General features: G+C 45.4%; 80 protein-coding genes, 2 tRNA genes and 1 pseudogene (1 of these 83 only partly in view). 42 read left to right on the top strand and 41 right to left on the bottom strand.

The window, feature by feature from the left end; translation table 11 throughout:
• Positions 1-287: 287 nt before the first annotated feature.
• Entirely contained in the window at positions 288-674 is a 387-nt protein-coding gene (locus LN893_RS06675; protein WP_229969022.1) for a hypothetical protein, read from the top strand.
• 101 nt (positions 675-775) lie between these two features.
• Positions 776-1399, top strand: coding sequence for a DUF4136 domain-containing protein (locus LN893_RS06670; RefSeq protein WP_229969021.1), 624 nt, complete (start codon positions 776-778; stop codon positions 1397-1399).
• A 4-nt stretch (positions 1400-1403) separates the two neighbouring features.
• Here LN893_RS06670 and LN893_RS06665 read toward each other — a convergent pair whose 3' ends face one another.
• Entirely contained in the window at positions 1404-3698 is a 2295-nt protein-coding gene (locus tag LN893_RS06665; protein ID WP_229969020.1) for a TonB-dependent receptor, read from the bottom strand.
• Positions 3699-3869: 171 nt separating this feature from the next.
• Here LN893_RS06665 and LN893_RS06660 point away from each other — a divergent pair, with 171 nt between their 5' ends.
• A complete protein-coding gene (locus tag LN893_RS06660; RefSeq protein WP_229969019.1) occupies positions 3870-5060 on the top strand; it encodes a PQQ-dependent sugar dehydrogenase in 1191 nt (396 codons plus the stop codon).
• Positions 5061-5234: 174 nt separating this feature from the next.
• Here the strand turns inward: LN893_RS06660 and LN893_RS06655 are convergent, their stop codons facing one another.
• The 5 genes from LN893_RS06655 to LN893_RS06635 form a co-directional block, all read right to left on the bottom strand.
• Positions 5235-7220: an OmpA family protein gene (locus LN893_RS06655; protein WP_229969018.1), complete on the bottom strand. Its 1986-nt coding sequence runs from the start codon at positions 7218-7220 to the stop codon at positions 5235-5237.
• 17 nt (positions 7221-7237) lie between these two features.
• Entirely contained in the window at positions 7238-8173 is a 936-nt protein-coding gene (locus LN893_RS06650; protein WP_229969017.1) for a PorP/SprF family type IX secretion system membrane protein, read from the bottom strand.
• 31 nt (positions 8174-8204) lie between these two features.
• Positions 8205-12251: a PKD-like domain-containing protein gene (locus LN893_RS06645; protein ID WP_229969016.1), complete on the bottom strand. Its 4047-nt coding sequence runs from the start codon at positions 12249-12251 to the stop codon at positions 8205-8207.
• A gap of 420 nt (positions 12252-12671) precedes the next feature.
• Positions 12672-13583 carry a lipoyl synthase gene (gene lipA / locus LN893_RS06640; protein WP_229969015.1) on the bottom strand — a complete coding sequence of 304 codons (912 nt, stop codon included), beginning with the start codon at positions 13581-13583 and terminating at the stop codon, positions 12672-12674.
• Between the two features lie 195 nt (positions 13584-13778).
• Positions 13779-14519 carry a hypothetical protein gene (locus LN893_RS06635; RefSeq protein WP_229969014.1) on the bottom strand — a complete coding sequence of 247 codons (741 nt, stop codon included), beginning with the start codon at positions 14517-14519 and terminating at the stop codon, positions 13779-13781.
• Between the two features lie 63 nt (positions 14520-14582).
• Here LN893_RS06635 and LN893_RS06630 point away from each other — a divergent pair, with 63 nt between their 5' ends.
• Positions 14583-14993, top strand: a complete 411-nt coding sequence (locus LN893_RS06630; protein ID WP_229969013.1) for an OsmC family protein — start codon at positions 14583-14585, stop codon at positions 14991-14993.
• On the opposite strand, the gene ytxJ is transcribed toward LN893_RS06630, so the two are convergent.
• The 3 genes from ytxJ to LN893_RS06615 form a co-directional block, all read right to left on the bottom strand.
• Positions 14990-15331 (bottom strand): bacillithiol system redox-active protein YtxJ, encoded by a 342-nt coding sequence (ytxJ, locus tag LN893_RS06625; RefSeq protein ID WP_229969012.1) that lies wholly within the window; start codon positions 15329-15331, stop codon positions 14990-14992. The genes LN893_RS06630 and ytxJ overlap by 4 nt on opposite strands.
• Positions 15332-15357: 26 nt before the next feature.
• Positions 15358-15666: a hypothetical protein gene (locus tag LN893_RS06620; protein ID WP_229969011.1), complete on the bottom strand. Its 309-nt coding sequence runs from the start codon at positions 15664-15666 to the stop codon at positions 15358-15360.
• 458 nt (positions 15667-16124) lie between these two features.
• The gene (locus tag LN893_RS06615) at positions 16125-18101 is read right to left on the bottom strand and encodes an alpha-ketoacid dehydrogenase subunit alpha/beta (protein WP_229969010.1); all 1977 of its coding nucleotides are present in this window, start codon (positions 18099-18101) and stop codon (positions 16125-16127) included.
• Between the two features lie 234 nt (positions 18102-18335).
• Between LN893_RS06615 and LN893_RS06610 the strand changes: the two genes are divergently transcribed.
• From LN893_RS06610 to LN893_RS06575, 8 genes are all read left to right on the top strand, one after another.
• Entirely contained in the window at positions 18336-19595 is a 1260-nt protein-coding gene (locus LN893_RS06610) for a M16 family metallopeptidase (protein ID WP_229969009.1), read from the top strand.
• A gap of 499 nt (positions 19596-20094) precedes the next feature.
• Complete coding sequence (locus tag LN893_RS06605) at positions 20095-20544, top strand: MarR family winged helix-turn-helix transcriptional regulator (RefSeq protein WP_229969008.1); 450 nt, start codon at positions 20095-20097, stop codon at positions 20542-20544.
• A 59-nt stretch (positions 20545-20603) separates the two neighbouring features.
• Entirely contained in the window at positions 20604-21422 is an 819-nt protein-coding gene (locus LN893_RS06600) for an aldo/keto reductase (protein WP_229969007.1), read from the top strand.
• A gap of 97 nt (positions 21423-21519) precedes the next feature.
• A complete protein-coding gene (locus LN893_RS06595) occupies positions 21520-22620 on the top strand; it encodes an alkene reductase (RefSeq protein WP_229969006.1) in 1101 nt (366 codons plus the stop codon).
• A 385-nt stretch (positions 22621-23005) separates the two neighbouring features.
• A complete protein-coding gene (ispF, locus tag LN893_RS06590) occupies positions 23006-23491 on the top strand; it encodes a 2-C-methyl-D-erythritol 2,4-cyclodiphosphate synthase (protein ID WP_229969005.1) in 486 nt (161 codons plus the stop codon).
• A gap of 27 nt (positions 23492-23518) precedes the next feature.
• Positions 23519-25177, top strand: coding sequence for a M28 family peptidase (locus tag LN893_RS06585; protein ID WP_229969004.1), 1659 nt, complete (start codon positions 23519-23521; stop codon positions 25175-25177).
• 176 nt (positions 25178-25353) lie between these two features.
• On the top strand, positions 25354-26724 hold the full coding sequence (locus tag LN893_RS06580) for a LutB/LldF family L-lactate oxidation iron-sulfur protein (RefSeq protein ID WP_229969003.1): 1371 nt from the start codon (positions 25354-25356) through the stop codon (positions 26722-26724).
• Between the two features lie 378 nt (positions 26725-27102).
• Positions 27103-27561: an Lrp/AsnC ligand binding domain-containing protein gene (locus tag LN893_RS06575; protein WP_229969002.1), complete on the top strand. Its 459-nt coding sequence runs from the start codon at positions 27103-27105 to the stop codon at positions 27559-27561.
• Between the two features lie 101 nt (positions 27562-27662).
• Here the strand turns inward: LN893_RS06575 and LN893_RS06570 are convergent, their stop codons facing one another.
• From LN893_RS06570 to sdaAA, 4 genes are all read right to left on the bottom strand, one after another.
• Complete coding sequence (locus tag LN893_RS06570) at positions 27663-28919, bottom strand: pyridoxal phosphate-dependent aminotransferase (RefSeq protein ID WP_229969001.1); 1257 nt, start codon at positions 28917-28919, stop codon at positions 27663-27665.
• Between the two features lie 447 nt (positions 28920-29366).
• Positions 29367-30542, bottom strand: a complete 1176-nt coding sequence (locus LN893_RS06565; RefSeq protein ID WP_229969000.1) for a DUF4407 domain-containing protein — start codon at positions 30540-30542, stop codon at positions 29367-29369.
• 150 nt (positions 30543-30692) lie between these two features.
• Positions 30693-31421, bottom strand: a complete 729-nt coding sequence (locus tag LN893_RS06560; protein WP_229968999.1) for a hypothetical protein — start codon at positions 31419-31421, stop codon at positions 30693-30695.
• Between the two features lie 313 nt (positions 31422-31734).
• Positions 31735-32646 (bottom strand): L-serine ammonia-lyase, iron-sulfur-dependent, subunit alpha, encoded by a 912-nt coding sequence (sdaAA, locus tag LN893_RS06555; RefSeq protein ID WP_229968998.1) that lies wholly within the window; start codon positions 32644-32646, stop codon positions 31735-31737.
• 304 nt (positions 32647-32950) lie between these two features.
• Here sdaAA and LN893_RS06550 point away from each other — a divergent pair, with 304 nt between their 5' ends.
• The 4 genes from LN893_RS06550 (at position 32951) to LN893_RS06535 (ending at position 36237) form a co-directional block, all read left to right on the top strand.
• Entirely contained in the window at positions 32951-33874 is a 924-nt protein-coding gene (locus LN893_RS06550) for a DUF2279 domain-containing protein (protein ID WP_229968997.1), read from the top strand.
• 99 nt (positions 33875-33973) lie between these two features.
• The gene (locus LN893_RS06545) at positions 33974-34258 is read left to right on the top strand and encodes an acylphosphatase (protein ID WP_229968996.1); all 285 of its coding nucleotides are present in this window, start codon (positions 33974-33976) and stop codon (positions 34256-34258) included.
• Positions 34259-34329: 71 nt separating this feature from the next.
• Positions 34330-35313: a type II restriction enzyme NmeDI-related protein gene (locus LN893_RS06540; RefSeq protein WP_229968995.1), complete on the top strand. Its 984-nt coding sequence runs from the start codon at positions 34330-34332 to the stop codon at positions 35311-35313.
• Between the two features lie 291 nt (positions 35314-35604).
• Positions 35605-36237: a YczE/YyaS/YitT family protein gene (locus LN893_RS06535; RefSeq protein WP_229968994.1), complete on the top strand. Its 633-nt coding sequence runs from the start codon at positions 35605-35607 to the stop codon at positions 36235-36237.
• 158 nt (positions 36238-36395) lie between these two features.
• Here LN893_RS06535 and LN893_RS06530 read toward each other — a convergent pair whose 3' ends face one another.
• Positions 36396-37829 carry a thioredoxin-like domain-containing protein gene (locus LN893_RS06530; RefSeq protein ID WP_229968993.1) on the bottom strand — a complete coding sequence of 478 codons (1434 nt, stop codon included), beginning with the start codon at positions 37827-37829 and terminating at the stop codon, positions 36396-36398.
• 245 nt (positions 37830-38074) lie between these two features.
• Here LN893_RS06530 and LN893_RS06525 point away from each other — a divergent pair, with 245 nt between their 5' ends.
• Positions 38075-38599, top strand: a complete 525-nt coding sequence (locus LN893_RS06525; RefSeq protein WP_229968992.1) for an NADH-quinone oxidoreductase subunit A — start codon at positions 38075-38077, stop codon at positions 38597-38599.
• 51 nt (positions 38600-38650) lie between these two features.
• Positions 38651-39199, top strand: coding sequence for an NADH-quinone oxidoreductase subunit NuoB (gene nuoB / locus LN893_RS06520; protein ID WP_229968991.1), 549 nt, complete (start codon positions 38651-38653; stop codon positions 39197-39199).
• Between the two features lie 172 nt (positions 39200-39371).
• Here nuoB and LN893_RS06515 read toward each other — a convergent pair whose 3' ends face one another.
• From LN893_RS06515 to LN893_RS06505, 3 genes are all read right to left on the bottom strand, one after another.
• Complete coding sequence (locus LN893_RS06515; protein WP_229968990.1) at positions 39372-40376, bottom strand: hypothetical protein; 1005 nt, start codon at positions 40374-40376, stop codon at positions 39372-39374.
• 223 nt (positions 40377-40599) lie between these two features.
• Complete coding sequence (locus LN893_RS06510; protein ID WP_229968989.1) at positions 40600-41766, bottom strand: pyridoxal phosphate-dependent aminotransferase; 1167 nt, start codon at positions 41764-41766, stop codon at positions 40600-40602.
• 371 nt (positions 41767-42137) lie between these two features.
• Positions 42138-43652, bottom strand: a complete 1515-nt coding sequence (locus tag LN893_RS06505) for a flavin monoamine oxidase family protein (protein WP_229968988.1) — start codon at positions 43650-43652, stop codon at positions 42138-42140.
• A 259-nt stretch (positions 43653-43911) separates the two neighbouring features.
• Here LN893_RS06505 and LN893_RS06500 point away from each other — a divergent pair, with 259 nt between their 5' ends.
• Positions 43912-44505: an NADH-quinone oxidoreductase subunit C gene (locus LN893_RS06500; protein ID WP_229968987.1), complete on the top strand. Its 594-nt coding sequence runs from the start codon at positions 43912-43914 to the stop codon at positions 44503-44505.
• Between the two features lie 71 nt (positions 44506-44576).
• Here LN893_RS06500 and LN893_RS06495 read toward each other — a convergent pair whose 3' ends face one another.
• The 4 genes from LN893_RS06495 to LN893_RS06480 form a co-directional block, all read right to left on the bottom strand.
• Positions 44577-45473 (bottom strand): SRPBCC family protein, encoded by an 897-nt coding sequence (locus LN893_RS06495; protein WP_229968986.1) that lies wholly within the window; start codon positions 45471-45473, stop codon positions 44577-44579.
• A 61-nt stretch (positions 45474-45534) separates the two neighbouring features.
• The gene (locus LN893_RS06490; protein ID WP_229968985.1) at positions 45535-46269 is read right to left on the bottom strand and encodes a hypothetical protein; all 735 of its coding nucleotides are present in this window, start codon (positions 46267-46269) and stop codon (positions 45535-45537) included.
• A 152-nt stretch (positions 46270-46421) separates the two neighbouring features.
• Complete coding sequence (gene rfbC / locus LN893_RS06485) at positions 46422-46964, bottom strand: dTDP-4-dehydrorhamnose 3,5-epimerase (RefSeq protein ID WP_229968984.1); 543 nt, start codon at positions 46962-46964, stop codon at positions 46422-46424.
• 21 nt (positions 46965-46985) lie between these two features.
• Complete coding sequence (locus LN893_RS06480; RefSeq protein ID WP_229968983.1) at positions 46986-48143, bottom strand: glycosyltransferase family 4 protein; 1158 nt, start codon at positions 48141-48143, stop codon at positions 46986-46988.
• Positions 48144-48360: 217 nt separating this feature from the next.
• On the opposite strand from LN893_RS06480, the gene hflX reads away from it, so the two are divergent.
• From hflX to ppk1, 3 genes are all read left to right on the top strand, one after another.
• On the top strand, positions 48361-49548 hold the full coding sequence (gene hflX, locus LN893_RS06475) for a GTPase HflX (RefSeq protein ID WP_229968982.1): 1188 nt from the start codon (positions 48361-48363) through the stop codon (positions 49546-49548).
• Between the two features lie 207 nt (positions 49549-49755).
• Complete coding sequence (locus LN893_RS06470) at positions 49756-50250, top strand: SixA phosphatase family protein (protein WP_229968981.1); 495 nt, start codon at positions 49756-49758, stop codon at positions 50248-50250.
• Between the two features lie 42 nt (positions 50251-50292).
• Positions 50293-52392 carry a polyphosphate kinase 1 gene (gene ppk1 / locus LN893_RS06465; protein ID WP_229968980.1) on the top strand — a complete coding sequence of 700 codons (2100 nt, stop codon included), beginning with the start codon at positions 50293-50295 and terminating at the stop codon, positions 52390-52392.
• Positions 52393-52634: 242 nt separating this feature from the next.
• Here the strand turns inward: ppk1 and LN893_RS06460 are convergent, their stop codons facing one another.
• Entirely contained in the window at positions 52635-56450 is a 3816-nt protein-coding gene (locus tag LN893_RS06460; RefSeq protein ID WP_229968979.1) for a metallophosphoesterase, read from the bottom strand.
• Between the two features lie 403 nt (positions 56451-56853).
• Between LN893_RS06460 and LN893_RS06455 the strand changes: the two genes are divergently transcribed.
• Positions 56854-58047 (top strand): Pycsar system effector family protein, encoded by a 1194-nt coding sequence (locus LN893_RS06455; protein WP_229968978.1) that lies wholly within the window; start codon positions 56854-56856, stop codon positions 58045-58047.
• A gap of 83 nt (positions 58048-58130) precedes the next feature.
• Positions 58131-58202, top strand: a tRNA-Arg gene (locus LN893_RS06450).
• Between the two features lie 95 nt (positions 58203-58297).
• Here LN893_RS06450 and LN893_RS06445 read toward each other — a convergent pair.
• The 7 genes from LN893_RS06445 to LN893_RS06415 form a co-directional block, all read right to left on the bottom strand.
• Positions 58298-58405: a hypothetical protein gene (locus tag LN893_RS06445; protein ID WP_229968977.1), complete on the bottom strand. Its 108-nt coding sequence runs from the start codon at positions 58403-58405 to the stop codon at positions 58298-58300.
• Positions 58406-58694: 289 nt separating this feature from the next.
• Complete coding sequence (locus LN893_RS06440) at positions 58695-61325, bottom strand: glycoside hydrolase family 3 C-terminal domain-containing protein (RefSeq protein WP_229968976.1); 2631 nt, start codon at positions 61323-61325, stop codon at positions 58695-58697.
• A gap of 66 nt (positions 61326-61391) precedes the next feature.
• Positions 61392-61913: a VOC family protein gene (locus LN893_RS06435; RefSeq protein ID WP_229968975.1), complete on the bottom strand. Its 522-nt coding sequence runs from the start codon at positions 61911-61913 to the stop codon at positions 61392-61394.
• Between the two features lie 43 nt (positions 61914-61956).
• A complete protein-coding gene (locus LN893_RS06430; RefSeq protein WP_229968974.1) occupies positions 61957-63276 on the bottom strand; it encodes a family 8 glycosyl hydrolase in 1320 nt (439 codons plus the stop codon).
• A 194-nt stretch (positions 63277-63470) separates the two neighbouring features.
• Positions 63471-64157: a glycoside hydrolase family 97 C-terminal domain-containing protein gene (locus LN893_RS20525; protein ID WP_255709908.1), complete on the bottom strand. Its 687-nt coding sequence runs from the start codon at positions 64155-64157 to the stop codon at positions 63471-63473.
• The gene (locus LN893_RS06420) at positions 64045-65433 is read right to left on the bottom strand and encodes a glycoside hydrolase family 97 N-terminal domain-containing protein (RefSeq protein WP_255709907.1); all 1389 of its coding nucleotides are present in this window, start codon (positions 65431-65433) and stop codon (positions 64045-64047) included. Before LN893_RS06420 ends, LN893_RS20525 begins: the two co-directional genes overlap by 113 nt.
• 7 nt (positions 65434-65440) lie before the next feature.
• Positions 65441-66622 (bottom strand): endo-1,4-beta-xylanase, encoded by a 1182-nt coding sequence (locus LN893_RS06415; protein ID WP_229968973.1) that lies wholly within the window; start codon positions 66620-66622, stop codon positions 65441-65443.
• A 490-nt stretch (positions 66623-67112) separates the two neighbouring features.
• Between LN893_RS06415 and LN893_RS06410 the strand changes: the two genes are divergently transcribed.
• Positions 67113-67469, top strand: coding sequence for a hypothetical protein (locus LN893_RS06410; RefSeq protein ID WP_229968972.1), 357 nt, complete (start codon positions 67113-67115; stop codon positions 67467-67469).
• A gap of 85 nt (positions 67470-67554) precedes the next feature.
• On the opposite strand, the gene LN893_RS06405 is transcribed toward LN893_RS06410, so the two are convergent.
• Together LN893_RS06405 and LN893_RS06400 are read right to left on the bottom strand one after the other, a co-directional pair.
• On the bottom strand, positions 67555-67944 hold the full coding sequence (locus tag LN893_RS06405) for a DUF4890 domain-containing protein (protein ID WP_229968971.1): 390 nt from the start codon (positions 67942-67944) through the stop codon (positions 67555-67557).
• A 213-nt stretch (positions 67945-68157) separates the two neighbouring features.
• Entirely contained in the window at positions 68158-68538 is a 381-nt protein-coding gene (locus LN893_RS06400) for a T9SS type A sorting domain-containing protein (RefSeq protein WP_229968970.1), read from the bottom strand.
• 165 nt (positions 68539-68703) lie between these two features.
• On the opposite strand from LN893_RS06400, the gene LN893_RS06395 reads away from it, so the two are divergent.
• The 3 genes from LN893_RS06395 to LN893_RS06385 all read left to right on the top strand — a co-directional run bounded on the left by LN893_RS06395 (position 68704) and on the right by LN893_RS06385 (position 71774).
• Positions 68704-69816 (top strand): NAD(P)/FAD-dependent oxidoreductase, encoded by a 1113-nt coding sequence (locus LN893_RS06395; RefSeq protein ID WP_229968969.1) that lies wholly within the window; start codon positions 68704-68706, stop codon positions 69814-69816.
• A gap of 145 nt (positions 69817-69961) precedes the next feature.
• Positions 69962-71083: a type III polyketide synthase gene (locus LN893_RS06390; protein ID WP_229968968.1), complete on the top strand. Its 1122-nt coding sequence runs from the start codon at positions 69962-69964 to the stop codon at positions 71081-71083.
• On the top strand, positions 71064-71774 hold the full coding sequence (locus LN893_RS06385) for a methyltransferase domain-containing protein (RefSeq protein ID WP_229968967.1): 711 nt from the start codon (positions 71064-71066) through the stop codon (positions 71772-71774). The genes LN893_RS06390 and LN893_RS06385 overlap by 20 nt, the downstream gene beginning before the upstream one ends.
• 534 nt (positions 71775-72308) lie before the next feature.
• Here LN893_RS06385 and LN893_RS06380 read toward each other — a convergent pair.
• From LN893_RS06380 to LN893_RS06360, 5 genes are all read right to left on the bottom strand, one after another.
• Complete coding sequence (locus LN893_RS06380) at positions 72309-73211, bottom strand: histone deacetylase family protein (protein ID WP_229968966.1); 903 nt, start codon at positions 73209-73211, stop codon at positions 72309-72311.
• A 448-nt stretch (positions 73212-73659) separates the two neighbouring features.
• Positions 73660-74487, bottom strand: coding sequence for a fimbrial biogenesis chaperone (locus LN893_RS06375; RefSeq protein ID WP_229968965.1), 828 nt, complete (start codon positions 74485-74487; stop codon positions 73660-73662).
• Between the two features lie 34 nt (positions 74488-74521).
• Positions 74522-77461, bottom strand: coding sequence for a hypothetical protein (locus tag LN893_RS06370; protein WP_229968964.1), 2940 nt, complete (start codon positions 77459-77461; stop codon positions 74522-74524).
• A gap of 33 nt (positions 77462-77494) precedes the next feature.
• Entirely contained in the window at positions 77495-78016 is a 522-nt protein-coding gene (locus LN893_RS06365; RefSeq protein ID WP_229968963.1) for a hypothetical protein, read from the bottom strand.
• A gap of 222 nt (positions 78017-78238) precedes the next feature.
• Positions 78239-78961, bottom strand: coding sequence for a hypothetical protein (locus LN893_RS06360; RefSeq protein ID WP_229968962.1), 723 nt, complete (start codon positions 78959-78961; stop codon positions 78239-78241).
• A 472-nt stretch (positions 78962-79433) separates the two neighbouring features.
• On the opposite strand from LN893_RS06360, the gene LN893_RS06355 reads away from it, so the two are divergent.
• The 3 genes from LN893_RS06355 (at position 79434) to LN893_RS06345 (ending at position 81798) form a co-directional block, all read left to right on the top strand.
• Entirely contained in the window at positions 79434-80069 is a 636-nt protein-coding gene (locus LN893_RS06355) for a porin family protein (RefSeq protein WP_229968961.1), read from the top strand.
• Between the two features lie 353 nt (positions 80070-80422).
• Complete coding sequence (locus tag LN893_RS06350) at positions 80423-81154, top strand: YceI family protein (RefSeq protein ID WP_229968960.1); 732 nt, start codon at positions 80423-80425, stop codon at positions 81152-81154.
• Between the two features lie 95 nt (positions 81155-81249).
• Positions 81250-81798: a DUF6992 family protein gene (locus LN893_RS06345; RefSeq protein ID WP_229968959.1), complete on the top strand. Its 549-nt coding sequence runs from the start codon at positions 81250-81252 to the stop codon at positions 81796-81798.
• 52 nt (positions 81799-81850) lie between these two features.
• Here LN893_RS06345 and LN893_RS06340 read toward each other — a convergent pair whose 3' ends face one another.
• Positions 81851-82408, bottom strand: coding sequence for a type 1 glutamine amidotransferase domain-containing protein (locus LN893_RS06340; protein ID WP_229968958.1), 558 nt, complete (start codon positions 82406-82408; stop codon positions 81851-81853).
• 299 nt (positions 82409-82707) lie between these two features.
• Here LN893_RS06340 and LN893_RS06335 point away from each other — a divergent pair, with 299 nt between their 5' ends.
• From LN893_RS06335 to LN893_RS06320, 4 genes are all read left to right on the top strand, one after another.
• Positions 82708-85134, top strand: coding sequence for a TonB-dependent receptor (locus tag LN893_RS06335; protein WP_229968957.1), 2427 nt, complete (start codon positions 82708-82710; stop codon positions 85132-85134).
• Positions 85135-85219: 85 nt separating this feature from the next.
• Positions 85220-86512 (top strand): PepSY-associated TM helix domain-containing protein, encoded by a 1293-nt coding sequence (locus LN893_RS06330; protein ID WP_229968956.1) that lies wholly within the window; start codon positions 85220-85222, stop codon positions 86510-86512.
• Between the two features lie 134 nt (positions 86513-86646).
• The gene (locus LN893_RS06325) at positions 86647-87147 is read left to right on the top strand and encodes a TlpA family protein disulfide reductase (RefSeq protein ID WP_229968955.1); all 501 of its coding nucleotides are present in this window, start codon (positions 86647-86649) and stop codon (positions 87145-87147) included.
• Positions 87148-87160: 13 nt separating this feature from the next.
• A complete protein-coding gene (locus LN893_RS06320) occupies positions 87161-87793 on the top strand; it encodes a thioredoxin family protein (RefSeq protein WP_229968954.1) in 633 nt (210 codons plus the stop codon).
• A gap of 159 nt (positions 87794-87952) precedes the next feature.
• Here LN893_RS06320 and LN893_RS06315 read toward each other — a convergent pair whose 3' ends face one another.
• A complete protein-coding gene (locus LN893_RS06315; RefSeq protein ID WP_229968953.1) occupies positions 87953-88282 on the bottom strand; it encodes a hypothetical protein in 330 nt (109 codons plus the stop codon).
• Between the two features lie 290 nt (positions 88283-88572).
• Here LN893_RS06315 and LN893_RS06310 point away from each other — a divergent pair, with 290 nt between their 5' ends.
• From LN893_RS06310 to LN893_RS06295, 4 genes and pseudogenes are all read left to right on the top strand, one after another.
• Positions 88573-89199, top strand: coding sequence for a C40 family peptidase (locus LN893_RS06310; RefSeq protein ID WP_229968952.1), 627 nt, complete (start codon positions 88573-88575; stop codon positions 89197-89199).
• 180 nt (positions 89200-89379) lie between these two features.
• A pseudogene (locus tag LN893_RS20690) lies at positions 89380-89736 on the top strand (YkvA family protein); the annotation flags it as partial.
• Between the two features lie 207 nt (positions 89737-89943).
• The gene (locus tag LN893_RS06300; RefSeq protein WP_229968951.1) at positions 89944-90252 is read left to right on the top strand and encodes a hypothetical protein; all 309 of its coding nucleotides are present in this window, start codon (positions 89944-89946) and stop codon (positions 90250-90252) included.
• A 267-nt stretch (positions 90253-90519) separates the two neighbouring features.
• Positions 90520-91260, top strand: a complete 741-nt coding sequence (locus tag LN893_RS06295; RefSeq protein ID WP_229968950.1) for a M48 family metallopeptidase — start codon at positions 90520-90522, stop codon at positions 91258-91260.
• Positions 91261-91435: 175 nt separating this feature from the next.
• On the opposite strand, the gene LN893_RS06290 is transcribed toward LN893_RS06295, so the two are convergent.
• Together LN893_RS06290 and LN893_RS06285 are read right to left on the bottom strand one after the other, a co-directional pair.
• The gene (locus tag LN893_RS06290; RefSeq protein WP_229968949.1) at positions 91436-91690 is read right to left on the bottom strand and encodes an acyl carrier protein; all 255 of its coding nucleotides are present in this window, start codon (positions 91688-91690) and stop codon (positions 91436-91438) included.
• Positions 91691-92190: 500 nt separating this feature from the next.
• Positions 92191-92823, bottom strand: a complete 633-nt coding sequence (locus tag LN893_RS06285) for a TetR/AcrR family transcriptional regulator (protein ID WP_229968948.1) — start codon at positions 92821-92823, stop codon at positions 92191-92193.
• A gap of 357 nt (positions 92824-93180) precedes the next feature.
• Between LN893_RS06285 and pheS the strand changes: the two genes are divergently transcribed.
• The 3 genes from pheS to LN893_RS06270 all read left to right on the top strand — a co-directional run bounded on the left by pheS (position 93181) and on the right by LN893_RS06270 (position 95127).
• Positions 93181-94209, top strand: a complete 1029-nt coding sequence (pheS, locus tag LN893_RS06280) for a phenylalanine--tRNA ligase subunit alpha (protein WP_229969024.1) — start codon at positions 93181-93183, stop codon at positions 94207-94209.
• A gap of 222 nt (positions 94210-94431) precedes the next feature.
• Positions 94432-94920, top strand: a complete 489-nt coding sequence (locus LN893_RS06275) for a Rieske (2Fe-2S) protein (protein WP_229968947.1) — start codon at positions 94432-94434, stop codon at positions 94918-94920.
• Between the two features lie 133 nt (positions 94921-95053).
• Positions 95054-95127: transfer RNA gene (locus tag LN893_RS06270), tRNA-Asn, on the top strand.
• A 130-nt stretch (positions 95128-95257) separates the two neighbouring features.
• Here LN893_RS06270 and LN893_RS06265 read toward each other — a convergent pair.
• Positions 95258-95654 carry the 3' portion of a hypothetical protein gene (locus LN893_RS06265; RefSeq protein WP_229968946.1) on the bottom strand. The gene runs 80 nt beyond the window's last position, so the window shows 397 of its 477 coding nt (coding positions 81-477); its start codon lies off the right edge, out of view; the stop codon is at positions 95258-95260.

Raw genomic sequence — 95654 nt, 5'->3', positions numbered from 1 at the left:
GGTCTTTTTTGTTATGCCATCATTACTTCTGTAGGACTACCAAATACTTTAACATTGGAGTGAAATCAAAATAATTGCACACTTTTTTAGCACATCCTGCCTCTAAAAACTAAACACAGCACTATCAGCTATCAATAATATAACAATACAGCTAAACCAGCAGCTTCAACATACTGTATTCAATACAAAACTTGATAATTCAAGTAATAATATATTTGGTTTTATAGATATAAGGCTTACTTTTGCAACCCTTTACAGGAGCAAATATTCACTATCAATCATATAGTATGAAGAAATTGATACTGCTTTTATTTATAGTTGCAGCCTCTACCACACAGTATGCAACAGCACAGGTATCATCGGTTGGTAGTTTAGCTATACATACCGCCAATACCATTACTTCTACAGCAATAGCAGCTACTGCGGGTAATCATGCAAATGACAACGAAACTATAACAAAAAGCACAGTTTCAGTTACTGCTAACCCACCAGCAGGCAAGCCCTCGTTAAATCAGCTACCAGGCATTGAGAACAATTTGAATCCTCATAATGCTTCTCTTATTTCAACTTTGAACACCATAACTTCAGCCAAAAGCATGACAGAAGAGCTGGAAGAATGGGTGGCAAATCAAGTTTTAGTACAGCAAAGTATTAGCCGCCGAAAGCGCCGTTAAGACCAGCCAGCGTTCTGTGTTACATCAAAAGCAGCCATAGAGCCTGCTCCAGCGTATAAAACCTACAACACAGGTTTGTATTGCCAACACAGAACAGAAACATGCCGATTACCTCTCGCTTATTTACAAAGGTTATTCACCTGCTTTTCCTGATATGTAGCATAGCCCTTACAACAGGTTGCGCTATTCTGGATACGCGTAACAGCTTCGACCATACCGCCGTTTTCCAGTCTTATCAGAATTTTGGATGGTGTGGCATTCAAGCCTCACCAGATACTGTAAACACAAACTATAGTCCTCTGCTCGACCAGATGGTGAAAGCAGCTGTTGCAACTGAACTGGTACGAGATGGCTTACGACCAGCCGACGTAGGCGAAACCCCTGATTTGATGATTGCTTATGATATAGCACTGGACCCACCGCAGCAACCGATTAACGAGGCGGCTTATGCTCCAGGCTTTGGATATGGCTACAGCTACTGGTACGGCTACCGCTACGACTATGGCTTTACAAACCTGCCCGACTTTCAGCGCATAAGCGATTATGCTTTAGGCACGCTTGTAATAGATTTGATTGACCCCGATACAAACGAGGTGGTATGGCGCGGATGGGCAGTGAGCGTTATAGACCCTTTAGATATAAAAGAGGGCACTATAAGCCGTGTGGTGGCCAGTATAATGGCCCAGTACCCACCGCCTACTTCAACCCAGCGCCTTTTGCGCTGAGCAGTTAAAGTCTGTACTGCAACGTTAACCCTCCATAGTAATTTCGGTTTGGGGCTGGCTGGAAGAAGCGATTACCAAAAGCATTTACATCGTTGCCCAAGCTATACTTCTGATCCGTCAGGTTATCGGCACCAGCAAAAACTTCAAGGCCCCAATGCCTGCCTAGCGTTCTACGGAATCCTGCTCTTGCTCCTAAAACCAAGTATTCGTCTGCAAAAACAGTATTTTCATCGGTAAGCGGAATTTCATCTACATAATTAACCGTAACGTTTAGGTATAAGCCCAGCTGTGTTGCCAAATCTAGTCCAGCCGTTGCAGTATGTGGAGCTATACCAGTAAGCCTGTTCCCAGAAAAGTCTTCTCCGTCGCGCTGGTATTCTTTAAATCTGAAGTAGTTATAGGTGTAGCTGCCCCACAGCTTTAGTTCTCTTAACTGCCCTACAGGGTTACGCAAGAAATTATAGCTCACAGCCGTTTCAACTCCTTTTTGGGAAGTAGAGCCTACATTTCTGAAAACAGCCACACTGGATATGTCCTGGCGGCTCACGATGGTTTCGCTCAGACGGAAGTAAAAGCCAACAACATCAAAGCTTAGCCTGTTGTTTAATGCATAGCCTCTAACCCCAACTTCATAGTTTGTGCCCTTTTCGGCTTCCAACACCTCGTTTAAAACGCCATTGGATGTTAAAATTTCTTCTTCAGTAGGTGGCGAGAAACCAGAGCTAACGCTGGCATATGCAGAAACCTTATCGGTTAGTTTTTTCAGCAAAGCCACCCTGGGCGAAAATACAGCCTCAAAGTTTCGGTTATACTCGTACGCCCCCTGCCCTGTTACCTGCTTTAGGCGTGTAAATTCGTACCTGGTATCGTTCAAGCTCATGGCCAGCGTAAGTATAAATTCCTGCGGCAATTCCAATTCTGCCTGCCCGAATACAAAACCTGTCTTGGCTGTTACCTCATCGTCGGTTCGCAAGCTGTCTGGTCTGCCCTGGTTGTTGTCGTAGGTGCGGGAAGCCTGAAAACCTCGCTGGTATTCTCCCCCAAAAGTATACGTGGTGGGCAAGCTGCCAATGTGGCTACGGTGCATAAAGCTGGTACGCCCGCCTACTTCCTGGTTTGTATTACGTTCATAATCTGTGTTAAAAGGATGATCAATGGCTCTGCTTATTGTATAAAGCGACGTAGTATTGCTCCAATCATCACTGAACTTGTACTCATGCTTTAGGCCGATGTTAAGACCATCCTGGTTCATAGAGGCATTTTGACGCACACTTCCAAACATACCGCCTCTTGCCTGCCTTGGGTTCTCTTCGAACTGTTCCTGCGTTAAGCCTCCTGGCAGCTCGTAGTATAAATCTGTGTAGATAATATTGGCAGCAATGGTTTGTTTATCAGATATATAAAATTCAGGAGAAATAAGTAGCACCTGCCTATCTACCGCCGATTGCTCCCGGTAACCGTCGTACTGCTGGCGCGAATACTGCACCAGCACATTGCTTTTCTCTGTACCGCTGCTGGCTGTGGCAGTATAACGCCTGAACCCATACGAACCAGCGGTGGCTCCTACTTGTACCTGCTGTTCGCCCACGTTAGCACGTTTTGGTTCTAGCAAGATAGTCCCTCCTGTACCTGCTCCGTAAATACTGGCGGTTGGCCCTTTCAGAATCTCAATATTTCCGATGTTCGAAGCATCTAATAAATTTAGCGCTGTAGTGCCGTTTGCCTCAGTTAGCGGAATGCCGTTAAAGTACATCTTCACGTTTCTGACGCCATACGGTGAGCGCAAGGTGCTACCCCTGATGGAGATGCGGTAGCTAGCGGGAGCGCGTTCATCCATTCGTACGCCAGGCACAGTGTTCACGGCACGCACCAAAGAACGCTCATCGAAGCGCCTAATTTCTTCATCGCTCAGAATACTGATCGCCCCTGCTGTTTCCAATAGAGGACGGTTACTTTCGTAGCCTGTCACCACTACCTCCTGCAAGCTAGCTGCTGATGGCTGCAATAAAATGCGCAAGTTTGTTCTGTTACCAGCTCTTAGTACAACACTGCTAGACGTATAGCCAAGATGCACCACTGTTATAGCGGAAGCCGCCTCAGCAACCTGCATACTAAACTCGCCTGCCGCATTACTTATGCTCTGTTCGCCTGTGTTAGCTGTTATGGTTACACCATTTAACGGCAGCTGACTTTTGGCATCTATTACCTGCCCTGCTACCAACAGTTGCGCCAACAAAAGCTGCGGCATCAGTAGGCACAAAAGAAAAGAAAGGGTATACTTAAAAGATAGTGATTTCATATAGAAGTTAAAGTTGAAACAACGGGTAGTGTTTCCATTTGGTTAGGAAAAAGTCAAACAATGTAGGATAGTCCCCCAAGATTCCACCCTTAAAAAACATTTCATACAGTTTTAAAGTTAAAAATATGATGTAAGCGCTACAGACTTGCAAATTACAACCAAAACAACGCTATGAAAATTAAAACCACTCTTTTGGCATTAGGTCTGATGGCCGCATTCTCCACAGCAAATGCGCAAAACAGCCAGGAGCCTATTGCCACTTCCATGGAAGGCCATATTTACAAACCTGTTAAGGTGCCCGCCACCGATGCGCGGGTACGCCAGCTAAAAGTACCTGCAGGCTTTACCGTCACAAAATTTGCCGAAAACCTGAACAAGCCCCGCATGCTGGCTGTGCACACCGACGGTACTGTGTATGTTACCGACAGAGACAAAGGCACTGTAACCATGCTGCGCGATACCAACAACGATGGCAAAGCTGATCAGCAAAAGGTGGTAGCCACTAAAGACCAGATGCACGGTATCGCTATCCGCAACAACAAAGTTTACCTGATGACGGTGAACGAAATTTACACAGCGGATATAAGCAAAGACGGTAGCCTTGGCCAGTTGAAAGAAATAGCCAAAGGCTTTCCGGAAGGCGGCCAGCACGCCAACCGCTCTATTGAATTCGGGCCAGATGGTATGCTGTACGTATCGGTTGGCAGCACCTGCAACGCTTGCGAAGAGACACACAAGGAGAACGCTACACTGGTGCAGATGAAGCCCGACGGCAGCGGTCGTCGTATTTACGCCACGGGCTTGCGCAACATGATCGGCTTTGACTGGCACCCGCAGTCGAAGGCCCTTTATGGCTTTGACCATGGTATAGACTGGCTCGGCGACGAAACACAGAAAGAAGAACTGAACAGAATTACAGAAGGCGGCAACTATGGCTGGCCTTATGTATTCGAGAATGGAAAACCGAACCTGGCCGACGAGCCGCCAAAAGGCATGACTTGGGAAGAGTACGCCAAGCAGACAGAATTTCCAGAGCTACTTTATGATGCTCACAGTGCTCCGATGGATTTTGTTTTCTACAATGGCTCTCAGTTTCCGCAGGAGTACAGAGGCGATGCATTGGTAACACTGCACGGCTCCTGGAACCGCAGTGAACCCGTTGGTTATAAGGTGATACGGGTAAGGTTCGAAAACGGAAAGCCTAGCAAAATAGAAGATTTCGTAACTGGCTTCTTGGTTAATAACAACAAAGAGGAGTTTGGCCGTGTAGTAGGTCTGGCCCAGTACAAAGATGGCTCTATACTTGTTTCTGATGATGACAACGGTGTAGTTTACCGCGTAGCCTACACAGGCAACCGCTAAAAAACCTTCTCAGTTGTTAAAACAAAACAGGAGTGCCTTCTAAGGCACTCCTGTTTTGTTTCTACACTGCTGCATAAGCTTGTGCCTTGGCTGCATAAACCTGTTAACAAGTAAAAAAGCTCCTGCAGAAACTGCGGAGCCTTTATAAACTATGAAAGCTAAGGAGGTTTTATATCAATTTTTGATAATCTTAAATTCCGTACGGCGGTTCAGCTGATGATCTTCTTCAGAGCAAACCACACCTTCGCCACAGCCATTTATAAGCCTGGTTTTGCCGTAGCCTCTGGCTCTTAGCCTGCTTCTGTCTACACCTTGCGACACCAGGTAATCCACCGCTGCCTGCGCTCTTTTATCAGAAAGCTCTTGGTTATACTTATAGCTTTCGCGACTGTCGGTGTGGGCTCCCATTTCTATGTTCACACTTGGGTTGCTTTTAAGCATTACTACCAGTTTATCTAATTCTTTAGCCGCATCTGTTCTAATGTCCCACTTGTCAAGGTCATAGTAGATGTTTTCCAGCACAATTACTCTTTCCACTTCGTTCTTGTCGAAGAGCAGCGCCACTGATACAGTATCGTTTGCTGTTTCTGGTATGTTTGTAACTGCCTGCTGATTTAAGTAGCCATCTTTAGAGCCAAAGAAAGTGAAGCTATCGCCTACACGCGCATTCATAAAGTATTCTCCCTTCGCATCCGACAACACCGAAGCTGGTTCGCTTTGGCTTTTCTCTTTCACCACCAAGCGTACCTTAGGCAAAGGCAGTTCTATGTTTCGTTTCTCTGCGTTCTGCTTACGCTCCAAGGTAGTAACTGCCAGCACCACAGGCTTCTTCAGCATATTAAAGGTATAAATGTCGTCGGTGCCGTTTGCGGCGTCTCGGTTTGAAGACAGCAGGCCTTTTGCACCTGCCTCTGTAAACATGATACCGTAGTCGTTTTTGGGGGTGTTGATAGGGTAGCCAAGATTTTTTACACTTTCCCACTTACCTAAGCTGCCTTTTGCTGAAAAGATATCTAAGCCGCCGAAGCCAATATGGCCGTCAGAGGCAAAGAACAGTTGCCCCTCGCTATCTATGTAAGGAAAGCTCTCGCGGCCCTCAGTATTGATCGTTAAGCCAGCATTTATAGGTTCTCCCCAGCTGCCATCTTCCTGGCGCAGGGTGTAGTAAATATCTGTTTCACCCATACCTCCTGGCATATCCGAAGCAAAGTACATTACCTTTCCATCTGGTGATAAGGCAGGATGCCCGACAGAGTATTCTTCTACATCGTTGAAAGCAAAAGGCTGAATATTACTCCAGGAATGACCGTCTTTCTGAGCAGAATAGATTTCCAGACGGTTCATATATTCTTTTATTTCTGGCTCCTTTACCCAACTTGTAGGGTCCATATTACCTTTTTTGCGCTTCTCTACCAGGTGTGTTCTTGTAAAGTAGATCGTTTTGCCGTTATCTGTCGTCGAGGCTGTTGCATTATGATACTGATCATTTATAACTTCCTGCACAGGCACTGGTGCGCTCCAGTTACCTTTTACATCCTGCTCTGCTGTGTAAAGCTGTAAATAAGGACGGCCCGTCCATCCGTATATATCCTTCTTTTTATCGGTACCTACCCCACGGTCTGATGTAAATATAATACCGCGACCGTACTGCATCGGGCTAAAGTCTGAGGAGCTGGCATAATTTAGGTTTTGCAGTGGCTCTACTTCTGCTACAGGAAGCTTCTCCATCCAGGCCATAGACACATCACAGGCTTTAACCAATTGCTGTGCACGCTCTTCCATGGTTGGTACCTCCTCGCCCCACAGCATAAAATAGACTTTGGCCTCCTCGTGCTTGCCGTTGCTGCGCAAAGCTTCTGCATAATGATAAATAGCCATCGGATCTCGGCCTTGCATGCCTATTACTTTGGCATACCATACCTCGGCTCTCTCGCTTTGGCGGGTAAGGCGGTAAGAATCTGCAATGCGCTGCAGCGTCTGAACATCAGGCTGGCGCTTTGCTTTTTTCAGGCCTTTCTGATACTGTTCCAGGGCCAGCGCAAACTCCAGGTTCTCGTAATGCTTATCTGCTTTTCGCAACTCCGACTGCGCCCGTGCCGCTGGGGCCAGGCCTAGTGTGGCTGCAACTACTATGTATAAGGGTATATTTTTAAGTTTCATATGCTAAGGGACTTGTATTAAAAATATTGAGGCGTCATCATCTTCGTATCCTTCTTCTTGAAGAAGTAATAACCAACTGAAACTTCGTGTGTGTTAACACCATTCATATCGTTCAGCATCTGGTCGAATGAGTAACCTACTCGCAGCGCCTTGCTTACCTGCAGTTCAGCAATAAGAGCCGCCGCCGTACGCTTTCGCACATCAGGCTCCTCTGGGTTTTTGTTGAACACATTTACACTGGTACGGTAAGAGCCACCTAACCATAGTTTGTCGCCCAGCAGTACAAAGCCGTTAACATCTAGGTTGGCAGGTGCATGAAAATCTTCCTTCACGAGTATACTTGGCTTGAACTTAACAAAGCTGCTGACATCGAATACATAACCTGCCGTAAAGAAATAGTGGCGTTCGGGTTCTACCTGCTGCATGTCTTTATATTGTATCAGATCTGATGCAGACACGCCTGCATAAAAGCGGTCGTTGTGGAAATACATACCAATTTTTACATCGGTCTTCAGGTTAACCTCCTTGCCTGATGGTATAGAAGGATCGTTTGTGATGCCTAACTTAGCACCATCAAAAGTGTTTTGCACTGCTCCTAAGGCTATTCCAAGGCTTAGCACACCTGCTGCACTTACTGGTAGTTTAACAGCTGCATTGGCATAAGCCGCCGTGTTTGTCTGCGCCCCGATTTGGTCACGAGTCAGTTGCAAGCCTAACCCCAGGCGGTTGCTGGCCACGATGCCATCCAAGGCCAGAGACTGTGTAGTTGGTGCACCTTCCAAACCAACCCACTGGGAGCGGTGGAAAGCGTTTAGGTTAAGTACATTCTTGCTACCAGTATAGGCAGGATTGATGACCATACTGTTAAAGATGTACTGCGAGTACTGTGGGTTTTGCTGGGCACTAGCCGCGAAGGTTAGCAACAGGGCCAGCAGTGTATATAATACTTTCATATTAACTTTATTTTCTATTATCGTTAAGTGCTTAGCGGAACAGCGTTACATAACCTGAGTACTCTTTCATGACACCGTCGCAAAGTTTTACTCTGGCTTTGTAGAAGTAGGTACCCTGCTCCAAACCGTTGCCACTCCAGTCGTTCTTGTAGTTCTTGCGCTTGTATACCTCAGATCCCCAGCGGTTAAAAATCACTATTTCATTTTCTGAGTACTTCTCCAGGTTCGTCACAAACCAGGTGTCGTTAGTGCCATCCCCGTTAGGGCTAAAGGCTTTCGGGAAATTTAGATCACCTTTCTCTAAAGACACATCTATAGTGGCGCTTGCGGCAGGGCCAGCACAGTTTGCATTGTTAGGTATAACCGTTACCTCCCCTTTCGCATCAGGATTATCTGCTTTTATGATAACAGTTGTGGTACCCTGGCCAGCTACTATGCTGAAGCCCGTTGGTACTAGCCAAGTATAAGAAGTAGCTCCTGCTACTGGCTCTACACTATAAGTTAGGCCGTTGCAGACACTGCTGTTATCTATAATAGGATTGACAGTTGCTGGTGGCGTTACAATATTTACAGATATAGCAGCCGTACTGCTGGTGTTACAGGTATTCTCCGAAGCAACTGTAACAGTGCCTCCGTTTGCTCCAGGCTTTACAGTAATACTAATCGTTCCTTCCCCAGAAAGTATCTCCCAGCCTGCAGGCACGGTCCAAACGTAGTTTGAAGCTCCTGCAACCGCCTCTATACTATAGGTAAGCGTTTCTGTTCCTGTACAAGTACTTTCTGGTCCTGCAATAGCGTTTGGTACAGCTGGGGCATCGCATGGCACATCTATCGGCTCTTCCTCTTCGTTATCTGTTGGGTCTGGATCTGGGTTCTCGCCATCGTCCTCAACTACTACAATGTTGTTGATGTTGCCTGAGCGCTTCACCCGAAAGACCACTGTTAGCGTAGCTGTTTCGCCATTAGCCATTTCTCCTACTTGCCACATGTTTGTGGTTGTGTTGAAGGATCCTTTTTGTGTTGAGGCACGAATAAATTCTAATGCATCTGCAGGAAATTGCTCTTGTACTGTTACACCTGTGGCTGCATAAGGACCTTTGTTTTCAACTTCTATGGTATACGCTACCTCGTTGCCTACCTTGTATGGGCCTGCTGCAACCTTTTTGCGTACGCTCAGGTTGGCAGCCTTTTCAGGCACATCTATAGGTTCTTCTTCTTCGTTATCGCCTGGGTTAGGGTCTGGATTCTCACTGCCTACAGCCACGGCGTTTCTAATATTACCTGCTGCCAGTATTCTGAATATAACTATAAGTTCGGCTGTCTCACCGTTGGCCATAGCACCAATTTCCCACTTATGCTCCTGTGCGTTATAAGTGCCTTTTTGTGTGGAGGCGCTAACGAAGCCTAAAGTAGCAGGGAACTGTTCCTGTACCCATGCATCTGTTGTGGCATAAGGGCCGTTGTTTTTAGCTACGATGGTATAAGTTACCAACTCGCCCACCAGGTGCGGACCTGCGCTGGCTGTTTTTGTTACGCTTAGGTCAGACGAAACTTCTGGCACATCTATAGGCTCTTCTTCCTCGTTGTCCGAAGGATCAGGGTCTGTGTCTTCTCCGCCAATTACAACGATGTTTTTGATATTGCCTGCCGCTACTATGTTAAAGGTAACTGCAAGTTCTACTGTCTCACCGTTAGCCATATCTCCTATCTCCCACTCGCTAGTAGCTTCGTTAAAGGCGCCTTTCTCGGTAGAGGCACTAACAAACTCCAAAGCTGAGGGGAACTGCTCCTGTACCTTCACGCCTCTGGCAGCGTCAGGACCCTGGTTGCTGGCTATAATCTTATAGGTTACCTGCTGCCCGATTAAATACGGACCCGCACCTGCTGTTTTGCTTACACTAAGGTTGTATACAGGCTGTGGCACATCTATCGGCTCCTCCCCTTCGTTATCTGTCGGATCTGGGTCAGGGTTGTTACCATCGTCACCTATCACAACTATATTTTTCAGGTTACCAAAGTCTTTAATCTTGAATGTTATAGCTAAAGTAGCCGCCTCGCCGTTGGCCATTGTACCTATTTCCCAAGTGTTAGTGCTTGTGTTGAAAGCTCCTTTCTCGGTCGAAGCACTTACAAACTCAAGCGCATCTGCTGGGAACTGCTCCTGCACCGTTACACCTGTAGCGGCATAAGGCCCGTCGTTTTTAGCAACTATAGTATAAATTACCTCGCTGCCTACTTTAAAAGGTCCAGCACTGGCTGTTTTAGTTACACTCAGGTTAGCAGACTGCTCTGGCACATCAATAGGCTCTTCCTCTTCATTATCTGATGGGTTAGGGTCTGGGTTTTCGCCGCCTATCGCCACAGCATTTTTAATGTTTCCTGCAGCCAACACTTTGAAGACTACTGTTAGAGTAGCCGACTCGCCATTTGCCAGTCCTCCAACCTGCCACTGGTGCTCCTGCTCGTTGTAAGTTCCTTTTTCAGTAGAGGCACTTACAAACCCCAAAGCAGAAGGAAACTGCTCTGTTACCAACACATTAGAAGAAGCATAAGGTCCTGTGTTTGTTGCTACTATAGTATAAGTAACTTCATCACCAACCAAATGCGGACCTTCGCTGGCTGTTTTTGTTACGCTCAGGTCTGAGGATATTTCAGGCACATCAACAGGCGCCTCTTCTTCGTTGTCTGTAGGGTCTGGATCGGGGTTTTCACCATCAATTACAACCGTGTTTCTTATAGCACCTGGTATCATCACTCTAAAAATGATGGTCATGGTTACTTCCTCCTGGTCGGCTAGTTCTCCAACAGTCCAGATATTTGTGGTTGGATCAAAGCTCCCTTTTCCAGTTGTGGCACTTATGTATTCGAGCCCGTTAGGTACGTTTTCTTTAACTGTAACACCAAAAGCATGTCCTGGGCCTTCATTTCTTGCTGTTATCGTGTAGGCTATCTGTGTACCTATGGTAGGTGCTTTGTTATCAGCTACTTTACTAATCTTTAAGTTAGAATACACAACTGGCACCTGCACTGGATCAGCGTCGTTGTTATCACTCGGGTTTGGATCTGGGTTGTCGCTGCCCAAATCTACCGTGTTATTTATGGCACCAGATCTTGTTACTCTGAACACGATGCTCATTTTAACTACCTCCTGGTTTGCCAGCTCTCCAATTGTCCAGGTTTGTGTCTCCAGGTCGAAGGTTCCTTTTTGTGGTGCAGCACTAATAAACTCTAGTCCTGCTGGTATGTTTTCTTTCACTACAACACCAAAGGCTGCACCTGGACCTTTGTTTGTTGTAGTGATTGTATAAACAATGTTAGTTCCTAACTCTGGTTCTTTGTTATCAACCGCCTTAGAGATAGAAAGGTCAGATTCGATAACTATAGGCAAGTAAACTGTGTTGAAGTTCAGGTTAACGCTACCTGTAAGAGATATTGCCCTGCCTTCAAGATTGGCACCTCTATTAAGCGTGATGTTATTTTGCGCGATAATGTTACCGACAAATGAGGTAGAGACCCCAATGCCAACTTCATTCTGAACAACCCAATAAACGTTTTTGGCCTCTGCTCCCTTTTGTGACACCAGGCTTGGTGTAGGGTTTGGCAGCGACGGAGATGTTGTGTTAAAGCTACCGTCGATGATAAAAATAAACTTGGAATTAATGTCTCCTTCACCGTCCAAAACCAAAACACCATTTAGTGTTGCATCACCATCGATATGATAAACACCTGGTTTAATGGTTTGGCCTTTGCCTAGGGCTGGGCTAAGGCTGCTTGTTCTAGGCAGGTTTCTTAAAGAGTTATAAGCGTTTCTGGCATGCAGCTGCGCCGTTTTTGTAAACTCATTTGCTCTTTCCTTGCGCCCAGAGACGTAAAGCTTCTCTTCTCCATTGATAACCTCGCCAGGATAAATACCTAAGTTCCCTTCAACTCCCGAGGTTTCAGTAGTAGTATTGTTTACTTCTGTAGAAGCTAATATTCCAAAACTAGAAGCTCTGCCTAATATTGGATCTGACTGTGCAAAGCTAAGGGTGGTGCTGCCTGCCAGTATAAAACAGATGAGCAGTAAAACTTTATTCATATACCTATTGTGTAATAAATTAACGCTTAATTTCAATATATATGTATAAGCATATAAATATTGAACAATTCCATTTACTTAAAACAAACAAATAGGTTGTGGCTTATATATAAATTAATATGAATTACTATAGAACAGCATCAATATATATGTTAATTACTATTTTAATAAAATATCTAAAACTAGCTATATTTAGGCACAAGAATAGGCTTAGTTAAAATAATTGTTATAATCTTAAAATTACCTATTGAAGCGAAAGGGACTTTTTTTATAGTAAGACGCCAATATTTAATGATAAAGGCTTTATAATTCAAGTTGTGTCTGTTTTGAGCAGCTTGTGCTCTGTACAATAATTCCTAAACAAAAAAGCCCCGATGCAGTTACTGCATCGGGGCTTTTTTGTTTAGATTAAAAATTCTGTTAAACGTTTACGTGGCGCTCTGCATGGTAAGATGAACGAACCAAAGGCCCAGACTCAACATATTTTATACCTCTTCTAAGACCTTCTTCTCTGTAGTGCTCAAAAAGATCTGGGTGTATAAATTCGGCTACTTCCAGGTGCATCTTAGTTGGCTGCAGGTATTGACCCAGTGTTAAAATATCACAACCATTAGCTGCTAAATCATCCATCGCCTGGTACACCTGCTCTTTTGTTTCGCCAAGTCCAAGCATAATACCTGTTTTAGTACGCTGCCCATACTCTTTAGTACGGCGAATCTGCTCTAAGCTACGCTCGTATTTGGCCTGCGGGCGAACACGACGGTAAAGTTCTTTTACCGTCTCCATGTTGTGCGACACCACTTCCTGACCAGGAGATATCATGGTTATTAGGGCATCCCAATTAGCCTTAACATCTGGTATAAGGGTTTCGATGGTAGTAGTAGGAGACTGCTCTTTTACCTGCACAACCGTTTCATGCCAAATGGCAGCACCGCGGTCTTTCAGCTCATCACGGTTTACCGAAGTTATTACCGCATGCTTTACGCCCATCAGCCTGATAGCCTCTGCTACCCGGCGAGGTTCATCGGTATCGTACTCGTTTGGCCTGCCTGTGGCAACAGCACAAAATGAGCAGCTACGCGTGCATACATTTCCTAAGATCATGAAGGTGGCTGTACCAGCTCCCCAACACTCGCCCATATTAGGGCAATTGCCGCTCTCACAAATTGTGTGCAGCTTATATTCTTCTACAATGCTTCTTACTTTAGCGTATTCTTTGCCTACTGGCAGTTTTACGCGCAGCCAATTTGGCTTGCGTGGCCTGCCAAATGCATCTAAACCTTCTGGTGTAGCATTAGGCTGAATAACTGGAAGCGTTAATAATTCATCCATGTTGCAAAGATAGCAAGTTAAAGTTTAAGACTTTAGCAGTTGTGCAATAAAACGTGGAGGCAACACAGCTCAACTATACAGAAATGGCCACTCTTGTACCTAAACAGCACAAGAGCCTAACCAGAGGCAAGATACAGGCACACTTATCGCTCAACTGGTATAGCAACAATAAACAGCCTACAAAAGTTTGAAATGCTACTTACGGCGGCCGTAGTAGATGTTAAGATAAACAGAAAAGAACCCGCTTGCGTTTTCAGCATTCGGAATGATGATAAGCTCCTTCATGTATTGCTCATACAGAAAGCCAACCTCTATACCCGCTATACTTTCCTGGTAGCGGCCGTATTCAAAGCTGAGCCCTGCTTTTGCATGTAGCCCAGGATTTATGCTAGCCTCTCCTAAACCTGTAAATACGCTGGCATTGCCTTGTATATAATCTCTGTTATGAACAGTAGGATCGTAAGGCTCAGTGGTTACATCAAAAGTACCCTGCTGCCCTCGTTGCGCATTGCTGTAGCGGATGTAATAAGGAACAAGCAAACCAATGGAGGGACCTATGGCACCAATAGCATTTACTTGCACTCCCGACTCAGCAGCTTTACGGAAGAGCACAAGTTCTCTGCCGTAGTGTGGCCTTAACACAAAAAGATAGTTCTGTTTTCCGTCGATGAATGAATCGCCTGTTTGCGTGCTGTACCATCTGTACTCCTTTGGGTGTTTTACCTCCACAATTTCCAAAGCACCGAACTGGTACATCCCATTGCTTACAAAAAAAGAAGAACGCACAAAGGCTCCGCCAATGAGTCCTCCATTCGAGTTAAGGTTTATACCGTAACTTAACTCGTTATTGAAGTTATCTTCATCAACAGATTGTGCAGCCGCAGGCACGATGGCACTTAAGGCCACAAGCATAGCGAAAGCAAGATATCTTACCACTCTCTATTAATTTATATTGTGCTTAAATCTACTTAAATTCACGCTGTTAATAAAACTATGACTATGGCTACAATTCACAGCACCTACCAAGGCAATTTACGTACTTCTGCCCAACACCTTGCATCTGGCAACACTATCATTACCGATGCCCCTATAGACAACAATGGCAAGGGTGAAGCATTCTCCCCAACCGACCTTGTTAGCGCCGCGCTCGGCAGCTGCATGATGACCATTATGGGCATTGTAGCTAACCGAAGCAACATAGACATTGAGGGCATGGAAATAGACATTACAAAAATAATGTCTGCAGATCCACGCCGAATCAGTGAGATAATCTTAAACTTTAAAATGCCTGCACGCGCCTATACCGATAAGGAGAAGGCCATGTTAGAGAATGCAGCCAAAACCTGTCCTGTAGCGCTTAGCCTTCACCCAGACGTAAAGCAGAACATCTCTTTCGAGTATGCCTCTTAAGCCTGCAGCTTTTTCTTGAATGCGTCTACGCTAATGCCCATATGAGATGTATTGTAAGTACACATGCCATCTTGTATGAGCAATAGCTGTGGCGATTCGTGCATAACATTAAACACCTCGGCTATCTCGTTTGAAATTGGCCTGTAGCTAAGTAAATCCAGATAGTAAGGCTTTACATTGTCTACGCCTGCTCCATCCCACTGACGCTCTAGCCTACTTTTGGCCGTGGCACTAATAGAACACGATGTGCTGTGCTTAAAAATAACCACAGGCGTGCTCTTCGACTCTTCTACAATATTATCTAATTGCTCTGTACTTGTTAACGGATGCCAGTTCATACTTAGTATCTTCTACGCTTTTTCTCTTAGTTCTTCTTAAAAAGTCGCTTCTTCGACTTTGCTTTTCTCTTTTTTCGCTCAGCAGCAGCTTTCTGTTTAGGGTCAGCCTCTCCTCTTTTTAGAGCGAGCATATTGGGGTCTAGATGAGTTTCTTTATAATCAACTTTTGCTTTTCGGGCCTCTCTCAAGAACCGCTTTTGCTCCTTCCTTTGCTGTTTGGCATCGGTATAGGTTGTTTGTGCCGCAGCCGAATAAACTGTCAGGCAACAAAGCACGGCCAGGCTTACCAGCCACTTCAAGTACTTATCAGAAACAACAGCTAAAAAGTTATTCATCTTAAAAAAACACCTACAGGTTATACTTAAAATCCTGAAGCTTGTTACTCTACTTAAACAATCTCTTTTTCTTGACGAGGCCGTTTTTATCAACCGCCACTTTTACGCCTTGCATTTTCTGTCCTCCAGGCCCTACCAGCTCTGTTCTACTATTCTTACCCCCAATCTTAGGGCACGGAATCAGTTTACTATTACAGCTTGTGCTACAGATAATTACGAAGCATAATAAAAACAGAAAGAGCTGTCGGACCTTTGGCATAAACTAACATTTAAAAGACAATTACTGTCTACTGATCCAGAGCAACTCTCTACCGTCTAAACTCCAACACCTCACACCCTAGACATGGATTAAATAAAATAATACTCAAATATAAGTATAAAAGCAAGTATTGCATAAAAACATGCCACACTTGCTTTTAATTGATATACAGATTTTACCTATTTACTGCCTTAAAAGCTTAAAAAGCAAGTATAGCCTTCACTTTCTCGCGCAGGCGCTGCTTTGGAAGAAACTCCTGCTCTAGTGGAGGCGCAAACGGCACGGCCGTATCTAAACTAGCCACGCGCATTACAGGTCCATCCAGTTTCTCAAAGCAGTTCTCCCCGATCCAGGCTGCTATTTCGCCACCTATACCGCCTGTCATGGTATCTTCGTGCAACACAATAACGCGGCCTGTTTTGCCTACGGTGTTTGCCACGGCTTCTTTGTCCCAAGGCAGCAACGAGCGCAGGTCCAGTATTTCGAAACTCGCCTCTGGCATTTCCTGCTGTAGCTGTTTTGCCCAATGCACACCCATGCCGTAGGTAACAATGGAAAGATCGGTACCTTCTGCCACCACCTTTGCCTTGCCTATTTCTATAGTATAGTAATCGTCTGGAATTTCCTGGGAGATAGAGCGGTACAGCATCTTGTGCTCGAAGTACAGCACAGGATTCGGATCTTCGATGGCGGCATTCAGCAAGCCTTTGGCATCGTAAGGCGAAGACGGGTACACAATTTTCAGACCTGGCGTATGGAAAAACCAGGCTTCGTTGCTCTGCGAGTGGAAAGGGCCAGCAGCCGAACCAGCGCCTGTAGGCATACGCACCACCACATCAGCATTTTGTCCCCAACGGTAGTGGCTCTTGGCCAGGTTATTTACTATCTGGCTGAAACCTGCACTCACAAAATCGGCGAACTGCATTTCCACCATGCTTTTCTTACCACGCACCGACATGCCCAAGCCAATGCCTAGTATGGCCGACTCACAAAGCGGTGTGTTTCGTACTCTGTCTTTGCCAAACTTATCTACAAAACCTTCAGTTACTTTGAATATACCGCCATACTCCGCAATGTCCTGCCCCATCAGCACTAACTCTGGGTAACGCCCCATACTTTGGCGCAGCGCATCCGAAATAGCATCTACAAAACGTCGCTCCGTTCTGGCGCCAGCAGCTGGCACAAGCTCCTGCTCAAAAGGCTTGTACATATCGGCAAGCTCTTCTTCGCGGTTAGCTTCTGGCATCGGGACAGCAAAAGCAGCCTGTAGCCCCTCTTCTATTTCTGTTCCGATCTCCTCCTTTATACTCTCCATCGCCTTCTGCGTAAGCACCAGCTCATCCAGCAGGTATTTTTCGAAAGTCTCTACAGGGTCCTTCTTCGCCCACTTCTCGAACAGCTCCTGCGGCACGTACTTTGTTCCGCTGGCTTCCTCGTGCCCACGCATCCTAAAGGTAACGGCCTCTATCAGCATGGGGCGTGGGTTCTTACGGATACTGTAGGCGGCCTGTCGGATAGTGTCGTACACTTCTAGCACATTGTTGCCGTCAATCTGCAGAGCATCTATACCGTAAGCTGGTCCTTTATCTATAAAATGCTTGAACTTGAACTGTTCATTGTTAGGCGTAGACAAGCCGTAACCGTTATTTTCAATCAGAAAAATAACAGGCAGCTTCCAAACCGCTGCCACATTCAGTGCCTCATGAAAATCGCCTTCGCTGGCACCGCCGTCGCCACTAAACACCAGTGTTACCTTTTCCTTCTGGTCCAGCAGATCTGCCAAAGCTATGCCGTCAGCTACAGCCAACTGTGGCCCCAGGTGTGAAATCATGCCCACGATATGATGCTCATTCGATCCAAAGTGAAAAGAACGATCCCTACCTTTTGTGAAACCAGTTTTCTTGCCCTGGAACTGTGCAAACAATCTATCCAGTGGCACATTTCGGCTTGTGAACACGCCCAGGTTACGGTGCAGCGGCAGAATATACTCATCTTCATCCAGCGCCAAAGCCGAGCCTACCGATATTGCTTCCTGCCCTATACCCGAAAACCACTTTGTTACTTTGCCCTGGCGCAGCAGCACCAGCATGCGCTCCTCAATCATCCGTGGCTTTAAAATTGCCCTGTATAATGTTAAAAGTTCGTCGTCGGTATATTCTTTGCGGTTGAAATTCATCTTAAAGCGATAATTTGCGTTATTATGGGGCAAGTTACTGTATTAGCGGTTCCCCTGAAATTTATCCCGCTAATTTATACTTTTGTACTGAAGAAATAAGATACAAGTAGCAAGACGCAAGACACAAGACACAGGACTTACAATTCTTCTGAACCTGTCCACTGAAGCATAGATTCCGCTTCTTACAAGTTTTAGTTCAAGAAAGTCCTGTGTCTAGTGTCCTTTTAAAAAGATATGATAGACTTTAAAGAATTTACCCTTGATAATGGCTTGCAAGTAGTTGTACACGAAGATCATTCTTCGCCGATGGCGGTGCTGAATTTGCTGTACAACGTAGGCTCTCGCGACGAAGAAGAGCAACATACTGGCTTTGCACACTTGTTTGAGCACCTGATGTTTAGTGGTTCCAAAAACATACCGTCTTACGATGAACCGCTACAACGTGTAGGCGGCGAAAACAACGCCTTCACCAGCCCCGATATTACAAACTATTACTTGTCGTTGCCAGCTCAGAACATCGAAACTGGTTTTTGGCTGGAGTCGGACCGTATGCTGGAGCTGGCCTTCAGCGAGAATGGCCTCGAAGTGCAGCGCAAGGTGGTGGTAGAGGAGTTTAAGCAAAACTACCTGAACCAGCCTTACGGCGATGTGTGGCTAAAGCTGCGCCCGCTGGCTTACAAGGAGCACCCCTACAAATGGGCCACCATCGGCAAAGAAATTTCGCATATAGAAGATGCCACCATGGATATTGTAAAAGCTTTCTTCCGCAAGCACTACTCGCCAAGCAATGCTATACTGGTAGTGGCAGGCAACGTGACCTATGAGCAGGTGAAGGAGCTGGCGGAGAAGTGGTTTGGCCCTATACCTGCCGGCGAGAAGTATGTGCGCCAGATTCCGCGGGAGCCGGCGCAAACGGAGCCGCGCGTGCTGGAAACAACTGCCGACGTACCGCTGAACGCCATCTACAAAGCTTACCACATGCCAGCCCGCACGCACGAAGACTACCACGCCGTAGACCTGATCAGCGACATGCTGGGCCGCGGCAAATCGAGCCGCCTGTACGAGCGCCTGGTAAAAGAGCAAAAGCTGTTCAATTCTATCTCTGCCTCTGTTTCTGGCTCAATAGAAGAAGGCTTACTGATCATACAAGGCAAATTAAACGAAGGTGTAGACTTAGAAGAGGCTAACGCTGCTATAGAAGCCATAAACCAGGAGTTTATGGAAAAGCTGGTGGATGAGGAAGAACTGAACAAAGTAAAAAACCAGGCAGAGACAGTTATCGTGTTCTCAGAAATTGAACTGCTGAACCGCGCCATGAACCTGGCCTACAGCAAACTTTTGGGCGATGCCAACCTGGTAAACCAGGAAGGCGAGAAAGTACAAGCCGTTACGCCAGAAGACATCTTGCGCTGCGCTAAAAAAGTGCTTAACCCCAATAACTGCTCAACCTTATTATATAAGGCGGAGAAGAAGGAGGAAGCTGTAGAAGCATAATTGCTTAGGTGAAAGACTTTTACAAAGGACAAAGGAAGTGGCTCTACACCTTCTTTTGTCCTTTTATTTTTTGCGGCTGTTGCTGAACAATCTTAATCACATTCGCCGCTGTTTCTAACATCCCTGCCCTCTTAACAGATGAACCTAAGCGTGAAAGTCCAAAAGAACTGCAGACTTAAATAACTGTAGAAGTAGTTACTCCCACCATTGTTGTGTGTTCTCACCAACAACCGCTTTGCGCCTGCTGACGCTACAGCCTCCATACATCTGAAGCATATGAATACCACCAAGGTTTTAGCTTTTTTGGCCAAGGTTTAGTTGCTGGTAAAACACCAACAACGGCAAAGCGTCAGAAAGTAGCTTGTTCCTCTCTAAAAGCTTCCTTAATCACAGTCGTACTACGTGCATGGAGACACCTAATCCGAACTTGATAAAACTTTTTCTCCCTAACATTTGTATATACAAATAACAACTTTAATTTTGCACCACAATTTAGAGTATGCGCATAGAAGACGAAATAAAGCAAAAGGATTTTGGAGATGATTACCGTCGTCTGTTCGTGAACCTGTTGTTTACTAACAACTGGATGAACCAGCAGGCTATGCCTTTTTACAAGGAACTGGGCCTTACGCTGCAACAGCACAATGTGCTGGGCATACTGCGCGGGCAGCACCCAAAGCCTGTTTGTTTCGGCGATATTCAAAGCCGTATGGTAGATCGCAACTCTAATGTAACGCGCCTGATCGATAAACTCATTGAAAAAGGCTATGTTACCCGTGATATTTGTGCAGAAAATCGTCGTATGATTGATGTTAAATTAACAGAAAAAGGTGTAAAGAAACTAGAGCAGGTAGATGATGAGTTTCCGAGGCTTTATGCCCGCTTCCATAACCTTAGCAACGACGAAGCAGTTCTGCTAAGCAACCTACTTGATAAACTGAGAGGTTAAAAAAATTTAACATAATATTTGTATACACAAATAATGTACTAGCATTTAAATAGAAACGAATGAAAAACATAACTATAAAAGGCGCTACCATCCCCGCCTTAGGCTTTGGAACTTTCCAACTCAATCCATCTGAGGCGACACACATGGTGGAAGCTGCCATCAACGCAGGCTACCTTCATATAGATACGGCACAAATGTACCAGAACGAAGAGGCCGTAGGGAAAGGCATCAAAGCATCAGGCGTTAGCCGCGACAAGGTGTTTCTGACCACCAAAGTACTTCCTTCTAACCTGGGCAAGCAAAGCTTTCTGCCATCGGTAGAGCAAAGCCTGAAAAAGCTAGATACCGACTATGTAGATCTGCTGCTGATACACTGGCCTAACGCCGATGTGCCGCTGGAAGAATACATTGGCGAACTGATAAAGGCACAGGAGAAAGGCTATACTAAGCATATTGGCGTGAGCAACCATCCTATAAAATTGGTAGAGCAGGCTTTAGCCACAGGTGCTAACCTCATTACCAACCAGGTAGAATACCACCCGCTGCTGGACCAGAGCAAACTGTACGACTACCTGCGTTCGAAAGATATCACGCTTACCGCTTATAGCCCCATTGCTCAAGGTGAAATTATCGGCAATGAAACACTGAAAGCTATAGGTGAGAAGTATGGTAAGAATGAAATTCAGGTGGCGCTTAATTGGCTGATCCAGCAGGAGAACGTACTGGCTATTCCAAGATCATCCAAAGAGAAAAACATGCAGGCCAACATTGATATATTCGATTTTGAGCTAACGCCAGAAGAAGTAGCCCAGATAAACCAACTGCGCGAGCAAAACCTGCGCGTAGTAAACCCTGGCTTCGCCCCTCAGTGGGACTAGAGCCAATTCTGAATAACGGAATAACCGAATGATTGATTGAATTTAGAAATATTCACTTTCTAACTTTCTAAATCTCTAACTCTTAAACTTAACAAAGATGTCTCAGGCACTTTTAAAACCTATAAAATTACACGATCTGGAGCTGAAGAACCGCGTGGTGATGGCTCCGATGACGCGTACACGCGCTAATAATCCAGAGAAAGCTCCTACCGACCTGATTGCTACTTACTATGAGCAACGTGCCAGTGCAGGACTGATTATCTCAGAGGGTACGCCAGTTTCTACACAAGGTGTTGGATATATCAACATCCCAGGTATTCACTCAGAAGCACAGGTAGAAGGCTGGAAAAAAGTAACCAAAGCTGTGCACGATAAAGGCGGAAAAATATTTGCGCAGCTGTGGCACGTAGGCCGCATTTCGCACCCCGATTTTCATAACGGTGAATTTCCTGTTGCTCCTTCTGCCATCAATCCAAACGACCAGGTGTTTACAGAGAACGGTTTTACACCTACCGTTACACCGCGTGCTCTTACCGTAGAAGAGATTAAGCAGATTGTGCAGGACTTTAAAAATGGAGCCAAAAACGCTATGGAGGCAGGTTTTGACGGTGTGGAGATTCACTCCTCTAACGGATACCTGTTCCACCAGTTTTTCGTGAACTGCTCAAACACCCGTACCGACGAGTATGGCGGCTCTAAAGAAAATCGTGCCCGTATACTTTTCGAGGTGCTGGATGCTGTGAAAGAGGTGATGCCGATTGAGCGTGTAGGTGCACGCTTAAACCCAAGCATGCACAACTTGTTTGGTATTACAGTGGATGAAGAAACGATACCGACGTTCGACTACATCATAAACAAGTTGAATGAGTATAACCTTGCTTACCTGCATTTGTCGGAGCCGTTCTCTGATGTAACAAGTGTGCCTCATGCCGAGCCGAACATAGCCAAGCGCTACCGCCCGATATACAAAGGCAACCTGATCATCAACAAAGGCTTTACACAGGAAACGGGCAACAAAGTGATTGAAGAAGGCGATGCCGATATGGTGGCCTTTGGCGTACCGTTCATCTCAAATCCTGATTTACCGATCCGTTTTGAGCAGGGAGCTGAGTTACAGCCAGCTGACCGCGACACGTTCTATGCCAATGGGCCAAAAGGCTTTACAGATTATCCTTTGCTAGCAGAGGTGCAGAAGTAAGTATCAAACCTTAATCTTCTAGTGCCGAGGGCTATATCGATTATACTTCCCTAGCGGAAGCAAAGGCCTAAGCCCAAGGCGCTTTTACATATATACATTCCAATTTATAAAGCCAGCTGCCGAAAGGTGGCTGGCTTTTTTGCTTCTACATACCATACTCGACTTTCAGAATGAATAGGGTTGATTTGTTGATTACAGGTAGATAGGCCAAAAGCACTATGCCGTACTTAGCGTAATTCCTGTAAAACGTTCAGCGTTATGTTTAAGGTAGCTATACTCACAAAAACTGCTATTCCCCCTACTCTCTTAGCACATTTTAAGCTACTTTTACTTTTTATACTCCTGCCTCGCAGGCAGAGGCATTAGGATTACCTTTAAAGCAACTATGAAACTTAAAATAAGAACGGGCTTCGGCTACGATGTGCACCAACTGAAGGAAGGGCTTGATTTCTGGCTGGGCGGCATTAAAATACCACACAGACACGGGGCGTTAGGCCATTCCGATGCCGATGTGCTCATCCACGTGATTTGCGATGCCCTGCTGGGTGCCGCCAATATGCGTGACATCGGCTATCACTTCTCAGACAAAGATCCTAAGTACAAAGGCATCGACAGTAAAATACTACTGAAAGAAGTAGTGCAACTTTTAGCGCAGGAAGGCTATGAAATCGGAAACATTGATTCTACCGTATGCCTACAGGAACCAAAAGTTAACCCGCACATCCCAGACATGAAGAAGTGCCTGGCCGAAGTAATGGGCATACCCGAGGACGATATTTCAATTAAGGCCACCACTACCGAACATTTAGGCTTTGTAGGCAAGAAAGAAGGCGTAGCGGCTTTTGCAACTGTACTTATTCAAAAACAATAATACTATCTAATCTATCTTAAGCAAATTATGAAATATAACCACTTGTATGTATATGCGCTGGTTGCGGCTTTAACGTCAGGCTGCGCATCATCCTCCAACACGCCCTCGGCTTCTGCTCCTACCACGGATGTAGTTAAGCTACAAGAGGCTGCGCCAAAGTATGCCAGCACTGTAACGGCAGCCGACCTCTCGAAGCACCTGCACATCTTGGCTTCTGATGAGTATGAAGGCCGTGACACAGGCAAGAAAGGTCAGAAAATGGCGGCTGCCTATATCTCTAACGAGTTTAAACAATACGGACTGACTGGCCCTGTAACCAATAACAGCGCGAACCCTTACTACCAGTCTTTCGACCTGGAGCAGACGCAATGGGGCGATGGCTACATTACGGTAGGCAAAGAAAAATACCTGATGATGCAGGACTTCTTCGTGCTGGGCAGCTCACCGTTCCAAACGGAGCAGGTCGTGGATGTGGTGTTCGCAGGTTATGGTATAGATACCGATAACTATTCTGACTACAACAACTTAGACGTAAATGGTAAGGTAGTGGTAGTGTTGGCAGGAGAGCCAAAGGGCAATAACGGCAACTTTTTACTAAGCGGCACCACTAAAGCATCTGATTGGGGCAACGATTATCGCACCAAACGCAATGCCGCCACGAAGCGTGGAGCCAAGGCGGTGCTTATAGTTACAGGCACCAACAACAGCGAATTCAACAGCCTGACACAACGCTACAAAGCTTATGCTTCACGTCCTTCCATCGGTCTGAAAAGCAATGCAGGTGCCCAGTCATCTGCTGCACCCATGTTTGTATCGCCAGTAGCTGGCGCTTCTTTGCTAGGCACTACGCCAGAGGAACTAATTGGCTATGGCAGCCAGGTAGCATCAGCAAATAAGCCAGTAGCTTCCACTTTTACAGCTGCTAAAGATGTAAAAATCAAGACCGAGCGCGTAAGCACACCGCTTGCTACTGAAAACGTTTTAGGCTTTATTGAAGGCTCAGACAAGAAAGACGAAGTGGTGGTGGTAACAGCGCATTACGACCACGTAGGTATGGATGAGAGCTTGGAAGACGATAAAATTTTTAACGGTGCCAACGATGATGGCTCTGGAACTGTAGCTGTTATAGAACTGGCAGAGGCTTTTGCCCAGGCTAAGAAAGATGGTTTCGGCCCACGCCGCAGCGTTTTGTTCATGACGGTAACTGGCGAGGAAAAAGGCCTGCTTGGTTCTGAGTACTATTCTGAGAACCCGATCTTCCCGCTGGAGAACACGGTTGCCGACGTAAACATCGACATGATCGGCCGCATGGACTACGAGCACGAAAAAACCAACGATAGCAACTATATTTATGTAATCGGTGCTGATAAACTGTCTTCGGAGCTTGACCAGATTAACCGTGAGGTAAACGAAAAGTATGTGCACCTGAACCTGGACTATACTTTCAACGACGAAAACGATCCGAACCGCTTCTACTATCGCTCTGACCACTACAACTTTGCCAAGCATGGTATTCCGATTGTGTTTTACTTTAACGGTGTACACGACGACTACCACCAACCTTCTGACGAAGTAGATAAAATCATCTTCGAAAGTGCCGAGAAAGTGGCAAGGCTAGCGTTCCACGTAACCTGGGAACTGGCAAACCGCGAAAATCGCATCGTAGTAGATAGCAATAAAAAATAGTTCTGAGTTCCAAGTACCGAATTAGGGTTGAGTTAAAAACCAAACTCGGAACTAGTAATTTGGAACTCATATAGTTCTTTCAGAAAAACACCCTAACTTTATAGGGTGTTTTTCTTTTTTTAGAAGAATTACCTGCTGATTAGCTTTTGAATGAAAACCGAAGGGGAGAATACAGTATGAGTAAACTGAAGCAGTTTCTGCTGGATGCAGAAACAAAAGCATTTGATCAAGGGCACCGTGCCACCATAAAATTTAACATCGGCAAGTATAATACTGCCGTGCAAAGTGGCCTTACCCAATACACCGACCATGAACTGGCTCGTGAACGCGCGTCTTTTATAAAATCCAATACCATCAATAACTTAGATAAGTATTTGATGGAGTTCGAATCTAACTTTACGGCAAGAGGCGGTAAAGTAATCTGGGCACGTGATGCGGCAGAGGCACTGAAAGAGATAGGCGAGATTATGAAACGTAAGCGCGCCCGCTCTGTTGTGAAGTCTAAATCGATGACAACCGAGGAAATTCACCTGAACAACTACCTCGAGAAAAATGGCATTGATACTGTAGAAACTGATTTAGGCGAGTATATTGTACAGCTGGCGGAGCAACGGCCTTACCATATTGTAACGCCTGCCATGCACATGTCTAAAAAAGATATTGCCGACCTATTTGTGCGTAAACTAAACATTGCCCCTACCGACAATGCCGAAGAGCTAGTTTTAACGGCCCGAAATCTACTACGCGATAAATATACATCGGCAGATGTAGGTATTACGGGAGGCAATTACCTTATTGCCGACATTGGCGGTATAGCCATTACAGAAAACGAAGGAAACGCCCGCCTTTCTACTACATTTCCTAAAACGCACATCGCTATAGTTGGCATCGAAAAGATGATACCTTCGGTGACGGACTTGGATTTATTCTGGCCGCTGTTGAGTACCAGCGGCACTGGGCAAAATGTAACGGTATATAACACCATACTAAGCGGCCCCAGACAACCACAGGAAAAAGACGGTCCAGACGAGATGTATGTGGTTCTGCTAGATAACGGCCGTACTGACCTGCTGGCACTGCCTGAGAAACGGGAAGCGTTGAACTGCATCCGATGCGGTGCCTGCTTGAACGTGTGTCCCGTCTATAAAAATATTGGCGGCCACACCTACGAAACCACGTATAGCGGCCCAATCGGCTCTGTTATTACACCGCACTACAACGGCATGAGCGAGCATAAGCACCTGAGTTTTGCAAGTTCTCTGTGTGGTGCCTGTACCTCTGTGTGCCCTGTCAAAATTAACATACACAACCTGCTGCTGCTAAACCGGAAGCAAAGCGTAGAGCAAGGCATGGCCGATAAGCCAGAAAAGACAGCCTTTAAAGTGTGGCTAAAGGCTATGAAGAGCCGCACGTTGATGAACCTGGCTCCCGCTAACCTGAAAACACTTGTGCTGAAACATGCGCTGAAAGACACCTGGAACAAGCGCCGGGAACCACTGGTGTTCCCTAAAAAGACATTTAACCAGATGTGGAAAGAACGAAAGTAACAGCAAAAAAGCCTGCCTCAACGCAGGCTTTTTGCTGTTACAGCCTTTCAAAACCCAGTTACACTAACTGCCCGTTACTGTTTGACGCGCTTCATGCTGAAAAACACTTAAACTTCATTTCAAGATTTACAGTTAAGAAAGTAATATGGTGCAGTGGGGTGCTAATAGTATGCTAACGCACTTAAAAAAGACCAAGATCTATGGTAAAACATAGAATTTTATATATTAATACTATTATATCTGTTTTTTGCACTAAATAAACTGTAAAAAGGACAGGAATGTATTTAGCATCTATAAATATTTTTAATATTTTTGCGTCATATTTATAAACATAGCAACGCACAAAGTCTAACATTAAACATTTAACAAAGGCATCTTATGAATTATGAAATCGACAAACTTGATAAAGAGATTTTAAAACTCCTGATGGAGGATGTAACTCGTGCTTATACTGACATTGCCAAAGAACTAAATGTTTCTGGTGGTACCATTCATGTGCGCATGAAAAAGCTAACAGAAATGGGAGTAGTAAAAGGAGCTCAGTTATTAGTTAACCCTTCTGCCGTGGGCTTCGATGTATGCGCCTTTATTGGGGTATACCTTGAAAAAGGATCTGAGTATAAAGATACAGTAACACAGATGCAGAAGATACCAGAGATTGTAGAGCTGCACTACACAACAGGCTCCTACAGCATGTTTGTAAAGCTGGTTTGCCGTGATACCAAGCACCTGCGCCAAGTACTCAACGAAAAGATACAGGAAATTGAGGGTGTGCAGCGCACCGAAACCTTGATCTCACTCGAAGAAAGTATATCCAGACAGATAACAATAGAATAAACGAGAATCCCCTTCAGCAGCAGCTGAAGGGGATTCTTGTTTTAAGTAAAGCCATTGGTGGCTAAATTAACCTTCTCTCTAAGAGAAGATATTTCAAGATTCTACTGTAGCTTTTGCAGCGCTTCTCGCAATCTGTCCACAGAAGCCTGTATAGCCTCTACAGAAGCCCCGCCTACTGATAGCCTAAACCAGTTCAGGTCATGGCTAGAGCCGAAGGCAGAGAACGGTACCACCGCCAGCTTAGCTTCCGAAAGCAGGTAAAAAGTAATATCCTTGCTCGACTGCAGTACTTCGCCGTTTGGTGTTTTTTTGCCAGCTAAGTCCAGTCTTGCGGAAAGATAGATGGCACCCATTGGCTCTATAGCATCTACGTTGTGACCCTCTGTTTTTAACTCTTGAAATCCGTTGTACAACACGTTCAAGCTTTGCTGCACCTTGCCTTTGAAGCTCGCCAAGAAGCTCCCTACTTCCTCTTCCTGTCCTAAAAATTTGGCTGTTGCCATTTGCTCTGCCTTTGGCGCCCAAGCACCCACATGGTTAAGTATAGATTTCATTTTGTCTATAACTGTAGTTGGTCCGAAGGCATAGCCTACTCGCACACCTGTGGCCGCAAAGCATTTAGAAGTACCATCGATGTACACTACATAATCGCGCAGTTCTGGTCGAAGGCTTACAGGATCGAAATGTTGAGCTCCCTCAAATGTGAGCATCCAGTAAATTTGGTCGTATAACAGATAAAGTGGTTTCTCGCCTGTTGCACGTGTTCTGTTTTCCTCTAGTACCAGGTCACAAATTTCTTCCAGGTCTTTTTTAGAGAACATGGTACCTGTAGGGTTCAATGGCGAGCACAGCGCCAGCATCGTAGCTCCTTTTAAGTGTGGCTTCAGGTCAGCTGCAGTCGGCATAAAGTTGTTTGCAGGGCTCGTTTCCACCATAACCGAAGTAGCACCAGAAAGGTAGCAATAGTGGTTATTGTTCCACGACGGTGTCGGGAAAACTACTTTATCGCCTGGATCAACTATAGCCAGGTACGTGGCATAGATTAACGGACGAGAACCGCCAGCCACCAGAATATCATTCTCAGGGTACTGCAAGCCCTGGCGTTCCTGTATGAAAGTAACTACAGCTTTTCTGAGTGCTGCCACTCCGTTTGCAGGCGGGTAATTCGTATGCCCCTGCTGGTAGGCTTCCGTGATACTATCTTTTAAAGCTTCAGGTATTGGAAATATAGCTGGATCAAAATCGCCGATGGTGAGATTACATATTTGCTCCCCACGTGCTATCATTGTATTTACCTCACCGGCTATGCGAATAATTTCGGAGCCGATCAGGTTTTGAGCCATTTTTGAAACGGTCATATTGCTTAAGTTTAAATTCAGGTGCAAAGGTACAGCAGAGGCGAATCTCTACCTAATTCCCAGCAGGGCAACAGAAGGCTTTATGTCTGGTTATCTGTGATTGTTACGCTTTTTAACAGATAACACGTACTGCCTTAATTTTATATTAACACCCTTTACAAGCCTCTGCCAATTTATCCAACCATCCCTCCTTGTCGAAGGAAGGGAGTTCTATCACTATCGTCGAAATAAAATTAAGTGTAGCAGTCGTGTAACAAAATGAGAGTAAAAGTGGTTGTTGGTGAGAACACACCACAACGGCGGAGGCCAAGGCGGATAAGGCAAATCATCATCCAAACAGAAAACCCTGCAGTTACATCAGCAACGGCAGGGTTTTATTCTATAGATCTTGAGTTTATAGCCACTGTATTACAGCAGTACATTCCCTCCATTCATAATTTTCACAAACTACCACTTATAGTAGCCGTTTTCCTCACCATCATTCAGGAAATCCGCTGCGGCGTTGGAGCTACGGTGTACATCAGCCAATTTACGCTCTTTCCAAACGGCCGCTGATTCCCGCACTACCTCCAGATGGGCATCGGATTTAACCCGTTCCTCTTCACGCTTGGCATCAATTTCATACTCGGTGCGGGCAGCGAATTTAGCTTCGGCTACAGCATGGCGGGTATCATACTGCTTCTGGCGCTCAGCTACACGCTGCATTTCCTGCGTTGTGCGCTCATGCTCTATACCTTTCAGTATATCGTCGTATGGTCCTTTGCTAGATACCAGTTTTGTAAAGATTGGCGCTGTCTCTAAACAGATGAAAAGCAAGGTAATAAAGAATACAGGGAGCCACGGCAGTTCGTCCAGCGCGTTAATGCGAGCCATCAAGCCATCGTAGTTGGAGAAGCTCTCCTGCCCTTCTGCCACCGTCTCATCATATTGTTTCATCAGGTCGGCAATACGCTGCTCGCGCAGGGCAATACGCTGCTGGGCATCGGCTTGCAATAACTGCAGTTCCTGGTCTACCTTATCGTACTGCATTTTCTTTTCCTGGTAGATAGGGCCTTTGCCTACTTTACCAGTACCGCCTGTGCCATCGGCCTCGGCAGCGAGTGCCTCATAAGTTTTATTCCGCTCCTGCAGCTTGGTATCCACCTCCTGGCGAATGGCGGCAATCTCTGATTTGATAGAATCTACTTCGGCAAACTGTTTTCCTACTAACGCTTTGTGCTCAATAGCCAGCTCAGCCTGTTTCTCCTTCAGCACTGCCTGAATCTCTTTGTCGAAAATCTTTAGCTCCAACGGTTTTGAAATAACCACGGCCAGCACCAGCGCCAGCAGAATGCGCGGCGTTACCATCAGCAGCTCTTTCCAGAACTTGCCCTCTTTGCGCAGTGTGGAAACGATGAAGCGGTCTAGGTTGAAGATAACAGCACCCCACAGCAAACCAAAAGCAATGGCCATAGCCGCTGAATCGAATACTGTGTAAAGCGCGTAGGCTCCTGATATACCTGCCAAAAGGCCTGTAAACAAAACAGTAGCGCCAATACCTGCATATTTTACATGCTCCGATTTAGAGCATTTTTCGAGAATAGTGTCGTCGGCACCCGCACACCACCAAAAGAATTTTGTCATGAATGAATCTTAAGCTGTCCTGTATTGTAGCCTCTGGCAAAGCTATAAGTAAGTAACGTATAAAAGCATACGTTTTATACTTCCACATAGATATAAATAACTAATTTACAGCAGGCTACATTTAGATAAGGAACAGCAACAGCGTTTGGTTTAGTTCAGCGCTACTTCAGAGGCATATAGCTTGTCGTAGAGCAAGAGCGAGGCCATGGCACTAGCCAGCACCATACGGGTATCGACAGGTAAGTTTGGCTGCAGCCACACCTTTCCGTTGTTCACTACCTGCACAGCCCCAATTACCATCTCACCCTCTTTAAACTCGTAGCCCACAATGTCGGAAAGCGGCAAGCTCTTGCCCTCGAATTTATAAACAGGTGTGATTTCGTAGTATGTTACTCCATTCGATACGCCACCCTCAAACTTGTTGCGCTCCAGGTAATGCCCAGGATCAACGGTTAGTAACTGCCACTGCCCGCTTTCAGGGGAGGTAAAGTAGCTGGTATAGTATTCCATGCTAGGCGCTACCCTAAAACTAAACCCGTTCGTGGACTTCAGGTTCTTCTCTTGCAGTTTGCTTATGCCGAAAACATACCACTCGTCGCCTTTACCATCCTGCAGGCTGAACTGGTACTTCTGGCTCGACTTGATATTCTCATAGCCCAGTATCGAAAAGCCACCCGAATTTTTCCAGCCACGGTCTACGTTTGCCACAATATAGTTCCCAACATTGAAACGGCCATTCGGCTTAAAAGCCTTTCGGCCTGTTACGGGCAACTCCTCGGCCTGCTGTTTAAAAGAAGATTCTACTGCCATGGGAGGCACAGAGCAAGATTGCAGCGCCAGCACACCAACTAAAGTTGCCAGCAAAAGTGATTTTTTCATAGCTTAAAAGGTATAAGTATCCGCCTGTAAGACCCTTGAACCTGCTGAAGCGTTGCACGAAGGGGAAAAGATTTTAGAAGTTAGATGCTAGATATTAGAGCTTTGAGTTTAGACGCTAGACTTTTGCCCGAAGCAAAGGAGCTTCAGAGGCCATATTTTATTCTTTTCCCTTCCTGCCTCCACCGTTGTTGTATGTTTTCACCAACAATTATGGCTGATTCAAAAGCAAAAAAGGTAGAAAGCCTCCTCAACTTTCTACCTCTCTAAATCTTTAACCCTCTAACTCAACACAACTCTCTAAATCTTTAACTCCCTAAGCCTCTAAATCTTCCTCGTCTGGCAGAATCTCCACGTCCTGCACCAGCACAAAATTCTCTATTTCGCGGGCTCTCGGTGTATTCGCTAAGCCGCCTTCGGCTGTTTCTTTATATTTGCGTTCCATGCTTTCGCCTACCTCGCCGAGAGCTGCCACGCATTGGTCTACAGGTATAACAGGGTTTACGCCTGCTATGGCCATTTGTGCCGATGAAAAAGCAATAGCCGCAGCACTGGCATTACGCACAATGCAGGGTACCTCCACCAGTCCCGCCACAGGATCGCAGATCAGGCCCAGCATACATTGTATAGTAATGGCAACAGCCGCAAATACCTGCTCTACCGTGCCGCCCAGGCAGTATACTATAGCTCCAGCGGCCATGGCAGCTGCACTGCCTGTCTCGGCCTGGCAACCGCCCACAGCGCCTGCCAATGAAGCATTTTGCTCAATGATCAAGGCTATACCAGCTCCTATCAACAAGCCTTCGTGTATGGTTCTATCGTCCAGCCCGTGCAGTTCCTGTAAGGTAGTGAGCGTGCCTGGCAATATACCCGAAGCACCAGCTGTTGGTGCAGCTACCACACGGCCCATACAGGAATTCACTTCTTTCGCTCCCAGTGCCCGCGACACCAGCATCTGAAACTCAGGCGACAGCACCGTTACAGGCGATTTGGCAACTTTTTTGGCGCTGTTGTTCACCATACCCGAGCGGGAACGCATGTCCTCCGTCAGTCCTGTCTGCACAGCGTCTTTCATCACATCGAAGGCTTTGGCAAGGTTTTCCCAAATATACTCTTCTGTACGGCCTTTCTGGTCTATTTCATATTCCAGCACAGGTTGGTAAAGTGGCTTCCCTGTTTCGATGCAGTGCTTTTCCCAGCTTTTGAAATCCGTAAATAATAGCGACATAAGTTTAATCTTTTATAGAGCAAACTGCCGCTCTCGCAGCAGTACATCAAAGTTAAAGCAATTTTAGGCAATCAACTATACCTGCCTCTATTGTGCAACAATTCGGCAGGCGATAACGTGCTGCAGCAGGAACTTAAAAAACCCACCTCTCCTACAGAATTCTGCCGCTTTTGCTACCTTTAGTGCAGTGCAAAATGGACACAAATATCACGACACAAGACACACGACTTCTTCCTGAATAGAATACCCTTATTCAATGCTTTTGCTCATCATCAAATTAAATTAGTTTTGTCTCCTTACTCTGATGCGGCTTTTCAAACTGCTTCTGCTTCTTTTGTTCACTCTTCCGCCAGGCTCCCTAGCTTTTGCGCAAGGAGATGAAGCTCCTGCAGCAGATTCCAGCACCGTAAACCGTCGAAAGCTTATACCTATTATTGCGGCTGAGGCTGGCTTTTATGTAGCGGGAATGTCGTACCTGCAGTTTATCTGGTACAAAGACCATGAGCGAGTGCCTTTCCATTTCTATGATGATACCAAAGGTTACCTACAGGTAGATAAGTCCGGCCATGCCTTCGGTTCTTATGTAGAGAGCTACCTTGGTTATAAATTGCTGCGCAATGCAGGTGTGCCCAAAGGAAAGGCTTTACTTTACGGCGGCACCCTCGGGCTGGTGCTGCAAACGCCCATCGAAGTATTCGACGGCCTCTACGAAGGTTGGGGCTTTTCGGCTCCTGACATGGTGGCCAACGCCGCAGGCTCTGCAATTGTTATCGGTCAGGAACTGCTGTTCAACGATCAGCCTGTGAAGTTTAAATTCAGCTTTTCGCCCTCACCCTACTATAACCAGGCCAACGGCTACCTCGGCGATACGCACCTCGAAAGTCTGTTCCTCGACTACAACGCCCATACCTACTGGGTCAGTATGAACGCATACAAACTCCTGCTCCGCAACCAGCTACCCGATTGGGTTAATATCACCGTAGGCTACAGCGCCAACGGCATGTTCGGCGAGTTTGAGAACAGGCGCTACTATCGTGGCGTATACTTGCCCGAAAGAGAGCATTACCGCCAGTACCTGCTCTCCCTCGACATCGACTGGACTAAGATCAAAACCGACAGTAAATTTCTGAACACACTACTGAAAAGTATGTTCTTTATTAAGCTGCCTTTCCCTGCACTGGAAGTCACTTCTAAAGGGCGGGTAAAAGGCCATTGGCTGTATTACTGATAAGTTTTTCTACAATTAAAGCTATCAACCCATAGCGGTATTCTCCGTTTCTTTAACCACAGCTTCATTTCTGAAGCACTATCATTTTCTTATATTATTATGAACACAGACAAAAAACACATCGCTATCCGCGTGTACGGCAAAGTACACGGTGTATTCTTCAGGGCCAGCACCAAGGAAAAAGCACAAGAACTGAGCCTTACAGGGTTTGTACAAAATGAAGCCGACGGCACAGTTTACTTAGAAGCCGAAGGAGACGCTGAAGCATTAAACCAGTTGGAGCATTGGGCGCATGAAGGGCCTAGCAGAGCCAAGGTAGAGAAGGTGGAAGTGCAGAAATTAAAAGAACTGGGTGGATTTGAAGGTTTTGAGGTGAGGCGGTAGAGTAGAAATATTAGGAAGATGTATAACTATACATTAACTTCATCCTATATCTTTTACTTTACATAAGCTTAATGAGCACAAGAATCCTACATTGTTCTACCTCAGTTGAGAATTATAATATTTGTGTTGAACATAAAGTAGCTGGATTCTCAAATAGAGGACCACAACCTAATGATTTAATTTATTTGGCTGTTAAAATTGGCAAAAAGACTTTTTGTGGTGTTCGATTTAAACTCGACGAGCTAACTAATTTCAAACCATGGCCTGATGCTCAAAAATATGTGCATTCTCTGAAAATTAAGGATCTTGAGTTCTGCAGACCATTCGACATTTCTATATTATCTCAGGCAGGAGGCCCATCATGGGGAGTTAAATATATGCAGGCATCTAAACCAATCTCAGATCAAAATGCCTGTGAACTGCTCAACTCTGAATTTGATAAAGATAAAATTGCGCTGTTTGTGCCTTATGAAATCAAACCACCTACAGAAGATTCTAATATAACTATAACTAATTTTAATGACTCACTGCTTGAGGAAGCACCATTAACTCGTGAATCCATAAAAGTGCAAGCAATGATTGCAGAAATCGGTGAGCGTATGAATTATAAGGTGTGGCTTCCTAAAAATGACAGGAGCAGAATCTTCGAAGTTTGGCAACCCAAACCAACTTCTTTACTATATGACCTACCTCTTAACTATGATGATGATACTATAAAAACTATCGAGAACATTGATGTGCTTTGGATAAAGGGGCGTACCATTGTGCGTGCATTTGAGATAGAACACACTACTTCAATTTATTCGGGTATATTAAGAATGGCTGACTTAATGGCTCTTCAACCTAATCTTAGAATTAAAGCCCACATAGTTGCTCCAACTGAAAGAAAGGGGAAAGTTATGCAAGAGCTAACTAGACCTGTCTTCAAGCTTATTTTAGCACAATCTTGCACATTTATTTCATATAACTCCGTTAAGGATTTGGCCAAAGAGAGAAGGCTAGAATATATGACAGACGCAGTTTTAGAAGAATTCTCCGAATACGCAGAAGATTAAATTACATAGCCAGCCTCTCCATGCTCCGCATCCTTATATAATAAACTCCCTTCTTCACCGCAGACGATATTGAGGGTTTTTCTACCGCTGTGGCAGAAGCGGATGCATTTGAATTGATATGACTTTCTGATACAGCAGGGGCAGGCGGAGAAGGTTTATAAAAACAGGCTGCAACTTAAACCCACTTTCACGAGTTACTGAGCAATTATTTAGTCCGTCCCATTTAATTTTACTTCCTTGCAGCCGCTTATGGTGCAACAGGTGTAGTATTTGGCAAGAGAGTAAAAGCGCATGCGGGAGAAGGTAATTAACTATATTTTTTTCTTTTCAGGATTAATTCTATTCGGCTTTGGCAATGCCCTGGCTGTAAAGGTAAAGTACTTAGGGCTGCACCCCTGGGAGGTGCTAAACGTGGCCTTATTTCAGAAACTAGGATTTACGATCGGTACCTGGAGCGTTATAGTTGGCTTATCATTGGTGTGCGTTACCTGGTTTGTGAAGCGGGAATACATCAACATCGGCACCTTCGGGAATGCTCTGCTCGTTGGCCCTTTTATGGACTTTTTCTTGTGGCTGGATATCTTGCCTGATGCTACGCATACCTTACTGGATTACCTGCTGCTGGGCTCCGCTATGATTATCGGAGGCATTGCGGGCGGACTATATGTAGCAGGCGGCATAGGTGCTGGCCCGCGCGACGGCTTTATGCTGGCCATAGCCGATAGGACAAAGCTATCCGTAGCACGCGCTCGCATTGCAGTGGAACTAGTTGTGCTGGTGATCGGCTTCTTTTTAGGAGGACCTGTGTTTATAGCTACATTCTTCTACAGCCTTATCCAAAGTCCTATTTTCCAGGTCATGCTCAAGTTCTTCCGTAGGTTAAGAGCTAGTATGGTGAAGGAACCAAGTACACAGGCAAATTAGAAATCATGAATTAGAAATGTGGTGTAGAACATCATCTCCATGGCTCTAAGCCACTTCTAGCTCTAATACTCAAATTGGAGTAACTTAATAGCGTGAAAGGATAGTTTTTGACCAAGAACCATAACAGTATTCCCCTTTTGCCCTTTGTCTGAAAAAAACTACGGTTCTACCTTCGTTACCACCTGCACGTGTACTTCTTCTTTTTCGCCTGTACTAATATCTACCTTAAATAATTGGTGGCTGTTGGTGCTGGTTACCCAAAGCTGCCCTCTTAGGAAAAGCACATCGTTTGGCTCACTAAAACCTTCTGCCAACGTACTTACACGACTCCGCTCCAGATCCAGCACCTTCACTTTACCGTTGTAAGTATCCGCAATAAAGATGTCGCTGTCTATCACCTCCACACCCACACAATGTTGTAGCAGCGCATCGTCCACGGCACCGTCAACATCTCCAAAATCGAACAGGCCTCTGCCTAAGGGTGTCAGCACCATGCCTGTTTCTGTGTTTACCGTACGAATGGCACTCGCTTCGGCATCAGCCACATAAAGTACGTGACCGTTGTTGGCGAGGCCACTAGGTTGATTGAAGGCAGCATCGCGCCAATATCCGTCAGTTAAAGCCTCTCGTCCGCTGCCAGCAAAGCGGTATACTTTTTCCGTTGCCAAATCCATACGCAAAATCTGGTGGTTACCAGCATTGGCGATATACATATAGTTATCCAGTATAAGCAAATCCCAAGGGCTGTTTGGGTTAACAGGTACATCAACACTATCTTCCATAAAGTAATAGCCCAACTCACCTGTACCCGCCGCTGTACTTACCAGCTTTTTCTCCAGATCAATTTTACGGATAGCGTTGTTTTTAGCATCGGCTACATAAAGAACGTTGCCATACAGCGCCAGGCCGTGCGGCTCGTTAAAAGTAGCCTCGGCATAAGAGCCATTGCTAAAGCCCCTCAGGCCGCTCCCGATTGCCTCCAGTACATGCCCTTCTTGGTTTATTTTAAGGATGCGGTTATAGCCACTGTCGGAAAGGTAAATATTGCCTTCTTCATCGCTTGTCAGTTTGGAGGGGAAGTATAAGCTGGTGGCCGTACGCTTAGGCACCTGTAGCTGCAGTGGTTCTCGGTTCAGCTCATCTGCAAACTCCTCCTTCATCTTCTGAATGTACGGCCTCACCGTGTCATACACACCTTCTCCTGCATGCTGCCCCACTACTTTTCCATTCGGGTCAATTAGTACGGTGGTAGGCCAGGCCCTGATGCCGTACTGGTTCCAGATTTGAAAATCGGCATCGTTTACCACAGGGTGCTCCACCCCAAACTTCTGAATGGCCTGTAGTATCGTTTCGTTCTGCTTCTCGGCATCAAACTTGGCTGAATGCACACCAATCACCACTAATGAATCGGCAAACTCCTGCTCCAGCTTATGCAGATCAGGCACAATATGCTGGCAGTTAATACAGCCGAATGTCCAGAAATCGAGCAGCACAATCTTTCCCCTAAAGTCTTTGATAGACCAGGAGCGGTCGGTATTTAACCAGCCGTATTCGGTGTTGATTTCAGGGGCATTTACGCGTCCAGTTAGCATAGGTAAAGCAGGTTTGGAGATCAGTTTTATAGTCTTCCTGTTACAGGTTTGTATAGCTAAAGGTTGTCAGGCGAACCTAGTCCTTTGCCTCATTCCTCTAAACTTAAGCGGAAGAAAGTACAGGTCCAAATCTTAACCTTTAAAGCTGCAAACCCCACTAGCCAAAGCCATAACACCACTTAAAACCTACAGCCATCCAACAAAACCGAAATTTCATTGTAAATTTGTGTAAACAGCTGCAAACAATGGCAGAAACTTATCTTTCAGACTTCGGAACCATACTCCTCTACCTGATAGGGGGTGCTATTTTCGTGCTTATTGGCTTATTCACGGCCAAGTTGATACGCCCGCACAGGCCAAATTCTGAGAAGTTGGCCACTTACGAGTCTGGAGAAGAACCCATCGGAAATTCTTGGATACAGTTTAACCCGCGCTTTTACGTGGTGGCACTCATTTTCATCATTTTTGATGTAGAACTGGCTTTCCTGTTTCCATGGGCCACTGTTTTCGGCAGAAGAGACTTAATTGAAGCCACTAATGGAACCTGGGGGTGGTTTGCCTTGGTTGAGATGTTTATCTTTATAGGTGTACTGGTGCTGGGCCTGGCTTACGCATGGGCAAAAGGCCACCTCGATTGGATTAAGCCTCAGCCTGTAGTTCCCAAGAGCCGTTCAAAAATTCCGATGGACGTGTACCAGCGCCTAAACGAAAAGAAGTACCAGGTAAGACCTTCAGCGCAGGATACGTCAGCATCAGGCGAAGGAATATAACTCTTAAGGTAGCAGCACATTTATAATTTCTAACTCATAATTGACAGAGACGTGGAAGCAAAGACTGGAGAAGGCGGCATTGTAATTACCAAGCTCGATGACCTATTGAACTGGGCTCGTCTGTCGGCTTTGTGGCCGATGGGTTTCGGATTGGCTTGCTGTGCCATTGAAATGATGGGTGCTTATGGCTCTGCTTACGACCTGGATAGGTTTGGTATCATTCCGCGCGCCTCCCCTCGCCAGTCGGATGTGATGATTGTGGCAGGTACCGTTACTTTTAAAATGGCTGACAGAATACGCAGGCTGTATGAGCAGATGGCAGAGCCACGCTATGTTATCTCAATGGGCTCCTGCTCTAACTGCGGCGGCCCCTACTGGGAGCATGGCTACCATGTGGTAAAAGGGGTAGACCGTATCATACCTGTGGATGTGTATGTGCCTGGCTGCCCTCCAAGGCCAGAGGCATTGATCGGTGGCTTTCTGCAACTGCAGGAAATCATCAGAAAAGAAACCATACGTGCCCCAAAAGCAATACAGCAACTGATGGCGAAGCGGGCAGAACAAATGCAACAGCCCGTTGCCGATGCAGATAAAGCTTAACGCTGCGGTTAATTCAGCATGTGTTGGTTTAGAACATGTGGAGTTTCGCGCCAGCAAGAACAATCATCAAATATTCGAGCCTGCTAACTTAGCAGAACCTTATTAAACCAAAAGCCCTGTAATTCAAAAACTACAGGGCTTTTTGCATTTGATCTAAAACAGGAAAATTATTCTATTTCTGTTTTACTACTACATCGTTCATCAGGAAAGTAGTTCCTTGCTCAGCCACCATATTGTATACTTTCTGCACACCACCTGCGAATTCCTTCTTACGCAGTACAGTGTATGGCTCATAAGTCTTTGTTTCTTTGTTGTAGCACAATACCTCTTCACCTTCGGCAATTTCTCCTATCTTTTTGTCACCAGCCTTTGTTTTCATTGGGTGATTTGGTGTTGCCTCCAGCACTTTGTTTTTCAAGCTCACTACCGTAGCTTTTCTGCCTATTTTCTCCTGTGCCGACACTACCACCAGTTGCGTAATAGCATAGTTCTTTGCATCATGCGCCACTAGTTCTTTTACCTCCGTTACCGTTGCTTTTTTGGTGTCAGGATCAACTGTTACCACCTGGTCGCCAGCCTTTATGTCTTTCAGAAGCTTTTGGCTTCCGTTGGCCATTGCCACCACTTGGTCGCTAGGGAAACAAATATCGTTGCCATAGGTAGCCGACTCTGCCTTCAGGTCCTTGCCAGAATTAATCACCTTATACTGTTGAAACCCCATCTCCTTCGACAGTATATAAGACAGCTTTAGCACATAATTTTTCTCTACCTTATCATTCGCATGGATATCCTCAAAATACTGCTCCCACACTTTGCCATCGGCTGTGAAATTCGGAAGCAGCGCTTTGTACTGTTTGCCTTTCTCGTTTGTGTAGAAGATCATCAGACCCAGTTCCTGCATACCATCTTTCGCCAGCAGCTTATACAGGTCGATGCGCTTCTTTAGGCCATCGTCGCCAGTGATGAAGTATGGCTTGCGCATTTCATAGCGGTCAAGAATATAAGTGTTATCAAACTTCACGTAGGTATCTTTATCCAGATCCTTTACTTCAAACGCTTTTGCTTTTGTGTACTCCTCCATCGTTATCGGACGAGGATTTACTGCAGCATCTTGTGCTTGAGCAACGCCACAGAACCCGAGTACTACAAAACAAGCTATTAATAAATGTTTATACATGATTGGTTATAGTCGATAAAATTAGTTTGAATTAATGATAAAAGGCAGACAGCTAGTTTAGGATAAGCTTTAAGCCTCCTACAGTAAACCCTCCTCTAGCCCTCCGAGGCGGGAAGTGAACATGTAGATTCCCAAGCAGTCATTTCGACCACTTTTTAAGCTAAAGCGAGCCTGCGTAACTGTGAGGAATTTGAGTTTTGAGAGCTTTATACTATAGCAGAGCTTACGATATCTGTTTAAAGGCATCGGCGAAGGTCTGCATTTCGTCCATGCGGCCTATACTGACACGGCACCAATCTTGGTTGTTGAAGTTCCAGGTGCGGATGCTCACACCGCGCTTGCCCATTTCCTCTCCAAAACGCCTGCCATCCATATTAATCGGGAACATGACGAAGTTAGTACCTGACGGAATATACTTGTAGCCTTCTTTCTTCAGCACATCATACAAGAAGTTTTTGGAGGCCATCGTTTTCTTCAGGGCATCCTGCAGAAACGCCTGGTCCTGGTAACTGGCTAGTGCGGCACTTAGCGAAGTAGCCGAAATACAGCCTCCGCCAGAAGAATACTTGCCCAAGGTCTTTGCCATTTCAGGCTGTGCAATGGCATAGCCTACACGCAAGCCTGCAAAACCATAAAGCTTGGAGAAAGTGCGGGCTACAATCACGTTCTGACCTTTCTTCACGTTTTCAAGCAATGTGGCCGCTTTCGGATCTGGCAAATAGTCGATGTAAGCTTCGTCAATAAAAATCGAAACCTTTTTCGATACGCGCTCGGTGAAGGCTTTGAGTTTGGCAGCATCCAACACAGTGCCCGTCGGGTTGTTAGGGTTGCAAATGTACACTAGGGCGGTGCTGCTGTCAATCTTCTTCTCCATGGCATCCAGATCCAGCTTATAGTCTGCCGTTAGCGGAACCCGCACTACTTTAGCTCCAAAATCTTTTTCAGCCGTATCAGGCAAATCGTTGTAAGAAGGATCGCCTGTAATGATAGTGCCTTTAGGGCTGAAGTACATGGCAGCAGCCTGCAACAAAGGACTGGAACCTGCTGCCAGCATTACCTGCTCTGGTTTTACGCCCTCGTACGCGGCTATTTTCTGCGTTAACTCACGCCCCGTCGTAAAAGCATACTGATAACTCATGTCGAGGCTGTCTTTTATAGCTTGCTTGGCTTTGGGTGATGGACCAAACGGGTTTTCGTTGGCACTCAAGCGGGCCTTTATCTGCGGCGCAGCATTCAGAATAACCGATTCATCCGTTACGATTTCACGTACGGCAGCAGGCAAAGGCGCAGCCGTTAGCGAATTCAGCACAGACGGTAAAACGGTGGCTCCTCCAGCCAACAGGGCGCTGGATCTAAGCCATTTGCGGCGGTTCATCGTGTTTTCTGCCATAGTGGTAAAAGTTTAAGATTAGATTAGTTGTTTATAGTTTAGCAATTCATATTTCAGATCGAAAACTCAAAGCTTTACCCGCCTCAGTACCGCTGCTTAGCTCTGCTCATACCGCCAGTTTAAGCGAAGCGGTAACTGGTGGTTAAGTATGACAGCAAGTCTGTGACTTGCGCGACTTAGTTTATTTCATTCCGCAAGTCACAGACTTGCCTCATGTACAGCCACAAGTTACGCTATAGCTAAACTTGCGGAATAATTTTCATCTCCTACAATTTCCTCTTCACCCGCCCTATTTACTGCCTACGGTCGGATAACTCACCCGCTGCTCGTTTACCCGTGCATGCACGGCTGTCACCACGCTGCGTGCCGACTCAAAGGCCCCTGCCATCCAGGCGGTTAAAGGTTAAATAAGTCATGTGCTCGCCTGCAAAGTATACCTGCCCCTCAGGTTTTTGCAGCGCTTGGTAATGGGTATTTCTGTCGTCGGAGCTATACACGGCCCAGCCGCCCAAACTATGGGGCAGCTTATGCCAGCTCACCGAAAAAGAATTTTCAAACTCTTTCGGATACTGCGGGTGTATCATGCCACCTTTCTGCAAAGCCAGTTGCTCCCGCTCTTTATAGCTCAGTTCACCAACGGCCTTTGCCTTTTCGTTAAAGTTATAGTACCCGATCAGGGCCCCTTTCTTGCTGAGGTAGTCGTTGGATGGGTAGAAGATTTGGGTGAGTTCGTTGTTGGTGTGGGTGATGCCGCCGAAAATATGCTCGTCTTCCTCCCAGAATCGGCGCTTAAACTGCAGCCCGATTTTACCTGTTTGGATATAAGGCACAAAGTCGATGGCACGGCTCACATCCGAAGAAAAGTTATGGTTGATGTTGCTGAGCACAGGCAGCGGCAGCGTACAAACGCATAAGTCGCCTGTTAACTCCTGGGTACCTTTTTTATCTTTATAAATAATCTTTACACCTTCAGGCTGATTTTGAACCTCGGTTACTTCGGCGCCAAATTTTATACTTTTACCTACCTGTTTCTCCAGTGCCTGCGCAATTTTATCCATACCGCCCACAGCCTGAAACATGGTCATCTGTAGTTCATAAGTATACTCAGCCACGTTGTAGAAATCGGGGTCCAGCAGGCCAGACTGTATGATGTCGGCCAGTTTGTGCGGATCGGCCACGCTGCCCACTTTATTACCTGCCCCAGGCGCCTCTAAGTAACCGCGCCTAGCCGATGCTTTGTACAGTTTATCGATATCTAGGCCGCCTTCCGCACGCAGATACTCTATTACTTTAGCGGCATCCTCCGAGCTTAAAGAGGTATCTACCTGCCCCTGGTCCACGGCTTTGGCAAGCAGTTCACTCATGTAGCCGCGCATGTCGTTATGAACTTCGCGGGCCCGTACTTTCTGGTTAGATAAGCTGCCGTTGCCCTCGCTATAGTAATAAGTGCTTTCATTTACGTTGTTGTATACTTCCAGTGGCACGCCCAGCTCTTTGCAGTACTGCATAGTAAGCTCGTGGTGGTGCGGAATGCGCGAAGGACCTGCGTTAAAGTATAAGCCGTTGTCGAAGTTGGCAGTTTGGTGGGAGTTTGTTGTTTCTGTTTCGGATGCGCCTTTGCGTATGCTCCAGCAGCGGCCTCCTGCCCTGTTTCGAGCTTCCAGAATTGTGCAATGGTAGCCTAATTTTCCCAGTTCGTAAGCAACTGTCATTCCGGCAAGGCCTGCGCCAAGTATAATTATATGTTTTCCTTTACCGCTGCCTTCTAACTTAAAGGCATGCGCAGGTGCGGCTGGCAAAAGGTTTAAGGCTAACATAGCTGGATAAGCGCCTCCTGCCAGCACAGCGCTTTTCGTTATAAAATCTCTTCTGGATAAACTTTTCAAAATCGACTAACCTACATTGTTTAAATGAAATTTAGCGATTATACTTCAATAACAAAAGCAAATTATCAATAACATAAGGTAAATTTTAAATAATTATTAAAAATATCAGAAGCATGTTGCAAAGTGATTAAACGCTCATTTCCAACAGGCCAATTACCCAGCCTCCTTTTATGAAGGAAATTCTACAACTAAGCGATCTGGCAAGCTATGTTTGGCAACAGGATTATTGTTACTTTTGCGGGAGAGGAGAAAACAAATTATGTCGTTTGAAGAGATAAAGCAGCTAATTACAGATCGGTTTGGAGAGGAGGTTATCATCTCTGAAAAGGCAGACAAACTCCAACCTTACCTGGTGCTACAGACAGAACGCCTGCCAGAGGTGTGCCTGGAGTTGCACGATAATGAACTGACTTATTTCGATTTCCTCTCCTGCATTACAGGCATGGATAACGGTCCTGAAGCGGGTACGATGGAAGTGATTTATAACCTTTACTCTATCCCGTATAACCATCACCTTACTTTGAAAGTAATTGTGCCGCGAAACCAGGAGAACGAGTCGATGCCTGTTGTTCCGACTGTTAGCCACATCTGGCGCACCGCCGACTGGCACGAACGCGAAGTATACGACATGGTAGGCATCGGCTTTTCGAACCACCCCGACCTGCGCCGCATCCTCTGCGCCTCCGATTGGGAAGGGCACCCGCTCCGTAAAGATTATAAGCTACAAGATTATTACCACGGCATTAAAGTACCCTTCGACCAGCACAATGAACTGAACGGTTTCAGAGGTGAGCCGCAACAACTAACGGGCACGCCTACTCCTTTCTCGGATAAGCGAGAGAAACCGAGCTAGTGCTGCGCCAATTAAAAATTAAGAATTAGAAACGAGGTATAGTTACATGCTGCTTCAAGAGTAAATAGGTACTACCTGCTATACGTGTTTGCCAAGTCTTTTTGTAGATTTCTGAACACATAATCGTGCTCTTGCTGGATGCCCATTTCCTCTAAAGGTTGCCAGTACAGGCGGGGCTTCAGTTCAGAAGTATAGGTGGTAATGCGGGTAAGTTTTGTTTTGTTGCCTGGTAATTCTTCAAATAAGTAGATTGCATCTTTAAAGCCCAGCCATTTCCTACCTGTAAGTTGGTAATCTGTCACAATCATTTGCAGGACTTTTCCTTTTTCATAGGCCGTCACTTCCTCTTTTATCTGGCCTCCGTCAAAGTAGCAGGTTCTTTGTGCGCCTACTTCTTCTTTTTCTAAAATGCACTTATGAGGCACGGGTAGTCCGATTTGCATCAGGAAGGACCTTGGCACATCCAGCGTATCCACGGATTTGATGGCATCAAAAACCTCATCTGGTGTATACGGCAGAATGATTTCTGTTTTGGCTTCCACCACCTCTGGCGATTCTGTTAAAACATTCTCAATGGGTGCGGCAAAAAGGAAGAGCAGGAACGGCGCCACCAGTATTTTGAGATCGGTAGTTCCCTTGCCTTCACCCAGCTGCATCACTAAATGTCCAATTACTGATCCTAAAAACAGGAGCGGAAGCAGGATTCCCAAGACCATAAACCCACAAACAGCCCCCTCCAAACCGAGCATTATCATGCCTGTTACCATACAAACAAGCGTAACACAAAGGCCAAATACAGACCAGCCCTTGCTCGGCAAAGCACCAATCGAAAAGCCCACCACTACAGGCAGCAAAACGAAAAACGCAATGCCGTACTCTACCAAGCCGTAGTGCAGCAATGCAAATCCGCAGGAGAGAAACACCAGTGACAGTATAAGGGAGATCCTAAAGCATTTGTTTTTGAACATGGAGGAGGTAGATAGAGAAGATATAGTAAAGATTTTGCTTAAATTTTGAATGTGATTGATTTCAACAACCACGAGAATAGTACCATACGTTAGGCCTACCAACATCATCAACTAACTTCACCCAACCGTCAAGTTCAAATTCAATGATTTCGTCTTGCTTCAAGTCACTTACACATGGGTGTTCTTTATATTTCCTTACTTTCACTTTTGCCCAAGTCCCCTTATAAAGCTTCAGTAGATTAATTTCAAATAGGTCTCCTTTCATTGTAAAAAGTGATTTTGAGTTTAAATTAGGAGCCTCCCTTAGTTTAAGTCCTAGCTCATTTGCATAAAAACCTAGAACATCCCCTGCCTTAGAGTTTAAAAAGCTTTGCCACTCAACTAAATTGAATCCTTTTAATTTTATTTCATCTTCGCTAAGCCAAAAATCATTAGTTTTCTCTATAACTCTTACATACCCGTCTCTTCTTTCAAAATAAGATATTGCCCAAACTTCATATCCTACTTCTTCCAGATTTGACAAATCAACCTTTTTAAGAGCTTTGACAGTAGAATGACGGAAAAACAACTTATAGGGGGCTTGATCATCATTCTTGTTTTCTTCCATGCGCATGAGCTTACCTGTTTGTTGACCACCAGGTGAGCTGTAAACTGTGAACCCTCCTTTGGGTAAATAAACACAGCAAACCTCATCTTCTTCTACTTTAGAAAAATTAGGAATTATTAGGCCATTCTGATAGGTATGAGCCGAGCAGAAATTTGTTATGAGCAAAAAGAAGAACAGTACTCTTTTCATACTTTGCTGATGTGCGTTGACCGTAGAAATTCTAGAGTAACATATTTACCCTACCCAATATAACAATTTATACAAGCCCTAAAAAGAAAAGCCAGAAGCGTTTACACTTCTGGCTCTGATCTTATATGTTTATACCTTCCTCCTTTTAAATTTTAAAACGGAGAATCAAAATCTTGCAGCAATGGCAGTACTTCATCCTTTGGCGAAACCAGTGGCTCTGCAATTCCCCAGTCTATACCTAGCGCAGGATCGTTCCAGATTAGGCCTCCCTCTGCCGACGGCGCATAGTAATCGGTGCATTTGTACAGAAAAGTAGTATCATCTTCTAAGGCTACAAAACCATGCGCAAAACCTTCAGGAATATAAAACTGATTCTGCTTTTCGGAATCTAATAAGCAGGTTGCGTGCTGGCCGTAGGTTTTAGAGCCTTTGCGCAAATCCACGGCCACATCCAGCGCTCTGCCTGTAGATACTCTTACCAATTTGGCCTGTGCATGTGGTGGCGTCTGGAAATGTAGTCCGCGAAGCACTCCCTTTTTAGAAAATGATTGGTTATCCTGCACAAAAATAGGATTGATGCCGAACGGCTCAAACCACTTCTGGCTGAACGTCTCTAAAAAATAGCCTCGGTCGTCTTTAAACACGCGGGGCGTAAACTCAATCAGGCCTTCAATATCAAACTGCCGATGTTCCATTACAATACGGTTTTATAGTTTTTACGTGGTTGTTGCTTCTTTTATAGCGGCTTTATACTTCTGAATCACGATGCGATCATCAAACTTTTCTTCTGCTAACTTTCTACTTGCGTTGCCCATTTGCTGTAGCTGTTCTTCATCTAAAGTCAGCAGTTGCAGCATCTTTTCGGCCAGGTCGGTGGCGCTGCGCGCACGGCAAAGGTAGCCATTTATATTCGGCTGCACTACCTCACGGCATCCAGGTACGTTGGTAGCGATAAGAGGTTTAGCCATGGCCGCCGCCTCCAGCAAAGCGCGGGGCGTTCCCTCGCGGTAAGAAGACAGCACCACGCAATCAGCCTGTGCTATAACAGCCGCAACATCATCGGTAACGCCTAAATATGCTATGGCTCCCGATTGCACCCAGGCCTCCAGTTGCTCCCGCTTTACGCCTGCACGGCTCTGCTCATCCAGCGCCCCCAGCAGTTGGCATTTTACTTCGGGATGCTTTGCTTTTACCAACCTGCTTGCTTCTACGAATTCAGCTACACCTTTATCGTACAGCACCCGTGCCACCATCAGAAAGACAAAAGGTTCTCCCCTTCTAAAAACATCAGCAGGTTTAAACTTTCGGGTATCTACACCTGAGCCTGGCAGCAGTTCAGTTACATAATCCTTCACTAGTTTCTGGCGCACAAAAAAACGTCTGTCATCCTGGTTCTGAAAGAAGACTTTGGCAGGATACTTGAAAGAGAAACGGTACAGCTCCAACGCAATTTTGTAAGTATAATTTTTTCGGAGGAAGACGGTGCCCAGCCCAGAAACATTGTTGATAGCAGGCACGCCTGCCCAATGGGCAGCCACAGCACCATAAATATTCGGTTTTATAGTATAGTGCAGCGCCACATCTGGTTTTACCTGTTTGTAAGTGCGGTAGAGTCGCCACGCCAGCGAGAAATCGCTGAGCGGATTGGTGCCTTGTGGCATGTGCAGCGGCACAAACTTACAGCCTGCCTCTACTAACTTGGCAGCATAAGTATCTTGCGGTGCAATGGCTACTACATCGTGGCCATCTGCCAGCAGCGCCCGAATAAGGCTCATGCGGAAGTTATAGATGTTCCAGGCTGTGTTGATGACGATAGCAATACGCATAGCAGCTCTCCAGTTGGCCTCTGAAGTATAAATGCCCAAGTTAGCCAATTTGCCGCAAGCTCAGAAAAATAAAGTAAATTGCCTTCTTCCTGTTCTGTTAAGCCCAAGCTTGATGATGCCTTAGCCGCGGCGGCTGCATTATACAACAGCTAGCAGCAACCTAAGTGCGGAGGAGCTAGTAAATGTTATGAAATAACGAGTAGGTGATGATGAACGCCAGATGATGAAAGCGGTAATCGCCTATACTTTGATATTAAAAAGATAAATGGGGAAAAAACAATATTACGAAACAGCAAAGCCACAGGAAACAGCTGTGCTGGTGGCTGTGCCAAGTTACCGCCAAACCGACGAGCAGACAAACGAGTATCTCGATGAACTTGCTTTTTTAACGGAAACGGCTGGTGCCCAATCTATAAAGCGGTTTGTTCAGAAGCTGGACAAGCCTGATGTGCGCACTTTTGTAGGTAGCGGTAAACTAGATGAAATAAAAGCTTTTGTAACCGAGCACGACGTGGACATGGTCATTTTTGATGATGACCTGAGTCCTTCGCAGGTGCGCAACATTGAGCGGGAACTGCAAGTGAAGATTGTAGACCGCAGCTTGCTTATACTTGACATTTTTGCACTACGCGCTAAATCGGCTCAGGCCCGTGCGCAGGTAGAGATGGCCCAGTACCAGTACCTGCTGCCGCGCCTTACAAACCTCTGGACTCACCTTTCCAAACAAAAAGGTGGTATTGGTATGAAGGGACCTGGTGAAACGGAGATTGAGACAGACCGTCGTATTGTGCGCGATAAAATATCGTTGCTCCGCGAAAGGCTGAAGAAGTTTGAATTACAGAATTTTGAGCAGCGGAAAGCACGCGCAGGCATTGTGCGGGCAGCTTTAGTGGGGTATACCAACGTGGGCAAATCTACAATTATGAACCTGCTCTCTAAATCAGAGGTGTTTGCAGAGAATAAACTGTTTGCCACCGTAGATGCTACCGTGCGCAAAGTTGTGTTCGAGAACGTACCGTTCCTGCTTTCCGATACGGTAGGGTTTATTCGTAAGCTCCCAACCAAGCTTATCGAGTCGTTTAAATCTACGCTAGATGAGATTCGGGAGGCAGATCTATTGGTGCATGTGGTGGATATTTCGCACCCATCCTTCGAGGACCATATCGCCGTGGTAAACGAAACGTTGAAGGATATCAACGCTGCCGAAAAACCAGTGCTGCTGGTGTTTAATAAAATTGACCAGTACTTGGAGCAGCGGGAGCAGGAGCTATTGGAGGAAGGACACGAAGTACGACCATCAATCGAAGACCTTAAGGAAACATACATGGCTAAGGTACATGCACCTGCACTGTTCATCTCGGCTACAAATAAAGTCAATATCGAAGAACTGCGTGAGGAACTATATCGCCGTGTGGCAGCCATCCATTTTGAGCGATATCCGAACAACGTTTAGGTAGAGTTAGAGAGTTTGGGAGTTAAAAAGGTAGGAGGTTAGAAAGTAAGAAAGTGTTGCTATAGGCTTCATAATAATTCAATTAGCAACAACTAACTATTAACGATAACTCGCCGCACAACCATTTTAAGGCGCTAGCAGTAAAGACACAAAGCCACAGTAGCCACCATTTCTGGCTGCGGTGGCTTTTGCTGTTAATGTAATTCTATGAAAATCCTATATATACTCAGGCACGCCAAGTCGAGTTGGAAGTTTGATGAACTCAGCGACCAGGACCGCCCCCTGAACAATCGTGGCCGCAGCGATGCACCGCTGATGGGGCAGGAGCTTGCTTCTCGTGGTGTTACCACAGACCTTATTGTATCTAGCCCTGCTGTCAGAGCCATTTCTACAGCAACGCTTGTAGCAAAAGAACTAGGTTACGATCCAGACAATATCGTTGTAGATAATCGGATATATGGTTCAGATAAGCATGAACTGCTGGAAGTAGTGCAGGAAACACCTGTGGACGTCAACTCAGTTATGATTGTTGGCCATAACGAAGCAATATCCGATTTTGCCCAAATGCTGTCGCCAGAGCCTCTATCTAGCTTACCAACCGCAGGTGTAGTTGCCTTGGAGTTTAACAGTGAGAGCTGGTATGAGATTAAGAAAGAAAACGGCAACCTGCTGTTTATAGATTTTCCCAAAAACTATAAGTAGGTATACCAGCACCGTAAATCTGCACCCTTACTACCCCTAAACATGGAAAAAGAAGAAACAAAGAAACATACAAATTATCCCTTTATAAACCGTGAACTAAGCTGGCTGGCCTTTAACTATAGAGTGCTGCAGGAGGCAAAAGATAAGCGTGTACCGCTGCTAGAGCGCATAAAGTTCATGGCTATCTTTTCATCTAACCTGGATGAATATTTTAAAGTGCGTGTGGCTACACTGAAGCGCCTCATCAAACTAAAAAAGAAGACCCGCCAAAAGCTTTCGGACGAGCCTGCCGAAACTTTTGACCAGGTAATGCAGGAGGTGGTGCAACAGCAGGAGGAGCTCGGCAAGGTATTCAAAGACATCATGTCCGACCTGCAACAGCACCAAATACACCTGCTGACGGAACACGACCTGAAGGACAAGCAAAAGAAGTTTGTAGAGCAGTATTTTACTGAACACCTAAAGCCGCACATCCTCCCGATCGTGCTTGATGAAACAGAAACACACATATTTCTGAAAGACCAGACAGTATACCTGGCCGTGCACATGTCGGCACCAACAGAGGAAGATTGTGAACCTCACTGCTATAGCATCATCGAGATTCCGACAAAGGCGCATGGCAGCCGTTTTCTGAAACTGCCTACAGTAGACGACCAACGGTATGTAATGTTCATAGACGATGCGATCCGCTTCTGCCTTAGAAGTGTCTATCCGATGTACAGCCAGTTTCAGGCAAACGCCATTAAAGTATCCAGAGATGCAGAGTTGGATATAGAGGAAGAAGTATCGGGCAACCTGATGGCAAAAATTAAAACAAGCCTTAAGAACAGGGAAACTGGCTACCCTGCCCGCTTGCTTTACGACCCTGAAACTCCGCAGGATTTGCTAGATGCTATGATGCACCACACAGGTGTTGGCGAAGAGGAACTGGTAGAAGGAAGCAAGTACCACAACTTCCGCGACTTCTTTCAATTTCCTGATTTTAACCTGCCAGACCTGAAGTATACAGAACAACCTACGCTGGTACATCCGTGGTTGGCACAACAGCCAAGTATGATAGAGGCTATGAGACAGAAAGACGTGATGGTGCACTACCCTTACCAGTCTTTCGACTACGTGCTAAAGCTGTTCCGAGAGGCCGCCGAAGACCCAAAGGTAAGAGCCATAAGCGCCACATTGTATCGGGTGGCAAATAAATCGGCTATAGCAAAGGCATTGGCAAAGGCTGCCAAAAACGGGAAGCTTGTAACGGTGGTAGTAGAACTGAAAGCCAGGTTCGACGAAGAGTCTAATATCTATTGGGCAGGTAAATTACAAAAAGCAGGCGCAAACGTTATATTGGGCCTTCCTGATTTGAAGGTACACTCTAAGCTAGGCCTGATTACCCGCAGTGAGGGAGGCAAGCTGGTAAACTACGCTTACTTAAGCACAGGCAACTATAACGAAGACACTTCTAAAATATACTGCGACCACGCCCTCTTCACCTCCGATAAAAGGCTTACAAAAGATGTGGAGCAAGTCTTCAACTTCTTTATAGATCGGCAGCCAAACAAGAAGTTCAACCACATCCTGATGGCTCCCCTTACCATGCGCGATGAGTTTACCGACCTCATCAACCAGGAAATCAAAAACGCCAAGAAAGGTAAACCTGCTTCCATGATTCTTAAAATGAATGCGCTGCAGGACGGCCGTATGATTAAGCTGCTCTACAAGGCCAGCCAGGCGGGCGTTAAAATTGACCTGTTGGTGCGCGGCATCTGTTGCCTGGTGCCTGGCGTGGAAGGCGTCAGCGAAAATATAACTGTGCGGAGCATCGTAGACCGTTACCTGGAACATGCGCGAGTGTACATTTTCCATAACAACGGCGACGAGAAATACTATGTAGCCTCAGCAGACTGGATGACCCGCAACCTGAACCGCAGGGTAGAAGTGGCCTTTCCTATTTACCAGGAGGAGCTTAAAAAGGAGCTGCGTACAATCATCGACATACAGCTTTCAGACGACACTAAGGCTCGCAACATCGACAACAGCTATGCAGAACAGCCTGCTCCAACCAACGTGCGGGCACAGTACGCTACCTACCATTACCTCGAAAGCCTGGTAGCAAAAGGCGAAAATCCAATTTATCAGCAGGAAGAGTAATTTAGTTATTTATTGGTCCTTGTTGCCAGTTGTTAGCTAGAGATAAGTTTGTTCTGAGGAAGCCTCTTTTGCTGCTCCTCTTGGTTTCAAGAGAAAAAACCTTTGGATGCTATATCAACCGCAAGGTTCAAATGCCAATGGTAGTGGTCAATTATAGCCACTACCATTGGCAAAAATGGTTTTAAGCCTAAATAATTGATTAGTGAAGCAAGCTAACTCCCTTCACCACAAGCCTTTTCTGGTTAGAACAAAAACCCAATGCTTGCCAATACCTGATTGCTGTCTCCATCGCCAACAGCGTAAGAAAGAGTGGCTACATGGTTGTCCAGCAAGTCTATCCAAATACCACCTCCAACACCTGTATGCAGGCTCTTAAAGAACTTTTGCTCTATTGTATCGCCTTCATAATAAACCCTGCCTGCATCAAAAAAACCTAACACACCAAATCTGGCAGGAGTCAGATATAAGTTAGCATCAAATAACTGCAAGCGGGCCTCAAAGTTACTGTACACCATGCTACGCCCTGAAAAACGAGCACGGCGGTAACCTCTAAGATTATTCTGTCCGCTTAAGGCATTGGCTTGGTAAAACCTGAAATCTCCGAAATTGTGTGCGGCACCTATACGCCCAGCCCAGGTTAGCCTGAACGGGAAATTAGGAGTGAGATAAAAACTGAAAGCAGAACTTATATTTGTAAAAGAAAGCTGTTCGGCATCTACTTGTTTGTTGTAGCTAATACTATTGTGCCAGCGCATCCCGATGCGGGGGTTAGCTTCGTTGTTATCGCCTATCACATCCATGTTGGCGAAGGCTGATATGCCTACGTAGTGCTGCGAGTTGAAAGTACCATCCTCCAGATTAAAAGTACCTGGCTGCAAATGACCCGCCCTGGCTTCCTGAAGCAGAAAGGTTTGCCTTCCATCGTTTCGTACCCTGAAACGGTCGTAAGTGGGGCCTATACCTATTCTAAAGAAGGTGGCTAGCTCACGATACAAATGCGCATCAAACCCTATGCGATTATAGCGTACTCTGTAGAACCTGTCTCCATCATCGCCTTCGTTCTCTGTTGTAAAATTACCAAAGCCATAGAAATTCCGCTGGTACTGCGGCCCCTGCACAAGCCCCATTACGTTCAGGTGCCAGTTTCGGAATACTTCTCTAAAATCTCCTATGTAAGTAAAGTTAAACGACTGTGTATTAAATGCATAATTGGCGGTCAGTTTCTGCTCTGATGCATAAGGGCTCTTCCGAAACTTCTGTGTTCGTATACGATAACCTGCTCCGATAAACGGCCCATCGTCTTTGTTATATTCCACAGATACGACAGGTCCTTTTTTGGGCAGCCTATAGTTGTCTCGGTCGTAGAAATGTACGTCCAGAAATTCAGAGGTTTCATCTTTAGTCTCTGGCCCAAAGCTAATTTTATTTCCTTCTTTGGAATCGTAGATGACAGTGTGTTTTCTCAAGCCTCTCACTCGTGAGTTATCCACTATAGAGTCTTCTTCACCCCCTCCTATGATACGTACAATTATACCTTCTTCTACCTCACCTTTCACCTCATACTGATCTAGCCCTCCCAGGCCGTATAACCTGATTTCCTTTGTTTCATTTGTATAGAAAGTGCGTTGGTACAGCGTATCTCGTAATTCTCCTTCTTTTGATATCTTATACACCGTAAGCCTGGTTTCGCTATTGTTCAGACGCTCCACTACAAATCGCTCGTGCTTGGCACTGCCTGCCACATCCACCATCCTAGCCATCTGCTCATAAAACCGTTCGGCCACTTGCGGCAGTTGGTCCCGCCTAGCTTTTAGTTTTGCCTTTATCTCCTTTCCTGATAAAGCAACAATATCGTCGGGCCACTGATTAATTGCCTCTTCTATTACCTGGTCCGTTATGTTAGCTTTTAGATCCTGAGCAAGCCGCACCCAATCCTGACGAGAAAGGCTAGAAGTAAGCGTACGATCTAAGGTAAGGGCATTTAGGTTGAGCCCTATGATATCACCTATCTCGTAGTCGAAGTTTTGCACATACTGTATACTCCACCTACGCTTGGCCAGCCAGGGCAGTACACCGTCCGCTTTAAAAAATGCCTGGTCACGGTCTTCGGGAACAGGTATGTATAGATCTCCTGGCCCGTCTTTTTCCTGCTCTACCCAACGCCATTGCCCCTCATGCCTATCCCAATCTCCGATCAGCATATCAAACAGGCGGGCCCTGCCATAGGCTAACTCATCCACCTGGTTATCATTATCCTCCTGCAGCTCAGTTAGCATTTTCTCAGTACCCACCAAATTTTTGGCGTTTCCAAGGCTGGCGATGTCTTCGTGGTTCTCATCAGCATCCTCTTCCAGGTAAACAAGCTTGTTGCTGAACTCATCTCTATACTGCCGCAGGTAAGGAGTATCGGGTACATAGAACAGCTTTGGGTTTGCATGGAATATATTGGCGGAATCTGCCAGTACTGTTACAGCAAGTGCGGCATAAGGGTGTTGTGCCGATATTTGGTCCTGTAGCATTGCTTTTGCAGGTGTATTGCGCAGGTAGAGTGGCAGCTTTAGCACAGGGTCTTTGTTTACGGTCCGCAGCGTATACTCCCTGGCCTCTGGCGTTCTTACTTTTAGGGTTATAGTTTCGGTACCTCCACCTTTCTGGTAAGGCGTTAAACCTCCCAGCTCCTCCGCCATATCAAGTACAGGCACTGTAACAGGCGTATTCCACTCCTTGCGGTAGTGGCTACCTAACAGCTTCTCTCTGAAGCCTTCAATCATGTAGTTCTTGTTTGGAACCACAGTTACTGTGCTGTCAGTATAATCATCATTATCTGTAACAGACGCTAGCGGTGTGTCTCGCTTTCGTTTTGTATATAGCTGCGTTCTGAACGTTACTCTGCCCGTAGAGCCATCCCCTAGCGGCTCCCAAAATTCTGTCCATGCTTCACCGTTGTCATAGTACAGTACTTTGGCAAAGCCTTTTACCTTTTGCACATAAGTTACGTCGCCTCCTTTATCTATGTACTGTGTCTTACAACCAGAGCCACTCACTATATGAGGCAGCTTTCCGTGTTTAAAATACTCCAGCGCATGCTCATGCCCTGCTGCATAAACAATGTTATCATACTTTTCAAAAATATTGAGGAGGCCTTCTATATAAGCCTGGTAGCGCGGATGCGGTATATCTTGTAAAATGCCACCGTACTTTCTGGCAAAAGGGTAAATAGAACCGATAACAGGCAAAGGCAGGTACATCCAATCGCGCAGCATCGTAAGCGGAAAAAAGTGGTCTTTAAGGGAAAAGAAACCACCGTGCGCTCCTCTGCTCATTAAAGGGTGGTGCGCTACTACCATTATGTCGCTTCCACTGTTCTTCTCAATAATGTCTTCGAGCTGGACCAGCAATTCTGCCTCGGTAGCGGCTCCGCAACTGCTGTTTGTGCCGTAAGGCCTGTCGAAGGCATGCAGCCACCACTCCGAGTCCAATGCAATTAACACCAGATCGTCGCTTATTTTAACTTCGTAGGGGCCAGGGCATGCGTTGCCAGGCACATAGAAGTCGCCACCCGTCACAATGTTCTCATCTGAAAGGTACTCGTTTACATAACGCTGCTGCCGCACTACATAGTCCATGCCTCCACGGCCGCTGTGGTTCCAGTCGTGGTTGCCTGGTATCATGTACTTTTCACCAGCGTAGCCTTTCAAAATATCAAGCTGTGCATTTAGGCGAGCCTCCGATATTTCGCGGTCGTAACTGCCTGGCTCTGGCAAGCCGTTGTGATACACGTTATCACCCAGAAATATGGTAGCGCTCTGCTCCCCCGCCTGATCCATCTGCGCGCGCATGAGCTTGAGCGAAGGTTCTCCATTCTCAAGGTCTGGAGCACCCACATCACCAATCAGGAAAACGCTGTAAAGAAGCTTATTCTGCGGATCTGGCTTCTGCTGCTCCCAATCAAGTGCCTCAGAGCTGTAGTAAGGTTCGGTGGTAACGCAGGAGTTTATTGCCGTTATCAGCAACAGTAAAAGTATAGGTCGAAAAAAGTAAAGACAAGTTCTTCTCATAGGTGTAGATCGCATGGCTGTCCTGCACATACTACTTACCAAAAGCCGCATGAAATGTTTTCAGCCATGTAAGCCAATCATTTCCGTTGCTTTGCAGGTTAGATGAGCCAGGAGTATACCTCCTTCCAGGTACATTTGGTTTCCAGAAGCTTTCGGCCACTTTGTATGCCTGGCATAAGTAACAACAGGTACGGCAGGACTGAAAAAGATAAACGATTACCACCATTTTTGGTTGTAGAGCTTCAGGGCGGCCACTGCATAAGTGAAACTGCCTATATTAACAAAAAGCTAGTTTTACCGTAACCGCAAGTATTATAACCACGTGAAACACCACCTACATGAACTGCAACTGGCAGCATTACATACCTAGTGCCACCTAGTATTTGCAGCGACTAAACCTTATATGGAAGACCAGGAAATTGTTCGGCAGGCAAGTGAATATGTATTCAAGCTTTTCAAGGAAAGGCTTTCACAGAAACTTGTATACCATAACTATAAACATACTTTCGAGACGGCTAAAGAAGCACTGGATTTAGGGGAGCGGCATAAGCTATCAGCCGAAGAACTTCAGGACCTGGCACTGGCCGCTTGGTTTCATGATACTGGTTACATTACCACCTACGCAGGCCACGAAGAAGAAAGCGTGAAATTTGCCACCGAATGGCTGGAGCAGCAAAAGTACCCTGCAGATCGGATACAGCGGATTAATGAGTGTATCATGGCTACAAAGCCAAACTCAGTGCCCACTTTCCTGCTGCAGGAAATTTTAATCGATGCCGATATGTCTAGCATCGGTAAGGAGTCTTTTTTTGCCAGTGCAGAACTTTTAAGAGTAGAATGGGAAATCTTCCTTGATAAGTTTTTCACAAATCAGGAGTGGGCTCAGTTTCAGATAGATTTCCTGCTGTCGATGTCGTTTAAGACCAGCCATGCGCAACGCAAGTTTGCTTCGCAGTTGGGGTTAAACATTCAAGAACAGCGTAGCCGCCTGAAAAAAGAAAGCAAGAAGCAGAAAAAGAAGAACAAGAAGCAGCGGGAAACACTGGCGCAACCGAAACGCGGCATCGAAACTATGTTCCGAAACACTTATCGCACGCATCTAAACCTTAGTGCCATTGCCGATAATAAAGCGAACATGATGATTAGTATAAATGCGATTATACTTTCTATTGTTATTACTTACTTAAGTGCAAAATCGTCTGTAACAGGCGCTGAGTTTGCACAACACCGATCACTTATATTGCCGATTGGTTCTCTGCTGCTTACAACACTTGGCTCCATTGTTTTTGCTATCATCTCGGCGCAGCCAGAGGTAACTAGTTTTTCCTTTAAGAAGAAAGAGAAAATTAACACCCGAAAAGTAAACCTGCTCTTCTTCGGTAACTTCACCAACATTCCGCTGGAAGATTTTCAGAAAGGAATGCATGAAATAATGCGCGACAAAAAATCGCTGTACAACAACATGATAACCGACATCTACTATCTAGGTGAAGTTTTAGACCGCAAGTATAAAATCCTGCGCATTTCCTACAGTATATTTATGGTGGGGCTGGTTCTAACAGTTATTGCTTTTGGTATAGCCGTGGCTTATTATTAGGCGAAGTCAACAGTAACAAACCTCCGTTTGCTAAAGGCGAGTATTTCCGTTAGATTTGCAGTCGATAAAGTGTTTATTCTATTGGCTGTGTAGTTCAATGGATAGAATAGGAGTTTCCTAAACTCTAGATCCAGGTTCGATTCCTGGCACGGCCACTAAAAAGCCCCTGCATGTATAAAGTGCAGGGGCTTTTTGTTTGTTTCTCGGAAATTTACCTGTGGTAGTTGAAAACTCAGTGGCAGCTTAGCGGCTATTTTGCCGCTGATATATTCTCATACATAGGATCATTCCCCTTGTATTCAAACCAGTCGAAAGTTGCTTTCCCGTTGGATGACTTACCTTGCAAGGTGGCATACATGCCAAGAGTCAATAGTCTTCACCAACCTTACCCTACAAATGGCGGGGTCTGGTAAAAACCAGCCAAGATAGGATTCAGACATTTTTGCTTGTCCTGTGCAAAGGTTGCCGTGTTTAATAGGCAAAAGCAACAGGTAAGTAGCAAGAAAGCCTTTTTCAGAAGACGATTCATAAACTGGAGATCACACTTATTATAGCTTGTAGCGCCTCCTGTTCAAGCAGCCTTTTTGCCTATCAATGAAGTGTTTCGCTCATCAGTAGGCTAATAAGGCGCAACTCAGAAACTGTTCTTATTTTAAGGCGACAGTACCCTCTACAATTTTTTTACTCTTTCTGCTAGCAGCATCAGGTTGGCTACCTCCTACACTAAACCGAATGGTGCCTGGCACGTGCCTGGCGTTGCCACTTTCATCTATCACTGTCAGGTCTTGTGGACGCAACTTAAAGGTAATTACTTTGCTTTCGCCCTTTTTGAGCGCAATGCGCTGGAAACCCTTCAGTGCTCTGTTAGGCGTACGGAATCCTTCTACTTCACGACTTGTGTAAAGCTGCACCACTTCTTCTCCGTCCATCTTACCAGTATTTGTCACCCGCACGCTTACCTGCATTGGGCTGTTTGCCTCAGCAGAGGCGGGCACCTGTAACTGATCGTAGGAGAAAGTAGTGTAGCTCAGGCCGTGACCGAAAGCGTAAAGCGGCTGCCCCTTAAAATAGCGATAGGTGCGGCCCTCCATAGAATAATCGCCGAACGGAGGCAAGTCTTTATCGCTCTTGTAAAAGGTAAGCGGCAGGCGGCCTGCTGGGTTATAGTCTCCAAACAGCACATCGGCAATGGCGGTACCCGCCGACTGCCCCGCATACCAGGCATTGACAATGGCTGGCACGTTCTCCGACTCCCACGGTGTGGCAATGGCACTACCTGTCATCATCACAAACACCACTGGCTTTCTGGTGGCTTTAAGCGCTTTCATTAGGTCAGTCTGCACTTGTGGCAGCAAAATGGTGGTGCGGTCGCCACCCTCAAAGCCTGGTTCATCTACTTTCATTTCCTCCCCTTCTAGTTGCGGAGAGATGCCACCGACAAAGATGATGACGTCTGCATCTTTCACACGGTTGGCCAGCGCCTTAAAATCTGTTTTGGCCATGTTACCAGCACGCAGACTAATGGATGCCTTTCCTCCCTCCTGCACATACTCCAGCACCAGGCGGTAGGTCTTACCTTTCTGGGTCGGCAGTTTGTAGGTTTTAGCGCCCCAGCGGTTGCGGGTCCAGGCGTTCAGCTGCTCTTCGCCGTCTACTGAAAAGCGGTAGCCATCATCTCCTTCTACTTCAAAAGTAACAGAACCTGTCTTGTCGGCCGTGAAATCAGTCGTGTAACGCGCTGAAAAGTCATAGGCCTTCATGCTGCCTACAACAGTCTCTCCTTCTTGCCAGGCATTGTTGATGTTTTTTTCCTGACGCACTGCCACTGGCTGCCCTTGCAATTCTTTGCTGTTAAAGTATTCGGCCTTCACACCTGGCTTACCTTCAAAACTCAGTTGGTTGCTGATGTCGGTGTATGCCAACAGGGTGTCTTTGGTGAAAGTGGTAGCTCTTTCATAAACGACTTCTGTGCTTGGCCCCACTTTGCTGCGGATGCCCTCCAAAGCCGTTACTACTTCTGATGGCTGCCCGTTATAGTTACCGAGTACAGCGATAGGGTTATCGGCATTAGGGCCAACCACTGCTATCTTCTTCAGGTTTTTGCGCAGAGGCAATGTGTTCTTGTCGTTTTTCAGCAGCACCATCGACTGTCTGGCCATCTTCAGAGAGTGTTCTTTGTGAGGGGCGCTCTCCAGCACGCTTGATGGCGTCTGTGCGTAAGCTACCATTGCTGGCGGATCGAACATACCTAGTTTGAAACGAATGGTAAACAGCCTTTCAACTGAAACATCTATCTGGCGCTCTGTAATCTGTCCGTTCTTTACCGCCTGCACCAATGCTTTGTAGGCGTCGGTACCGCAGTCTAAGTCGGTGCCATGCATTACGGCATCAGCAGAGGCGCTGGCAGCATCAGGATGAGTTTTATGATTTTTGAAGAAGTCATCGATGGCCCAACAGTCGGAGGTAACGTAGCCAGTAAACTGCCACTGGTTGCGCAGAATATCCTGCATCAGCTCGTCAGAGCCGCAGCAGGGTTGCCCGCGGAAAGCGTTATAGGCACACATCACACCCGCCACATCAGCGTTCACCACCAGTTCCTCGAAGGCAGGCAGGTATGTGTCCCACAGATCGTAGTTAGAAGGGCTGACATTAAATACGTGACGCTCTGGTTCTGGCCCGCTGTGCACAGCGTAATGCTTGGCACAGGCGGCTGCTTTCAGGTATTTGGGGTCGTCTCCCTGTAGCCCGCGCACGAAGGCACGGCCCAGCATAGCCGTTAAGAATGGGTCTTCACCGTAGGTTTCCTGCCCACGGCCCCAGCGCGGATCGCGGAAGATATTGATGTTAGGTGTCCAGTAGGTAAGGCCAACGTAGCGCTGTCCCGACTTTCCTTCCTCAACGGCTTTATTATAAATGGCTCTTCCCTCCAGCGCTGAGTAGTCGGCCATACGCTTCAACGAAACTGTATCGAAGGTGGCAGCCATACCGATGGCCTGAGGGTATACGGTTACTTTATAAGGAGTACGCGCTACACCATGCAGCACCTCGTTCCACCAGTCATACGACGGAATGCCCAGTCGATCTATAGCTGGAGCTGCATTCAGCATCTGGGCTACCTTTTCCTCTAGGGTGAGGCGCGACACAAGGTCGTTTACACGGCTTTCGATAGTAAGCTCAGGGTTTTGGAACGGGTATTGGTACTTTTCTTCCTGGGTAGGAATAAACCGTGCGGCACTCAGCAACACAGCCATGATTACTAAAGATAAAATAGCTTTCATTCGCTGATCTAAATAGTTGTGTTAGTTAGAGATTATAGTAAGTTATAGATGGTCTTGAAGCTACGTTTATTCCATCGGTCCTATCAGTTCGATGAAAGTTCCGTCAGGGTCCTGCACCAGCACAAAGTACAAATTCTGGTTCAAAGGTGTAGGCGTACTTCCCAGGAATGGTACATTCTTTTGCTTCAGCCTTTCAATCACTGGCTTTAGAGCCTTTACATTTATAGTGATGTACTGCACTCCTGTGTCATCCTGAATAAATTTTTGTTTAGGATGTGTTGCCTTTTTTCCGAAGGTCATAAGCTTCCACTCATTGGCTTCAGGGCTATCCTCCAGTTTAAGCACGGTTACGGAAGTGGGCACACCGTTCGAAAGGCCTGACCGCTTCGAAAAGTTCTCATCTATCGCAAAGCTGTTGACCTTCACCATACCGATCCCATCTACATAGAAATCCAGGGAGCGCTCCAGATCAGACACCACCACACCTAAGCCAATCAACTTACTACTAAAATTAGATTGTGAACTGGATTGCGCATGAGAAGCGAATGTCACCAACAGGGCTGCAACCAGAAAATAAAATCTCATCATATACTTTTTCATATTCAAGTACTTATAGTTAAACCGATAGGCATTATTGCATATCAGGAGTGATAATCTTGTAATTCCCGCTTAGGTGCATTACACTAAACAGGTACAGCAAACCGTCAAAATAAGGATCGAAGTATCCGTCGGAGTAGGGCTCCAGTTTAGCATTCCAGACCTCGTCCACAAATTTCCAGCTTTTGGCCTGGGTGCCCATAATTGAGGCCGCGCCAGCTGTAGACACCAACCCGAGCGAGTGTCGAAGTTTCTGAAAACCTCCTGCTGGTAAAATCCATTCCGGCCGTGACCCATCGATGTTGTACTGATCATCATACGTCTCTATTCCCTGGTTATAAAGGAAGTTTTGAAAGCGGTTAGCATACTCCTGTTGCCACTCAATGTCTTTAGCGTACCAACTATAGTCCATGGCTATATTCATAGGTACACGCCACGAATCGTATCGAAATGCCTCGCCTATCTGATCTTTGCCTCTGCTATGGGGAGCGCCGCTAAACTCAGAATAATCTGGTGTGAGCCCTGTTTCAGGGTGCGTGGCCCGATGCAGAAATACTCGAGCAGTATCAGCGAGGTCTCTGTAAAACTGCTCCCTGCCGTCCTTCGCATACTCGGCCCATACTTCATAAAACGCTGGTAAATGGTAAGAAGGGTCAGTCCAGTCATAGCCATCCTCATCAGGCACAAAATTGATCTGCTTGTGTTCTACATTGATTACATTCTTGATTCCCATGGTGCCGTCTTTAGTCCACATCGCATCCAGAATCCTTCTTGCTTCGGCGTAGTAATCTATACCCGTATCATTTCCCCATCGGTTTGAAGCGAACAGCAGGTCCGTCACAAAATACAGCTCACCGTCTGAAGCCGAGCCTTCTGCATTATGCTTCCCTGTTTTAGGATCTACACTCCATGCAAAATAAGCATCCCGTGGCCCGCCCTGGTGCTGCATGTACGCTTTGGTCCAACGCCAGAGTCTGTCAAACACCTCCTTTTTATCAAGCTGAACGGCCACCATCAGCCCGTAGGAAAGTCCCTCTGTGCGGGCATCCTTATTCTTTACATCCGACACATAGGCCATCGAGTCGCCTACTTTAAAATACACTCTGTCTGGCCCCTCAAAAGTGTCGTAATACGCTTTTGCCAGTTTTGCATCGATGTCAGCTTGTGCATAACCCGCCTCCAGAAAAACATTTCGGTACTTACCTGTTTCCCAAGCCCCCGCTTCCCACGGCTGCATTTTACCGCGCGGATCTGTAACATCCTCTTCCAATTCTTTAGAAGCCGAACATCCTGTCATAAATACCATACCGATCAGCGCGAACGCCATTGCGGTTAGATAGAAGTTTTTTTTCATTTAAATTAGCTTAATGATTAATAGAGTTTGTTGTAAGGTACTATCTGTTATGACTTATACTTTAGTCTTTAATGGTTATATCACGTTTGAACTTTATCTTGATAGTTTATATACAAGCACCCGTCCCGTCGGATTAAACTTTAGGGAGAGAGGCTAAGGTAGTGTGTTGTTATTAGCAACTTAAACCATGCGCCTTACTGTACGATCACCACTCCGCCATTCGGCTGCATGGCTATTTTCAACTCTCCCTTTCTGTTCACCTTTACACTTTTGGTATAGCTTATCCCGCCTTTCTCGTCTCCATAGAACTTCACCTCTTTGCCAGAAAGCATCGGTAAGCTAAGCTTCAACTCTAGCGGCTCAGTCTGGGCATTTACTCCTGCTATATACCATTTGCCACCGTGCCGTCGGGCCAGTACGCAATACTTACCAGGATACCCATCGATTAACACGGTTTCATCCCATGTTGTAGGTACCTGCTTCATAAAATCTATGGTGAAACCTGGTGCATCCTGAAGGTTGTTAGGCGCTAACGCAAAGAACTGCACCGGGTTCTGAAACAGCACGGCGGTAGACAGTTGAAAAACATCGGTTGTTTTCCTGTGATTCCCGCCATCGTTTGTTCGGTTGTACCGCTTGTTTAGCACCACACCGCCAAACTCCATGGAGCCCACGGCATTTCTGATGAAAGGGTGCAGGGTTGCATTGAAAGCCTCTGTATCGTTGGAGTGTTGGCTGAACATCAGGTTTTCCGATGCCAGCACCGCCTCACTTCCCACATAGTTCGGGAACATCCGCTCCCAGCCTCTTGGCAGGGTTGTACCGTGGAAAACCACCATCAATCCATAAATAATCATTGGCATCAGATAAAATGTCTTCATACAGGCGCATGGTTTCCTGCTTATCTCCCCCGAAGAAATCTACTTTTATTCCTTTCACCCCGTTTTTCTTCATCCACTGCATTTCCTTTTTTCGGGCAATGGCGGTACTCATTTTGTTTATAGGCGTTTGAGGCGCATCATTTACAACTCCATTGGAATTGTACCACAGGAAAACACCCACTCCTTTAGAATCCGCATATTCAATCAACTCCTCCATTCGCTTGTATCCGATGCGCTGGTCCCACCAGGCATCCACCAAAATGTATTCGTAGTTTAGTTGCTCGGCCAGGTCAATATACTTTACCTGATCCTTGTCATTCATGCTTTGGTCCTGCCACATAATCCAGCTCCATGTTCCTTTGCCGTACTTGTATTCCTGAAAGGGTTCATACAGCGGCTCCACTACATCATAAGGAATGGTTGTTTCTACAATGGGCTTCAAACCCATGCCAACCGTTATGGTTCGCCAGGGAGTAGTGGCAGGCAAGCCTATGGCTGCACCTGTGCTTCCGAATCCGTTATTCTCCGTTTTCTCTGGAAATGCTATCGTATATGTTCCATCGGCTGTAGGGTCGCTCAGGTGAGAGCCGCAGTAAAGCCCTCTTACACCTGTTTCGGAAATAAGCGCCCATTTTTCCCCTAGCCTGAAAAGGCATGGAAATGTATAGCCAAGTCCATTGGCTGACTTTGCGGCAATGTCCTGTTCTACTTTATACCCTTCTTCATAACTCGGCTTCGTTCTGGCAAAACCAACCATTGATTTGGACTGCGGAGTTAAAAACCCTTTAGCCTGTTGAGGAAAGTTGAAGCCTGTAGCCTCTTTTTCGACTACAAGCGCTCTCGGGTCGCCAGATGCTGGAATGTCGTATCGGAAGGCTATATCATTGTTGCTTACCCTGAAAACCACATTCAACACCTTTTTGTCTTTGTTGACAAAGGAGCATACCAGCTCATTGGCGACGTAGTGAATTTCGGATTTTTTTATTTTATCCTGGCTATACTTCTGGTCGATTGTGTTTTGCTTCGTGTCCGTCAGGGTCAGTTCACTCGAATAATCGATAAGATTCGTCACCAGCCCCAAAGGAGAATCCTCCAGCACGGCATCTCCTCCATACATTACACGGTAATGAGGCTGACCGCCTTGTAGGAACACCTCTACCTGTAGTTGACCGTCAGGACTTTTGACTACGCCGCTTTGTGCCTGTACCAGGCATGGAATTAGGGTAAATAAAGAAACTAAAAGCTGCAATGATCTTTTTATGCCTTCTAAACTCATGACAACCTTATTGTTGAGCAACCTGAATAAGAGCCTTAACTACAGACTTCGGCTGATTATTTCTGTCGAAAAGCAACGGATAGTCTGTCCTGCCTCTGACAGGAAAGTTGTTTTTCCAAGATTGCCCGTCGTTTACGCCCCACAGTGTCACCCTCGAAATCTTATCCTGATGCTTTAGAAAGAGCTTGAAGAATTCTACGTAGCGGTCGTTAAATACCTGCGTCACAGAATCAGGAAGCCCTTCGGTGTAAGGGTTAAATTGTTGCTGGTATTCAATGTTAGTGGCCACATCGGCCCCTACGTTCCGTCTTGGAGAAGGAAGCGCAGAGAGGTCCAGCTCGGTGATGGAGACTTCCAGCCCCAGGTCAGAAAAGGCAAGAAGGCTCTTTTCAAACTCCTCGATGGAGGGGTGGTCTAAGCCTATATGCCCCTGCATGCCGATCCCGTTTATCCGCACGCCCTGCTGCTGCAGACTCTTTACCATGGCCACCACACCGTTTCTTCTGCCAGGCAGGGCCATGGAGTAGTCGTTGTACATCAATTTTGCCTCAGGGTCGGCCTCATGGGCAAACTGAAAGGCCAGCTTTACAAAATCCTCGCCGATGATTTCGTAGAACTTGCTCTTCCTCCAGGAGCCGTCGTCTATGATAGCCTCATTCACCACATCCCAGGTGTTCACGCGCCCTTTGTAACGGCCGACAACGGTAGAGATATGGTCTTTCATGCGCTGGATCAACACCTCCCGCGATACATCATTGCCCTGGCTGTCGGTGAAGAACCAGCGCGGGGGCTGCGAGTGCCAGATGAGCGTATGCCCGTTAATGTACATGTTGTTTTGCTCACCGAAGGTCACAAACTGGTCTGCCAGGTCAAAGCGAAACTCACCCTCTCTGGGCTGGATCAACCCGCTCTTCATGATGTTCTCGGCAACAATCGCATTAAAATGCTCCTTCACCACCCTGATGGCTGCCGTGTCTTCACCCGTAATCTGTTGGGCGTTGAGTGCTGTGCCAATGTAGAACTTGCCTTTGTAGGCGTCTTTGAGCGATAGTTCAGCGGTAGTGGTTTCAACAGCAACAGCGGTATTGGTTTCGGCCGCATCTGTTTTGGCTACCTTACAGCCGCCACATAGAAGAACAACACCTAGAACAGCTACGATTGATTTATTTAATACTCCTCTTTTTTTCATTTATTTTATATTGTTAAATCAATGTGCAGAGAAATAGCTGCACAGCACGAAATACTTCCTATTGATATAAACCTATATGCATCATTCTCATGTTAAATGGTGTTTCATGTAGTTCATTTTCGTTTCACCATTTCACTTCTTCTTGATGTTAATCGTTAGTTTATATTCTTTTTCATCTCCTAATTTAAGAAAATGATGGAGATAGCCTCATCATTTTTAAGTATAATCCTTGGTTATTGTTGTTTTCTAGGCTGAAAAAGCAAGTATGAATTGGCCTTTCGGCTAAGGATTTTAGCTACTATAGCACAATGTGCTGCAGAATAGCCTGAATCTCTTTATCACTAGTTTTTTACTATTTAACATTGATAAACAGTGCTTTATAGTAGCCTTACACACTCCCAACAGATTTGAATTTTTTAAAAAATTTAGGCTTTCTATAACTTTATTTGTAAAATAGCATATATAGCTATAAACAATTAATCTTAGGCTAATGAAGAATTTGCTTTGGGCAGTAGGTTTTGCTGGTATTATTCTAATAGTTGCCAGTTGTAGCAGCCGCAGCATAGAAGAAGACACCTCCGAAGCTACTGTGGCTAATGAAACAGGCGCTACTGCTCCCATCCCATCAGATGTGCTGTTAGTTACAAAGCCTTTAGTTAGCGGGAAAATCTATACCCAACCAGATTTTGAAAGCCAGGAACTGGCAAGTTTTGATACCTCTCAGACTATACATGTAATAGATACTACCCATAACCTTTTTGTAAAGGCACGTTTAGTGCGTGACACCACTAACGTTATTGGCTTTGTATCCAGAACTATTTTACCTGAAGAAACCCAAAGTCGCTAAACCTCGTCAACGCAAGTAGCGGGTGAGGGAATAAAAAAAGCCCATCAAACCATAGTTTGATAGGCTTTTTTACATTTAACAGAAATTAAAACTGTCTAGCTCTTTCGCCTTGGCCACCGCTTCTGCCACCCTGGCCTTGTCTGGAGTTGTTCTGTAAAGCATCAAATTTTTTCTGCTGCTCTTCCGTAAGGATTGCTTTTATAGCTTTTGCTTGAGTCTCGCGCAGTTCGCGCATTTTACCCATTCTTTGCTCACGCTCCAGCGAAGTATCCTCACGCAAGGCAACCATAGCGGCTGTATTCTGCTTGTTGATCTCCTCTAGTTTTGTGACCTGCTCTGCTGTAAGGTTAAGTTCTTTTTTGTAGGTTTCCATCATACGGGCTGCACGCTCTTCGGCAGTCTGCTGAGGTCTTTGTTGCGCCATAGCACCTACAGAAAGTAAAAGGCTAAAGCAAAGCACAAATAATCGGTTCATGTTTTTTCTGTTCATGGGGTCAAAGGTTTTTGGTTATTTAGCTCTTTGACCTTTTCTGATGCTTTAGGTTTAATCAGACGAAAGAATATTTTGGCAAATTTCAAGACATATCTTTTTAGCATCCAACCATTTAAGAACTACACCTGCGGCTAAAAATAAACGGGCAGCCTATACATAAGCTGCCCGTTTATTTTTAAATACTTAATGCTCGTACTACTTTACCACAACACGCCGCACAGTGCTATAGTTATCTGTTTCAAGTTTTACATAATATAAACCTTTGGCAAAAGCATTTAGATTGACGGTAGTGGTAAAAGCAGCACCCTGCTTGTTTAATACCTCATAAAAAATCTCATTACCTATCACGTTCATGATGCGTAATTCCGCTTTTCTTGCCTCATCGTTTGTAAAGGATACTGTAAAAATACCATTGTTAGGATTGGGGTAAATAGAAATAGAATCGCCTTCCTGCTCCACTTTCAGTACCTTCTCTTTTTCCGCCTGTGCCGTTTGCACCACTGGTGGCTGCCGCTCCTGTGCCCAAACAAATACAAATGTTAAGCATGTAAAAAGCGTAAGTATAAATTGTTTCATATATTATTTAGCTAATAGTCATCTTGTTAAGTACAAATGTCGTTCCATTATTAAAACGGACTATCATTTAATTTGTTCGTAGTATATACCTCCTATTTTCGGTGTTTTCACTAATTAATGAGGATTTATTTTATCATTATTATATATTAAATAACCATATTTTAATTGGAAGATATAGCTGTAGTTGGTGGTGGTTTGGCAGGCCTTACTGCTGCGTTGAGCCTGGCAACCGAAGGGTTTTCAGTAACGCTTATTGAGCAAAAAAGCTACCCGTTTCACAAGGTATGCGGGGAGTACGTTTCGAATGAAGTGCTACCGTTTCTGCAGCGTCTGCAAGCAGACCCGCTGCTGCTAAAGCCTGCCCAAATTACAAAACTTGAACTGTCCTCCCCTTCTGGAAAGACATTAACATCTCATTTGGATTTAGGAGGTTTCGGACTAAGCCGCTATACCCTGGACAACTACCTGTACAAACTTGCAGAAGAGCGCGGTGTTAAGTTTATGCTGGAAACGAAGGTGCAGCAGGTGCTTTATGAAAATAACTCTTTTGATATACACCTAAAAGGCGCCGACAATATACAGGCAAAAGTGGTGCTTGGTGCCTACGGCAAACGCACAAACATCGACCGACAGCTAAACCGTCGCTTTTTTAAAAACAGGTCGCCTTTTGTGGGCGTTAAGTACCACATCCGCCATCAAACACCTAACGATGTAATTGCGCTGCACAATTTTAAAAATGGCTATGCTGGTGTGTCGGCTATAGAAGATGGCAAGCACTGCCTCTGCTACCTTACCACCCGCCAAAACCTGAAGAAGCATGGCTCTGTACCAGCCATGGAGCAGGCCATACTCTACCAGAACCCACACCTTCGCCAGCTATTTGAAGAAGCCGAATTCCTGTACGAACAGCCCGAGGTTATAAATGAGGTTTCGTTTGCTACTAAAACCTGTGTGGAGCAGCATATACTTATGTGCGGCGACGCTGCAGGCATGATTACGCCGCTCTGCGGCAACGGCATGGCCATAGCCATACATGCAGGCAAAATAGCAGCAGAACAGGTACAGCTATACTTCCGAAACGGCCAAAACAGACAAGCTTTAGAAGAAAACTATACCCGTGCCTGGCGGCGGCAGTTTGCAAGCCGCCTTACTATTGGCAGAACTGTGCAACATTTCTTCGGTAGCCCTGTTCTATCTGAGGTAGCTGTAAATACATTACAATACTCGCCTTCTTTGCTGCGGCTTCTTATGAAGCAAACGCATGGTAAGCCATTCTAACACAGGCGCAAGTATAGTTATATCTTATATATGATGGCTTGCGTAACTAAACAACGGTTTGCCTTGTGTTGTTGCTCTGCAAGAACGGCCACACCAGCCTTCCCTAAAAAGAATAGGCAAACTACCCGATAAGAAAGACTACTGAATGAAAAGTTATATATGCGCGATAGGAACGGCTAACCCTCCTTACAAAATACCCCAAATGCAGGTGGCAGAGTTTATGGCCGATGCTCTGCAATTTGATGAACAACAAACTAGAAAATTAAAAGCCTTGTACCGTGTTTCTGGTATTGGGCAACGCTACAGCGTGTTAGAAGATTATACCCGACCTAACGGAGAGTTTGAATTTTACCCGAACACTCCTACCCTGGAGCCTTTCCCGACAGTGCAGCAGCGTATGGGTTTATACCAGAAACATGCCGTGGATTTGTCGGAAACTGCTATCAATAATTGCCTGCTGCAGAATCCAGACACTAAGCCAGCCGACCTTACGCACCTAATTACTGTGAGCTGCACGGGCATGTATGCTCCTGGCTTAGACATTGAACTGGTGGAAAGGCTCCAACTAAACTCTACCATACAACGCACAGCCGTGAATTTTATGGGTTGTTATGCCGCGTTTAATGCCATCAAACTCGCAGACACCATTTGCAGAGCCGATGAAAGTGCCAAGGTGATGGTAGTGTGTACCGAAATCTGCACCATACATTTCCAGAAGTACACTGAGCAAGATCACCTGGTATCGAATGCTTTGTTTGGCGATGGCTCAGCAGCTGTACTGATACAGGGGCAACCGTGCCAGGAGGTAAATTTGGAGCTGCAGTCTTTCCATTGCGATTTAGCCCCTGCTGGCAAGCAGGAAATGGCCTGGCATATTGGCGATACTGGCTTTGAGATGACGCTCTCTTCTTACGTACCCGATCTTATCAAGGAAGGCATAGGTCAGCTAACAGACCGTTTATTGAAAGGGCTAGAAACTAACTTATCAGAGATCAAGTACTTTGCAATTCACCCAGGCGGCAGGCGTATTTTGGAGGTAATAGAGCAGGAGCTAAACCTGACCCATGATGACAACCGCTTTGCCTACAAAGTGCTGCGCGAGTTTGGGAATATGTCGTCGGCCACAGTGCTGTATGTGCTGAAGGCGCTGATGAGCAGCCTAACGAAGGAAGATAAAGACGAGCCCGTGCTGAGCTTTGCCTTTGGCCCTGGCCTGACCCTAGAATCAATGTTACTGAAAGTGCACTATGCTAAAGAAACGATCTAACGAAGCAGAAATAATGGATGATCTGCAGCTCTCGGGGCAGGACATGCGGCAGACGCTGGATGAGCTGGAGGTGATTAATAACTTGTTGGGAGGGCATAAAGTTGTGCTAGATGCCTTGGATAAACTAGTAACCAAACATGGCGCAAATCTCCCTCAGCCACTCCACATAGCAGACATTGGCTGTGGCGGCGGCGACACCATGCTAAACATTGCGAAATGGGCACAGAAGAAAGGCATTTCTGTTAAATTAACAGGTGTAGATGCCAATGAGTATATTGTGCAGGTTGCCCGTGAGCGTTGCAGCCAGTTTCCTTTTATACAGGTAGAGCAGCACGATGTGTTCTCGGAGAGCTTTGCACAGCAAAAGTATGATGTGTCGGTATGCAGCCTGTTTTGCCACCACTTCACCGATGAGCAACTGGTAAGAATGTTCCGTCTCCTGCACAAACAAGCAAGATTAGCCGCCATTGTTAACGACCTGCACCGCCACTGGTTTGCCTACCATTCCATTAAATGGCTTACCGCTATGTTCTCAAAATCGTATTTAGTTAAAAACGATGCAGCTGTATCGGTGGCACGGGCGTTTAAACAAGATGAGCTAAAACACCTGGTGCAGCAGGCTGGCGTTACGAACTATAGTTTGCGCTGGATGTGGGCGTTCAGGTGGCAATTGGTAATGGGAAAAGCATAGCGGCAACACTTTTTAACCTTTTAACTCAGCAGAGTCTCCATGAGCAAGAGTACTATTACTTTCTGGTTATTGTTTATCATTTCTATAGCGCTATCTGCTTTACTTATATCTGTATTTTTTAAAGTACTGAAGCTGATAATCTACATTATACTAGTGATGGCTCTGGCCCCAATAATCTACCTGCTCTTACGCTCGTTTTTCAAACCCAAAAAGGACGACGACGACAAATTGGGGAAAAGACCCTGAATGAAATAGCTCCCATAACTCAGGTGAAATTGCTGGTTAGCCCTCACGCCAAAACATACCTTTCCGCCAGCTCTATACTTGAATTTACAGCCCTACAAGGATCAATAACTAAGGAGAAAAATTAGTTTTACTTGAAAAAAGTGCATCTTGCTTTGACACATGTTGAACATCAGCACCATCTTCTATAAAAAGCCGTGTGTCTTGTGTCGTGGTACTTGTGCCTCTTTACTTAACCCCAAACAAGCTGTCAATCAAATTTTTAACCTTCAACCTATTTAATTTTCTAGCTTAGAAAAAGAGCTGCTGTGCCAACCGAAAGGTATTAGCATGCGCCTCTACAATGTGCGCAATTTGTTTAGAGTAACCACCTCCCATACTTACTGTAACAGGCAACTTATTCCTGTAGCACGTTTCCAGCACCATCCTGTCGCGCTCTTTGCAGCCAGCTATAGTCATGCCCAGTTTGCCCAGTTTGTCTGTTGCCAGCACATCCACCCCCGATTGGAAAAACACGAACTCCGGCTCCTGCTCATCTATCAGGCGTGGCAGGGTTTCTGCCAAAAGCTTCAGGTAAGTTTTGTCGTCGGTGCCCTCTGCCAATGGTATATCTAAATCCGACTTTTCTTTGTGGAAAGGATAGTTGTGGCCCCCATGCATACTAAAGGTGAACACACGCGGCTCGTGCTGAAATATTTGTGCTGTTCCATTTCCCTGATGCACATCCAAGTCCACCACCAGGATTTTACTAAAGCCTTTGTGCTTGAGTAGGTAGTTAGCCGAGATCCCAATATCGTTGAGCAGGCAAAAACCTTCGCCTCTGTCTGTAAAGGCATGGTGGGTACCGCCTGCTATGTTCATGCCTATGCCATACTCTAGGGCGAATTGCGTGGCCAGCAACGTACCGTTCATAATCACCACCTCCCGATTCACCAGTTCCTCCGAAAGAGGGAAACCTGTTTTTCTGATTTCTGATGGCGTTAGTTGCAACTGCTTTAGCCGCTGCCAATAAACAGCGTCGTGGGTATCTGTAATAAACTGCTCCTGCAATGGCTCAGGAGCAAACAGGTTCTCCTGTGTTATAGTCCCTTCGTAAAGCAGTTGTTCGGGCAACAAATCATACTTGGCCATCGGGAAGCGGTGCCCCTCTGGCAACGAATGCGCAAATATTTCAGACCAGGCAATTTTTAGCATAACACAAAGCTAACAAAAGTATAGCAGCATAGGTTTAGACTTTCTTCTGGTGATGTAGTGTGGATAAAAAAGTATCTGAAAAATAATGCAAAAACTAACTGCTTTAGCAGCTACTAACCTGCGGTGGATAAGTATGCCGTACATCTTATATTTTTCAGTTATCAACCCTTTTTAGTGTGGATAAATGTGGATAACTATGTTAGTTACTCACCTTTATCCACTTTTTGCTGTTAACCCCGAGCTATTTCAAGCCAAATCTATCAACATAATGATATTATTAGGTTAATTAATCAAAACTTTAGCATTCGCTGCTAATCATATTATAATGACTCCTAGTCCAATTATAGGCTTACAATTGTGCTATTTTGTTGCGAAACAAGTATAAGCTACAAAGCCCCACACCAACTATAAAGTAGTGCAGGGCTTTGTAGCTTAAACGCTTTAGAAATTACTTTACCTCAAAATCCATTTCGGCTGCCTGTACGGCATCGCGACTACCGTAATCCAGCACACCGAGTATAGAATACTTGCCTTTTGGTAGGGTAGGCGGCACTTTAAAACGCACCTCGCGCGTAGCACCAGGCAGCAGCGTAAAAGCCAGCAAGGCTATACGTTCTTCACTACCCGTTTGCAAGTTAGTAGCATTCAGGTAAGAGGCACAGTCCAGGATGGCATCGCCAGTATTGCGGGCAAGGATTGTAAGCATACGCGTGCCATCTTCTCCCACTCTTTCTTCTTTAAAGTTGATGATTTCAGCCTGTTTGTTTGTGATAGAAGGTGGTGTTTGGAAAATATGCAGCACAAACTGGAAGGTTTCAGAAATACCCATACCTAAGGATTTCTGGTCGCCCTGCTCACCGCCTTTACGCTCTTTGGTAAGGCGCACAATCATGGTAGACCATTTCACCTTGTTAGCCTCCTGGTCATTTGGCACCTCCAGCAGCACTTCCACATCCTTTGTCTGCCCTGGCTCTATCTCTACAAAAGAAGGTGTGGCCGTTAACCACTTGGCACAGGAGTTGGGGCTTTCTCCTGATTGCATAATGGTGCTTTTACCAAGTATACCGTTTGGCTCAAAATCGCCGAAGCTAATGTTAAAAGCTTGAGTGGCAGTAGAGCTATTGGTTATTTTGATTACCTGTGTTTTATAGTCGCCTACACTTACTTTATAATACAGCCTGCTCGGGGCTATAGAAACGTTCTGCGCTAGCACATTGCAGCAGGCACCAGCCCACATCACCATCAATAAAAAAATCTGCAAGTGTTTTCTTTTCATTACTACTATTTGTTTGTTCACTTATACTTTAGGTTTACTGTTCCTCCTTTATTTCATCGCCATTGCTGTTGAACTTCTTAATGTTCAGCTTGCGCCTCTTTTCAGATGCATAAAAGGTTACACTATAGTTATCAGCAGTTCTCGTCAGGTCCAGCAACATAAAACCCTGCGTAAACTCGTAGCTGCTGCCTAACGCGGCTTCGTTTACAGACACCTTATACTTGCCGATTGGCAGGAACATAGAAAATTTCCCCTGCGCATCGGTTAGCACATGGTAGGTCTTGCCCAAAGAGTCTACAGCCGTTACACGAATGCGCGACAGCTCTAAACTGCTGCCATTCGTAAATTGGTCTCTGTCCACAACTATACCGCCCGATAAACGCACACCTCTGCGCAACGGCATATTTACTGTTTTGCTTTTTTCCACCTCAATAAGCTGCTCCTGCCCTGCAAACCAGCCTTCAGTGTGTACGAGAGGCGTTACCCGAACCAGGTACTGCCCTGGCGGCATGTTTACATAGCTGGCATGGCCTTTCTCGCTTGTCATCAAATCATCGCCTTGCAGAGAAAATGTCTGCAAACTATCCACTTGCTGCATTGGGCGAAGATTTACCAGCACGTTCTCCATGCCATCTTCGTTATAGTCTAGCACGCCGTTTCCATTCAAATCTTTAAACACTACCACATCAATGCTATGATATTTGGCACCAGGCAGCGGCACGCCAAAGTGTTTGCGCAGGCCAAAGCCTATGTTTATGTTGCTGTTAAAGTAAGGAGTTTGTTCGTAGCTGCTCTGTGTGGGGTCGTAGCCTAAGGCGCCATTGTGCTTGGAGGCAACATACCCACCAAATACTGATAGCTCCATCTGGCTTGCAGTATAGTAGGACAAGCGGCCACGCAGGTTCAGTTGCAAACGTTCTGTCTTATTTTCATAAGATAAGTTAGCCAGCGGCTGCAGCATCACTTTGTTCTTCAGAAACCAAAACTCGTTGCTAGTAGATAGGTTAAGCAGTTGCGGGTTAATACGATCCTGCACAAACTGCATTTCCTGGTATAAACCGTTTGGTCCATAGAAGTAGTATAACCTGGAAAAGAGCAGCCTATACTTCAAGAATAGTCCTGCACTAGCTGTAAAAAAGTCTGGTACATCTGCTCCGTAAGCACTAACATAACCACCAAACAGTGAAGCAGACAGCATTATACCGTTCACAGTAGTCTGGTTGAAATCGAAACGGACACCCTTACTCAACGATTCGTAGCCGTTATACGCTTGGTGCAATATGGTAGGGCCAATGTAGTAACTGTTACTCAGCTTCCGCATATTGTACCGAACCTCGACCCTATCGGTACGTGTGCCTGGCATCTGTAACCGCTCCACCCCGTTTCTTCTGTAAGTCTGGTGCGACAGCGTGATGGCCTGGTTGTGTTCAAGGTCGTAAATGGCGCTGGTGTTAAAAATATGGATGCCCTGCCCTACCAGATAACTGTCGCTGCCAAAGAAGTTGTTAACCGATAAGCTGATTTTTTTTAACCGCCCACTGTAGCTTACAAGATAGGAATAGCCGTTTTGCACAGAATCTGCGTTTGTAGCGTAGTGCACGGTACTGTAGCCACCACCTACGTTTACGTTATGGTTGGGCAGCACACGGTAAGAAAAAGTAGTGTTTGCGATGTCGCTCGTAGAGCTGTCAAAGTCGTTCCAACGGCGACTCACTGAGTTATCGAACGTAAGTTTTTTAACCTTTGTACGCTGGTATACTTCTACTGCACTGTTGTTGCTTTCGCCAAACAGCTCGGGGCCACGCACATAGGTTACACCAACTTTGGAGGTCTTGATGTTATAACTTGCCTTTGCTCCGCGCCCATACACAGCAGATCGCCCAAAACCGCTCACCTGCCCTATTTCTATACTTCCTCTGTCGGCAAAGTAACCGATGTAGTGGTCTTGCCCTAGATAGGTGGTACCGTCGTAGTAGTTGGTCAGGAAGTTTGTCTGCATCCTGTATGTGAGGAGATTATTTTCTTTAATAAACATACTACCATAAGCCAGCACATTAAGGTTTGTGGCATTGCTCAGGAAGTCGAAAGAGTTTATTTCAAGCGTTAATGGTAAGGAACTACGGGTATAATCGTTCAACGCCTTTACACTAGGCAGCTTCGTAAAGAGCACGGTCCCGCTCCAACTGCGTGGCGCTTCTCCATCTGCTGCCTGTCCCTGTGCCGATACATTTACGCGGTAAACCTCTTCTTGTGGTATATTGGAGCTTAAGCCATCGAAATTAGGCTTTCTCCGCGAGAGCAGTTCCGAATCATCAGGCTTTCTCACTTTAAAGTATAAAACGGTATCAACGCCAACAGCCAGTGGCACTGTTAAGGCTTTCGGTAAAATGTTTGTACCAGCAGTATCGAGCAGCTGTAGGCGCCGATCCAGCGTAAATGACACGCGCACGTTTTCATCTGCGTTACCGTAGTTAGAGAGCTTCAGGCTGAAGTCAGCTGCGTTCTCGCCATTCTTAAAGTATACTTCTTTGGATGGCACCTGCACTACCCACTGCGATTTTTTCTGCACAGGTACATACCAGTTAACGGAGGTAAGCATGGCACCGTTAGCACCTATTAGCGAGGCCATCACCACGTAATTCATGTTTCCCTTAGAAAGCGCAGAAGGAATAATGCGTACAGGAATAAAAACAGAGTCGCCTACACTTAAGCTATAGCTATTGTTATGACGAGGCACCAACTGCCAATTATCGGGAATGGTAACACCTACAGAGAAACTGATAGGCCGCGACGTGCGGTTTACCACTTTCAGTACATTAGAAGCAACTTCGTTCAGTTTTTGCGGTGTGTTGTTCCGCAGAAAATCTGCCACAATACCTGTGCGCCTACCATTGCCACCTGTTTGTGCAACAGAAGGCAGCAATGTACTCAGGCTGAGCAGAGTTGTTAGAACAATAATAAAAAGTTGCTTCACTGTGGTTTACTGTCGTTTGTTTTAGAGCTTATATTAGAGATCAGCCACTATCCAGAAATCTACCCGCAGGTTGTACTGCCCTGCGCGGTAACCCAGGCCTGGCAAAAGCTTATAGTCTACATCAAATTTGTAGCACGATGGGCTGGTCAGGTAACTTTCTTCTGTGTTTGTTGCCGTACCTGGCGTAGCGCAAGGGGTTGTAGCATCGGGGTTAAGGCTGCCACCGATCAGGTATAGCGGATTGGCTATGTCTGGCACAGGCACAAATGCGCTACCTGTCTGTGTGGTTCTGTTGATGTTTGTTACGCGAATCTGCAAAAGGTCACTCGGAGGGCTAGGGTTGCCGTATAGAGAGGCATATGTCTGGCCTACATCCCAATAACCTGGGGTTTGGGTGGATGTACCCACATATAAATCCCATTGAGTGCCTACTGCCTCCACGTTTAGCTGAAGTGCATTGTACTGTGTTATTCCCTGCTGATATTTATTAAAAGTATCGAAGACGAACGCCAGGTTGGGAGATGCCTTTAGCTGAAAGCTAACCGACTGCGCCATGGAGGGTGAACAACATAATGCACCCCAGAAGAGCAATACAAAACAAAGCGCCTTACACATGCCTCAACAGCCTAACAAATTTTAACCCTTCTCCACAGGCACCACACACTGCACTGTTTATACTAGCCACAAAGAAAACAAAATTGTACTTATTTCACTATATAGTTTTAAACTAATAATAATAAAAGCTGTGCAGGAATACTCCCTGCACAGCTTCTGATACTATAAATCTTCAGTAAGAGTATAAACAATTTGCAGGTCGTAGAAACCTGGAGCTGCATAAGGTGCAGTTTCTGTAAAAGTAGCAGTAGATACTGACGGATACTGAGAAGTAAGGTCAGGGAAGTTTGCAGGAATACCTGGCTTAATTCTATAGTGAACGAGGAACTTGTTCAGCAGCGGGGACTGCGTAGCAGTACCAGGTGCATAGCTCATGTTAGTGCCTTGTCCAAACATACCAGCTAAATATTGTGTGTTGACAGAAGGCGTTAAAGAAGCCACGTTTGCACCGCCATTGCTGCTCAAACCAATAAAAGTGTTGAAGTCAAGGTCAGTACCTGCAGTTTTACCAGCCGCGCTGTTTGGCTGAATTACCTGCAACTGAAGAATTTCAGAAGGAAGTTGTGCCTGTGCATTAGTACCATCACCGTATTGCACCTGCTGTGTCCAGTACTGTGTAAGCGGTTGCGCATACAGGTCCCAAGGCACAGTAGAGTTCACTTCAAGGCGGGTAGCATTATAATTAGTAATACCAACCTGGTACTTCTGAATAGAGTTGAACACGAAGTCAACTTGAGAGTTTGTAGTCATGTCCAGCTCCAGGATGCCCTGAAGGTCCATTGTTACGGCTACATATTCCTGGTCGTTAAGCGTCTGTGCTTTAGACTCGGAAAACGTAAAGAAAGAAGCAGCAACAGCTGCAGCAAGTAGAATTCTCTTTTTCATAAAAAGGGTGAAGTAAAAATAAAAAAATCGTTAAAGTTTGTTCTGAATAACTTATCGCTGCACTTATACTGCAGTAGCAGCTCCTGCTTTAGCTAATTTTTTTTCTGTAAGCTCCTCGAGTACCTCCTTTCTAACAGCTGATGCTAATGTTTAAACAATAAAACTGAGGCAAATTTTTAAGTCCCATTGCAATATATGAATTATATAATATACAAATATCCATATATGATGGATTATTTTTTCATCAAACTGCTTCACAAGACTGCCAAGGCACACCTAGCCGTTTAAAACTTTAACTTTTAAGCACATAAGCAACAACTTCTATTTATACTTATCAAAGCAAAAGAAAAGCGACACCAATATTACTAACAAGAAACAGTGCAACATTCACACTTAAAACAGCAGTATAACCAAGTGTAAACCAACACAAACGGTTTGCATCTGAACAACTTGTAAACAAAAGCACGATACTATGAAAAAGATAGCCTTACTAACCTGCCTGTTTCTGTATTCCTTTATAAGCCATGCGCAACTCGAGGGGCCAAGAGTACAACAGCAAAACCACAACTTGTTCAGTGGTGCTTTTTCTCACAATTCTGGCTTTGGCTTTAAAGGGGGCGTTAACTTCGCTAATATGGCTGGAGGCGACCGCGAAGCTGTATGGGGCAGTACAGACTACATGACCAGTTTTCATGCGGGTGCTTTTGCCCAGTTTTCTTTCAATAACTCGTTCTCGCTACAATCAGAAGTTCTTTACTCTCGCAAGGGCTTCGAGCGGCAAGACACCGCCACCTATCGGTTCGACTATATTGAGGTACCCGTTTTGGCGGTTTTTAACATTACAGAAAATTTCAGCATACATGCTGGGCCACAAGCAAGCCTGATGATTTTGGCCCGAAGAGAAAACCAAGAGGTACTGATGGAGCCGTATAACACATTTGACTATGGCATTGCAGCGGGCGCAGAGGCTCGCTTTGGGCGCTTCAGGCTAGGAGGCCGCTACAACCGTGGCTTTGCAGACCTTCGCAAAGAAGATGATGCTGGACAGAGTATAAACCAGGATATTAAAAACAACGTCTTTCAGATATACCTTGGCGTTGGATTTTAACTAAGAGCAACAGCGTGCTATTTGTCTGTTATCGTTTTTGGCTTATATTCCGTAAAGGGTGCTAATTAAGTGTTTCCTAACTTTTGCCTTGGGCTACAAATATTGTATTGCTATAGTTTTGTAGTTGGTAACTTGGCAAAGCTGAAAGTATAAATTTGAAATGAAGAATATAATGTACTTCATTTCTTCTAAAGTTACACCTGGCTCAAACAATCATATTGGAAGAGCAATAGCAGTTCTATAACACCAAAAAGAGCCTTCAGCACCCTAAAGCATTTGTTTTTGTTCCTTAAAAGCATAAGAATCAACACGCTTTAAGTATTTTGTTGTTCGGTAATAGGCTAAAACAACGTATGAGAAAGAGCACAAGCATAAGGCACTGGTACGGATGGTTCATAAGCAGTATGCTATCTATACTGCTACTGGCTGGCTGCGATACTACCGTGAAAACAGACATGGCAGAGGTAGGCGAGGCTACCGAAGTAGTTAACATGCAGGATTCCGCTACCGCCTATAAAATTGACACGGCCAAAAGCGAGCTAACCTGGATTGGGGCCAAGATGACAGGCCGCCACAATGGTGTTTTCGAAATACAGGAGGGCCAGCTTTTCTTGCAGGACGGTAACCTTGCCCATGGCACTATTCTGATCAACATGGCCAACCTTAGGTCTTCTGATAAAACGCTAGATGAAGCAAATAATAAGAAACTCACCACTCATTTAAAATCAGTAGATTTTTTTGATGCCGAAAAGTATCCCACAGCTGTTTTTGAAATTACCGCAGTCGAGGTCTTCGACAGTACACGACATACCCGTGCCGTCAGCCCAAATGCCAGATACAGCGAAATGCGTGTTAAAAACCCAACACACAAAATTACGGGCAACTTAACCATCAAAGGTGTAACAAAAAGTGTTTCTTTTCCAGCGGAGCTAAAACTAGAGGATAATGTGCTTACCGCTAAAGCTAACTTCAACATAGACCGCACCAAGTGGAACCTTGTCTATAACTCAGATCAATCGTTAGGCAACCAGACTATTCACTCAGATGTGAATGTAGGCTTCAACATTGTAGCCAGGCAGCAGTAAGAACTGAAGCCTTTTAAAACCAACGTGCGGCAGTACTTTTTCCACAGCAGCACCGTTAACACCTTAAGAGCGCCTGTAAACCCACACTTCAAACTATGGCAAAATACTTTTTCCTGCTTTTCTTTCTCCTGTTTGGCTTTGCGGCCAATGCACAACCAGCAGATGCCTTGGTTTCTTTCAATCTTTGGCAGGCAGAAGTTTTAAAAGCAGGTATGGGCGCGTTAGCGGCCTGGGCCTTGCTCAATATTATTATCGGCAGCTTTAAGCTAACCAAAGCCTCCCGCAGTAAGCGCTACTTCTACCAAATGAACATCTACTGGAATATTGTGAATATTCTGATTGCGGGTACCTTCCTTTACTTTCTGCTGACTGAAGATGTGACCAATACTACACTTGCTGAGAGCCTGAGGCAGCACCTCTGGTACAAGAAGGTGTTGTATGCAAATGTAGGGCTAGATGTAAGCTATATTATACTTGGAGCTTATCTAAAGGAAAGATCAAGAAATATTGCCAAAACAGAGCAGTACTTAGGCTGGGGAGAATCCCTTGTGCTGCAGGGCGTGGTGCTTTTTATACTTGATCTGGTGCTAACAGTACTGCTTGAGCTACCTTCCGAGAGCTTACTGAGTCTTATACAGGCATAAAAAAGCCTCACCAGTGTGTACTGGTGAGGCTCTCTAATATAAATCCGCTAAACTAGCGGTCGTGTTTACCCTCGGCAAATTCTTCAACCATTTTCTTGTTGAAAGCTGGAATATCGTCTGGGTTACGGCTGGTTACCAATCCCTGGTCTACTACAACTTCTTGGTCTACCCACTCGGCACCTGCGTTTTTAAGGTCGGTTTGCAACGTGTGGTAGCTGGTCATTTTCTTACCTTTCACCTTGCCTGTTTCTATCAGTGTCCAGGGGCCGTGGCAAATAGAGGCTACGGGCTTACCCGATTCCATGAACTTGTTTACAAAGCTAACAGCCTCTTTGTTTGCACGCAGGGTGTCTGGGTTCATCACTCCACCAGGAAGCAACAGTCCGTTATAATCCTCTGCCTTTACATCCGACAGCTTTTTATCTACTTTAAAGCTGTCTCCCCACTCTGTGTGGTTCCAAGCCTTTATTTCTGGGTTCTTGTTCGGTGAGATGATATGCGCCTCAGCTCCTTCATCCTTTAATGCCTGCAGTGGTTTAGTCAGTTCTACCTGCTCAAATCCTTCTTCTACAAGTATTGCTATCTTCTTTCCTTCAAGTTTATTTGCCATTTTAAGTTTGTTTTGGTTAAACATGGTTCGTACTACCTTATAACGGGCCAACTCAACATTTGTTTATACAAATGTTCTTCAACCACCTTCTATCTGCCCGTTGCTCCTCTATTTGCCTAGCTATAGCTATACCTGCTATAGCTACTACTAGTGATTTTTAGGTAATCAGCTAAAATTACGAACCTTCTATTTGGAACAAATCTAAACTAGGATGTAAGTTTGTATCACTTTAGATTAAGTCTAAATAAAAGAACGAATATATAATCTAGCTGAGCCTTTTAAGGCAAAATGTAAAGATCATGCTGAAAAACTCTACGCTACTCTTTTTTCTACTTCTCCTAACCCAGGTTACTTGGGCACAACACCGCTCTGCTGTTAGAGGAACGGTTGCAACTGAAAACGGAGAGCCCGTCGCTTCTGCCAGTGTTGTACTTGAAAACACAAACTATGGCACCATCACAGACGACAACGGATATTTTGAGATTCGCCACGTACCGTCAGGCACCTATCAGGTAAGGGTTATGCTGATGAACTACAACAGCGTTAGCAAGTCGGTAACCGTAGGCAGAGGAGGCAGTACTCAAACATCTTTTACCCTTACACCAAAAGCCAACCAGATAACACAAGTAGAGGTTTTCGGAGATCGTGAAAAGCAGCCAGAAAAACTAGATGCTATCACTCGCCTTCCGCTAAAGCCAAGCGACCAGATCCAGAGTATATCAGTTATCTCTGACCGATTAATTGAGCAGCAAGGAGCTCTTACAGTGATTGAGGGTGTACGTAACGTGCCTGGTGTTTATACTTATGCTACCTACGGTGGTGTTAGAGAAAGTATCTCTTCCAGAGGATTCCGCGGTATTCCTACCTTAAAGAATGGTGTGCGTGTTATGTCAGATTTCCGAGGAGCAGGCTTCTCTACAGACATGCAGGGCGTAGAAAGCATACAAGTATTGAAAGGTGCTTCATCTGTAACCATGGGTGCCGCAACTGATTTGGGTGGCCCAGGCGGTATAGTAAATGTTGTTACCAAAACACCTAAGTTTGAAAACAGTGGCGTTTTATCATTCCGTACAGGTAGTTGGGGCTTAATCAGACCTACATTTGATGTGCAGCGTGTTGTAGATAAATCTGGTAAACTGGCGGTACGTTTGAATGGTGCTTACGAAAACGGTGGCAAGTTCCGCGACCACATGGACAACGAGTCTTTCTACATAAACCCATCGGTAGAGTGGCGACCAGGTGCTAAAAGCACACTTACCCTGGAAATGGATTACTACAAAGAGAACCAAGGCATAGATGTAGGCACTGTAAACTTATCGGTAGGCAACAAAGAAAATAAAATCTATGACTTACCTTCTGAAAGATTCTTGGGTTTTGAGTCAGATAAAACAGATATCAACCACAGCACCTACGCGGCCCGCTACAAGTATGATATAACTAAAAACTTATACCTGCGTGCTGCAGCTTTCTACTCTAACTACAATTCAGACGCTATCAAAAGCAACTTGTCTGCTGTTAGAGGCGGTGGCTTAAACACAGACCAGGTAATCTGGTACGACCGCTCTATTTCCCACAACTCCACCCGAGAAGATAAAAACTCTGTTTTCCAAATTGACCTTGTTGGCAAGGAACTACAGACAGGCCCGCTGAAGCACACATTCCAAGTAGGCGCCGATTACCGCTACATGGACCTGTACCAACCAATTTACAATTCCATCGCTATCGACAGAATAAACGTGCTGGACCCATCTACAGTGTCTAACACAATGCCAGAAGGACTACCAACTTTTGAACTGACAAGAGAAACACAGTCTTTCGACTACCGCTTCGGAGCCACTTTTCAGGATGTGATTCAACTGACCAACTGGGCTAGAGCGTACGGCGGCATGCGCTATAGCACCAACAAAACAAGAGCAAACGGCGAGTCGAGTGTAACTTCTGAATTTTGGAACCCTTTGGCAGGCGTGATGTTCACCGTGAAAGAAGGCTTCAACATCTTCGGTTCCTACACCAACAGCTCTAATCCAAGATCAGCTTCTGTTGTTGATGTAAACGGCGAACCACTAGGCTCTGAGCGCATCGACCAGTTAGAAGCAGGTATAAAGTCAGAATGGTTTAACAACCGCCTTCGTTTTAACCTGACACTTTACAAGATCAACAACAAGGACATGAACCTGGAAGTGTTCAGAGTAGACGACACAGGTGCAGTTGTATCAGCGGGTTATTACACCAAAGGAGGCAACGACGAGCGCAAGGGGGTTGAGGTTGAGTTGACAGGCCGTGTGCTGGAGAACCTGGAAGTAATTATGGGTTATGCTTATATAGATGCACAGTATAAAGAGCATACTACATTTGTACCTGGCTCAGCACCAAACAACACGCCCAATCACACTTTTAATGCCTGGGCAAACTATACAGTGAACACAGGTGTACTACATGGCCTGAACATCGGGGTTGGAGCTTACTACCTGGGCGAGCGCCCGTACAACGACTGGACACAGGTTGGGGTGCAGTACCACGCCATAGACCCTAACACTGCTCCTTGGTACAACAAAGCTTATACTATTGTAAATGCACAGGTGGGGTACGAGTTTGAGAAGCATTGGGGCGTAAGAGCGCTGTTCAACAATATATTCGACAAAGTTGGATACGACGCCTACCGCATTAGCTTCATAGATAGAATACAGCCACGAAACGTTTCAGGTGTTGTAACCTACAGGTTCTAGCACTTAGAAAAACAAATAAAGTGAAGCTGCCAACAATTATCGTTGGCAGCTTTTATGCTGAAAAGAATTTAACAAACATTATAGCATGAACAACAAGTATAGCCTGCGAAAGTTTTTTAACGATGTCCATCTGTGGTTAGGGATAGCCAGCGGACTGGTTCTCTTTGTGGTGTGCCTGAGTGGCACGATTTATACTTTCCATACGGAGATAGAGGAGCTTCTGGAGCCTTCTAAGTATACAGTGGAGATACCAGCCAATGCCACTCCCCTTGCCCCTGATGCATTGGTTAAGACACTGGAAACTGATTTAGGTGGTAAAGTAGCTTACTTGGCTATACCAGAAGATGCTGCCAGAGCATACCAGGTAGGCGTTAAACCAGCAGAGCAAGGCGGTGGCAAACCAGAAGGAGGCCATGGTGGAGCAACTGAGGCTAGAGCCGAAGGGGCAAAAACGGCTGGAGCAGCTAAGGGCCCGCAGGCAGCACAAGGCGGCCATGGTGGCGGATCAAGCGGTGGTCGCCCTAAAACTTATATGGTAAACCCTTACACAGGAGCTGTACTAGGCACGACTGACGGACCAGCCACTGAGTTTTTCAGAACTATGATGCAGCTACACCGCTGGCTGTTGATAGAGGGAGGCGTAGGCAAAATGATTGTAGGTATCTCTACCATTATCTTCGTTTTTCTGATACTGACAGGCCTTGTACTGTGGTTTCCCGTTAAGCTGAAAAACTGGAAGCAGGGTTTCAAGGTTAAAACCAGTGCCAAATGGAAAAGAGTAAACCACGACCTGCACAACACGCTAGGCTTTTACTCTTTTATCTTACTGCTCATCATGTCGCTCACAGGCCTTTGCTGGTCTTTTGAGTGGTACCGAGACGGCCTCAGCGCCGTGCTTGGCGACAAAGTATTTAAAGGAAGAGGCGAAAAACCATTACCTTCTGCCACTCCTGCCGCTAACGCGCAAACACTTGCCGTAGCAGATTTCATCCAGAGAGCTAACGCTATTTTACCGTACGAAGGCGATCTGAGAGTTTCTTTACCAGAAGATGCCACCAACGCCGTGGTCGTTAACAAAAACAAAACTGGTTTCTTCGCGCTGTCAGCCTCTGATAAAGTGCAGCTGGACCAGTATACTGGTGAGCCCCTTAAAGTTGATATATTTTCAGAGAAGTCATTTAACGTACAGATAGCGTCCTTGATCAAGCCGCTGCACTTAGGAGAAGTTTATGGCATGTTCTCAAAGATACTATACTTTATCGCTTGCTTAATTGCCACCAGCTTACCAGTTACAGGCACACTTATCTGGATAAACAAGCTCCGAAAGAAGCCTAAGGAGAAACTTAAAGCCAGACCAGCCGCGGCTGTAAATTCATAAAGTAAAAAGGGGGCAAGAAAATTCTTGCCCCCTTTTTACTTTAAAGCTATTGAACTAACATGTAACAATTTAATAGTCATTTTGTTATATTTAAATCCATGCAATAGCGTATACGCAACATCCGTTACAGTTTTATGATGAAGCACAGATTTACAATACTGGCCGCTACCGCCATTTTATGTATTGCTACCGCTTTAGGTGCATCGGCACAGGAAGTGAAGGTTATTAAGTTTGACCAACTGGAGCAACTACGGCAGTCGCCGCACGACACGCTATACGTGGTAAATTTTTGGGCTACCTGGTGCAAGCCCTGTATAAAAGAGATGCCTTACTTTGAAGCCGCCAACCAACAATACCAAGATCAACCTGTGCAGGTGGTGTTGGTAAGCATGGATGCAGCACAGGATATGGAAAAGCGCGTGAAGCCTTTTGTACAGAAACGGAACCTACAGTCGAGGCTGCTGCTGCTGGATGAAACTGACGCCAACACCTGGATTGACAAGCTGGAGCCGAAATGGTCTGGTGCTATACCTGCCACCATCTTCTTTAACAACAAACGGAAGCAATACGAATTTGTGGAGCGCGAACTAACACAGGAAGAACTGCAAAACCTTATAAACAAATATAAACCTTAAAGAAGTCTGCCTTATGAAAAAAGCCTCCTTACCTCTTCTTTACGCAGCTTGCCTCTTGCTGGTGAGCGTGTTGTTGGCAGCAGTGCCTGCCCCTGACTTAGGTTATCAGGTTGGTGATACCGCAACCGACTTTAGACTGAAAAATGTAGACGGCAAAATGGTAGCGATGAATGACTATAAAAACGCTAAAGGCTTTATTGTTACCTTCACCTGCAACACCTGCCCTTACTCAGTAGCCTACGAAGATCGCATCATCGACCTTCATAACAAGTATGCTCCCAAAGGCTATCCTGTTATCGCCATTAACCCAAACGATGTACAGGTATCACCTGAGGATTCTTTTGCTGATATGCAGCAGCGAGCCAAGGAAAAGAAATTCCCGTTTGCGTACCTCCAAGACGAAACACAGGAAATTACCAGAGCTTACGGCGCAACTCGCACACCGCACCTATATGTTGTGCAAAAGCAGAAAGGCGGCAAGTATAAAGTGGCCTATATTGGCACCATAGACGATAACTCCAGAGAGCCAGGCAAAGTGCAAAAAAAGTACGCAGAAACAGCTTTAAATGAATTGGTAGCAGGCAAACAAGTAAGCCAACCTAACACCAAAGCTATTGGCTGCACTATTAAATGGCGAGAAGCCTAGGGCTTATAACCGAGCTATCAGAAACTGTATTTTAAATTCATACAAAGGAGGAATGACTTTATAGCTGTTCCTCCTTTGATTTTATGCCGTAAAGCAATTCCAACTTCACCACCTCTTACTCCTCCTTCTTACTGTCAATAGGTAATGCACCTATAGGTTTTACTGTTGAGGCAGCTTTACTAGCGAGGTACTGTATCTGCGGTGCTTCATGCCTTCTACACGCGCCTCCACTTCATACTTATTGTTGTAGTATCCTACCCGCACAGATTCTACCAGGTATAGCCACAGAAACCGTAGATAGCCGTGCTCCTGAAACTGCCTGATGTGGCAAAATTCGTGCGCCACCCAGCCCTCATCTCTTAAAAATGTGGCACGGTCTACACCACTTAAGTGGATGGATTTACCAAGCACCATCGCCACGTTTCTGCTCTTCAGAACCATACGGGCGATGCGGGCAAACCAAGAATTTTCTACTATCTTATAATCCATCACAAATTCAGTAAATTGCACTTGCACCTTCAGCCCTATCTGTATACAAACGCAATTATACAGGTAAACATATACTAATGTGCAGGTTAACACACGCTCTACTACAGTCAATAATTAACACGAAGTGCTTGGCTATTAAATAAATTGCACTTAGCTTTGCTACCTGTTACGATGCGTCAACATTTGAACAGTATAAACGGGCTTAATTTAACACTATTTGTACCGCTAGTTTATATGCATTGTGGTGAAACTGTTTCCCGCTACGGCGGCTAAAAACAAGCCAAACCCTTATGACAAGAACCCTTATTCTGAGTGTACTAGCCATTCTGTCACTCACCCTTTCTTTCCTCTACGAGGTAACGCCTGCGCAGGCAACAGAATCGACTCCTGCAACTTTTATCTCTCCCTACGCCATTAATTCAGGCGAGGATATGGCAAACGCTTTAACACTGAAGTTGCCTGAAGAAACAGCCACTGAAGAAGTAGAGGTTGACTCCTTATTCTACGATCGTTATTCTAAAAAGCTGGGCTTACACTTAGAGTACCACGAGGACAAGCAACTGATTGCCACCGTAGCTAAATGGCTGGGTACGCCTTACCGCTACGGCAACAGCAGCAAAAAAGGCACCGATTGCTCAGGCTTCGTTACCAGCATTTACCGCGAAGTATACGGCGTAGACCTTAGCCGCAGTTCCCGCTCTATGTTTCAGGATGTGCAACGCATTAAAAAAGACAGTATTCGCACTGGGGATTTGGTGTTCTTTAAACGCAGCCCGAAGCAGCCGATCTACCATGTGGGCATTTACCTAAAAAACAATAAATTTATACATGCCGCCACCAACGGAGGCGTAATGGTAAGCTCGCTCAGAGAACCTTATTATCGCCAGAACTACTATGCAGCTGGCCGTGTAAATTAAGCTTTATTCTTTATAATATCGAACAACTGCCTTGTAGCCAAACTACAAGGCAGTTTTGTTTACAGGCACTCTAACAAAACAATTTTAGTTGAGTAAAGTATAGGAAGGTTAGCGTAACAAACTGAAATTGCACCTATATAGCAAGCATCTCAGATTTAATCATACTCATCTAAAAAGACTATGCAGGAAAACCAGAACACCAACGGCCAAAAAATTTCGCAAAACCCTTTCTTTAAAAACTTATTAGATAAGGCTGAAAGATACCTGAAGCACCCAAAAGAAGTAACCAAACTCTTAAATGATGCCTTTAAGAAAGCAACGGCACAAAAAGGAGTAGGTGCCCTGGCTGGTGAAGTTTGGGAAAACCTGCAGTTGCTCTCCCGCATGATTAAAGCGGCGGTAAGCGGTGAGTACCAAGGCATACCTTCCTCTACACTTGTAGGTGGCGTTGCTGTCATCATCTACTTCCTATCGCCTATCGACCTCATTCCTGACTTTATACCTGTTATAGGCTTGCTTGACGATGCCAGTCTGCTAGCTTGGTTTATAGCAAGTATCAAATCCGAGCTAGATAAGTTTAAGGCTTGGGAAGCTACAAGACCTTCCACAACAGAGGTTACACCTAGCCCAGCAACAGATCCGATTCACCATGCCGATAACTCTTTTGGAACACCAAAATTCAGTAACCAACCTGCAGATAACCTCGACGTAGAACCTAACAAAAACTTGTAACGGAGGAGGAAAATGAAAGAAGATGATAAAATGTCGCAGGAACAAGGCAAACCAGTAGATGATGGTTTGAATCCACCCAAAGAAGAACAGCAGCCAGTACATAAAGTGGAAGGCTACAAACCAGAGGATGATACAACAACAAAACAACAGCCTGCAGAAGGCTCAAGTTCAGGTTCTGTGTCGGAAGGACATACTTCTGATGGTGCTAACGGATCGGCCACCACCACGAACGAACCCACACTTCGCTCGGCCACTACAGACAGTAGCCGCAGAGGAAAGGCTACAAACGATGACGGGCGCACGGGCGGAAACATTCGGTAGATATTACTATATATTGTAATATAAAGTTAAAGAGGAGTGCCTGCGGCATTCCTCTTTAACTTTATACACTTTGTACTTTTTATAGCACCAATGCTTTTACAAAGCTAAAAAAACTGTTCTAAAATAGCTACAAAGGCCAAAGTATAGTACAATATAAATACTCAAATTTAAATATAGATAGACAAAAGGCACAAAAACTCTAGCTTTATAATAAAATTATTATCTATATTTGGTACAGCTTTTTTTGTACTTAAACTTTTAGCCAAAGTGTCAACATCCATTTTACGCTTAACCTCTGTCAACTTAGAGATAGACGGTATCGGGAGAGTTTTAATTGAGCGAAGTGATAAAGCCAAACGGGTAAGCATTAGTGTTAGACCCATAAAAGGTATTCGCGTCGCCGTTCCTCCCCACATCAGCTTTGAAAGAGCAGAGCAGTTCATTTACACCAAAACCGACTGGATAAAAGAGCACCAGGCTAAAATGCAGCAGCACGAGGCCAAACTTACAGTCTACGACAGCGACAGCGAGTATAAAACACGTATGCACACGCTGCGGTTGCTTAAACACGCACAGTACACCATGAGCTGTGTAATAGAGGGAGGTTACATCAATGTGTTTTATCCTGCTTTCAAAGATGAGAAGGAAGCTGATGTGCAGAAGTTCGTTCGCAAATCTATAGCGGAGGCTTACAGAAAGGAAGCAAAGGAGTTCCTTCCGGAGCGTGTTGCTTACTTCGCCGATAAGTTTGGGTTTGAGTATCAGAATGTCTTCATCAAAAACGCAAAGTCGAGATGGGGAAGCTGCTCACACACAAACAACATAAACCTGAACCTACACCTGATGCGCCTGCCAGAAGCTCTTTGCGATTATGTAATACTGCACGAGTTGGCGCACACCGTAGAGAAAAACCACGGACCTCGCTTCTGGGCGCTGCTCGATAGTATTTGCGGCGATGCCAGAGAACTAGACAAAAAACTAAAAGATTATCGTATCTCCATCTATTAAAGAACTGCTTATAGAAAGAACTATACTACTTTAGAAATACATATTTAACTCAAAAAAGGGGCCTCCTGTTTATGCACTTACATATACGGGAGGCCCCTTTTTGGCTGATGCTAAACAAACAAAAAAGCGAGACAGGAAATGCCTCGCTTTTTCGTTTAACGAAGGTCAATTAGCCTTAGCTAGCGTTCTTTAACGCGTGTGCAGACACATAATCTACAAAGTCACCAACTGTATTGATAGGCACCTCATCTGGAATGATGATATGGAAATTCTTTTCTAGCTCAATAATTATATCCACTACATCTACTGTATCGAAACCAAAAGATTTCTCAAGGTTAGAGTCTGGCTGCAGGCGGGCAGGCTGTATTTTTTTAGTCTTACTAATAATTCTCACAACCTCTTTCTCTATTTTTTTATCTATTGACAACATAGTGATCTTAATTTTTGTATTCTCTAACAATTTAATTCGCAACGGCTGCCCTTTCTTCATATAGCTCTTCTGTAGCGGCCATTCACTTTGTATAAAATTTGTCTTCTATCTTTTCATATAACATACACATAACAGGCACCATCAACAGAGCAATAATAATCGCAAAGGCTGCGCTGTTACCCCACCTACAATGGTAGTTAGAGAGCCTCAAGTAGGTGTAAAAATTCAAGTTTATACCTAAGCTAGCGAGAAACAGCCTACTATAGTATGCGTGGCTATCAACAACTTTCTGTCTTACCACCTTTTACTATAGCCAGCCCTGTTCAAGTACATTCCTCTGCTCCACAACATGTCTGTAAATACACAATAAGAATGCCATTCTCCATTCTTGTACCAGGTAACACGGCTAACAGAACAACAGAAGGCCAAACTGGATATCTAAACCGAATTCGTAAAATCAGGAATTCTCATAGTTCTATGGTAGATGTAAATGATAAATGTTATTCTTCTTCGGTAATATGGTTGTACTCGTTTATCAGCTTGTGGCCTTTCAGCGTGGCTACACCCAGCATATAGTGCTCCACACAAGCCATTTGCACGCGCTGCAGCACAAACTCATGTGCTGGAAAAACACTCGTGTTAAAAGGTACCTCTAGCTGCACCAGCCTTAGTCGGGCAATAATCTCCACATCCAAATCTGCACGGAACAGGCCTTCTTCTATACCTCGCCTTAAGTTAGCTTTTATGTGCTCCAGCATATAGCCAGTCTTATGCTCCAGCCACAGCTTCCAACTGCTGGAATGGTATTTCTGAAGGTCGTGAAAAACAGCAGGATGAAAGTTTGAAAAGATTTTCCTCATCATGCTCATAATGTTGATCAGTTCCTCAATGGCATCCTTAGAATGAGCAGCAACATGGTCACAATCACGGTGAACAGATGACATATAATGCTTTACCCCTTCATACACCACCTCATCTTTGTTAGTAAACCACTTATAAATGGTCTTTTTGGACATTGACAGATGCTGCGCTATATCATCAACAGAAACACTTTTTATACCTCTCTGAAAAAACAGGTCTAGCGCTTCCTTCGCAATCCTTTCTTTTACTTCTATTGCCTCTGCAGTTTCCATATAATGTCATCCGACACAAAACTATGGAAACATTTTACATATCAATAGTTTCCATGCAAAGATATAGATATTATTTTCTTTCTTTTCTATAGGAGTCTAAAAGCCAAGAAAAGGTTGCATGTGCCATAGCGAAAAAGCTTGTATAGGAGCAAACAAAACTGTCTTCTACGGTGGCGTCCTCATAATATAAAGGTGCCTCAAAATGCTTTATCACCGAAGTTTAATTTGATGAACAAGTCATTTTTGTTCCTGAACAGAAAGAATCCGCTGCTCAGTTGCTTATAGTAGCTAAGGCGCTGCCATTTCGTGACAGCTACTTATGCATTGGAAAGAGTCAATTTATTATCTTTGCGTATGATGGTAGAGAAAATACAGCAAGTAGCACAAGAGATTGAAGCAGCACAGCTAACCAATGCTGCTGAGTTGGAGCAGTTCCGTATCGCCTATATTGGTCGTAAGGGCCGTATAGCCGATTTGTTTGACGGGCTGAAGCAGGTGGCTCCAGAAGAGCGCCGCCAGGTGGGGCAGGAACTGAATACCTTGAAAAACAAAGCGCAAGAAAAGTTTGACCAGGCGCAGGAGCAAATAACCAATGCCGCTGCCGACGAGAGAACTACCACTGCCTTCGACTATAGCCTGCCAACAGTGCCTAATACCTTGGGCACACGCCATCCGCTATCAATTGTGCGCAACGAGGTAATCCGTATTTTTGGCCGCATTGGTTTTAATGTTGCTGAAGGACCAGAAATAGAAGACGATTGGCATAACTTCAGTGCCCTTAACTTTCCTGAAAACCATCCTGCCCGCGAGATGCAGGACACCTTTTTCCTGAGCCAGAACAAAGATAAGTTGCTGCGCACGCATACATCTACTGTGCAGGTGCGCCTGATGGAAACACAGAAACCGCCGCTTCGCAGCATTATGCCTGGCCGCGTGTACCGCAACGAGGCAATCTCAGCCAGAGCCCACATGGTGTTCCACCAGTTCGAAGGCTTGTATATTGATAAAAATGTGAGTTTTGCAGATTTAAAGCAGACACTTTATTATTTCGCGAAAGAAATGTTCGGGCAGGATACTAAAATCCGTTTTCGTCCTTCGTTCTTTCCATTTACAGAGCCAAGCGCCGAGATCGATATTACCTGCATGATCTGTAAAGGAGAAGGCTGCAACATCTGTAAAGGCTCTGGTTGGGTAGAGATTGGTGGTTCTGGCATGGTAGACCCAAATGTACTAGCTAGCAGCGGCATTGACCCTGAGGTATACTCTGGCTTTGCGTTTGGCATGGGCATAGAGCGAATCACGATGTTGAAATACCAGATAAAAGACCTTCGCCTGTTCACAGAAAACGATGTTCGTTTCCTGCGTCAGTTCGAAAATGTAATGTAAAAGTCATCTCTTTCAGAAAACGCTGCTTTCAGAGGATGTACTACTGCCCTGGAAGCAGCGTTTTTGTTTTTCCAGCTCTTTATAAAAGCTTTTGTTGCTTTTTGCGTTACACTTAACAACAGGAAGGAAGATGCAGCAGAGGACACAGGAGCGTTTGCATATCAGGCTTCTGAACTCAATCTTCCTTTGCGTAGTTAGTTTTTAGTGTACAATCACTTTTATATGTCACAAGCCCCTAAACGCATTACATACTCGTGTGCTAGTTTATTTTATCAGGTAAAGGATTCTATCTTTCGCCTTGGAGGGATAGGTATTGTGCTGCTGTCTATTTTCTTCCTAGTTGCTTGCAAAGACACCAACGAGGGCCCTCTGATACCAGATGTGCTGGTTAATGAGCAGATAAACGTAAGTAGCCTGCAGTACCCTGCGCTTCGCCAGGATGGCGGCTACGTGTACTTAAACGGGGGTTATAAAGGCATTATGGTAGTGCGCCAGAGTGCCAGTCTGTATCTTGCCGTCGAACGTGCCTGCCCCTACGATCCTTTGAATACCTGCAAACTAGAAGCCGATGTTTCTAATCTGTTTATAATTGACCCTTGCTGCAGTTCACAGTTCAATTTTCAAGGACAAGTTACAGCAGGTCCTGCCATTTATAACATGAAACAGTACAGAACTTCGCTAGCAGGCAATATTCTTTACATCACGAACTAAAATTTTGAGATTGGTTTTCAGTATTTTATACCTAAACCAAAGTTTTTTTAAGCACAGGACTTGCATAGTTTCTAAAAGGGCCGTAATATTGCATCATCATTCAGCGGAGCAGCCGCTACTAGATAATAAACATTCCTCCTTAGCTCAGCTGGTTAGAGCACCTGACTGTTAATCAGGGGGTCCTTGGTTCGAGCCCAAGAGGGGGAGCTGCAAAAGCCACTTACGAGTAAAATCGTTAAGTGGCTTTTTTTATTTGCTGGTTTCCCACCGCATTTACAAATAATAAGAACCCTTCTGATGACAAGGAGCCTGGCTAGATCCACTTTCTTTGCCAGCATCAACTCAGACGCAGCTGTGCAAGAGAGGCATATGCCGCCTTTCCGCTTATGTCTGGCACAATGTAGAGTTCCAGTACCCTCACATCCGCGAGCTCTACAGCATAGTTCTCTAACTCTTCTGAAGCATACTGCGGACTGAAGTTATACTGCTGCCTTACAATCTGCTGATAAGATTGATCTCTGGCAGACTGCCAACGGAGAAGAAATTCCTGCGTGCGCTCCTGGCCATTTCCGCGAAACAGGAGCTTGATTCGGCTAATCCTTTGTGGCGCATCAAATATGAGCCGTATCGTTTGCTCACCTGGCTGTGCCGCTTTCCATCCATCTTCGCTCCCGTCTGTGAATGCTACCTCGATGGGATGTGCCTCCTCTTCGGACGTAACTTCCACCTGAACC

This window comes from Pontibacter harenae (assembly GCF_020907245.1).
Classification (GTDB): Bacteria; Bacteroidota; Bacteroidia; order Cytophagales; family Hymenobacteraceae; genus Pontibacter; species Pontibacter harenae.
The sequence above is the reverse complement of the archived record's forward strand: the minus strand, read 5'-3'. Positions and strand labels throughout refer to the sequence as shown.

Excerpts from the sequence above, each read along its gene's own strand:
- LN893_RS06675 (WP_229969022.1), top strand. The coding sequence starts at position 288 with ATGAAGAAATTGATACTGCTTTTATTTATAGTTGCAGCCTCTACCACA.
- LN893_RS06670 (WP_229969021.1), top strand. The coding sequence starts at position 776 with ATGCCGATTACCTCTCGCTTATTTACAAAGGTTATTCACCTGCTTTTC.
- LN893_RS06665 (WP_229969020.1), bottom strand. The coding sequence starts at position 3,698 with ATGAAATCACTATCTTTTAAGTATACCCTTTCTTTTCTTTTGTGCCTA.
- LN893_RS06660 (WP_229969019.1), top strand. The coding sequence starts at position 3,870 with ATGAAAATTAAAACCACTCTTTTGGCATTAGGTCTGATGGCCGCATTC.
- LN893_RS06655 (WP_229969018.1), bottom strand. The coding sequence starts at position 7,220 with ATGAAACTTAAAAATATACCCTTATACATAGTAGTTGCAGCCACACTA.
- LN893_RS06650 (WP_229969017.1), bottom strand. The coding sequence starts at position 8,173 with ATGAAAGTATTATATACACTGCTGGCCCTGTTGCTAACCTTCGCGGCT.
- LN893_RS06645 (WP_229969016.1), bottom strand. The coding sequence starts at position 12,251 with ATGAATAAAGTTTTACTGCTCATCTGTTTTATACTGGCAGGCAGCACC.
- lipA (WP_229969015.1), bottom strand. The coding sequence starts at position 13,583 with ATGGATGAATTATTAACGCTTCCAGTTATTCAGCCTAATGCTACACCA.
- LN893_RS06630 (WP_229969013.1), top strand. The coding sequence starts at position 14,583 with ATGGCTACAATTCACAGCACCTACCAAGGCAATTTACGTACTTCTGCC.
- ytxJ (WP_229969012.1), bottom strand. The coding sequence starts at position 15,331 with ATGAACTGGCATCCGTTAACAAGTACAGAGCAATTAGATAATATTGTA.
- LN893_RS06620 (WP_229969011.1), bottom strand. The coding sequence starts at position 15,666 with ATGAATAACTTTTTAGCTGTTGTTTCTGATAAGTACTTGAAGTGGCTG.
- LN893_RS06615 (WP_229969010.1), bottom strand. The coding sequence starts at position 18,101 with ATGAATTTCAACCGCAAAGAATATACCGACGACGAACTTTTAACATTA.
- LN893_RS06610 (WP_229969009.1), top strand. The coding sequence starts at position 18,336 with ATGATAGACTTTAAAGAATTTACCCTTGATAATGGCTTGCAAGTAGTT.
- LN893_RS06605 (WP_229969008.1), top strand. The coding sequence starts at position 20,095 with ATGCGCATAGAAGACGAAATAAAGCAAAAGGATTTTGGAGATGATTAC.
- LN893_RS06600 (WP_229969007.1), top strand. The coding sequence starts at position 20,604 with ATGAAAAACATAACTATAAAAGGCGCTACCATCCCCGCCTTAGGCTTT.
- LN893_RS06595 (WP_229969006.1), top strand. The coding sequence starts at position 21,520 with ATGTCTCAGGCACTTTTAAAACCTATAAAATTACACGATCTGGAGCTG.
- ispF (WP_229969005.1), top strand. The coding sequence starts at position 23,006 with ATGAAACTTAAAATAAGAACGGGCTTCGGCTACGATGTGCACCAACTG.
- LN893_RS06585 (WP_229969004.1), top strand. The coding sequence starts at position 23,519 with ATGAAATATAACCACTTGTATGTATATGCGCTGGTTGCGGCTTTAACG.
- LN893_RS06580 (WP_229969003.1), top strand. The coding sequence starts at position 25,354 with ATGAGTAAACTGAAGCAGTTTCTGCTGGATGCAGAAACAAAAGCATTT.
- LN893_RS06575 (WP_229969002.1), top strand. The coding sequence starts at position 27,103 with ATGAATTATGAAATCGACAAACTTGATAAAGAGATTTTAAAACTCCTG.
- LN893_RS06570 (WP_229969001.1), bottom strand. The coding sequence starts at position 28,919 with ATGACCGTTTCAAAAATGGCTCAAAACCTGATCGGCTCCGAAATTATT.
- LN893_RS06565 (WP_229969000.1), bottom strand. The coding sequence starts at position 30,542 with ATGACAAAATTCTTTTGGTGGTGTGCGGGTGCCGACGACACTATTCTC.
- LN893_RS06560 (WP_229968999.1), bottom strand. The coding sequence starts at position 31,421 with ATGAAAAAATCACTTTTGCTGGCAACTTTAGTTGGTGTGCTGGCGCTG.
- sdaAA (WP_229968998.1), bottom strand. The coding sequence starts at position 32,646 with ATGTCGCTATTATTTACGGATTTCAAAAGCTGGGAAAAGCACTGCATC.
- LN893_RS06550 (WP_229968997.1), top strand. The coding sequence starts at position 32,951 with ATGCGGCTTTTCAAACTGCTTCTGCTTCTTTTGTTCACTCTTCCGCCA.
- LN893_RS06545 (WP_229968996.1), top strand. The coding sequence starts at position 33,974 with ATGAACACAGACAAAAAACACATCGCTATCCGCGTGTACGGCAAAGTA.
- LN893_RS06540 (WP_229968995.1), top strand. The coding sequence starts at position 34,330 with ATGAGCACAAGAATCCTACATTGTTCTACCTCAGTTGAGAATTATAAT.
- LN893_RS06535 (WP_229968994.1), top strand. The coding sequence starts at position 35,605 with ATGCGGGAGAAGGTAATTAACTATATTTTTTTCTTTTCAGGATTAATT.
- LN893_RS06530 (WP_229968993.1), bottom strand. The coding sequence starts at position 37,829 with ATGCTAACTGGACGCGTAAATGCCCCTGAAATCAACACCGAATACGGC.
- LN893_RS06525 (WP_229968992.1), top strand. The coding sequence starts at position 38,075 with ATGGCAGAAACTTATCTTTCAGACTTCGGAACCATACTCCTCTACCTG.
- LN893_RS06515 (WP_229968990.1), bottom strand. The coding sequence starts at position 40,376 with ATGTATAAACATTTATTAATAGCTTGTTTTGTAGTACTCGGGTTCTGT.
- LN893_RS06510 (WP_229968989.1), bottom strand. The coding sequence starts at position 41,766 with ATGGCAGAAAACACGATGAACCGCCGCAAATGGCTTAGATCCAGCGCC.
- LN893_RS06500 (WP_229968987.1), top strand. The coding sequence starts at position 43,912 with ATGTCGTTTGAAGAGATAAAGCAGCTAATTACAGATCGGTTTGGAGAG.
- LN893_RS06495 (WP_229968986.1), bottom strand. The coding sequence starts at position 45,473 with ATGTTCAAAAACAAATGCTTTAGGATCTCCCTTATACTGTCACTGGTG.
- LN893_RS06490 (WP_229968985.1), bottom strand. The coding sequence starts at position 46,269 with ATGAAAAGAGTACTGTTCTTCTTTTTGCTCATAACAAATTTCTGCTCG.
- rfbC (WP_229968984.1), bottom strand. The coding sequence starts at position 46,964 with ATGGAACATCGGCAGTTTGATATTGAAGGCCTGATTGAGTTTACGCCC.
- hflX (WP_229968982.1), top strand. The coding sequence starts at position 48,361 with ATGGGGAAAAAACAATATTACGAAACAGCAAAGCCACAGGAAACAGCT.
- LN893_RS06470 (WP_229968981.1), top strand. The coding sequence starts at position 49,756 with ATGAAAATCCTATATATACTCAGGCACGCCAAGTCGAGTTGGAAGTTT.
- ppk1 (WP_229968980.1), top strand. The coding sequence starts at position 50,293 with ATGGAAAAAGAAGAAACAAAGAAACATACAAATTATCCCTTTATAAAC.
- LN893_RS06460 (WP_229968979.1), bottom strand. The coding sequence starts at position 56,450 with ATGAGAAGAACTTGTCTTTACTTTTTTCGACCTATACTTTTACTGTTG.
- LN893_RS06455 (WP_229968978.1), top strand. The coding sequence starts at position 56,854 with ATGGAAGACCAGGAAATTGTTCGGCAGGCAAGTGAATATGTATTCAAG.
- LN893_RS06445 (WP_229968977.1), bottom strand. The coding sequence starts at position 58,405 with ATGTATGCCACCTTGCAAGGTAAGTCATCCAACGGGAAAGCAACTTTC.
- LN893_RS06440 (WP_229968976.1), bottom strand. The coding sequence starts at position 61,325 with ATGAAAGCTATTTTATCTTTAGTAATCATGGCTGTGTTGCTGAGTGCC.
- LN893_RS06435 (WP_229968975.1), bottom strand. The coding sequence starts at position 61,913 with ATGATGAGATTTTATTTTCTGGTTGCAGCCCTGTTGGTGACATTCGCT.
- LN893_RS06430 (WP_229968974.1), bottom strand. The coding sequence starts at position 63,276 with ATGAAAAAAAACTTCTATCTAACCGCAATGGCGTTCGCGCTGATCGGT.
- LN893_RS20525 (WP_255709908.1), bottom strand. The coding sequence starts at position 64,157 with ATGAAGACATTTTATCTGATGCCAATGATTATTTATGGATTGATGGTG.
- LN893_RS06420 (WP_255709907.1), bottom strand. The coding sequence starts at position 65,433 with ATGAGTTTAGAAGGCATAAAAAGATCATTGCAGCTTTTAGTTTCTTTA.
- LN893_RS06415 (WP_229968973.1), bottom strand. The coding sequence starts at position 66,622 with ATGAAAAAAAGAGGAGTATTAAATAAATCAATCGTAGCTGTTCTAGGT.
- LN893_RS06410 (WP_229968972.1), top strand. The coding sequence starts at position 67,113 with ATGAAGAATTTGCTTTGGGCAGTAGGTTTTGCTGGTATTATTCTAATA.
- LN893_RS06405 (WP_229968971.1), bottom strand. The coding sequence starts at position 67,944 with ATGAACCGATTATTTGTGCTTTGCTTTAGCCTTTTACTTTCTGTAGGT.
- LN893_RS06400 (WP_229968970.1), bottom strand. The coding sequence starts at position 68,538 with ATGAAACAATTTATACTTACGCTTTTTACATGCTTAACATTTGTATTT.
- LN893_RS06390 (WP_229968968.1), top strand. The coding sequence starts at position 69,962 with ATGAAAAGTTATATATGCGCGATAGGAACGGCTAACCCTCCTTACAAA.
- LN893_RS06385 (WP_229968967.1), top strand. The coding sequence starts at position 71,064 with ATGCTAAAGAAACGATCTAACGAAGCAGAAATAATGGATGATCTGCAG.
- LN893_RS06380 (WP_229968966.1), bottom strand. The coding sequence starts at position 73,211 with ATGCTAAAAATTGCCTGGTCTGAAATATTTGCGCATTCGTTGCCAGAG.
- LN893_RS06375 (WP_229968965.1), bottom strand. The coding sequence starts at position 74,487 with ATGAAAAGAAAACACTTGCAGATTTTTTTATTGATGGTGATGTGGGCT.
- LN893_RS06365 (WP_229968963.1), bottom strand. The coding sequence starts at position 78,016 with ATGGCGCAGTCGGTTAGCTTTCAGCTAAAGGCATCTCCCAACCTGGCG.
- LN893_RS06360 (WP_229968962.1), bottom strand. The coding sequence starts at position 78,961 with ATGAAAAAGAGAATTCTACTTGCTGCAGCTGTTGCTGCTTCTTTCTTT.
- LN893_RS06355 (WP_229968961.1), top strand. The coding sequence starts at position 79,434 with ATGAAAAAGATAGCCTTACTAACCTGCCTGTTTCTGTATTCCTTTATA.
- LN893_RS06350 (WP_229968960.1), top strand. The coding sequence starts at position 80,423 with ATGAGAAAGAGCACAAGCATAAGGCACTGGTACGGATGGTTCATAAGC.
- LN893_RS06345 (WP_229968959.1), top strand. The coding sequence starts at position 81,250 with ATGGCAAAATACTTTTTCCTGCTTTTCTTTCTCCTGTTTGGCTTTGCG.
- LN893_RS06340 (WP_229968958.1), bottom strand. The coding sequence starts at position 82,408 with ATGGCAAATAAACTTGAAGGAAAGAAGATAGCAATACTTGTAGAAGAA.
- LN893_RS06335 (WP_229968957.1), top strand. The coding sequence starts at position 82,708 with ATGCTGAAAAACTCTACGCTACTCTTTTTTCTACTTCTCCTAACCCAG.
- LN893_RS06330 (WP_229968956.1), top strand. The coding sequence starts at position 85,220 with ATGAACAACAAGTATAGCCTGCGAAAGTTTTTTAACGATGTCCATCTG.
- LN893_RS06325 (WP_229968955.1), top strand. The coding sequence starts at position 86,647 with ATGATGAAGCACAGATTTACAATACTGGCCGCTACCGCCATTTTATGT.
- LN893_RS06320 (WP_229968954.1), top strand. The coding sequence starts at position 87,161 with ATGAAAAAAGCCTCCTTACCTCTTCTTTACGCAGCTTGCCTCTTGCTG.
- LN893_RS06315 (WP_229968953.1), bottom strand. The coding sequence starts at position 88,282 with ATGGATTATAAGATAGTAGAAAATTCTTGGTTTGCCCGCATCGCCCGT.
- LN893_RS06310 (WP_229968952.1), top strand. The coding sequence starts at position 88,573 with ATGACAAGAACCCTTATTCTGAGTGTACTAGCCATTCTGTCACTCACC.
- LN893_RS06300 (WP_229968951.1), top strand. The coding sequence starts at position 89,944 with ATGAAAGAAGATGATAAAATGTCGCAGGAACAAGGCAAACCAGTAGAT.
- LN893_RS06290 (WP_229968949.1), bottom strand. The coding sequence starts at position 91,690 with ATGTTGTCAATAGATAAAAAAATAGAGAAAGAGGTTGTGAGAATTATT.
- LN893_RS06285 (WP_229968948.1), bottom strand. The coding sequence starts at position 92,823 with ATGGAAACTGCAGAGGCAATAGAAGTAAAAGAAAGGATTGCGAAGGAA.
- pheS (WP_229969024.1), top strand. The coding sequence starts at position 93,181 with ATGGTAGAGAAAATACAGCAAGTAGCACAAGAGATTGAAGCAGCACAG.
- LN893_RS06275 (WP_229968947.1), top strand. The coding sequence starts at position 94,432 with ATGTCACAAGCCCCTAAACGCATTACATACTCGTGTGCTAGTTTATTT.